The 115343-nt window shown below is 44.3% G+C and carries 112 protein-coding genes, 1 tRNA gene, 1 other RNA gene and 1 pseudogene (2 of these 115 only partly in view); 97 read left to right on the top strand and 18 right to left on the bottom strand.

Annotation, left to right across the window (positions count from 1 at the left end; translation table 11 throughout):
* The 7 genes from K2225_RS07680 to K2225_RS07650 all read left to right on the top strand — a co-directional run.
* Positions 1 to 594, top strand: the 3' portion of a protein-coding gene (locus K2225_RS07680) for a sugar ABC transporter permease (RefSeq protein WP_220584209.1). Its footprint begins 246 nt before the window's first position; only the last 594 of its 840 coding nucleotides appear in the window; its start codon lies off the left edge, out of view; its stop codon occupies positions 592 to 594.
* 124 nt (positions 595 to 718) lie between these two features.
* On the top strand, positions 719 to 1756 hold the full coding sequence (locus tag K2225_RS07675) for a LacI family DNA-binding transcriptional regulator (RefSeq protein WP_220584208.1): 1038 nt from the start codon (positions 719 to 721) through the stop codon (positions 1754 to 1756).
* Between the two features lie 276 nt (positions 1757 to 2032).
* Entirely contained in the window at positions 2033 to 2731 is a 699-nt protein-coding gene (locus K2225_RS07670; RefSeq protein ID WP_220584207.1) for an ABC transporter ATP-binding protein, read from the top strand.
* Complete coding sequence (locus K2225_RS07665; RefSeq protein WP_220584206.1) at positions 2728 to 4098, top strand: ABC transporter permease; 1371 nt, start codon at positions 2728 to 2730, stop codon at positions 4096 to 4098. The genes K2225_RS07670 and K2225_RS07665 overlap by 4 nt, the downstream gene beginning before the upstream one ends.
* A 165-nt stretch (positions 4099 to 4263) precedes the next feature.
* Positions 4264 to 5286, top strand: coding sequence for an SEC-C metal-binding domain-containing protein (locus K2225_RS07660; RefSeq protein ID WP_220584205.1), 1023 nt, complete (start codon positions 4264 to 4266; stop codon positions 5284 to 5286).
* Positions 5287 to 5576: 290 nt separating this feature from the next.
* Entirely contained in the window at positions 5577 to 5717 is a 141-nt protein-coding gene (locus tag K2225_RS07655) for a hypothetical protein (protein ID WP_220584204.1), read from the top strand.
* Between the two features lie 83 nt (positions 5718 to 5800).
* Complete coding sequence (locus tag K2225_RS07650; RefSeq protein WP_255574320.1) at positions 5801 to 6262, top strand: hypothetical protein; 462 nt, start codon at positions 5801 to 5803, stop codon at positions 6260 to 6262.
* Between the two features lie 36 nt (positions 6263 to 6298).
* Here the strand turns inward: K2225_RS07650 and K2225_RS07645 are convergent, their stop codons facing one another.
* Positions 6299 to 9058 carry a glycoside hydrolase family 13 protein gene (locus K2225_RS07645; protein WP_255574319.1) on the bottom strand — a complete coding sequence of 920 codons (2760 nt, stop codon included), beginning with the start codon at positions 9056 to 9058 and terminating at the stop codon, positions 6299 to 6301.
* Positions 9059 to 9172: 114 nt separating this feature from the next.
* A complete protein-coding gene (locus K2225_RS07640) occupies positions 9173 to 9763 on the bottom strand; it encodes a YdcF family protein (protein ID WP_220584203.1) in 591 nt (196 codons plus the stop codon).
* A 195-nt stretch (positions 9764 to 9958) separates the two neighbouring features.
* Here K2225_RS07640 and K2225_RS07635 point away from each other — a divergent pair, with 195 nt between their 5' ends.
* Positions 9959 to 10168, top strand: a complete 210-nt coding sequence (locus tag K2225_RS07635) for a YkvS family protein (RefSeq protein ID WP_220584202.1) — start codon at positions 9959 to 9961, stop codon at positions 10166 to 10168.
* A gap of 486 nt (positions 10169 to 10654) precedes the next feature.
* Here the strand turns inward: K2225_RS07635 and K2225_RS07630 are convergent, their stop codons facing one another.
* Entirely contained in the window at positions 10655 to 11683 is a 1029-nt protein-coding gene (locus tag K2225_RS07630; protein ID WP_220584201.1) for an LCP family protein, read from the bottom strand.
* Positions 11684 to 11820: 137 nt separating this feature from the next.
* Positions 11821 to 13281, bottom strand: a complete 1461-nt coding sequence (locus K2225_RS07625) for an APC family permease (RefSeq protein WP_220584200.1) — start codon at positions 13279 to 13281, stop codon at positions 11821 to 11823.
* Between the two features lie 224 nt (positions 13282 to 13505).
* Here K2225_RS07625 and K2225_RS07620 point away from each other — a divergent pair, with 224 nt between their 5' ends.
* Positions 13506 to 14552 (top strand): glycosyltransferase family 4 protein, encoded by a 1047-nt coding sequence (locus K2225_RS07620; RefSeq protein ID WP_220584199.1) that lies wholly within the window; start codon positions 13506 to 13508, stop codon positions 14550 to 14552.
* A 31-nt stretch (positions 14553 to 14583) separates the two neighbouring features.
* On the opposite strand, the gene K2225_RS07615 is transcribed toward K2225_RS07620, so the two are convergent.
* Together K2225_RS07615 and K2225_RS07610 are read right to left on the bottom strand one after the other, a co-directional pair.
* Positions 14584 to 15570, bottom strand: coding sequence for an LCP family glycopolymer transferase (locus K2225_RS07615; protein ID WP_220584198.1), 987 nt, complete (start codon positions 15568 to 15570; stop codon positions 14584 to 14586).
* Positions 15571 to 15584: 14 nt separating this feature from the next.
* On the bottom strand, positions 15585 to 16226 hold the full coding sequence (locus K2225_RS07610; protein WP_220584197.1) for a YigZ family protein: 642 nt from the start codon (positions 16224 to 16226) through the stop codon (positions 15585 to 15587).
* A 163-nt stretch (positions 16227 to 16389) separates the two neighbouring features.
* Here K2225_RS07610 and K2225_RS07605 point away from each other — a divergent pair, with 163 nt between their 5' ends.
* From K2225_RS07605 to K2225_RS07440, 34 genes and pseudogenes are all read left to right on the top strand, one after another.
* Positions 16390 to 17529: a sensor histidine kinase gene (locus tag K2225_RS07605; protein WP_220584196.1), complete on the top strand. Its 1140-nt coding sequence runs from the start codon at positions 16390 to 16392 to the stop codon at positions 17527 to 17529.
* A gap of 168 nt (positions 17530 to 17697) precedes the next feature.
* A complete protein-coding gene (locus tag K2225_RS07600) occupies positions 17698 to 18375 on the top strand; it encodes a response regulator (protein ID WP_146817010.1) in 678 nt (225 codons plus the stop codon).
* A 280-nt stretch (positions 18376 to 18655) separates the two neighbouring features.
* Positions 18656 to 19501 carry a DegV family protein gene (locus K2225_RS07595; protein WP_220584195.1) on the top strand — a complete coding sequence of 282 codons (846 nt, stop codon included), beginning with the start codon at positions 18656 to 18658 and terminating at the stop codon, positions 19499 to 19501.
* Between the two features lie 62 nt (positions 19502 to 19563).
* Positions 19564 to 20979 carry an ATP-dependent helicase ComFA gene (locus K2225_RS07590; protein WP_220584194.1) on the top strand — a complete coding sequence of 472 codons (1416 nt, stop codon included), beginning with the start codon at positions 19564 to 19566 and terminating at the stop codon, positions 20977 to 20979.
* Positions 20976 to 21641, top strand: a complete 666-nt coding sequence (locus K2225_RS07585; RefSeq protein ID WP_220584193.1) for a ComFC family protein — start codon at positions 20976 to 20978, stop codon at positions 21639 to 21641. Before K2225_RS07590 ends, K2225_RS07585 begins: the two co-directional genes overlap by 4 nt.
* Positions 21642 to 21717: 76 nt before the next feature.
* Positions 21718 to 22131, top strand: a complete 414-nt coding sequence (locus K2225_RS07580; RefSeq protein ID WP_220584192.1) for a TIGR03826 family flagellar region protein — start codon at positions 21718 to 21720, stop codon at positions 22129 to 22131.
* Between the two features lie 86 nt (positions 22132 to 22217).
* Positions 22218 to 22478 (top strand): flagellar biosynthesis anti-sigma factor FlgM, encoded by a 261-nt coding sequence (gene flgM, locus K2225_RS07575; RefSeq protein ID WP_220584191.1) that lies wholly within the window; start codon positions 22218 to 22220, stop codon positions 22476 to 22478.
* Positions 22479 to 22496: 18 nt separating this feature from the next.
* A complete protein-coding gene (locus K2225_RS07570; protein WP_220584190.1) occupies positions 22497 to 22985 on the top strand; it encodes a flagellar protein FlgN in 489 nt (162 codons plus the stop codon).
* Positions 22986 to 23001: 16 nt separating this feature from the next.
* On the top strand, positions 23002 to 24558 hold the full coding sequence (gene flgK / locus K2225_RS07565; RefSeq protein ID WP_220584189.1) for a flagellar hook-associated protein FlgK: 1557 nt from the start codon (positions 23002 to 23004) through the stop codon (positions 24556 to 24558).
* Positions 24559 to 24569: 11 nt separating this feature from the next.
* Positions 24570 to 25463, top strand: a complete 894-nt coding sequence (flgL, locus tag K2225_RS07560; RefSeq protein WP_220584188.1) for a flagellar hook-associated protein FlgL — start codon at positions 24570 to 24572, stop codon at positions 25461 to 25463.
* Between the two features lie 67 nt (positions 25464 to 25530).
* Positions 25531 to 26082: a DUF6470 family protein gene (locus K2225_RS07555; RefSeq protein ID WP_220584187.1), complete on the top strand. Its 552-nt coding sequence runs from the start codon at positions 25531 to 25533 to the stop codon at positions 26080 to 26082.
* Between the two features lie 2 nt (positions 26083 to 26084).
* Positions 26085 to 26531, top strand: coding sequence for a flagellar assembly protein FliW (fliW, locus tag K2225_RS07550; RefSeq protein WP_220584186.1), 447 nt, complete (start codon positions 26085 to 26087; stop codon positions 26529 to 26531).
* Positions 26518 to 26745: a carbon storage regulator CsrA gene (gene csrA, locus K2225_RS07545; protein ID WP_220584185.1), complete on the top strand. Its 228-nt coding sequence runs from the start codon at positions 26518 to 26520 to the stop codon at positions 26743 to 26745. The genes fliW and csrA overlap by 14 nt, the downstream gene beginning before the upstream one ends.
* A 122-nt stretch (positions 26746 to 26867) precedes the next feature.
* Positions 26868 to 28133 carry a flagellin N-terminal helical domain-containing protein gene (locus tag K2225_RS20130; protein ID WP_220584184.1) on the top strand — a complete coding sequence of 422 codons (1266 nt, stop codon included), beginning with the start codon at positions 26868 to 26870 and terminating at the stop codon, positions 28131 to 28133.
* Positions 28134 to 28457: 324 nt separating this feature from the next.
* Positions 28458 to 28574 (top strand): annotated as a pseudogene (locus K2225_RS07535) (flagellin); the annotation flags it as partial.
* 171 nt (positions 28575 to 28745) lie between these two features.
* Positions 28746 to 29102: a flagellar protein FlaG gene (locus K2225_RS07530; RefSeq protein ID WP_370632726.1), complete on the top strand. Its 357-nt coding sequence runs from the start codon at positions 28746 to 28748 to the stop codon at positions 29100 to 29102.
* 12 nt (positions 29103 to 29114) lie between these two features.
* A complete protein-coding gene (locus tag K2225_RS07525) occupies positions 29115 to 30656 on the top strand; it encodes a flagellar hook-associated protein 2 (protein ID WP_220584182.1) in 1542 nt (513 codons plus the stop codon).
* 22 nt (positions 30657 to 30678) lie between these two features.
* Positions 30679 to 31068, top strand: coding sequence for a flagellar export chaperone FliS (fliS, locus tag K2225_RS07520; protein ID WP_220584181.1), 390 nt, complete (start codon positions 30679 to 30681; stop codon positions 31066 to 31068).
* A complete protein-coding gene (gene fliT / locus K2225_RS07515) occupies positions 31068 to 31418 on the top strand; it encodes a flagellar protein FliT (protein WP_220584180.1) in 351 nt (116 codons plus the stop codon). Before fliS ends, fliT begins: the two co-directional genes overlap by 1 nt.
* Before the next feature lie 13 nt (positions 31419 to 31431).
* The gene (locus K2225_RS07510; RefSeq protein ID WP_220584179.1) at positions 31432 to 31815 is read left to right on the top strand and encodes a DUF8042 domain-containing protein; all 384 of its coding nucleotides are present in this window, start codon (positions 31432 to 31434) and stop codon (positions 31813 to 31815) included.
* Positions 31816 to 31954: 139 nt separating this feature from the next.
* Positions 31955 to 33364: a cell wall-binding repeat-containing protein gene (locus K2225_RS07505; protein WP_220584178.1), complete on the top strand. Its 1410-nt coding sequence runs from the start codon at positions 31955 to 31957 to the stop codon at positions 33362 to 33364.
* Positions 33365 to 33573: 209 nt separating this feature from the next.
* Entirely contained in the window at positions 33574 to 34134 is a 561-nt protein-coding gene (gene hpf, locus K2225_RS07500) for a ribosome hibernation-promoting factor, HPF/YfiA family (protein ID WP_146816972.1), read from the top strand.
* Positions 34135 to 34327: 193 nt separating this feature from the next.
* Positions 34328 to 34510, top strand: a complete 183-nt coding sequence (locus tag K2225_RS07495) for a hypothetical protein (protein ID WP_146816970.1) — start codon at positions 34328 to 34330, stop codon at positions 34508 to 34510.
* 121 nt (positions 34511 to 34631) lie between these two features.
* Positions 34632 to 37145 (top strand): preprotein translocase subunit SecA, encoded by a 2514-nt coding sequence (secA, locus tag K2225_RS07490; protein ID WP_220584177.1) that lies wholly within the window; start codon positions 34632 to 34634, stop codon positions 37143 to 37145.
* A gap of 68 nt (positions 37146 to 37213) precedes the next feature.
* Positions 37214 to 38318, top strand: a protein-coding gene (gene prfB, locus K2225_RS07485) for a peptide chain release factor 2 (protein WP_146816965.1) whose coding sequence is annotated in 2 segments (ribosomal slippage) — positions 37214 to 37285 and positions 37287 to 38318 — 1104 coding nt in all. Because the reading frame shifts where the segments join, the coding sequence is not laid out codon by codon here.
* A gap of 100 nt (positions 38319 to 38418) precedes the next feature.
* On the top strand, positions 38419 to 39300 hold the full coding sequence (gene galU, locus K2225_RS07480) for a UTP--glucose-1-phosphate uridylyltransferase GalU (RefSeq protein WP_220584176.1): 882 nt from the start codon (positions 38419 to 38421) through the stop codon (positions 39298 to 39300).
* 227 nt (positions 39301 to 39527) lie between these two features.
* On the top strand, positions 39528 to 40367 hold the full coding sequence (locus K2225_RS07475; RefSeq protein WP_370632746.1) for a YitT family protein: 840 nt from the start codon (positions 39528 to 39530) through the stop codon (positions 40365 to 40367).
* Between the two features lie 51 nt (positions 40368 to 40418).
* Positions 40419 to 40829: a c-type cytochrome gene (locus K2225_RS07470; protein WP_220584175.1), complete on the top strand. Its 411-nt coding sequence runs from the start codon at positions 40419 to 40421 to the stop codon at positions 40827 to 40829.
* 220 nt (positions 40830 to 41049) lie between these two features.
* The gene (gene ftsE / locus K2225_RS07465; protein ID WP_220584174.1) at positions 41050 to 41736 is read left to right on the top strand and encodes a cell division ATP-binding protein FtsE; all 687 of its coding nucleotides are present in this window, start codon (positions 41050 to 41052) and stop codon (positions 41734 to 41736) included.
* A gap of 409 nt (positions 41737 to 42145) precedes the next feature.
* Entirely contained in the window at positions 42146 to 43645 is a 1500-nt protein-coding gene (locus tag K2225_RS07460) for a S41 family peptidase (RefSeq protein ID WP_255574317.1), read from the top strand.
* A 110-nt stretch (positions 43646 to 43755) separates the two neighbouring features.
* A complete protein-coding gene (locus K2225_RS07455; protein WP_220584173.1) occupies positions 43756 to 44943 on the top strand; it encodes a PDZ domain-containing protein in 1188 nt (395 codons plus the stop codon).
* A 79-nt stretch (positions 44944 to 45022) separates the two neighbouring features.
* On the top strand, positions 45023 to 45679 hold the full coding sequence (locus K2225_RS07450; protein ID WP_220584172.1) for an AraC family transcriptional regulator: 657 nt from the start codon (positions 45023 to 45025) through the stop codon (positions 45677 to 45679).
* A gap of 237 nt (positions 45680 to 45916) precedes the next feature.
* Positions 45917 to 46756 carry an ABC transporter ATP-binding protein gene (locus K2225_RS07445; protein WP_146816949.1) on the top strand — a complete coding sequence of 280 codons (840 nt, stop codon included), beginning with the start codon at positions 45917 to 45919 and terminating at the stop codon, positions 46754 to 46756.
* Positions 46757 to 46908: 152 nt separating this feature from the next.
* Positions 46909 to 48978 carry a sensor domain-containing diguanylate cyclase gene (locus K2225_RS07440; protein ID WP_220584171.1) on the top strand — a complete coding sequence of 690 codons (2070 nt, stop codon included), beginning with the start codon at positions 46909 to 46911 and terminating at the stop codon, positions 48976 to 48978.
* A gap of 36 nt (positions 48979 to 49014) precedes the next feature.
* Here K2225_RS07440 and K2225_RS07435 read toward each other — a convergent pair whose 3' ends face one another.
* Positions 49015 to 49665, bottom strand: a complete 651-nt coding sequence (locus K2225_RS07435; RefSeq protein ID WP_220584170.1) for a haloacid dehalogenase type II — start codon at positions 49663 to 49665, stop codon at positions 49015 to 49017.
* Between the two features lie 76 nt (positions 49666 to 49741).
* Between K2225_RS07435 and K2225_RS07430 the strand changes: the two genes are divergently transcribed.
* Positions 49742 to 50302: a metal-dependent hydrolase gene (locus K2225_RS07430; RefSeq protein WP_220584169.1), complete on the top strand. Its 561-nt coding sequence runs from the start codon at positions 49742 to 49744 to the stop codon at positions 50300 to 50302.
* A gap of 103 nt (positions 50303 to 50405) precedes the next feature.
* The gene (locus K2225_RS07425; protein WP_220584168.1) at positions 50406 to 51293 is read left to right on the top strand and encodes a COX15/CtaA family protein; all 888 of its coding nucleotides are present in this window, start codon (positions 50406 to 50408) and stop codon (positions 51291 to 51293) included.
* 148 nt (positions 51294 to 51441) lie between these two features.
* Here the strand turns inward: K2225_RS07425 and K2225_RS07420 are convergent, their stop codons facing one another.
* Positions 51442 to 54645: a DEAD/DEAH box helicase gene (locus K2225_RS07420; RefSeq protein ID WP_220584167.1), complete on the bottom strand. Its 3204-nt coding sequence runs from the start codon at positions 54643 to 54645 to the stop codon at positions 51442 to 51444.
* Between the two features lie 317 nt (positions 54646 to 54962).
* Here K2225_RS07420 and K2225_RS07415 point away from each other — a divergent pair, with 317 nt between their 5' ends.
* The 35 genes from K2225_RS07415 to K2225_RS07245 all read left to right on the top strand — a co-directional run bounded on the left by K2225_RS07415 (position 54963) and on the right by K2225_RS07245 (position 91294).
* Complete coding sequence (locus tag K2225_RS07415) at positions 54963 to 56552, top strand: peptide chain release factor 3 (RefSeq protein ID WP_220584166.1); 1590 nt, start codon at positions 54963 to 54965, stop codon at positions 56550 to 56552.
* Positions 56553 to 56765: 213 nt separating this feature from the next.
* Positions 56766 to 58745: an excinuclease ABC subunit UvrB gene (uvrB, locus tag K2225_RS07410; protein ID WP_220584165.1), complete on the top strand. Its 1980-nt coding sequence runs from the start codon at positions 56766 to 56768 to the stop codon at positions 58743 to 58745.
* 7 nt (positions 58746 to 58752) lie between these two features.
* Entirely contained in the window at positions 58753 to 61629 is a 2877-nt protein-coding gene (gene uvrA, locus K2225_RS07405; RefSeq protein WP_220584164.1) for an excinuclease ABC subunit UvrA, read from the top strand.
* Positions 61630 to 61695: 66 nt separating this feature from the next.
* A complete protein-coding gene (locus K2225_RS07400; RefSeq protein WP_220584163.1) occupies positions 61696 to 62067 on the top strand; it encodes a YojF family protein in 372 nt (123 codons plus the stop codon).
* Positions 62060 to 62716 (top strand): bacillithiol biosynthesis deacetylase BshB2, encoded by a 657-nt coding sequence (bshB2, locus tag K2225_RS07395; protein ID WP_220584162.1) that lies wholly within the window; start codon positions 62060 to 62062, stop codon positions 62714 to 62716. Before K2225_RS07400 ends, bshB2 begins: the two co-directional genes overlap by 8 nt.
* Positions 62717 to 62817: 101 nt before the next feature.
* Positions 62818 to 63849 carry a DUF4097 family beta strand repeat-containing protein gene (locus K2225_RS07390; RefSeq protein ID WP_220584161.1) on the top strand — a complete coding sequence of 344 codons (1032 nt, stop codon included), beginning with the start codon at positions 62818 to 62820 and terminating at the stop codon, positions 63847 to 63849.
* A 34-nt stretch (positions 63850 to 63883) separates the two neighbouring features.
* Positions 63884 to 64237, top strand: a complete 354-nt coding sequence (locus K2225_RS07385; protein WP_160911489.1) for a phage holin family protein — start codon at positions 63884 to 63886, stop codon at positions 64235 to 64237.
* 176 nt (positions 64238 to 64413) lie between these two features.
* Positions 64414 to 65346: an HPr(Ser) kinase/phosphatase gene (hprK, locus tag K2225_RS07380; RefSeq protein ID WP_220584886.1), complete on the top strand. Its 933-nt coding sequence runs from the start codon at positions 64414 to 64416 to the stop codon at positions 65344 to 65346.
* Positions 65347 to 65361: 15 nt separating this feature from the next.
* Positions 65362 to 66195: a prolipoprotein diacylglyceryl transferase gene (lgt, locus tag K2225_RS07375; protein ID WP_220584160.1), complete on the top strand. Its 834-nt coding sequence runs from the start codon at positions 65362 to 65364 to the stop codon at positions 66193 to 66195.
* A gap of 13 nt (positions 66196 to 66208) precedes the next feature.
* A complete protein-coding gene (locus K2225_RS07370; RefSeq protein ID WP_220584159.1) occupies positions 66209 to 67165 on the top strand; it encodes a nucleoside recognition domain-containing protein in 957 nt (318 codons plus the stop codon).
* Positions 67140 to 67778 carry a pyrophosphatase PpaX gene (gene ppaX, locus K2225_RS07365; protein WP_220584158.1) on the top strand — a complete coding sequence of 213 codons (639 nt, stop codon included), beginning with the start codon at positions 67140 to 67142 and terminating at the stop codon, positions 67776 to 67778. Before K2225_RS07370 ends, ppaX begins: the two co-directional genes overlap by 26 nt.
* 4 nt (positions 67779 to 67782) lie before the next feature.
* Positions 67783 to 68304: an acyltransferase gene (locus tag K2225_RS07360; protein WP_220584157.1), complete on the top strand. Its 522-nt coding sequence runs from the start codon at positions 67783 to 67785 to the stop codon at positions 68302 to 68304.
* Positions 68301 to 68861 (top strand): glycerol-3-phosphate responsive antiterminator, encoded by a 561-nt coding sequence (locus K2225_RS07355; RefSeq protein WP_220584156.1) that lies wholly within the window; start codon positions 68301 to 68303, stop codon positions 68859 to 68861. The genes K2225_RS07360 and K2225_RS07355 overlap by 4 nt, the downstream gene beginning before the upstream one ends.
* 106 nt (positions 68862 to 68967) lie before the next feature.
* On the top strand, positions 68968 to 69786 hold the full coding sequence (locus K2225_RS07350) for an MIP/aquaporin family protein (RefSeq protein WP_220584155.1): 819 nt from the start codon (positions 68968 to 68970) through the stop codon (positions 69784 to 69786).
* A complete protein-coding gene (gene glpK, locus K2225_RS07345) occupies positions 69783 to 71282 on the top strand; it encodes a glycerol kinase GlpK (RefSeq protein ID WP_220584154.1) in 1500 nt (499 codons plus the stop codon). The genes K2225_RS07350 and glpK overlap by 4 nt, the downstream gene beginning before the upstream one ends.
* A gap of 232 nt (positions 71283 to 71514) precedes the next feature.
* The gene (locus K2225_RS07340; protein WP_220584153.1) at positions 71515 to 73182 is read left to right on the top strand and encodes a glycerol-3-phosphate dehydrogenase/oxidase; all 1668 of its coding nucleotides are present in this window, start codon (positions 71515 to 71517) and stop codon (positions 73180 to 73182) included.
* Between the two features lie 111 nt (positions 73183 to 73293).
* Positions 73294 to 74112: a hypothetical protein gene (locus K2225_RS07335; protein WP_220584152.1), complete on the top strand. Its 819-nt coding sequence runs from the start codon at positions 73294 to 73296 to the stop codon at positions 74110 to 74112.
* Between the two features lie 692 nt (positions 74113 to 74804).
* Positions 74805 to 75197, top strand: coding sequence for a MerR family transcriptional regulator (locus K2225_RS07330; RefSeq protein WP_220584151.1), 393 nt, complete (start codon positions 74805 to 74807; stop codon positions 75195 to 75197).
* On the top strand, positions 75194 to 76711 hold the full coding sequence (locus K2225_RS07325; RefSeq protein WP_220584150.1) for a class I adenylate-forming enzyme family protein: 1518 nt from the start codon (positions 75194 to 75196) through the stop codon (positions 76709 to 76711). The genes K2225_RS07330 and K2225_RS07325 overlap by 4 nt, the downstream gene beginning before the upstream one ends.
* A 12-nt stretch (positions 76712 to 76723) precedes the next feature.
* Positions 76724 to 78385 carry an acyl-CoA dehydrogenase family protein gene (locus tag K2225_RS07320; RefSeq protein WP_220584149.1) on the top strand — a complete coding sequence of 554 codons (1662 nt, stop codon included), beginning with the start codon at positions 76724 to 76726 and terminating at the stop codon, positions 78383 to 78385.
* Positions 78386 to 78618: 233 nt separating this feature from the next.
* Positions 78619 to 79803, top strand: a complete 1185-nt coding sequence (locus K2225_RS07315) for an ATP phosphoribosyltransferase regulatory subunit (RefSeq protein WP_220584148.1) — start codon at positions 78619 to 78621, stop codon at positions 79801 to 79803.
* A complete protein-coding gene (gene hisG, locus K2225_RS07310; RefSeq protein ID WP_220584147.1) occupies positions 79796 to 80431 on the top strand; it encodes an ATP phosphoribosyltransferase in 636 nt (211 codons plus the stop codon). The genes K2225_RS07315 and hisG overlap by 8 nt, the downstream gene beginning before the upstream one ends.
* Positions 80431 to 81705: a histidinol dehydrogenase gene (gene hisD / locus K2225_RS07305; RefSeq protein WP_220584146.1), complete on the top strand. Its 1275-nt coding sequence runs from the start codon at positions 80431 to 80433 to the stop codon at positions 81703 to 81705. The genes hisG and hisD overlap by 1 nt, the downstream gene beginning before the upstream one ends.
* Positions 81702 to 82295 (top strand): imidazoleglycerol-phosphate dehydratase HisB, encoded by a 594-nt coding sequence (hisB, locus tag K2225_RS07300; protein ID WP_220584145.1) that lies wholly within the window; start codon positions 81702 to 81704, stop codon positions 82293 to 82295. Before hisD ends, hisB begins: the two co-directional genes overlap by 4 nt.
* A complete protein-coding gene (hisH, locus tag K2225_RS07295; RefSeq protein WP_220584144.1) occupies positions 82295 to 82924 on the top strand; it encodes an imidazole glycerol phosphate synthase subunit HisH in 630 nt (209 codons plus the stop codon). The genes hisB and hisH overlap by 1 nt, the downstream gene beginning before the upstream one ends.
* A 12-nt stretch (positions 82925 to 82936) precedes the next feature.
* A complete protein-coding gene (gene hisA / locus K2225_RS07290) occupies positions 82937 to 83668 on the top strand; it encodes a 1-(5-phosphoribosyl)-5-[(5-phosphoribosylamino)methylideneamino]imidazole-4-carboxamide isomerase (protein WP_220584143.1) in 732 nt (243 codons plus the stop codon).
* Entirely contained in the window at positions 83669 to 84427 is a 759-nt protein-coding gene (hisF, locus tag K2225_RS07285; RefSeq protein WP_220584142.1) for an imidazole glycerol phosphate synthase subunit HisF, read from the top strand. It abuts the gene before it with no gap.
* The gene (gene hisIE, locus K2225_RS07280; protein ID WP_220584141.1) at positions 84424 to 85047 is read left to right on the top strand and encodes a bifunctional phosphoribosyl-AMP cyclohydrolase/phosphoribosyl-ATP diphosphatase HisIE; all 624 of its coding nucleotides are present in this window, start codon (positions 84424 to 84426) and stop codon (positions 85045 to 85047) included. Before hisF ends, hisIE begins: the two co-directional genes overlap by 4 nt.
* Before the next feature lie 89 nt (positions 85048 to 85136).
* On the top strand, positions 85137 to 86153 hold the full coding sequence (locus K2225_RS07275; RefSeq protein ID WP_220584140.1) for a tetratricopeptide repeat protein: 1017 nt from the start codon (positions 85137 to 85139) through the stop codon (positions 86151 to 86153).
* A gap of 117 nt (positions 86154 to 86270) precedes the next feature.
* A complete protein-coding gene (gene trxB / locus K2225_RS07270; protein WP_220584139.1) occupies positions 86271 to 87221 on the top strand; it encodes a thioredoxin-disulfide reductase in 951 nt (316 codons plus the stop codon).
* Between the two features lie 372 nt (positions 87222 to 87593).
* Positions 87594 to 88061 carry an 8-oxo-dGTP diphosphatase gene (locus K2225_RS07265; protein ID WP_220584138.1) on the top strand — a complete coding sequence of 156 codons (468 nt, stop codon included), beginning with the start codon at positions 87594 to 87596 and terminating at the stop codon, positions 88059 to 88061.
* A 16-nt stretch (positions 88062 to 88077) separates the two neighbouring features.
* A complete protein-coding gene (gene rapZ, locus K2225_RS07260; RefSeq protein ID WP_220584137.1) occupies positions 88078 to 88962 on the top strand; it encodes an RNase adapter RapZ in 885 nt (294 codons plus the stop codon).
* A gap of 3 nt (positions 88963 to 88965) precedes the next feature.
* Positions 88966 to 89919, top strand: a complete 954-nt coding sequence (locus tag K2225_RS07255) for a gluconeogenesis factor YvcK family protein (RefSeq protein ID WP_220584136.1) — start codon at positions 88966 to 88968, stop codon at positions 89917 to 89919.
* 33 nt (positions 89920 to 89952) lie between these two features.
* Positions 89953 to 90909, top strand: a complete 957-nt coding sequence (gene whiA, locus K2225_RS07250) for a DNA-binding protein WhiA (RefSeq protein WP_220584135.1) — start codon at positions 89953 to 89955, stop codon at positions 90907 to 90909.
* 130 nt (positions 90910 to 91039) lie between these two features.
* Positions 91040 to 91294 (top strand): HPr family phosphocarrier protein, encoded by a 255-nt coding sequence (locus K2225_RS07245; protein ID WP_146816853.1) that lies wholly within the window; start codon positions 91040 to 91042, stop codon positions 91292 to 91294.
* A gap of 102 nt (positions 91295 to 91396) precedes the next feature.
* Here the strand turns inward: K2225_RS07245 and clpP are convergent, their stop codons facing one another.
* Positions 91397 to 91984 carry an ATP-dependent Clp endopeptidase proteolytic subunit ClpP gene (gene clpP, locus K2225_RS07240; protein WP_146816851.1) on the bottom strand — a complete coding sequence of 196 codons (588 nt, stop codon included), beginning with the start codon at positions 91982 to 91984 and terminating at the stop codon, positions 91397 to 91399.
* Positions 91985 to 92533: 549 nt separating this feature from the next.
* On the opposite strand from clpP, the gene K2225_RS07235 reads away from it, so the two are divergent.
* The 11 genes from K2225_RS07235 (at position 92534) to K2225_RS07185 (ending at position 101882) form a co-directional block, all read left to right on the top strand.
* Positions 92534 to 92609, top strand: a tRNA-Arg gene (locus K2225_RS07235).
* Positions 92610 to 92866: 257 nt separating this feature from the next.
* Positions 92867 to 93091: a hypothetical protein gene (locus K2225_RS07230; protein WP_146816849.1), complete on the top strand. Its 225-nt coding sequence runs from the start codon at positions 92867 to 92869 to the stop codon at positions 93089 to 93091.
* Between the two features lie 96 nt (positions 93092 to 93187).
* Positions 93188 to 93409 carry a glutaredoxin family protein gene (locus tag K2225_RS07225; protein WP_220584134.1) on the top strand — a complete coding sequence of 74 codons (222 nt, stop codon included), beginning with the start codon at positions 93188 to 93190 and terminating at the stop codon, positions 93407 to 93409.
* Between the two features lie 151 nt (positions 93410 to 93560).
* On the top strand, positions 93561 to 94589 hold the full coding sequence (locus tag K2225_RS07220) for a sugar-binding transcriptional regulator (RefSeq protein WP_220584133.1): 1029 nt from the start codon (positions 93561 to 93563) through the stop codon (positions 94587 to 94589).
* 38 nt (positions 94590 to 94627) lie between these two features.
* Positions 94628 to 95635 (top strand): type I glyceraldehyde-3-phosphate dehydrogenase, encoded by a 1008-nt coding sequence (gene gap / locus K2225_RS07215; protein ID WP_160913254.1) that lies wholly within the window; start codon positions 94628 to 94630, stop codon positions 95633 to 95635.
* Positions 95636 to 95814: 179 nt separating this feature from the next.
* Positions 95815 to 96996: a phosphoglycerate kinase gene (locus K2225_RS07210; RefSeq protein WP_220584132.1), complete on the top strand. Its 1182-nt coding sequence runs from the start codon at positions 95815 to 95817 to the stop codon at positions 96994 to 96996.
* A 19-nt stretch (positions 96997 to 97015) separates the two neighbouring features.
* Positions 97016 to 97777, top strand: a complete 762-nt coding sequence (gene tpiA / locus K2225_RS07205; protein ID WP_146816838.1) for a triose-phosphate isomerase — start codon at positions 97016 to 97018, stop codon at positions 97775 to 97777.
* Positions 97770 to 99308 carry a 2,3-bisphosphoglycerate-independent phosphoglycerate mutase gene (gene gpmI, locus K2225_RS07200; RefSeq protein ID WP_220584131.1) on the top strand — a complete coding sequence of 513 codons (1539 nt, stop codon included), beginning with the start codon at positions 97770 to 97772 and terminating at the stop codon, positions 99306 to 99308. Before tpiA ends, gpmI begins: the two co-directional genes overlap by 8 nt.
* Positions 99309 to 99321: 13 nt before the next feature.
* Positions 99322 to 100608: a phosphopyruvate hydratase gene (gene eno / locus K2225_RS07195; protein ID WP_146816834.1), complete on the top strand. Its 1287-nt coding sequence runs from the start codon at positions 99322 to 99324 to the stop codon at positions 100606 to 100608.
* A 90-nt stretch (positions 100609 to 100698) separates the two neighbouring features.
* A complete protein-coding gene (locus tag K2225_RS07190) occupies positions 100699 to 101313 on the top strand; it encodes a YdcF family protein (protein WP_220584130.1) in 615 nt (204 codons plus the stop codon).
* Positions 101292 to 101882, top strand: coding sequence for a nitroreductase family protein (locus K2225_RS07185; RefSeq protein ID WP_220584129.1), 591 nt, complete (start codon positions 101292 to 101294; stop codon positions 101880 to 101882). The genes K2225_RS07190 and K2225_RS07185 overlap by 22 nt, the downstream gene beginning before the upstream one ends.
* A gap of 2 nt (positions 101883 to 101884) precedes the next feature.
* Here K2225_RS07185 and ytzI read toward each other — a convergent pair whose 3' ends face one another.
* The 6 genes from ytzI to K2225_RS07155 form a co-directional block, all read right to left on the bottom strand.
* Complete coding sequence (ytzI, locus tag K2225_RS07180; RefSeq protein ID WP_220584128.1) at positions 101885 to 102052, bottom strand: YtzI protein; 168 nt, start codon at positions 102050 to 102052, stop codon at positions 101885 to 101887.
* 83 nt (positions 102053 to 102135) lie between these two features.
* Entirely contained in the window at positions 102136 to 103854 is a 1719-nt protein-coding gene (gene ptsP / locus K2225_RS07175) for a phosphoenolpyruvate--protein phosphotransferase (RefSeq protein ID WP_220584127.1), read from the bottom strand.
* Between the two features lie 4 nt (positions 103855 to 103858).
* Positions 103859 to 104125 (bottom strand): phosphocarrier protein HPr, encoded by a 267-nt coding sequence (locus K2225_RS07170; RefSeq protein ID WP_220584126.1) that lies wholly within the window; start codon positions 104123 to 104125, stop codon positions 103859 to 103861.
* Positions 104126 to 104181: 56 nt separating this feature from the next.
* Positions 104182 to 106056 carry a PTS fructose transporter subunit IIABC gene (locus K2225_RS07165; protein WP_220584125.1) on the bottom strand — a complete coding sequence of 625 codons (1875 nt, stop codon included), beginning with the start codon at positions 106054 to 106056 and terminating at the stop codon, positions 104182 to 104184.
* 15 nt (positions 106057 to 106071) lie between these two features.
* Positions 106072 to 106986 carry a 1-phosphofructokinase gene (gene pfkB / locus K2225_RS07160; protein WP_220584124.1) on the bottom strand — a complete coding sequence of 305 codons (915 nt, stop codon included), beginning with the start codon at positions 106984 to 106986 and terminating at the stop codon, positions 106072 to 106074.
* Positions 106983 to 107732: a DeoR/GlpR family DNA-binding transcription regulator gene (locus K2225_RS07155; RefSeq protein WP_220584123.1), complete on the bottom strand. Its 750-nt coding sequence runs from the start codon at positions 107730 to 107732 to the stop codon at positions 106983 to 106985. The genes pfkB and K2225_RS07155 overlap by 4 nt, the downstream gene beginning before the upstream one ends.
* A gap of 328 nt (positions 107733 to 108060) precedes the next feature.
* Between K2225_RS07155 and secG the strand changes: the two genes are divergently transcribed.
* From secG to rnr, 3 genes are all read left to right on the top strand, one after another.
* Positions 108061 to 108294, top strand: a complete 234-nt coding sequence (gene secG, locus K2225_RS07150) for a preprotein translocase subunit SecG (RefSeq protein ID WP_220584122.1) — start codon at positions 108061 to 108063, stop codon at positions 108292 to 108294.
* Between the two features lie 360 nt (positions 108295 to 108654).
* Entirely contained in the window at positions 108655 to 109398 is a 744-nt protein-coding gene (locus K2225_RS07145) for an alpha/beta hydrolase (protein WP_220584121.1), read from the top strand.
* 40 nt (positions 109399 to 109438) lie between these two features.
* Positions 109439 to 111727 carry a ribonuclease R gene (gene rnr / locus K2225_RS07140; RefSeq protein WP_220584120.1) on the top strand — a complete coding sequence of 763 codons (2289 nt, stop codon included), beginning with the start codon at positions 109439 to 109441 and terminating at the stop codon, positions 111725 to 111727.
* Positions 111728 to 111768: 41 nt separating this feature from the next.
* On the opposite strand, the gene K2225_RS07135 is transcribed toward rnr, so the two are convergent.
* Complete coding sequence (locus tag K2225_RS07135; protein ID WP_220584119.1) at positions 111769 to 112188, bottom strand: Thoeris anti-defense Tad2 family protein; 420 nt, start codon at positions 112186 to 112188, stop codon at positions 111769 to 111771.
* A 94-nt stretch (positions 112189 to 112282) separates the two neighbouring features.
* Positions 112283 to 113149 (bottom strand): GNAT family N-acetyltransferase, encoded by an 867-nt coding sequence (locus K2225_RS07130; RefSeq protein WP_220584118.1) that lies wholly within the window; start codon positions 113147 to 113149, stop codon positions 112283 to 112285.
* A gap of 157 nt (positions 113150 to 113306) precedes the next feature.
* Between K2225_RS07130 and smpB the strand changes: the two genes are divergently transcribed.
* The 3 genes from smpB to K2225_RS07115 all read left to right on the top strand — a co-directional run bounded on the left by smpB (position 113307) and on the right by K2225_RS07115 (position 114895).
* Positions 113307 to 113771 carry an SsrA-binding protein SmpB gene (smpB, locus tag K2225_RS07125; protein ID WP_089651385.1) on the top strand — a complete coding sequence of 155 codons (465 nt, stop codon included), beginning with the start codon at positions 113307 to 113309 and terminating at the stop codon, positions 113769 to 113771.
* Between the two features lie 98 nt (positions 113772 to 113869).
* Positions 113870 to 114232, top strand: a transfer-messenger RNA (tmRNA) gene (gene ssrA, locus K2225_RS07120).
* Positions 114233 to 114469: 237 nt separating this feature from the next.
* Positions 114470 to 114895 carry a universal stress protein gene (locus K2225_RS07115; RefSeq protein ID WP_220584117.1) on the top strand — a complete coding sequence of 142 codons (426 nt, stop codon included), beginning with the start codon at positions 114470 to 114472 and terminating at the stop codon, positions 114893 to 114895.
* A gap of 163 nt (positions 114896 to 115058) precedes the next feature.
* On the opposite strand, the gene K2225_RS07110 is transcribed toward K2225_RS07115, so the two are convergent.
* A protein-coding gene (locus tag K2225_RS07110; RefSeq protein ID WP_220584116.1) for an arginine deiminase family protein crosses the window boundary here: on the bottom strand, positions 115059 to 115343 show its 3' portion. 657 nt of this gene lie beyond the right edge of the window; only the last 285 of its 942 coding nucleotides appear in the window; its start codon lies beyond the right edge, outside the window; it ends in the stop codon at positions 115059 to 115061.

Here is a 115343-nt window from a genome sequence, read left to right as displayed (position 1 = left end):
ATGCTGTTCTCTGTAGCCCTCGTGTGTATGACGGCTTATTCATTCTCAAGGTTCCGTTTCGTTGGTCGTAAAAATGGTTTGATGACCTTTTTGATTCTGCAAATGATCCCGAACTTCGCTGCCTTGATTGCTATTTATGCTTTAGCGAACTTGACAGGCTTGCTTGATACCCACCTTGCGTTGATTCTCGTATACACAGGTGGCGCGATTCCGATGAATACGTACTTGATGAAAGGATATCTGGATACCATTCCGAAAGAGCTGGACGAATCGGCTCGTATGGACGGCGCAGGGAACTTCCGTATTTTCTGGCAGATCGTCATGCCACTTGCGAAGCCGATGATTGCGGTCATCTGTCTGTTCACTTTTATTACACCGTTCACAGACTTTATCCTGGCACGTATCCTACTACGTTCGGAAGATAAATTCACACTAGCGGTAGGACTTTATGAAATGATTGCCGATCAGTTCGGGAATGAATTTACATTGTTCGCTGCCGGTTCTGTATTGATTGCCGTACCGATTTCACTGCTCTTCTTATCCTTGCAGAAATATTTTGTTACTGGATTGACAGCAGGGGGTACGAAGGGATAACCTTGAAGACATATGTATGGAAGGAGAAGCGGAGCAGCCCTCCGGTTCTCCTTTTTTAATAAAAGAGAGATGAAAGCGTCCTCATGATACAATGAACATAGTATGCAAATAGAAGGTGAAAGTTATGGCGGTAACCATTAAAGAAGTGGCCAAAGCGGCAGGGGTAGCTCCTTCAACCGTATCCCGTGTCATTGCAGACCATCCTAGAATCAGCCCAGCCACGAAGAAACGAGTAAAAAAAGCCATGAAAGAGATGGGATATCATCCGAATGCCAATGCAAGGAACCTGGCGAACCGTTCTACACAGTCGCTTGGGGTCGTCATGCCTTCGAGTGCGGATAAAGCGCTCCAAAACCCGTTCTTTCCAGAGGTTCTGCGTGGAATCAGTGCGGTCGCTCATGAGCTTGATTACTCCATGCTCTTATGTACAGGAGAAACAGATGAAGAAATGCTTGAGGCCGTCAAGCGTATGGTGTTCAGTAATCGCACCGATGGCATCATCCTTCTTTACTCACAAGTGGATGATCCGATCATGGAATTTTTGCTGGAACAGAATTTTCCTTTTGTCATCGTCGGAAAACCGGCGGCACGTGTGGATGAAATCACGCACGTGGATAACGATAATATCCGGGCCGGCAAAGAAATTACCAATCACCTGATTGATATTGGACACGAATGTATTGCATTTATCGGTGGTTCCGAGGACCGTATTGTAACCATTGATCGTATGCGTGGGTATGAACTGGCTCTTGAAGAGGCAGGCTTGCCGTACTTGGATGAGTACCGGATCCATACCGAATTCCTGAAATCAGGTGGACGTCAGGCGGTGCATGAATTGTTCGCCCTCCCTAAACCACCGACAGGCATTGTGATTGCCGATGATCTCATGAGTATCGGTGTGGTGAACATGCTGGAGGAATTCGGGAAGCGCGTACCTGACGATATATCAATTGTGAGTTTTAACAATGTGTATTTATCAGAAATTACCCGTCCTCCATTGACGACTGTTGATATTCACATTCATGGCCTAGGCAGCCAGGCGGCCAAATGTCTAATCGAAAAAGTGAAAAACAAAGAGGAACCAGCGAAACGGATTATTGTGCCATTCGATATTAAATATCGCTCCTCCACTAAAGAAATCAAACCACAGCTTGAGGGTTAACCTTCGAACTGTGGTTTTTTGTTGGAAAGAGAAGAGTTTTACGGCGTTGTGATGATGCTGAAAAATGTTAAAAAATGTAAGACCTGGTCACCCATATAATGGGTGACCAGGTCTTACATTTTTTAACATGTGACTGAGAGTCACATCCCGATCAAGGATCGGCCTAAAATGGGAGACTGACTCTTTAATTTTTTATTTACTATAAAAAAGATGAAATGATTAGGGCATTTCTTTCGTCTTGTATGTAGAGGGTTAACAAGAAGGGAGAAATGACCATTGATTAAAGTGGAGAATTTGTCACATTCGTTTTTTGTAGGAAAAAAGAATAATAGACAGGAAGTTTCTGTTTTAAAAGATATTAATCTTGAGGTGGGAGAAGGTGAAATTGTAACCATCGTAGGACGGAGTGGTTCCGGTAAATCAACATTATTGAACTTGATGAGCGGTTATATTAAGCCGACGGAGGGAGATATTTTTATAGCTGATAAGAGAGTAACAGACTATAAGGAATCTGCCTGGGCTGAGTTTCGAGCGGATCGTTTGGGGTTCATTTTCCAAAGCTTTCAGCTGATTCCCAGTATGACCGCCTATCAGAATATTGAACTTCCAATGGTAATGAAGGGGGTTTCTGTAAAGGAACGGAAGCAAAGGGTCGTTGAAATGCTTGATAAAGTCGGATTGAACGATTACCAGAATCACTATCCATCGGAACTATCCGGCGGACAGCAGCAGCGAGTGTCCGTTGCGCGGGCTCTTATCGTTCAGCCACCGATTATTCTAGCGGATGAACCTACAGGGAGCTTGGACCAGGAAACGGAGAAGGAGTTGCTGGATTTCATTCAAAAGTTGAATAGGGAAGAGAACATAACTTTCGTCATCATTACTCACGATGAGGAAGTGGCACGTGTCGCTGACCGGACCATTCGTCTTGAAGATGGGCGTTTAGCCGCTGATCGAGAGGTGGCTGTACGATGAAATGGAAAGACCGATTCCAATTTATCAGACAGAACATGCAGAAAAATAAATCCCGTGTGTTTATGACGATTCTGGCTACATCCATCGGGTGTGCCTTTCTTATTGTCCTTGCATCCGTTGGGTTCGGTGCTCAAAGGTTTATCGTTAACGACATTATGCAGGACCGGGCGGTCACGGAAATAACGGTTTATGGAAAACAGACGCAGGAAGAAGGGGAAAGCCCTGAAATCACCAAGGACGACATTGAAAGCTTCAAATCACTGGAAACCGTCAAGGCTGTCTCTCATAAAATCCAGCTGCGAACGGAAACGGAAATCCTTTATGATGCCTATTCCGGAGGTTCAACAGTTAGTGTTGTAGATTTTCAGTCAGAAAAAGAAACGGGCATGAAATTATCATCTGGACGCATGCCTCAAAGTGAAAATGAAGTTCTTATCGGGTACCACCTGGATCAACTTTTATATAAAAAGAGTGATGAACAAACCGGAGATCAGATTTTTAATCAAAATGGTCTTGTAAAAGAAGAGTACCGGATGGATGAAGGATTATTAAATAAAACGGTCGAGATTGAAGTTGAACAGTACAAGGGGGATGAATGGATAACGGAAACTTTCCCGGTTGAAGTGGTTGGGATTATGGAAGAACCCGCAAGAGATTGGCAGGTAAGTAGTGATATTTACATCTCCGAAGCTGTATTAACCGATATTGAAGCTTTTACAGAAACGGCTTATGGGGCTACCATCCACCCAGATATGAAAACAGACGAAGTTGAAACATTACAGGCCGAGGGGAAAGACAGAGTGTATAACGATGTCCAGGTCATAGCAGGTAACATGGAGCAGGTGGAGAATCTATCCCAGAACCTGAAAGATGAAGGGTACCATATCTATTCGGTGACGGAAGAACTCGATCAGATCAATATTGTATTTGCTGTAGTTAAAGTAGGATTGATTATAGTAGGTACAATTGCTTTATTGATTGCTTCAATTGGCATTTACAATACCATGTCCATGGCTGTTACAGAACGGACCCAGGATATTGGCATCATGAAAGCCATCGGTGGTCACCCTAAGATGATCCGCAGCATCTTCTTGATGGAAAGTGGCTATATTGGGTTGATGGGGGCGTTTGTCGGTGTCGCGCTTGCTTATCTTGTGAGCGTAGGAATTAACATGTTGCTTCCACTTGTCATTCAACAAGTTTTTGATCAGACATTAGAAGAAGCGATTCAATTGTCTTATATCCCTCCTTACTTGGCTCTGGTTTGTGTAGCACTCAGTATCGGTGTGGCGATGCTATCCGGTCTCAAGCCAGCCAGGAAAGCCACACGCATTGATGTACTAAGCGCACTAAGAAGAGATGTTTAAATGCGGATTTTATATCCAAATACTGTAAGACCAGGTCATCCAAATATTGGATGACCTGGTCTGTATATAATTTCCTCCTCCTTTTTTCCTTGTTTTTTTGCATGTTGGCTCAATCTTCGGTACTCTAGTAGAGTTGAACGTTTATGAGTTAAGAGAGGGATATTAATGAGTAAGGTAAAAAGAAATGACCCATGTCCATGCGGAAGTGGGAAGAAATATAAGAAATGCTGCATGAATAAGACTAACGAAGGTGTGGGATCTACAAGCCTTCATGAAGAGTTGAAAGGCCACTACAGCCACTTTATGGCCTATGTGAACCGCAATTATCCGAATGTCACGCCTAATGAAGAGCGTGAAACACAGGAGGAAGAAGTAGAAGCGGCTTTCCGTATGGTACAAGGGGTATTCATGGAAAAGCAAGAAGATGGAACAACGCTCTATGACGAATTTTTTGAAAAGAAGCAGGATAAGATTGTACGTCCAGCGACGCTAGCGTCTATGGAAGCGTGGAAATCACCGCTCGCTAGTGTTTTCCATATCCAGGAGATTCAGTCCGAGCAGACCATCATGGTTGAAGATGTTTGGAGCGGTCTAACGTATGAAGTGAAACGTGACGGCATTCCGTTGAAGGAAGAAAATTATCCGCATATGCCGTATGTGGTTGGAGTTATTCTGAAATGGGGACCGATCTTCAATTTCGTTCCGCTCGCCATTCCAAACTATGAGGAATCCTATCAAACTTTCAAGAAGACGGTAGAGGAGAAATCCCAGCAAGCTGGATATGAATCCATTCATGCCTACATGCAGGATACACTTATTGAACAGTTGAGAAACTGGATGTATATGAACGTTTCCGAAGAGTCCTCGGAAGAACAAGAGCTGCAAGAAAAAGAAACTCCAGCGATCGGGGAAGATGAAGTGCTCGACCTTGTCGACGATGAGCTGAAAACAGAACCAACTTTCGAGAGGTTGCGTGAAGCTTGGCTTTCTTATAAACAGGAAGAAGATCCGACGTTCCGTAAACCGGAAGTGGTTTCTGCTGCGCTTGAACACATCTATCGTACTTCTGAAGAGTTCCGCACAGAACCTGAGAAGGTCACGAAAAAAGCAGTTGCTACGAAATATGATGTTAGCCCCAGCAGTATGAGTAAGCGGATTACTCAGCTGAAGGGATATATCGAAGGTTGATCATTTAAAGCTTAGAACTTGGCGCTCTAAGCTTTTTTTGCGAGGATATTGATAAAAGTCTAAAAGCCACCGATAAAGTAGTGAAAGCAACGGATAAAACCCTGACACCCACTGATAAAAGTGCTGAAGTCACCGATAAAGCCTAAAAGTCGCTAATAAAACCCCCGAAGCAGCTAATAAAATCCTGAAACCTGCTCATAACATCTCAAGAAAATGATTTCTCTATTCTCCCAATGTGATGAGGATTATGGCAGGCGGGTAGCGGAAGGACTCGGCATGAATGGGGGGACATGAATGCAGAAATGGCGGATGAAATTGCACCGACCAAAGGAAAGATGCCGAAAAAAGGAGGCTCCCCAATAGGAAATACAGGCGCTGCCGATGTCGTAGATGAAGCCCAGGAAAAAGGACACGAGGCAGATCCTTATTGAGGTGTTAAGCCTGACTCCAATCAGAGTCAGGCTTTTCTTTTTTTCTCCCCCCTTGCATAAGGTAAATAGGGGAGGAGATCACATTGAAGCGGAGCCGTTCACCAATGATTATCATCTTTGTTTTAGGCTTGATTCTTATCCTTGCCATTGTCCTCACCATTTTCTTCATGACTCGACCTGGTCAGCGTGCAGAGAGTACCATCGAACAGTTTTATTTACATGAGCAACAAGGGAAGTTTTCTGATTCGTGGGAGCTTTTTCACTCGCAAATGAAGGAGAAATTTACAAAAGGACACTACATACAAGACCGTGCGCACGTGTTCATGAATCACTTCGGCGTAGAGAGCTTTGAATTTGTAATGGGGGATTTGAAGAAGCTTGATCAATGGACGATGGAAAAAGGATCGAAACCTCTATCGCCCGTTTACCAAGCGACTGTAATTCAAACATACAAAGGAAAGTACGGTCTTTTCCGCCTGCATCAAGATGTTTATGTGGCAGAAGAAAAAGGGGAGTGGAAGATCCTATGGGATTATCATAAATAACAAAAGCTTCCTACTGAAGAGTAGGAAGCTTATTTGTCAGGCGGCTTCATTCATGGCTTGCATCCGTTCCACCGTCACTTGGTATTCGTTTTGGGGGTCGAAAATGAAGATGTATTCCCCATCCGTTTCGGGTGTGAAGCGGAGGTTATCGCCTTCCAGCCATTCACCGTCACGGACAAATTTATATTCCACCGTTTCTCCTGCTGTCAGTTCAATCGGCTCACTTTTCCAGAGAGCCTCTTGTTTATCGAAGGTCAGCATGTTGTCATCACTGGACCAGTCGAACGGGGCAGATCCACGCAGGACGACCTTGTTGTATTTCTTTTCTTCTGATGGAGCTTCGTAGCGAAGTTTTCCTTTGACATCATAGATCGCTACGGAGCCAGCTTTGCTTGTCATTTCAAGCTTGCCTTTATGACTCTTCAGCTTCTCCTTCTCTAAAAGCGAAGTGAGCTGTACTTTGTTCGGGGTCTGCTGATTATAAAGGTCGATGAGATCCATCTTACGGTCTTCATCACCCAGGTTCATAACGACAAGCACTTTGTCCTGTGGCACGGAACGTTCAAACACGAGGATGTCATCATCAGAGTAGATGATATTGAAATCTCCATGTGTTAAGGCCGGCTGGTCATTTCTTGCATCAATCAACGTCTTGTAATGAGAGAGAATCTCTTCGTTCTGCTCTTCTTCCTCCCAAATCATCATCTCACGGTAATAGCGGTCTTTCCACTCTTCCACGTCATTATGGTCACCGCTTTGAGATAAGCCGACCTCATCGCCATAGTAGATGATTGGTGCGCCAGGTAACGTAAACTGAAGCGCAGCCGCGTTCTTCAATGTGTCCACATTCCCATCTGCTTCAAATAGGAAACGCGGCATGTCATGACTATCTAAAAAGGTTGCCGCAACAAATTCATCACCATAAGTTCCGAAGGTCTCCTCAAGAGATGACGCTAGTGCGTTTACAGAACCATCTTGAATGAATGCGTTCGTGATTGCGGAATGGGTCTCGAAATCGATCGCTCCATCCAATTTCCCTTTGTAAGAAGAAATGGTATCAAGACTATCCCACACTTCTCCAAAGATGAAGGCATCTTCATCCAGTGATTTTACTTTGTGACGGAAATCAACCCAGAAGCTTTGGCTTGGGCCTTTGGCATAATCCAGGCGGAACCCGTCCACACCGATATCATTCATCCAGAACGGAACGACTTCATCCAACATGTATTCGCGCGTTTTCGGGTTGTCATTGTTCAACTCTGGCAGTTCCTGAATGCCATAAAACGTATCATATTCATTTGGATAATTCGTAAAGGTGTACCAATCATAGTAAGGGCTGTCCGGGCCTTTTTCCAATGCATCCTGGAAAAAGTCGTGTTGATCGGATGTGTGGTTCGGAACAAGGTCATAAACGACTTTCATATCACGTTTGTGTGCTTCATCAACAAGTTCCTTCATGAGCTGGTTGCTGCCGAATCGGGGGTCGATGTTCATGAAATCTGTCGGATGATAGCCGTGAGAATAGGGTCCTTCATAAATGGGTGAAATCCAAAGGGTATTTACACCAAGATCCTCTATATAATCGATCTTTTCAAGGACACCTTGAAGATTTCCTCCCATCCAGCCTTTTAACTGCTCATCATAGGACTGTTCCGGATCAACAGAGGTATTGTTTTCCGTGCTTCCATCTCGGAAACGGTCGACGAATACTTGATAAATGACGGATTCTTTCGCCCATTTCGGAGATTCATAGGTGTCTACATAATAAGCGAATTCGGTGGCTTCTTCAGGACTCAACACATTGTTATCGGCAAATTGAGAGCCGTCACTGTTGGAGTTCCAAACATCGAGTTTATATTTTACACGTGTTTCTTTTTTCTGGGAGGGGATGATCCCTTCCATGATCGATGTTTTCAATCCACCGGCAATTTCAGATGTATCTGTCACTTTTAACGGAACGGTTTGTCCATGAACGGCTTCTCCACGTTTTCCATCTGGAGTGGTGCCGTCCGTAGTGTAATAGATGGCTCCATTGTCGATCGGTCCAAAGTGCTGCACTTCGACTTTAATCGTTACCTCATCACGATGATCCGGTACGTATGGGGTATGGTTGTAATCATGAGTGACCGATTGGGCGACAGGAACTTTTCTCCACTGGGTGACCGTATCCTCTTTTGTTTCATTTGCGGTGGATAAGGTTACCGTGCGGGCTTCAGAAAGTTCTTCTTTATAAGATTCCCCGGCAAGACTATAAAAATAGGAGACTTCTTCGCCTGCTTGTCCTACAAGTTTCGTTGTGTACGTATTTTCAGAGGTTTTCGTCATAGGAGCGGCTGTGTAATGGAAGTCATTTTTGCTTGAAGCGACTGTAGGCGTCACCCATTCCGGCGTTCCCTCTGGGACGGTGAGCTCAAGCTCCACACTTGCTTCATAAGTATCAGCAAGGCGGACGTCCACTGTACGTTCGCTTTCCGGGTGAAAAACGAAGATGTACTCCGCATCTTGAGGAGCTGTGTACGTCAAGTTTGATCCAGGCATCCAATTTCCATCATAAACAAACTTGAACTCTGTCACTTTTCCACCTTTCAATGGTATTGGGCCACTGAGCCATACGCCTTCTTCTGTATCGTAAGTCAAAGGGTTGTCATTTGAACTCCAATCTAAAGTTTCAGCGTTCCCCCGTAATACAACTGAATCGTACGTTTTGGCATCTGCATAGGTTGGTGCAATCGGTTGCGCAAATGACAAAAATAATAGCGCTATACCAATCAGCAAAATCCAACGTTTTTGAATCAAACGAATCCCATCCTTTCGAAATTATAAGTGAAATCGCTTTCATAATAAAGGAGCTGACATTGAATGTCCATAGGGCTATGTGATTAAATGTCAGAAAAGATAGAAAAATTCCGTTTACTCTAAAAGTAAACGGAACCAATAGACACCTATTTTCACATACTCCCCGAACGTGATCCTTTGCTCATTTTCTGTCATTCCATCAGAAGGATCAAAGGCAGAAGAAACGAAGGAGTAGTCCACTTCAATCTGGTTGTCGTAAATATCATTAAAGGTCATTTTGGTACGTCGTGAATGGTAATCACTTGTGACTACGAGGGCGGATTCAAAGCCTTCTTCCTCCATGATTTCTTTGGAGAGGGTCGCGTTTTCATATGTACTGGTGGCGGAAGGTTCTTCGAAAATAGCGCTTTGAGGCACACCTCGATTTATAGCTTCTTCAGGTCTAATGCTATTCTCCGTAGAATTCGTCAAAATCATGTGACTCGTCAATCCTTCGTGAAAGAGATCAGTCGCATGTTCGAGGCGCTCTTCACTTCCGCTCAAAACGATAATCGCATCGTATTCTTTAGAGGTTTTCAAGGAATCTTCAGCCATTAAAAACTCTGGTCCCAGGAGAAGGGGTGTCATCACTCCTGCCGACAGGAATAAAATGAAGAATAGGAAGGATAGAAGAATAATCTTTTTTGTTTTCTTAATATGAGCCACCATAAAAACCCCCAAAATTTGGATAACTTTACTATCTAGTATATATCTCCATGGAAAATTATGAAACCTACTATTGTTTTACTTGTATAATCTTGTCGAATTTAGTAACATATATTGTAAAAGTTTTGTTTGAATTGTTTGTTAATTTATTGTAAAGTTTATTCAAAATACGAGGAAGAGAAAGGGTAGAGAGATATGGTACAACCTGATGATCGCATTGCCACTCCAGGGCAAATCGTAACTTTTGAGAGAAATGACATCATTTTCAAAGGAAGAGTCATTCCTAGTCAATGTCAGCAATCTGTTATCGTAGATTTGACGATCATGGATAACTTAGATGAAATCGATTTCGAATACGACAGAACGGTTGTGGCTCATACCAATTATCGTATTATAGAAGACTGAATGTAAAGACCTTTTCTCGAGGAGAAAGGGTCTTTTTACTTTCTACCTAGTCCTATATGCTGTTTTCGCTGACTCCTTTTTCTTATAAAATGAAAGAAAAAGAAAAGGTGTACGGATCAGGGAGGGTATTTTAGAAAGGATGCATTTACGTGGGATTGACTAAACTTATATTAGATCATCTGGAGTTCTCCATTAAGGCACGTTACAGTGTTCGAATAGATCAAACCATTGTTGTAGAGCCATTGATTCGAATTACAGAAGATACATTTAATCGTTTCCTTCATGATAAGCCCGTTATTGATTGTATCTCCATACATAATCCAGAATTCCCATCCCTCTTAACTTATAAGGGGCCTTATAAGTTTGAAAGATTGAATGGCCTGTTAATTTTTAAGCTCTGCTAAAGCCGTTTTCGAATGGAATAAGGGCTCTTTATAACAAAACACCAGCTTCTGCTAAGCGGAAGCTGGTGTTTTGTTTATGGTTTCAGGAAGAGAAGGAATTGTCCTCCTGAGGTGTTTCGTTAATTTTTAAAGCCGTTTTAATTTTAGTGGACAGCTCACGAACACTTCCATCATAAGGGACGAAGTAGAAGAGTCCATCTTCCAGACGAGTGTTCTCTCCTTCAAGTGTAAAAGTTTCGGTTGAAGGGTTTTCCGATGAAAATGCTTTTTGCATCGCAAAAGCTTCTTTCACTGAAAGGTTTGTTTGAACGTTGCTGCTGACCACATCCGCCAATTCATCGGCTTTGAAAATATTACCTGGAGATAGAGCTTGATCAATACTTGCTTTTATAAATTGACGCTGTCTTTCATCTCTGGGGTATTCAATGGCAACGTCCCTCTTTCTCATTCTTACAAAGGCAAGAGCTTCTTCCCCATCCATTTTCGTTTCGCCTTCTACAAATTCAATTCTTTTATCGTGGCTTAAGTGGCTTCGTTCCCAGAACCCTTTTTTGACGTCTACGGTTACGCCGCCTAATACATCAACAATTTCAGCAAACCCTTCAAAGTTAACCGATGCATATTTGTCGATGGGTACGTCTAAATAATCTTCAACGGTTTCAATGGTCAATTTTTCAGCACCGTAACCACTGATCTCGCCGAGCGTGTACGCGGCGTTAATTTTATGGCTTCCTGCATATTTTTCTCCAACTTTACTCGCCGGGATGTCCACCTTCAAATCCCTCGGAATGCTGGTCATCGTCATATCCTGTGTTTTTGGATCGATGGTCAGCACAATTTGAGTGTCTGCTCTGCCGGCCTTACCGTCAGAGGAGTAATCCTCAACCCCGAGTAAAAGGATGGAGATCGGTTCATCTCCGATATCCACGGCTTCTTCACGTAGATCCGATTTATTTCCACGGTCAAGATCTTCATAGGAAGCTGTATATACTTGCGACACATAGTAGAAAATTCCACCTATGGTCATTGCGAACAAAAGAAAAAGCATCAGTGCAATGCGTCGTTTCTGCTTCTTTTTGCGTCTGCGAACGCGAATGATTCGTTTAGCCAATGTTTGTCACCTCTATTTTAACCTCTCAGCTTTTCATTCTACCACATTTGAAAACAATCGAAGGACCTCGTTCTTTTGTTGTGGAAAATGTAAAAGGATTGACATAAACGAATCATGATCTTTCGCTTGTTGAACGGTTATATTTCTTCTTTTTCAAGAATTAAATAGTTCATCTCCTTACGGTCAATGTGACGATAACGCTTATAGTTCAAGAGGTAGAAGATAACCCCGATGAAAATCCAGATGGCCAAAGCGATGTAGGATTCTCTTCCAAGGGAAGCAGGAGACCATGGGATTAAGAGAAGAGCTAAGAAACATAAAGAGCTCAACATCCCGATAAGTGACAAAAACTTCCTTAACGGGTCCACGGTTGCTTTCTGATTAGAAGTTGATGGATCTTCCTTCCAGTGAAAGAATTTATAGGCGGTTGCCGTGCAGAAGAAATAGGCAATGGCAACCCCGGTAGAAGACATGTCGACAACCCATAGCAAAGCTTCCCGGCCGAACCATGGAGCGATCAGACAGATGCCCATCGTAAACAAAATCCCTACATAAGGTGTCCTGTATTCAGGATGGAGTTTTCTGAATAGGCCAGGTAGAATGCGGGCCCTTCCCATGGCAAACGTCAGTCGGCTTGCGGAAATATAAAAACCGTTCAGTCCTGTGAAAATACCCATACAAACCGATAGAGCGATGAGCCAAACACCAATTCTCCCGAGGTAGCTCTGAATGGCATCCCCTGTCCCCCATACGGACTGCGTTCGTTCAATCTGTTGTAACAACTCCTGCCAGGGCATGGTACTTGCTGTAATCAGTATCATAGCGCTATAGGCCAACCCTGCCGCTAACAGTGACCAAATAATCAGGCGGAATGCTTTTTGTGGAGCAAAATCAAATTCTTCAGCGGCCTGGGGGATGTTGTCAAAACCCACATAAGCGAACGGTGCAATCGCTAATATGGTGACGATGGATGCAATCACCGATTTGTCAGGTGAGAAAGCAGGGGTGATATTGGTGATGCTCGGACCTTCCGTCCATAGTGCACCCAGGGCTAATAAGGCAATTCCCAAAATTAAAATGAGGCTGAATATAAACTGTGTTTGTCCTGAAAAACTGGCCCCTCTGATGTTCAATAAAGCAAAGACAATTAAGGCAGCGCTTGCGATGGCTACTTGAATAATGGAAACATCATACCCGGCGACGGTGTACATATTTCCTGTCTGGATGAAGGAAGGGAATAAAAACTTTGCAAGTAACGCCAGGGCAGAGGCGTTGAGAGCAACGATACAGATGTACCCTAACGTAAGGAACCATCCGGCAACAAACGCATACGTCCGTCCAAATCCAATATAAGCATAGGCGAACTCTCCGCCTGTAACGGGGAATTTTTCAATTAAGAAACCGTAACTGACTCCAATGATCATCATCAATACAGCACCAAGGGATAAGCCGATTACGACACCCACAGGGCCTGCTTGGGCAATCCAATCTGTCGGGAGAACGAAAGCTCCCCACCCGATAGCTGAACCGAAGGCGATCGCCCATACCCAGTGAGGCTTTAGTGACTTATCTAATTTTTTTCTTTCTCTGTCAGCCATATCCTTCTCCTCCCTCCACCTTTTTACATTCAAAGGTTTTACATGCTTCAAAAAAGGCTAATCAAAAAGTAATGAAATCGTTACATGAAATCGGCTGTTCTTGTGATATAATTTTTCTCGGTTAATATGGTGCTTTTCCATAAGAACTATGCATGGGAAAATGGTATTTAATATCAGCTTTTATTTCATTCGGAGAGGATATAATAAACCTGAGGAGGGTCTTTATGGAGTATAAGGCCTTGCTATTTTGCTTGATCGTTGCGGTCATCATCACGCCGTTAGTCAAGAAATTAGCAATTAAAATCGGTGCGACGGATCAGCCGAATCATCGTAAAGTACACAAAAATGTCATGCCACGCCTTGGTGGATTGGCGATCTATATAAGCTTTGCTCTCGGTATTTTATTTTTCTTTCCCGAAAGTAACTATACCTGGCCCGTTCTCATTGGAGCTACCGTCATCATCATAACCGGAGTGTTGGATGACCTTACGGAGCTATCCGCGAAACTTAAACTTTTCGGTCAACTTTTGGCTGCTGCCATCGTTGTCATGGGTGGCGTTCAGGTTGATTTCATCAACTTACCGTTCGGTGGTCAGCTTGATTTGGGTTATTTAAGTATACCGATTACGATTTTGTGGATTATTGCGATTACAAATGCAATCAACCTCATTGATGGACTAGATGGATTGGCCGCAGGCGTATCAGCGATTGCGCTGTTAACGATTTCCGGCATGGCAATTACGATGGGGAATGTCTTCGTTGTTTTCGCAGGACTCATGATGTTAGGAAGTACGCTTGGCTTCTTAGTGTATAACTTCTATCCTGCCAAGATATTCATGGGCGATACGGGGGCACTGTTTTTAGGATTTATGATCAGTGTGCTTGCACTACTTGGCTTTAAAAACGTCACGTTATTTTCTTTCGTCATTCCGATCATCATTCTTGGTGTTCCTATTTCGGACACGTTATTTGCGATTGTCCGCAGAGTGATTCAAAGAAAGCCTTTATCAGCCCCTGATAAGTCGCACCTGCATCATTGCTTAATTAATCTTGGCTACAGTCACCCTGAAGCCGTGCTGATGATTTATGCTGCCAGTGCCTTGTTTAGTTTAGCGGCCGTGATCTTCTCACAAGCCACCATCTACGGTGCCATATCCGTTATTGCTTTATTAGCGATCATGATTGAACTGATTGTTGAAATCACCGGACTGGTAGGGAAAGACTACAGACCTTTATTGAATATGATTAACGGCACAAAGTCGAAGCAATAAAAAAAGCTGCTCCAGATATTGGAGCAGCTTTTTACATGGAATTTTCTTCTTCATCTTCACTGGCCACAGAATCTTGCAGCTCGAGGTGGTCTTTCAATTCATCAGAGGTGGCCGCTAAAGGCTCCTGGGCAAGCTGGTAGTACCATCCATGACCAGTGAACCCCCCTTCCCCCTCGAGTTGCATTTTGTCGAAGGTGAAGTTCTCTTTCTGAAGGAAGTAATCTTTAAACTGAATCATTTCATTAAACGTCAAATTCGTCTTCATATTCGCACTTATGGATGCTAAGACCTCATCCATATTGCTTAGCCCTTTCGCTGAGACGGTTTCACGGAAGATCTGCTGGATAATCTCCATCTGCCTTTCGCCTCTGGCTAAGTCGCTGTCATATTTTCTCGTCCGGGCTAAAGCGAGGGCTTCTTCTCCATTAATCAGTTGTTTTCCTTCTGATAATTCAATGGCGCCCGCCTGATCTGCACTGTTTTGTTCTTTAATGTCAAACGGAACGTCATAAGTGATTCCGCCGATGGAATCAACAATTTCAACAAATGAGTTGAAATTTACTTGTACATAATAATCGACAGGAACATCCAACATTCGTTCCACTGTTTCTACCGTACCATCGATTCCGCCGAAGGCATGAGCGTGAGCGATTTTATCCTCGTACCCCACTTCAGGGATATACGTGAGAGAGTCCCTCGGTATGTTCAGCATCTTGATGGATTTGTCATCCTCATTGAAAGTGGCAAGGACCAATGCGTCAGATCTTGAGGCTGCATTGGATCTTTGGTCACTATCATCGATCCCTATGAATAAAACAGAGGTATGATCTTTGGCCGGGGTTACTTCTTTCGTACGTTTGTCTGATTTTTCACCACGTTCAAGTCCCTGGTGAGATTCTGAGGCCGTCTCCTTTACTTGGTCTGTTAAGTAAGCTGCATAGCCGGTTGCTGCCCCGACTACAACGAGAAGGACAAATAGGATGGACCAAAGGAAGACATATCTTTTACGGCGCATCATATCCGTAAACTCCTTTACTCAAGTGTGACGTCAATTTCTACATAGGAAGCGTCCCCTTGTTCAATGGATGCCTGACCACTCGTCAGGTTTGTCATCCAATCTTGAAATTCCTGCTCCAGTCCGCTTTCCACATATACTATTAATTCCACATTTTCTAGGTAATTAATCCCTTCCAATGTGTAATCTGAGTTTCTGACCTCATTTTCCACTTTACCAAGAAGGTGATAATCAATCGTTACTTTCATCTCTTTCATTAATTGACGCTTGACGACACCTGTTGTATTGATCGCTTCTGAAGCCGTTGATCCATAGGCACGAATAAGTCCACCAGCCCCAAGTTTAATTCCACCAAAATAACGAGTCACAACGACGGCTGTATCCTTCAGTCCTCTTTTTTTCAACACTTCAAGAATGGGGACACCTGCCGTTCCGCTTGGTTCCCCGTCATCGTTCGCTTTTTGTATAAGGTCCTGCTCGCCAATCATGTAGGCGGAGCAGTTATGGGTGGCATCATGGTGTTTCTTTTTTATCTGTGAAATGAAGTCCTGGGCTTCCTCTTCGGTTTCGCAGCGTTTGACATATCCGATGAAGCGGGACTTCTGGATCGTCACTTCTTCTGAACCCTCAGGTTTTACGGTATAATAACTTTCTAACATCGTCTCAAAAACCTCCTAAGGTTTAATTATATCGATGGGTGAAAAAAACGGCAATCCATGGGAGGGCTGCTGTTCATTATTTTACATTTTTACTCAAAAACACCCCCACAAATGGACATGGGTCTTACGAATGAGTATGTGAATATTGATGGAGGGACTTATGATGAGTTTTAAAAAAACTGGGGACATCGCCCTTGACCATATCATCAATGAGATGGTCGATACAGTCACTAATAGTAAAGATGAAATTTTTCAAATTGGTGAAGAGTCCCGAAGTGAATTTGAAAAACTGAACAAAGAACTGACAGAAACGAAGAAACAAGTGCTGTCTCTTATCGATGATGGAGACAAGCTTGAACAGAAAGTCCGTTTTTCACGGACACGCTTATCAGAAGTCAGCAAGCACTTCCAAAAGTATTCAGAGGAAGAAATACGAAAAGTATATGAGCAAACCCACGAACTTCAAATGGATTTATCCATGAAGCGGGAAAAAGAAAAACAGCTCCGTGAACGACGGGATGATTTAGAGATCCGTCTTCGCAATTTAGAAGAAACCATCGGCCGTGCAGAAGCGCTCAGTGGGAAAATTTCTGTTGTGCTGAATTATTTGACAGAAGATTTCAAGCATGTCAGTGACGCACTTGAAGATGCGAAGGAAAAACAGGAGTTCGGCTTGCAGATCATTGAAGCTCAGGAAGAAGAGCGGCGGCGGTTGTCCAGGGAAATCCATGATGGACCTGCGCAGATGCTTGCGAATGTCATGTTACGTTCGGACCTTGTCGGAAGGACTTATCGCGAACGTGGAATAGAGGAAGCCATGGAAGAGGTTAAAAGCGTACGTGCACTTGTACGATCAGCGCTCTATGAGGTCAGAAGAATCATCTATGACCTTCGACCGATGGCGTTGGACGATCTCGGGCTGATCCCAACACTGAAAAAGTATTTGGCTACCATTGAAGATTACAACAAAAATGTTCGTTTTTCCTTTACCTCCTTTGGAAAAGAAAAACGACTGGAGACCAAATATGAAGTGGCTCTCTTCCGTCTCGTTCAGGAAGCGGTGCAAAATGCACTGAAACATGCAGAACCATCTGAGATTAAAGTGAAAGTTGAAATGAAGTCAAATGCCGCTACGATCATCGTGAAGGATGATGGGAAAGGATTTGACACATCTAAGAAAAAAGAGAAATCCTTCGGCTTGGTCGGGATGAGAGAACGCGTCGACATGCTCGATGGAGAACTTAACATTGATTCAAGCATCGGTGAAGGGACGATTGTCACAATTCATTTACCAATAAATTGATATTTTATCGAAAAACTATGTAAATGGACGTGAATCGTTTATAATAGAGAATAGGATTAGGGTAGATTCAAACTTCTAAAAAATAGACAAAAACAAAGATAGAGAGAGAAAGAATAGGTTAGGGGAACCAAAAACCATTCTATGTGTGAGAAACAGGAGGAAATGACCATGACGACCAGAATAGTCCTAATTGATGATCATAAATTATTCCGTGAAGGCGTAAAAAGAATTTTAGACTTTGAATCAAGCTTTGAAGTTGTAGCTGAAGGTGATGACGGGGATACAGCGGTCCACCTTATTGAAGAGCACATGCCTGATGTTGTCCTGATGGATATCAACATGCCGAGCATGAACGGGGTCGAGGCGACAGCTGAGATTACAAAACGCTATCCAGAAATGAAGGTCATCATTCTATCGATTCACGATGATGAGAACTATGTGACACACGCACTGAAGACAGGGGCGCAAGGGTACCTTCTTAAAGAGATGGATTCAGATGCCCTGATTGATGCGATCAAAGTTGTGGGCGCTGGTGGTTCTTACCTGCATCCGAAAGTCACACACAACTTAGTGGCGGAATATCGTCGTCTTGCAGATAGCAAAGGCAGCAGTGCTTATCGCACGATCGAATATCGCAAGCCGTTGCACCTGCTTACACGCCGTGAATGTGAAGTGCTGCAACTGTTGGCGGACGGAAACAGCAACCGTGGCGTAGCAGAAGCTCTTTACATCAGTGAAAAGACCGTAAAGAACCACGTAAGTAATATCCTGCAGAAAATGAACGTCAACGACCGTACCCAGGCTGTTGTAACAGCTATCAAAAACGGCTGGGTCGAAGTCATCTAAATAAAAGTACAAACAAAGAGTTAGGGCTGTTTTTTCAGGTGCAGAAATGTATACCTGAAAAAACAGCCCTTTTTGGTGTGTGAATTTGGAATTATTTGGTGTACCAGGTCATCCAGATTCTGGATGACCTGGTACACCAAATATAGACATGCGGACAACTGTTTTCGTATTAGTAGGTGCATTGTGGGGAGGGTTCATGTAAAATAGGAAGAGAGAATATCGGAAATTATTTTACATATATTCATAGAAAAACGATAAAGAATACAAGGAGTTGGATCGGATGAAAACAGCGGTAATCACAGACAGCACAGCTTACCTTCCGAAAAATGTACGCAAAGCCAACAACATACATATGGTTCCGTTGAACGTTATTTTTGGTCATGAATCCTACCAGGAAGAAGTGGATATCAACGCAGACGACTTCTACGATATGGTGAAAGAAGGAGGAGAACTCCCGAAAACTTCCCAGCCGTCGATCGGCATTATGACACAGAAGCTGGAGGAGCTTTCTCAAAACTATGACGCGGTCATCTCTATTCACTTATCCAGCGGCATCAGTGGCACGTACCAGGCGATGGTAACGGCGGGTGAAATGGTCGAAGAGATTGATGTTCATGTATTTGATTCAGAGATCAGTTGTCACATGCAGGGTTTTTATGCCCTGGAAGCTGCTGAATTAGCGAATAACGGGGCAACGCCTGATCAAATCATCCGTCGACTCGATGAAATGAAAGAATCGATGAGTGCTTACTTCATGGTCGATGATCTCAGCCACCTTCAAAGAGGAGGCCGCTTAAATGGAGCTCAAGCTTTTGTCGGCAGTCTTCTGCAAGTAAAGCCTGTTCTTCATTTTGTGGATACGAAAATCGTTCCGTTTGAAAAGATCCGTACACGGAAAAAAGCGATTAAAAAGATTGTTTCCCTTTTTGAAGAGAAGATCGAAGAAGGCGGCACGTACAAAGCCTGCCTTATTCATGCCAACCGCCCTGCCGAAGCGGAAGAATTGAAAAATGAATTGGAAGAAAAACACGATAACGTCGAAGTAGTCCTCAGTTATTTCGGTCCCGTCATCGGTACACACCTAGGTGAAGGAGCCATCGGCCTCGGCTGGTATCGTCAGTCCTAAATAGAATAGAGCCTGTTTGTGAGACTCAAACAGGCTCTACTTTTCTATAGGATGGTGCTTGTATGTTCAAGACGGTTAAGAAATACCTTCAAAAAGACTTCTCCTGGATTCCTTCTGAAAACCCTACTCACAGCTACCCTTCTCTTACTGGAAAACTCCTTCTGCGTCACGAAATCCCTTTGGAAGATGAAATAGTAGATCACCTTATAGCGCAAACAATCCTTACCAAAGTAACCAGCATTGAATCTTATCCCTGGGCCTACCGCTGCAGGCGTTGTGGGAATACAAAATCCTATATGTTTGCGAAAATGCCCCACGCGACATGTGGCCAAACGTGTGTGTATTGCCGCTTCTGCATACAGATGGGCAGAGTTGTTGCATGTGAACCATTGTACTATGGAAGCTCGGGTTTTGAATGGCCACTCCATGAGCATCCCTGTCAGTGGAAAGGGGAGTTGACGGTCCATCAACAAAAAGCTGCAGATGAACTAGTGGCACTCGTTCGAACAGGAAAGGGTGAAAAACTCGTTTGGGCGGTATGTGGAGCCGGAAAGACAGAAATTCTTTTTCGGTCCATCACAGAAGCGCTGAAAAATGGGAAGCGCATTTGTCTGGCCACGCCTAGAACGGATGTAGTAAGAGAGTTGCTCCCCCGCTTACAAAAATCATTCCCTAAAGTGAACATTCAGGCTCTATACGGCGATAGTCCGGATAAAGCTGGCGATGCACCTTTTATTATAGCCACTACGCATCAGCTCCTGCGTTTTGCACATGCCTTTGATGTCATGGTCATTGATGAGGTCGATGCCTTCCCTTTTCATAATGATGCATCTCTTCATTATGCCAGTGAACGAGCAGCCAAACCACAAGCGTCTATGATTTATTTGACAGCCACACCTAGAAAGAAGCAAAAGCGAAGGATTCGTTCTAAAGACCTTCCCGTCGTTTTCATCCCTCAACGATTCCATGGCCACCCTCTTCCTGTTCCTCAACTCAAACTAACTCCAGCCCTTCATCGTTATTTACAAAAAGCAGAACTCCATCCTAAAATCCTTCAACAAATCGCCCATCAGCAACAGACCCCGAGACAGCTGCTTCTTTTTCTTCCTTCGGTAAAAATGGCCGAACAAATTGCTGAATACTTGAAAGAAAGGAATTACGAGGTCCGATCGGTTCATGCGGAAGACAGGGGGCGGGCAGGGAAGATTCAGGCGTTTAGAAAAAAAGAATACCGTGTACTCGTCACCACAACGATTCTAGAACGAGGAGTTACGTTTCCGTCTGTGGACGTCTATGTCATTGATGCGGGGCACGTTGTTTTCGATGAGGCCGCGCTCGTTCAGATCGCAGGGAGAGCCGGGAGAAGTCCAGACGATCCTAAAGGAGATGTGATTTTTTATCACGTGGGGAAAACGGATGAAATGCTGGATGCTGTGGATTCAATCCATTACATGAACCGTCTGGGGAGGAAGTTATGAGGTGTCTCAGCTGCCATACAGAAATCATCCCAGAAGTGACATGGAGTACATTTTGGAAACCGCCGACAAAAGACGTGGCTTGCCTGCTGTGTATGGAGAAATTAAATGAAATCAGTGAACCTTTTTGCCCTCAATGTCACCGCCCTGATCACAAAGGTGTCTGTAAGGACTGTCAATTATGGGAGAAGACCCACACGGACGTCCTGGAGCGGAACGTCTCTGTGTTCCCATATAATGAGTTCCATAAGGACATCGTCGCCCGTTGGAAATATAGAGGGGATTATGTCTTGGTCGATATTTACAAAGAAACTATCCAGAGGAAGTGGTCAGCTTCAGGGTTCAAAGGGATGCAAGTGATCCATGTGCCACTCAGTGAAGAGCGCATTCAAGAAAGAGGGTTCAACCAAGCAGAAGCAATCATCGGGTTGTTAGGGGAACGATCGATTTCTCCTTTTGAACGAACGCATAGTGAAAAGCAATCGAAAAGAGGAAAAAGAGACCGTATGTATTCAAAGAATCCATTCCAATTAATAGAGGCAACGTCGAAGCCGGTCGTGCTCGTGGATGATATTTATACAACGGGACGGACCATCCGGCATATGGCAGCTTTGTTGAAAGAAACAGGCTGCCCATCTGTCTCTTCTTTTACTATTTTTCGATGAATGTGTTCTGGGACTTTTGGATCTCCTCTTCTCTGCCGATATAATAGATAAATAGAGAACATGGAGGACGAAGAAGATGGGGGAATTAGCCAATTGCTCGCGTTGTAATGGATTATTCTTAAAAGGATCAAGCACCGTATGTCCTGAGTGCAGGAAGCAGGAGGAAAAGGAATTTCATATCGTTTATGCCTTTTTAAGAAAAAAGCAAAACCGGACAGCAACTGTGGAAGAAATTGAAGCAGAGACAGGGGTATCTGAACGGCAGATCCGACAGTTTGTTAAACAAAAACGGCTTCACCCTGTTCATTTTCCAAATTTGAGCTATGGTTGTGAAAAATGTGGAGCAGCGATTAATGAAGATCGTTTATGTGATTCATGTAAAGAATCCATACAAAAAGGTCTCCATGCCCGAGAGCGGAATGCTTCATTGGAAGCTAAAAAGGAACAGCAGGAGCGAGAGAAGGCAAACAGGACTTATTATTCATGGTGAAATGAATCATAAGCATGATTTATATCTTCATGAACCTTGTCGATATAATAAATAGTAGACAGTCGGAATGAAGTGAGGTGACAGGATTGAAAATCAATGGCCCGAACCAGACGAATTTGAATCCATATCAAAAACAGATGAACAAACAGGCAGAAACCGGCCAGAAAAAGCAAATGAAAGATAAAATTGAAATTTCTGAGACAGCCAAACAGATGCAGGAATCCGGGAAGAGCGATTCTGTTCGCAAAAAGCTGGTCGAACAAGTGAAATCCGAAGTTGAGCAAGGAAATTATCAGGTAGACACCAAAGCGACAGCTAAAAAGATGCTTGATTTTTGGTCGAAATAAACATAGAGGTGAATCATCATGACGGTTAAGCCGGTCATCAATTATATGAACCAGCTTCAGCAGCTGCATGAAAGTCTGTTGTCTTTATCGACAAGAAAAACAGAGGCTCTGAAAACGAACGATGTCGCGGGCATTCAGCAGCTGTTGCTTCAGGAGAAGAAGCATGTTCAGGCGATTGAAAAAGTTGAAAAACAAAGAGAGCGGTCTGTAGCTCAGTGGGCATCGGAAAAGGATCTGCACTCCCGAGAGTGGACCGTGTCTGATCTTATTGAAATGGTCGATGGAGAAGAAAAAGAGCTGCTTCAGGAGGCTCATGAAGGTCTGTTCCTGGTCTTAGCTGACTTAAAGCAGCAGGAAAAGTTGAACAAAGAACTGACTCAGCAATCCCTGCAGTTTATCAACATGTCTTTAGACCTTCTCCAGCCCTCCATTCAGTCGGTGAACTATGGTGGTCAAGAAGCCGGTAAGAGCACGGCTAAACGTTCCATTTTCGATTCAAAAGCATAAATAGAGGAGCAATCATATGGGATCTACGTTTCACGGATTGGAAGTAGCAAAGCGCGGGCTTTTCACACAACAATCCGCTTTATATACGACAGGGCATAATATTGCCAATGCAAATACAGATGGGTACACGAGACAGCGTGTCAACTTTGAGCAGACGGGCCCTTATCCACCAGCGTCAAGAAACCGTCCGGAGATTCCAGGGCAGGTCGGAAGTGGTGTACAGGCGGGTTCGATTGAGAGAGTCCGTGTCGGGTATCTTGATTTTCAGTACAGGGGCGAAAACAGCAAGGCCGGTTATTATGATACACGTTCCTCTGCCTTAGGACGCCTCGAAGCAGTCATGAATGAGCCTTCCGATGACGGTCTCGCACGAACGATGGACCGTTTTTGGGAATCGCTTCAGGACTTATCGGTGAACCCGGAAGATTCTGGTGCCCGTTCTGTTGTACGCCAACGGGGAGAAGCCGTTGCGGAAACATTCAATTATCTATCCAACACTCTACAGTCTCAACAAAAAGATATAAAACGGGAGACAGGCGTAACGGTTAAAGAGATCAATTCATTAGCCAATCAAGTGAACCGTGTCAATCAACAAATCGCAGAAGTAGAACCACATGGCATGGTGCCAAATGACTTGTATGATGAGAGGGATCGCCTGCTCGATCAGTTATCCCAACACGTCAACATCGATGTGAAATATGAAGATGCGCCATCTTCTGCTGATCCTTTAGCAATGGGGAAAGCCTCTGTCACGATTGTTAATAGTGATGGAAAGCCTCTACAACCGGAAGCGGTACTTATTGATGGAGCAGCGAATACAGTCAATGAAATTGACGTCCAGTATGAAAATGGAGGTCCACTTGCAAGCGGTATTCAAATCGGTGATGCAGATCCTTATTATGCGGAAGACTTTTCTTCCCAAGGCAAGTTAAAAGGTCTCATTGAATCTGGAGGTTACGTGCAAGATGGGGAACCTAAAGGTACGTACCAACAGATGCTCACGGATTTGGACCGGATGGCCACAGGCTTTGCGCTTTCATTTAATGAAGTCCATAAGCAAGGGGAGTCGCTGAATACCATCAGTGGGGACACCGCGGAAGTGCCGAACTTTTTTGATATCGGTGTAGCGAATCCTGCAGCAGGAGGAGTTGTCGAAGGTCTTGCAGGTACTTTGAAAATTTCTGATGAGATCAGAGCTGATGGAGATCACATTGCGGCAGCAGTTTTGAATCAATCAGGTAACGGTGAAAATGCCTTAGCCCTATCAGAAGTGCAAAACAATGCTAATGGCGATTACTTCGGTGAAGAAACTTCCATGAACAGTTACTACGAATCGGTGATTGGAACAATGGCGGTGGAAACGCAAGAAGCGGAGCGGATGTCAAGGAATGCAGGTACGTTAAAAGCTTCCGTGAATGAACAGCGACAATCCGTCAGCTCTGTTTCTCTTGATGAAGAGATGTCGAACATGATTAAGTTTCAGCATGCCTACAACGCAGCCGCACGTAATATAACAGTCGTCGATGAAATGCTGGATAAAATCATTAATCAAATGGGACGAGTAGGAAGGTAGGTGAATGACTGATGCGCGTGACGCAATCAATGCTATCCAATAATATGCTCCGCAATTTAAGTAACAGCTACGCGGATATGGGGAAATACCAGGATCAATTATCCACAGGTAAAAAGATTTCCCGCCCTTCTCAAGATCCGGTTGTGGCCATGAAGGGGATCAACTATCGTCAGCAAGTAACCGAAGTTGAGCAATTTCAACGTAATATCGCAGAAGTGCACAACTGGATGGACAATAGTGATTCTGCTTTAGATAAAGCTACCCAGGCGATGCAGCGTGTTCGTGAACTTACCGTACAGGCAAGCAACGATACGTATGAAGAAGGCCAACGGGAGAATATTGCCAAAGAAATCCGCCAGCTTAAAGAACACCTGGGCACAATTGCGAATACGAAAGTGAATGATAAGTACATATTCAATGGTAGCAATACTACAAAACCCCCGTTTGAAAATATGGAGGCTTTGGAAGATACCGTCATTCCTCCTGCTACGGGAGCAGATGAAGTGAGAATTGAAGTCTCTTCCGGAGTTAAACTACAGTCGAATGTTTTGCCTGGCCGTGTGTTTAATCAAGACCTATTCAAAGATCTGGAGGAATTTGCACAAGCATTAGAAGGAGATACCTCCAACGGGGAAGTAAGTGATTTTCTAGACAAGTTTGATGGTCACATCGGAAATGTCGTCAACGAACGGGCGGAACTGGGTGCCCGTATGAACCGTGTTGAATTGGTAGAAGATCGTTTGGAGACCCAAAAGGTCAGTGCAACAAAAATGATGTCGGACAATGAAGATGCTGACATTGAAAAAGTGATTACGGATTTAAAAACACAAGAAAGTGTCCACAGAGCGGCTATGGGTGTCGGAGCTAGGATCATCCAGCCGACACTGATGGATTTTCTAAGATAAAGGCTGTCTCCTCCAGGGGCAGTCTTGTTTTCTTTTTAGTAACCTCATAGGAAAGTGAGGAGTCATGATGAACATTCCCAAGCTGCACATTCAATCTAAACAGGGAAAGATTGGGCTGAAGATTCAAAAGCCGGAGCAGACGATTAGGCAATATAAGCCCGAACAGTCGATTCAGCAGCCGAAAGCGGATATGAATGTCAGACAAAGGCTAGGAAAGTTGACGATTGATCAGACTAATGCTTGGCACAATCTAGATTTGAAAAGTGTTTTTGTTCGCACAGAAGAGCTTTCGGGGATTGCAAGGAATCAATGGTTGGAAGGCATTGCTCGTGTTTCTAACGAAGGTGATGAGTTAATGCGCATTGAAAACGGAGGGAATCCTATTGCTGCCCAAGCTGAACGAAACGCTGGGTATGATTTTACTTTCGATCCTGGTGGAAAACCGGTTTACGACCTCGTGGATATTAATTATCAGCCCCAAGAAGCACAAATAGACATTCAACGTCGCGAACCTGTGATTAAAACGATAAAACGAGACCCTGAACATTACTACCGTCCAGGAAGTGTTCATATCACAATGAATCAAATGCCTGAATTACAGATTGATTGGAAGGTGTAAGAATGAAAATGAAAACAAAGTATTTTGGTGAGATTGAGGTAAGAGATAAGGAATGTATCGAGTTTTCGAATGGTCTTCCGGGTTTTGAAAATTATCACTCTTTTGTACTTCTTCCAGTAGATGAGTTGGGTGCATATTATGCTTTACAGTCGGTGAAAGAAGCCGGAGTATGCTTGATCGTAACAAACCCTTACCATTTTTATAAGGATTATGAATTTGATATCGATCCTGAGGAATTGGGGATTCAAAGCCAGGAAGATATCGCAATATATAATGTCGTTACTTTGAGAAATCCTTTTGAAAAATCAACGATTAATCTGCAAGCTCCTATTGTGATGAATACTAGGCAGCGTAAAGCAAAACAATTGATATTAAATCAAGTGGATTACCGAACAAAGCATCCTTTGACGCCTGCTGTGAAAGGCGGTGAGTCTCATGCTCGTCCTTAATCGCAAAGAGGGAGAATCAGTTCGAGTAGGAGATGACATTACGATTACCGTTGTGGGTGTAGAAGGTGGTCAGGTGAAGTTGGGCATTGAAGCGCCTAAAAGCGTCGGAATTCATCGTCAGGAAGTCTATTTAGCGATAAAAAAAGAGAATGCGGAAGCGGCTAATATTTCTAGTGATTTGCTGGATCTATTAAAAAATGTGAAAAAAGATTAAAAACTTTTTGAAGTCGGTCGATATAAGTAATGTGAAACATTACAATGTCGGCCGGCTTTGTTTTGTACTTAGAGGATCACACAAGGATGTGGGGTCACTTATTTCAAGGAGGAATTTTTAAGATGAGAATTAATCATAATATTGCGGCGTTGAATACTTATCGCCAGCTTGGACAGGCGAATAATGCACAATCTAATTCAATGGAGAAACTATCATCTGGACTTAGAATCAACAAGGCTGGCGATGATGCTGCAGGACTTGCGATTTCAGAGAAAATGCGTGGTCAGATACGTGGATTAGATCAAGCTCAACGTAATTCACAAGACGGAATTTCAATGATTCAAACGGCAGAGGGAGCACTTAATGAGACACACTCAATTCTTCAAAGAATGAGAGAGCTTTCTGTACAAGCATCCAATGACACTTTGAATGATACTGATAGAGGGGAAATCCAAAAAGAAGTGAATCAGTTGATTGATGAAGTGGATAGAATTGGAAACAATACAGAGTTTAATACTAAGACCCTATTAGATGGATCTCAAGGCCAAAGTGTAGCTCTGTCTAATGCAAACACCAATGTAGTAAAAGCAGAAGTTATGACTGATACTGAAGTAGGAACTTATGATTTAAACACAGCTTCAACTGACGTTGTGGCGGCCAATGTTTCTGGAAATGGTACTGGTTTAACTGCAGCTGGGATTACTGTTGACGGTACAAATTACGATGTGGATCAATCATTCCAAATTAAAGTAGAGAATGGTACTAATTCAGGCAAAAAGATTACTTTAATGCAGGAAGACGGAACAGTGTTGGAAACCGTGGATGATCAAGCTACATCTGGTTCTTCCTTCACAATAGGGACTGGAAATGACCAACTTACCATAGCAGATGGAGCTATTACAGGGAACGGTACAGCAGTATTTGATTCCGGTGTTAAATCAACTTATACTCTTACTAACAATGTTACGGGTGAAAGTACAGCGAAAACCGTTACTTCCACAGATGGTAAAGTAGACCTTGGAGCCTTCCAGCTTTCTGTTGATAATAACTTAACTGACGGCACAGATGGTGCTGCATTTACTGTTTCTGGTGAAGCTTTAAAAATGCAAATAGGTGCTAACGAAGATCAATCTATGACAATAGCTATGAGGGATATGAGAGCTCAGGCACTTGGAGTAGACTCATTAGACTTATCTGATCATAAAAAAGCAACAGCGGCTGTATCTACAATACAAGATGCAATTGAGTCCGTGTCAACAGAACGTTCTAAATTGGGTGCATATCAAAACCGTCTAGACCACACAATTAACAACCTTGGAACATCTTCCGAAAATCTAACAGCTGCGGAATCTCGTATCCGTGACGTAGATTATGCTTTAGCTTCATAAGCTAAGCACAGTCGTCCTAGCTGGTAACGGCTAGAGATCATAATCGGGTGAATTGCTGGAAACCCCTTAGAACTTTTCTTACCACAACGTAGTTGGAAACGACAAGCGTGATGGTGAAAAAAAGAAAAGATTGGGCAATCAGCAGCCAAGCTCCTGTCTTGAAAAAGTGGAGAAGGTTCAACGACTAGGATATACCACCGCTCAAGGTGATGAAATCCGTAGGTGAAACAATGGTCATCAGCATTGTGAATCCGAAGCGCCCGACCCCTTTTAGAAAAAAAGGGTGAAGATATAGTCTGGTCATTTATGAAAGTAAATGTTCGCACGATGGCGAAGGAAATGATGAACCAAACGAAGCAAAGTATTCTTTCTCAGGCTTCTCAAGCTATGCTTGCGAAAGCAAATCAACAACCACAAGGAGTTCTTCAACTTCTACGTTAATAAATTCTATAAAAAGGACCTCAGGTTTGAGGTTCTTTTTTGATGTATCTTTTTCTCTATTCTCTGTTTCTTTGTCTAAAAGAACCGCCCTTATCATTTATTAATCTACTCAACAATCTCTTCCTCCAACCGATATAAAAAGAAACTACATATGTCAGGGAGTTGTTGAAGGTGAATGTAAGAAGTATTCCAACCCACTCACAACTCCTGCAGAGAAATCAAGAACAACTCGGTGCCCGTTCATCAGTTCAGGAGAAGGTAATTAAAGAAGAAGTCTTACATAGTGAAGATCAAATTACAAATCAAAAAGAGAAGCTAACTAAAGCAACAGAAAGCATGAATGAAATATTAAGAAATTTGGAGACATCCCTTCGTTTTCAATTCCATGAAAAGCTTGAAGAATATTATGTGACTATCGTAGACAACCAGACAGATCAGGTTATTAAAGAAATCCCGCCGAGAAAGATGCTGGATTTGTATGCTTCAATCATAGAGTCCATTGGAATCATGGTGGATGATAAAATATAAGTAGGTGAAAAGATGAGTGATATGCGAATCGGGGGCTTAGCTTCCGGCATGGATATAGACAAGCTTGTCAATGATTTAATGCGCGCAGAACGACAGCCATTGAATAAGATGGAGCAGGACCGTGAATGGCTGACGTGGCAGAGAGATGCGTATCGTGATGTGAATAAGCAGTTGAGTGAACTGGATACACTCGCATTTGATATGAAGTTGGAGCGGACGTTCAATTCAAAAAGTGTGACTTCCTCCGATTCTGCTGTCTCAGCGACAGCTACGGCTGCCTCGGGAAATGGTGACTATACGTTAAGCGTGGAACAGGTAGCGACTTCGGCCTATAATTACAGCAGAAACCCGATTACAACAGATGGGAGAACGCTGGATCCTAATGCCAACCTAAGTACACAGACAGGGAACTTTAAACACGGACTAACGCTTGGAGAAACGTTCTCTATTACTACATACAACGAAGACGGTTCAAAGAATACCCAGTCTTTTAATGTCACAGGGGATAAATCGCTGAACGACATCCTTTCAGAGATAAGTGATTCTGATTTAGGTGTACGAGCTTTTTACGATAAAAGCGCGGATCAAGTGATGATTGAACGAACAGTGACGGGTAACTTTAACCAGGATGAAAATGAGTTTTTAGGAGCTGAAATCGGCTTTGATGGAAATGCGGAGTTTTTAGCGTCCACTTTAGATATTAAGAATGGCGATAACTCTTCCGGAACGTGGAAGTTGAATGAAAAAGGTGGAGAAGATGCCAAGTTCACGTATAACAATGGTTTGAAGATCACGTCGCATTCGAATCAATACGCGTTGAATGGGGTCAACTTCCAGTTCAACGATGTCACAGACGGAAATGTCAAAGTTAATGTCTCCAACAACGTCGATGATGCTGTCGATAAAATTGTTGAATTCGTTGATAAATACAACAAGGTCATCGAAGATCTTAATGAAAAGACAGACGAGAAGAGATACCGTGACTTTCCTCCTCTCACAGAAAAGCAGAAAGAGGACATGGAAGAGCGGGAGATTGAGCTTTGGGAAGAAAAAGCTAAAAGTGGAATGCTCAAAAACGATTCGGTTATCGAAGGCGGATTGAATCAAATGCGTACGAACTGGTACACGCCGATCCAAAATGATGGAGCATTCACTATGATGTCGGAGATTGGAATTACAACTTCCGCTAACTATCGAGATGGAGGCAAACTCTTCATTGATGAAGATGAATTGAGGACAGCTTTGAGTCAGGATCCGGAGTCTGTTCACAAATTATTTTCAGGAACGGATGCGAATCCTGGTGTAGCCCGTAGATTAGAGCAGACCATTGATAACACCGTCCAGTCGATTGAAAAGAAAGCTGGAAAATCTAGTACGGTGGATAACAGCTTTCTGCTTGGGCGTCGGATTGAGGATTTAAATAAAGAGATGGATGATTTTGAGGATCGTTTGGTTCAAATTGAAGACCGGTATTGGCGAGAGTTCGGTGCGATGGAAAAAGCGATTCAGAGAATGAACCAGCAATCTGCTTATATTATGCAGAACTTCGGTTAATGGAAAAGGGAGTGTTGGCTAGATGTCTATTCAAGCCTATCAAAACAATTCAGTAGAAACGGCTTCTCCTGGCGAATTGACGCTGATGCTTTATAATGGATGCATCAAGTTCATTAAAGTGGCAAGGAAGTCTATGGAAAATAAAGAAATTGAGAAAAAGAATACCAACATACAAAAGGCTCAGAAGATCATTCAGGAATTGATGGTGACCATGGATCAACAGTATGCCATCACGAAAGAAATCATGCCGCTGTACGATTACATGAACCGCCGGTTGATGGAAGCGAACACGGCAAATGATCTAGAGATCTTGGATGAGGTTCAGGGGCTTGTTGAGGAATTCAGGGATACGTGGAAGCAGGTTATTTTGGAATCGCGTAAGTCTCAGTATGGACAAGGTGGCAATGCTTGATGAGCGGTTGGGCTGATTTTTTATTAATTACAAAGGAATTGGATGAGCTCGTTCACCGTCCCGTTCACGAAAAAAATCGGGTCTCCATCGTGGAGCACGTAGAAGGGCTTCTGGATCGCAGAGATACCATGCTTAGGGACTTGACTCAACCTGTTGATGAGGAAAAAGTGATGGTTCAAGAAGTCCTCCAACGGGATTTGAGGATCAATCAGAAGCTAGAGTTTCTTTTTTCTGGATTGAAACGTGATATGAGGAACATGAAGAAGCAGAAATCCAGCAAACAACGCTACATCAACCCGTACCAGAGCGTCTCTGGTTACGATGGAACATATGTAGACCATAAAAAGTAGAATAGGTGATTTTTTGTCAGAACTTACAGCAGAACAACATGAAATGCTGGAGCGGTATGATGAGCTGTTAAGTACCATTAGTGAAGGGTTAAAATATTTAGAGGACCATATGAAAACAGAAGAGACACCAATGGCAAAGCAAGTGTTTCAGGACTTGCTCCTTAGCTTGGAACAAATCAGCCGCAGCCACGATCAGATGGAGATCCTTTTTAAAGCGAACGAAGAACTTCAGGCTTTAGTCCTTGATTTTCACGGAATAGTCAATCATCTGCAAGGGTGGTTCGAGCATGACACCGCATATGAAAAACATCATTTGCTAGTGGAGCATGTGGTCCCCGCATTTGAAAGTTGGCGGACTCGTATGGAAGCATTTGTGAAACCTTATATCGCTCATTAGAAGAAGCATCCGTGACGGATGTTTCTTTTTTTATGGTAGATTTTGAGAAGAATCTCCTATATAATCCCACAATGGATGGGTGAATGAATGATTGGTAGGTTTACCCTACATTTTTTACATAGGAAAGGGGAACGAATAGATGTGGAAAGTGACAGGAATGGCCGCAACTTTATTGTTATCGGCTGGTGTACTTATGAATCCTGCAGGAGGAGTGTCTGCAGAGGTGGGTGATGATTCGAAGCGTTCTACTATACATAAGGATCGTGTATCTTTAGAAGCGAGTACCGTAGAAGATTATGAGGAAGTAGAGCCAAATGACTCTATAGATGCAGCGAATTCATTGGCCCAGAACAGGTGGGCGCAAGGACATTTGACAGATAAAGATGAAGACTATTTCACATTTGAAATTGATGGGGATTATAGAGTTGAATTTCATTTATCATTATATTCTATGGTGAATGGCTCTTATAATAAAGAGATGGATTTAGACGCAAATTTGTATGACGCCGATGGGAAGAAAGTCAGCGGCTACTCAGAAAATAACAATGAATATGGATATTTTGGTTCATTTTTTCTGGATCCAGGAACTTATTATGTGAGAGTCGTTGACGAAGCCAATTTGAATAAAGGCATTCCATATACTTTATCTTCTGGAGTTGCTGAAAAGTACGCGAGAATCACCCGTTATTGGGGAGTAGACCGCTACTGGACGGCGGCAAACATTGCAAGACAGGACAGCAGTCGGATTCCTTCCAGGAATGTCGTTCTGGCAACAGGACAGGACTTTCCGGATGCATTAGCAGGTGCGCCGCTTGCAGAACATTTGGATGCTCCTATTCTGTTAACGCGAAAAGAAAGATTGCCGGCTATAACAGAACAGACTTTATCGACATTGGATGCTGAACATGTCACCATCCTTGGAGGCACAGGCGCGGTATCCGAAGACGTAGAAGATTATATCAAGGATGAACTGAACCTTGATGTTGAGAGGATCTCTGGAAAGAACCGTTACGAAACGTCGGTAGCCATTGCGGGACACCTACCTGCATCCGATGAGGCTGTGGTTGCTTATGGTGGCAATTTTCCAGATGCTCTCTCCATCGCTCCTGCAGCGGCCGGAAAAGCGATGCCGATTCTTTTAACGAAAAAAGAAAGCATACCAGCGGCCACAGAGAACGTTCTTAATAATTACGACCAGACTTATGTCGTTGGGGGGACAGGTGTCGTTAGTGATAAGGTGTACCGTCAGCTTCCAAATGCGGATCGTATATCAGGGAAAGATCGTTATGCGACTTCCTTAGCTGTTGCGAAGTACTTTGATATGGAGACGCAGTCCGTAGGTCTTGCCACAGGTTCAAACTTCGCAGATGCCTTAGCCGGGTCTGTACATGGAGTGAAAGAGCCATTGCTGTTAACACCGAAAAGTAAGCTTGATGAAGAAGTGAAGCAGTATTTTATTGATCATCAAACGACATACTTCCAAATCTTTGGTGGAGACGCAGCCGTTGATGAAGGCGTAGAGGAAGATATCAAGTCTATTTATGAATAAATATTTGAGGAGTCCATTCTACATGGGCTCCTTTTTTATCTAGTAAATTGACAAAATATCATGTAGAAAAGGCCAGCATTTCTATTGAAAGGTACATCTTCCAACAATTACCGACACAAATATGACAAAATATTTCGAAAGTTTATGCAGGAAAGGGCGTGGGTATGATAGAATATATATCACATAAGGATGAAAGGAGGACACTTCTAATGCTACAATACAACATTCGTGGTGAAAACTTGGAAGTGACGGATTCTATTAAAGAATATGTGGAGAAAAAGGTGAGCAAGCTTGAACGCTACTTTGATACTCCGCCGTCTTCCGAGGTACACGTTAATTTAAGTGTCTATAATGATGAGCAGACAATCGAGGTCACAATTCCGATGAAGAATCTACTTCTTCGTGCTGAGGAACACAACACAGATCTATACGCTGCCATCGACCTTGTGGTAGATAAATTGGAACGACAAATTCGCAAGCATAAAACGAAGGTGAATCGTAAGTTCCGACAAGAGGGTGCTCCGAAACACGTCTTTGCCGAGCTTGAACGCGAGGCGCAACAATACCAAACGCAAACAATTGATGATGAATTTGATGTTGAAATCGTGAAAACGAAGCGTTTTGATTTGAAACCGATGGATAGTGAAGAAGCGGCATTGCAGATGGATATGCTTGGTCACAACTTCTTTGTATTCACAAACGCAAATACAGATGAAACGAACATTGTTTATAAACGTCGTGACGGCCGTTATGGTTTGATCGAAACTTGATAGCTTCATAGTATAAGCGCCTCTGCTACGGCAGGGGCGTTTTTTTGTTTTTATTATGAATGGGCACGGAAAAAGCGAATTTCACTAGGTGGAAATTCGCTTTTTCATCATATTTAGGAACATAAAATGGAATTTCGAGCGTTCGCCCATTTTTTAAATTCGTAGTATAAAGGATTCAACAGGAGGTGATAGCATGAATAGCAAGGAATGTGAGTACATCTATAAGCGCTTGAATCAGCAGGAAGAAACGATCGCTCAGCTCGTGGAAATCATCGGAGCTACAAATCGTCGCATTACCGACTTAGACCGCAGACAGCTCGGTGTTGAGCACCAGATGATCCGTGAACGTCCCCTCTCTTTTACTCCCTCTACATAATTCCTGCGACGGTGTCCCTGGTCCTATGTCATAGATTGTCAGGCCGCTTCTCTTAGTGTTATGATAATAGAGGATTAAACTATTCAACCGAAGTTCGGAAATCAACAGAGGAGCGGTTGCAATGCTTGGTACTTTAAAGAAGATTTTTGGCGATGGAAATACACGTCAATTAAAGCGATTAGAGAAATTGGCAGATGACATCGAAGCGATGGAATCGCAAATCGAGAAATTGTCTGATGATGAGTTAAAAAATAAGACAGAAGAATTTAAAGAACGCTATCAAAATGGCGAGGATTTAGATGATATGTTGGTCGAAGCTTTCGCGGTTGTACGTGAAGCTTCTAAACGTGTGCTTGAAATGCGCCCGTTCCGTGTCCAACTGCTGGGTGCTATAGCCCTTCACGAAGGTAACATTGCAGAGATGAAAACCGGTGAAGGTAAAACATTGGCGTCTACGATGCCGGCATACTTGAACGCGATTACTGGAAAAGGCGTGCACATCATCACGGTCAACGATTATTTGGCGAGCCGTGATGCGACAGAGATGGGCGAACTTTTCCAATTCCTTGGACTGACCGTCGGGTTAAACTCAAACGGTATGTCGAAGGATGAAAAGCGTGAAGCGTACCTGGCGGATATTACGTATGGTACGAACAACGAGTTCGGTTTCGACTACTTGCGTGACAACATGGTGCTTTACAAGGAGCAGATGGTTCAACGTCCGCTCCACTTCGCGATCATTGACGAAGTCGACTCAATCCTGATCGACGAAGCGCGTACACCGTTGATTATCAGTGGTTCGGCATCAAAATCCGCTGATCTTTACCAGGGAGCGAACTCTTTCGTGCGTTTGCTCGCGAATGAAGAAGATTACACGTACGATGAAAAGACGAAAAACGTACAGCTGACAGAAGAAGGAATCAACAAAGCCGAGCGCTTTTTCAAAATCGAGAACTTGTTTGATCTTTCTAACGTATCCTTGATCCACCACATCAACCAGGCGCTTAAGGCGCATACGTCGATGCAGAAGGATACCGACTATGTCGTTGAGGACGGCGAAGTAGTTATCGTTGACCAGTTCACCGGTCGTTTGATGAAAGGCCGCCGTTATAGTGACGGGTTGCACCAGGCGATTGAAGCGAAAGAAGGACTCGAGATTCAGAATGAGAGCCAGACACTTGCTTCCATCACATTCCAGAACCTTTTCCGTATGTATGAAAAGCTTTCCGGTATGACCGGTACAGCGAAGACCGAGGAAGAGGAATTTCTGAACATTTATAACATGCGTGTCATCGTTATTCCGACGAACCGTGATATCATCCGTGATGACAAGGCGGACCTTGTTTACAAGACGATGGACGGGAAGTTCAAAGCGGTTGTTGAGGACATAAAGGAACGCCATGAAAATGGTCAGCCGGTGCTTGTCGGTACGGTAGCGGTCGAAACGTCTGAAATTATTTCCCGTTACTTGACGAAAGCGGGTGTGCCGCATAACGTCTTGAACGCGAAAAACCACTTCCGTGAAGCGGAAATCATCGAGAACGCCGGTCAGAAAGGTGCGGTTACGATCGCGACGAACATGGCCGGTCGTGGTACGGACATCAAACTCGGAGAAGGTGTCAGAGAAGCTGGAGGTCTGGCGGTCATTGGTACAGAGCGTCACGAATCCCGCCGAATTGATAACCAGCTGCGTGGTCGTGCCGGCCGTCAGGGAGACCCGGGAATGTCCCAGTTCTACTTGGCGACAGATGACGAATTGATGCGCCGTTTCGCATCCGACAACATTCGAAGCATGATGGACAGACTCGGAATGGACGATTCTCAGCCGATCGAAAGTAAAATGATTTCCCGTGCCGTTGAATCTGCACAAAAACGTGTGGAAGGAAACAACTTCGATGCGCGTAAGACGATTCTTTCTTACGATGATGTCCTGCGTCAGCAGCGTGAGGTCATTTACAAGCAGCGTTATGATGTGCTCACTTCCGAAAACTTGCGTGAAATCATTGAACAGATGATCGAGCGCACGGTTTCTAAAACGGTAGGAGCTCATACGAGTGATGAGGAAGAAGAAAACTGGGAGCTCGAAAGCCTCGTCGAATACCTGCGTGCGAACTTGCTGCATGAAGGCGATGTAACGGTGGATGACTTGAAAGGAAAAGACCCTCAGGAGATGGAGGAGCTAATCCTTGAAAAAGTGAAACAGCGTTATGACGAGAAAGAGGAAGAATTGACGCCTGAACAGATGCGTGAGTTTGAAAAAGTCATCCTGCTTCGTACGGTCGACCAGAAGTGGATGGATCACATTGATCAGATGGACCAGTTACGTCAGGGAATCCACCTCCGTGCCTACGGTCAAAACGATCCGCTTCGTGAATATAACTTCGAAGGTTTCCGTATGTTTGAACAGATGGTTGCCAATATTGATGAAGAGGTTTCCCGCTATGTCATGAAGGCACAAATCCGCAACAACCTGCAGCGTCAGGAAGTGGCTCAAGGTGCTCAGGCTGTTTCTGGCGGCAGCGAAAATAAAGAGAAGAAGAAAAGAACGCCGATCGTGAAAAAGGACGATGTGGGTCGTAACGATCCATGTCCTTGCGGAAGCGGGAAGAAGTATAAAAATTGTCACGGAAAATAAGAGGTTGAGGCACTCTCTTTCTAGAGGGTGTCTTCCCTTGTGTTAAGAATCATATAGGAGTGATGGATATGGATATGGCAGAAATCCGCCATGCATTGGATAATACAGCTAAGCGATTAGCGGACTTCAGGGGGTCTCTTTGACGTCGATCAAAGAAAAACCCGTATTGCAGAACTAGAAGAACAAATGACAGAGCCTGGCTTCTGGGATGACCAGAACACGGCCCAGAAAGTCATTGACGAAGTGAATGGACTGAAAGGGTTGGTCCACACGCTTGAAGACCATGAAGAAACGCATGAGAATCTGGAAGTTTCTTATGAGCTTGTCAAAGAAGAAGACGATGAAGAATTGCGTGAAGATCTCGAACAGGAAGTCCAACAGTTGAAGAAAGATCTTGACCAATTTGAGCTGAACATCCTGTTGAGTGAGCCTTACGATAAGAACAACGCGATTCTTGAGCTTCACCCGGGTGCAGGTGGTACCGAGTCTCAGGACTGGGCGAGCATGCTGCTTCGTATGTACACGCGCTGGGCAGAGAAGAAAGGTTTTTCTGTTTCCACGATGGACTATCTTCCTGGTGATGAAGCAGGTGTGAAGAGTGTCACCCTGCTTATTAAAGGGCACAACGCATACGGCTATTTGAAAGCAGAAAAAGGGGTGCACCGTCTTGTCCGGATTTCTCCTTTCGATTCCTCGGGCCGTCGTCATACGTCCTTCGTATCGTGTGAAGTGATGCCAGAGTTCAACGATGAGATCGAGATTGATGTTCGGACAGAAGACTTGAAGATCGATACGTATCGTTCCAGTGGTGCCGGTGGACAGCACGTCAACACGACAGACTCTGCCGTTCGTATCACGCACTTGCCGACAAATACCGTCGTGACGTGTCAATCGGAACGTTCTCAAATCAAAAACCGTGAACAAGCGATGAAGATGTTGAAGGCGAAGCTTTATCAGCTGGAGATCGAACGCCAACAGCAACAGCTTGACGATATCCGCGGCGAGCAAAAAGAAATTGGATGGGGAAGCCAAATCCGTTCTTACGTGTTCCACCCTTACTCCATGGTCAAAGACCATCGTACGAATGAAGAGGTTGGAAACACCCAAGGCGTGATGGATGGGGACCTTGATAAATTCATCAACTCCTACCTCCGCTCTAAAATGGATGGTTAATATGGAAGACTCTCACGATGGTGGGGGTCTTTTTTTCTGTTCAGTAATCACTATTTTTGCTACTATGAAGGTATCTTACATACAAAGGGGCGAATAAAGAATGAAGGTGAAAAAAGCGATCATTCCTGCAGCTGGACTCGGCACACGTTTTTTACCCGCAACGAAAGCGATGCCGAAAGAAATGCTTCCGGTTGTCGATAAGCCGACGATCCAATATATCGTAGAAGAAGCGATTCAATCCGGAATCGAGGATATTATCATCGTAACAGGAAAAGGGAAACGTGCGATCGAGGATCACTTTGATCATGCGTTTGAACTTGAGGATAATCTTTATAAAAAAGGAAAGCTTGATCTCCTTGAGGAAGTTCAGCAATCTGCTGAAGTTGACATTCATTATATTCGCCAAAAAGAACCGAAAGGACTTGGACACGCCGTCTGGTGTGCCCGCAAGTTTATCGGGGATGAGCCTTTTGCCGTGCTGCTTGGAGACGACATCGTTCGTTCCGATGAACCTTGCCTGAAGCAGTTGATCGACCAATATGAAGAAACACAATCGTCGGTCATCGGTGTCAAACAAGTCCCGGAAGATGAAACCGATCGCTACGGCATCATTGCCCCTGAAAAACAAGAAGGCAGACGCTACCAAGTGAAGCATTTTGTTGAGAAACCTGCCGTCGGAGAAGCACCGTCAAACTTGGCAATTATCGGACGCTATGTGTTCGCACCGGAAATCATGGATCTGCTTGCCACCCAGGAAGAAGGGAGAGGTGGAGAGATCCAGCTGACAGACGCGATTGAGCGTTTGAACCTTGAGCAGCCTGTGTACGGGTACGAGTTTGAAGGCGAGCGTTTTGATGTCGGTGACCAGCTCGGCTTTATAAAAACGACACTCGCCATCGCGATGGAACGGGAAAACATGCGGGACGATGTCCTTGCCTTATTAGCAGAGATTATGGAAAAACAAGAATCGATGAACTCATAAAAGCAAGCGGCGGGTCTCTGGACTCGCCGCTTTTTGTATAGAAGTACCAACGATACAAAAACTAACAGGAAAACGACATCTTGTTCCTTTACCGTGTTAACACGTTATTCTGCTCTCATTTACAGGAGAATTTGCTAGTGTTATACTCCTTACGGTTTATGGAGAACGATACATAGGGAGAGTCGAACAGCATGATGATGATGGCAAAAAAATATCGCCGGGAGCCGATGCCGCCGGCACTTAGACAAGCATTGGATTATGGATTGGTTATTCTTGGATCCTTTTTTGTGGCGTTAGCATTCAATTTATTTTTATTACCGAATAACATCGCATCCGGAGGGGTTGCGGGTGTCAGTACGATCACAAAAGGCGTGTTCGGCTGGGAACCGGGCGTTGTCCAGTGGGTGCTGAACATTCCCTTATTCATCATGGGGGTTGTCATATTAGGAAAGAACTTTGGTCTCAAGTCGTTCGTTGGGACCGTGACCCTGCCCCTGTTCGTTTTGTTAACGAGTGATATGGCGCCGGCAACACCGAATCCGCTGCTTGGCGCGATCTTTGGTGGGATGGGCGTCGGACTCGGTCTTGGCATCGTTTTTAGAGGACGGGCTTCGACAGGCGGGATCGACTTGGCCGCTCAAGTCCTGCACAAATTCACCCATCTACCTCTTGGCATCAGTGTCGCTTTATTGGACGGAATGATTGTGCTCACATCGGCGATTGTATTCTCACTTGAAGAAGGTCTTTATGCGCTGATAGGGTTGTTTGCGACCAGTCGGACGATCGACTTCGTCCAAGTGGGACTGAACACATCGAAGAACGTGATGATCATTACGGAAGATGTCGATGAAGTGCGTTCCGCCATTTTTGAACAAATTGATCGTGGTGTAACCGTATTGAGTGGAGCTGGGGGCTACACGGACCGGGAACGCCGGGTCGTCATGTGTGTCGTCCAGCAGAATGAATTCATCAAATTGACACAAACCGTAAAAACGGTTGACCCGGGTGCGTTCGTCGTTGCGATGAATGCCACGGAAGTGCTCGGTGAGGGTTTCAAAACTTCATGACTCGGTTATAATATCTCTATATCTCATGAAAATACGAGAGGGGATACCAGAATGAAAAAACTATTATCTGCTCTATTTTTAGGGCTGATCCTGGTCTTGAGTGCCTGTGGGGGCGGCGGAGACGAAGGAGCGACCGATGACAGTGCGAACGATGAAACGACAGAAGAACAAACGGCTGAAGATTCCGGCGAAGGTGCAGATGAAGGCACTTCAGACAGCGGTGACGGTGGGACCGTAGACACAGCTGCAGCAGAAGCAGTGTACAAGAACAACTGTGCTCAGTGCCACGGTGGTGAACTTGGCGGAGGAATGGGACCAGCACTGACAGAAATAGGGTCGAAATACTCAGCTGACGAAATCGTTGATATCATTAAAAATGGTAAAGGCGGCATGCCGGCTCAAAAGAACGTATCTGACGAAGATGCTCAACTTGTAGCCAGCTGGCTTGCGACAATGGAATAAGCTTTCAGGAAAAGTCTGGTGACGCCACCGGGCTTTTTTTATTAAAGGTTCATCTGTGACCTCACAGGTGAGCCCTCTGCCATTTTCCTTCCCCCCTATGAAAAACAATTGTAATAATTTCATGTCTAAATAGATCGAAAATTAATGTTATAATGAATGTGTTTGTAGACAAGAAAGAAGACAACTGACTTAACATTATGAGAGATACAGGTGATTTTACATGATTAAAATGCAAGGAGTATATAAGACATATCCGAATGGAGTCACAGCTTTAAACGGCTTGGACATCCAAATTGACCAAGGGGAATTTGTCTATGTCGTGGGACCGAGTGGCGCTGGTAAATCAACATTCACAAAGCTGATCTACAGAGAAGAGAAGCCGACCACTGGCACGGTCCTCGTGAATGACATAGATACATCTACAATGAAACAGCGCCGCATTCCGATGCTGCGCCGTCAAATTGGTGTCGTTTACCAGGATTTCCGCCTATTGCCTACACTGACCGTTTATGAAAACGTGGCCTTTGCCCTTGAAGTAATTGAAGAAAGTCCACAAAACATCCGCCGTCGTGTCATGGACGTCCTTGATCAAGTTCGTTTGAAAAACAAGGCACGTTTCCTTCCGGATGAGCTTTCTGGAGGAGAGCAGCAGCGTGTATCGATCGCCCGGGCGATTGTGAACCATCCGAAAGTATTGATCGCAGATGAGCCGACAGGTAACCTTGATCCAGAGACGTCCTGGGAGATCATGCATATTCTTGAAGAAATCAATACGGCAGGAACGACCGTACTCATGGCGACTCACAGCCAGGAAATCGTGAACACGATTCGTAAGCGAGTGATCGCAATTGAAGACGGTATGGTGGTCCGTGACCAAAGCAATGGAGAATATGGATACGAAATGTAGATGTATGAAGACTGTCTCATTTAGGAGACGGTCTTTTTTTTAATTAAGTGAAGTGTGGCACCTGCTTACTTCTTTTTGGTGCCAGGCACCATATAAATCCCGTTCCATACCTGGCACTGATTGAGGATTCAGCAGTACCAGGTACGCCAAATTTTATTTGTGTACCGTACTTGTGTACCAGGACCTACCCACCGGTTTGCAGGATCTGGAACTACACATGAACTTCTACGATTCTCACATCTGATCCAAATACAGGTAGATAGATAAGTGGCGATGTCCTATAATGAAATGGACATGCTATCGTCCGTTTTGGCATAGGTTAACTCAGGGAACAAACATGATTTACGTTGAAGGCGCTTTTTTGCTAGTATAGAGGCAACATGAAATCCAAAATAGAAGGGTGAATGCGATGAATATAAAACCGCGCTACGTTGCGCTGTTGATGGCGCTAGCGGTCCTATTTGGAGCGGCAGGCTCTTACATAGGAATAGAATACTTCGCTGACGGTACGAATGACCAGGCACAATCCGAACAGTATGCAGATAAAGATGCGGAGAACTTTGGGAGTCTGTCAGAAGAGGAACAGAAGGCATTCATACAAAGTATGTCAGGAAACACCGATTTGAAAAAGGTGGAACAGGCATTCAGTACAATCCAGGAAAATTATGTAGAAGAAGTAGATAAAAACACCCTTGTTGAAGGGGCGATCCAGGGGATGCTTGATACCCTTGAGGATCCATACAGTGTGTACATGGACCCTGAAACGATGGAGCAGTTCAATCAGACTATTGAATCCTCTTTCCAGGGGATTGGCGCGGAAGTGAGTATGGTCAACGACAAGGTGACGATTGTCGCTCCCATCAAAGGTTCACCTGCAGAAGAAGCTGGTTTGAAGCCGAATGATCAAATTCTGAAGGTGGATGGCGACAGTGTGGAAGGTCTTGACCTTTATGAAGCGGTTCTTAAGATCCGTGGAGAAAAAGGTACGGAAGTGACGCTGCAAATCGACCGCCCCGGGGTCAGTGAACCACTCAACATCGATATCACCCGTGATGATATTCCATTAGAAACGGTGTATAGCGATACAAAGGAAATCAATGGCAAAAAAGCCGGTATCATCGAAATTACTTCTTTTTCTGAGAAGACTTCCGATGAATTTCACGAAGCGCTAGAGAAGCTTGAAAAAGATGGGATGGACGGGCTTGTCATCGATGTTCGTGGAAATCCTGGAGGCTTATTTACAGACGTTCAGGAGATTCTGAAAGAGTTTATTCCGAAAGATAAGCCAATCGTCCAGGTGGAAGATCGTAAAGGGGAGAAAACCCGTTACTTCTCTGAAAACGAGGAGAAAAAGCCGTATCCAATCACCGTCTTGATGGACGAAGGTAGCGCATCCGCTTCTGAAATTCTAGCTGCAACGATGCAGGAAGCAGGCGGCTACGATCTCGTCGGTACGAAGAGTTTTGGTAAAGGAACCGTTCAACAGGCGTTGCCGATGGGCGATGGCAGTACAATCAAACTGACCTTGTTCAAGTGGTTGACTCCGGACGGCAACTGGATCCACGAAAAAGGGATTGAACCAACGGTGAAAGTGAAACAGCCGGAATACTTTTACACGAATCCGGTTGAAGTGGAAGAACCGCTTCAATACAACGACAATGACGAAAAAGTGAAAAACATCCAAATTATGCTGAAAGGTCTTGGACACGACCCTGGCCGTACAGACGGTTACTTCAACAAAGAAACAGAAGCTGCTGTCGAAGCATTTCAGCAAGACGCGGGTCTTGAAGCGACGGGGATCGTTGATGAAGAAACCGGCGGCAAGCTTGAAGAGGCCATCATTAAAGAAGTCAGAGATGAGAAAAACGACAAACAAATGCAAAAAGCGGTCGAGGTCTTGTTTCAATAAGCAGGAATTTGCCGTTGGATCACGAAATATATCCGTAGTCTGCGACTGCGGATTTTTTCGTTATTGGGTATAGACAACAGAGAGCGACACGACTTGAAAGGAGAATCATGTTGGACGTTTGGTTAATGGAATTTGCGAAAGGGATCGGGATGATGTTCACCCTCCCATTTTTATACATAGCTTTAGCGATGATCTTCTACGTTTCTGGTAAGAGAATCAAACAGGAAAGAGCGACGTTCGGCACAAGAATCTTCGACCGATTTTCCGAATGGAAAGGAACGTGGGGAACGGCGCTTCTAAGTGGCTTTATATTATCCGCGATGGCGGTAGGGGGCGGAATGGTAGTCAGTTATCCATTGCTGATCCTCCTATCCGGTGTTTTTCTGATTGTCAGTTTGACTGGGCGTTTGAGCTGGTACTCATCTGCCTATACGCTTGGTTTAAGCTATCTAGTCTTGCTCGTTATCCCTTATCTACCTCAATCTGTGCAAGGTTACCAATGGGTAGCAACCCTCCAGGAGACACCGCTCCACACACTTGCGGTTGTGATGGCCGTTCTTTTAATGACTGAATCGATCCTGATGCTTCGCACAACGGCCTCTCATACGTACCCTGAACGATTAAAAGGGACACGGGGGATGTGGATCGGTCAGCACAGGTCAAGAAGAATGACCTTCGTTCCGTTCCTGGCCCTGCTTCCAGGAGGGATGATTGAAGCGTTTGCCCCGTGGTGGCCGCTGATTTCGCTTGGGGGAGATACATATGGGCTCATTCTCATTCCTTTCGTCATAGGTTGGGAATGGAAAGCGCGCGGACAGTCCCCTGTCCGTGCAGCAAAGACGATGGGACGCCACGTATTTTTGCTGGCGATCCTCGTCCTAGGGCTAGCTGTCGCGAGCTTTTTCATAAGTGTGCTTTCACTCGCGGCTGTGATGGTCGGCCTCGTTGGCCGTGAGTTCATATTCGTGCTTCACCGGATGCGTGAAGAGAAAACGCCGTTCTTTTCTTCTGCACAAAAAGGCATTCGTATTCTGGGTGTCATCCCCGGGAGTCCGGCCGATCAAATGGAACTGATGCCTGGTGAAGTCATCGAACGGGTGAATGCGATCCCTGTACGAACAGAAAATCAGTTTTATGAAGCGCTGCAAAATTCAGGAGCGTTTACGAAAATGGAAGTGCGTGATGAAGCGGGAGAAAATCGCTACGTGCAGCGGGCGATGTATGAAGGTGAACACTACGAACTTGGACTTGTTTTCGTTGAACCTGCGACCCATGAAGCTTCGGTAGGCTTTTTCTAATGATTGGAAACGGAACGGTTATCTCCTCCTTTAAGGTGCTGGAAGATAACCGTTTTATTTTTTGAAGGAGGAAGAATCCATGCAGACTCTTCACATTTTAAATGGGGAAGAAATGGAAAGGTTTTTTCAACGCAAGGAACGTATGAAAGGGGAGCCGATGATTCCTTTTAATGAGGCGATGTGTGCTGGGGAGACCTGTGAAACGATCTTCTCAAATACATTTATTAAAAGAAGGGCTCTCACGCATGGGGTTTCGGAGGGAGAATATAGACAAAAGACCGTAGAAAAACTGGAGGCAGTCTTTAATGAAGGACGGGAACATCTCACGTTATGGTTTGATGAGGATATGTTCTGTCAAATCAATCTCCTCACCTTACTAGCATGGCTCGATCAAATCGGTTACGAATCGAAAGTTGAGCTTTGTCTAGTCACCCAGAAATTCGAGCCTCTTGCTTCACATACGCTTCATGTAGATGGATACCATTCGTTGTATAAACAGGTGCTGATCAACCGGACGATGCCACGAGAGGTATCTCTGCCTGCGTTACGAAAGGGAATGGAGTTGTATCTACACTACAAGGATGTGGATAATGAACTTGTGGGATTCATCCAGCATCACCCTGAATTACCGGAAGAGAAGCTCGTAGAATTGATGATTATAACTTTTCAAGAATATGGACTAGGAGATGTTCAATACTTCCAGTTGATCAGGAACGTAAGAGCGTCTCAGTTATGAAAAAGAACACTCTTTTTCTCTTTGTCTCGAAAGGTTTTCCTTTCCTACTAGGTGTTCTCATTTCTTCTCGTCATGCATACACTTTCCACAGTCCAGTGATGAAAATGATTCTCAAATTCATTGACAGAGTGGAACCAAGCCCATAAACTAGAAGATAGAGAAAATATAGAATTCGTGATTTTTCGTGTAGCTCCAACAGCGATAGATTTCGTAGAGACATAAAGGAGAGGTCAGATTATGGATACCCTGTTGGCGAATAATTTAACTCTAGGCTATGGAGATTCCATCATCATAGATTCATTGGATATTACGATCCCGAAAGGCAAAGTCACTGTACTCATCGGTGGAAACGGTTGCGGCAAATCCACGTTGCTTCGTTCGATGGCTCGTTTATTGCGTCCAAAATCAGGAGAAGTTGTGCTGGATAGTGCGGATATTTCCAAGATGCGTACAAAAGATGTGGCGAAGAAGATGGCGATTCTTCCTCAAAGCCCGACAACTCCTGAAGGTCTCAGCGTCTATCAGCTTGTAAAGCAAGGCCGTTATCCTTATCAAGGGTTCGCAAAACGCTGGTCGGATGAAGATGAAAAAGCTGTGACGCGTGCGCTTGAAGATACGAACTTGATGGAGTTGAAAGATAGAACGGTCGATTCTCTGTCTGGCGGGCAGCGTCAACGTGCATGGATTGCGATGACACTTGCTCAGGATACAGATATACTCCTATTGGATGAACCGACCACTTATTTAGATATGACGCACCAGATTGATATTCTTGATTTGCTCTTTGATTTGAATCAGGACAATGGACGTACGGTTGTTATGGTGCTTCATGATATTAACCTGGCCTGCCGATATGCGGATCATATTATCGCAGTCAAAGATAAAACGGTTTTCGCACAAGGGAAACCGGAGGATGTGGTGACTTGTGACATGATGCAGCACGTATTTGAAATGCTTTGCGATGTCAGAGAGGATCCTCTTTTCGGAACACCGATGTGCATCCCGCATGGAAAAGGGCGCTGTTTGATCAAACAGGCGCAGGCGGAAGCTCAGGCTCAACAAAAACAAACCGTATAACTCACAAAAGCAATGTGCCCTGCACATTGCTTTTTTATCTATCTGGAAAGGATTTCTGACTTTTTGGTAGAAAGATACATAGAGAAGCAGGAACCAAACATGGTAACATGGTATACATGTGTAAATACGATTAATGATTGAGGGGATAATCCATGGAACGAGTGAAAGAATGGATGGATCATGGAATCATAGCAGGGATTGCTGACCGCATTCCCCATGAACACTTGTTACATATGCTTATGGATGGAATATCCGACTATATCTTTTTTATGGAAGTCGTCGATAAGAGGCGATTTAAATATGTATATATGAATGAATCTGCCAAAAACCATTCTCCAATTAAAGGAGCAGGATGGGAAGGCAGATACATAGAGGATCTTTTAGGCGAGCAGCAAGCTGAAGATTTAATTGCAGCCTATCAAAGAGTCGTCAGAAAAAAAGAAGCACTTACATATGAAGATGAAATCATCGTCAATGGGAAACTTTTCAGAGGACATTCCGTGCTGACCCCGACCATGGACGAAGCAGGTGAAGTTACACACATTGTTGCGATCACAAGGAACATTACAGAAGTGATTGAAAAAGAACGTGATCTCAGCCGGATCAACGCCATGTATCGTTCGTTGATGAAGGATACGACGGATGCAATCTTGATTGTCGATACATCTGGGAACGTTCTGGAAGCGAATCGTGCATTAGAAGAACTGTACGGCTATACAAAAGAAGAAATGCAAGCCACTTCCTTCCCTTTTCTCCCTTCGAACAGAAGAGAAGAAGCGGAGGAGCTTGTTCGGAAAGGGAAGGAAAGAGCGATTGCCCGTTATGAAACGGTCCGAAAGAGAAAAGATGGAGTGCTTATCGATGTTTCCATCAGTATTTCTCCCATCCAAAGTGAAAACGGGGAAACGATCGGGATTAGTTCGATTGTTAGAGACATTTCAAAAGATAAGGCCGCTCATCGGAAGTTGGAAGCGAGCAGATCCCGTTACCGGTCGTTATTTAAAAATAATCCTCAGCCTATTTTAACGCTTACTTTCCAGGGGCTGATTAAGAAAGTGAATACAGCGACATTACGTCTCCTGAAAGTGGAGGAAGAGGTCCTGGTTCAAACCTCGATTATCGATTGGGTGCCTAAAGAGCAGAGAAGCTGGCTGAGGAAGCAGCTGTTAGAATCCTTTTTCCAAAAAGGTACCCGGTTTGAAACGAGCTTTTGGATGGAGGGAGAAGAGCGTATTCTCCGTGTTTCTCTCGTTCCGATTATTAACGAGGGCGAGAAAGAAGGAATTTATGCGATTCTTGAGGACAGGACGGATCAAGAGAGAGCCCATGAAGCGTTAAGGCAGAGTGAGGAAAAGTTCCGTCTGATTGCTGATCATTCCAATGATTTGATTTCTGTTTTCTCACCAATGGGAGAGCTGGTCTATGCGTCTCCTTCACAGACGAAATTTCTGGGGCGTGACCCGCAGGAGATGTCTTCAAGAGAAATGATGCAGCAGCTGGAACCAGACGATTTGAACAACCTCTCCAAAGCTTTCAAGTGGAGTGAAAAGAGTAAAGAAGCGTTCACGGTTTCCTTGACACTGAAAAGCCAGAATGGGGAACCTGTGTGGTTTGAATGCAGGGGAACACCGGTTGTCAGTGAACACAATCAGGTCAGTCATTTTGTGATTGTGGCCCGGGATATTTCCGAGCAGAAAAATTATGAAGAAAAGCTTGAGCGTTTTGCTTTCTACGACTATTTGACGGACTTGCCGAATCGCAGACTGTTTGAAGACCGCGTCGAGCAGGCGATCGCCAAGGCTGAACGGTCGGGTGAATCTTTTGCCCTTCTTTATTTAGATGGGGACGGGTTCAAATGCATCAATGATGAATATGGTCATGAAATCGGAGATGAATTTTTGTGCAGTGTCGGAAAGCGGATGAAAGAATGCATCCGGTCCGGAGATGCTGTCGGCCGGATCGGTGGGGATGAATTTGCGATTCTTTTAGAAAACATTTCGGATCGTGATCAAATCTATGACGTATCCATGCGCGCTCTTGAGAAGTTAAGAGAGCCTTATATCGTCAAAGGAGAGGAAATCCGTTCCTCCTTTTCTATCGGTGTCGCCTGTTATCCTGAAGATGGAAGGACATTGGATGACCTTTTCCGCTCAGCTGACAAGGCACTTTACAAAGGAAAGCGTGACGGGAAAAATCAGGTGCGCCTATACAAACACCATTGATAAAAGACGGAGCCCTTGAGGGGACTCCGTCTTTTTTTAGTCCGGGATTTCATTGAGCGTGTTGATTACGTGGGTCGGATTGACCCCAAGTTCCGGCCACTTTTGCTGCTTCCGATTCACCCAGGCCGTATGGAAGCCGTAAGAAGCGGCCCCTGTAATGTCCCAAGGATTACTCGAAAAGAACAGGATCTCTTCTTTTTCAAATCCTAACTGTTCATGGGCGTAGCTGTAGGCATCCGGGTGAGGCTTGTACACCTCAACGTCGTCGGCACTGAGTAGATCGAAGTCTTCTTTCAGTTGATTATTTTCTAAAAGAGGCTCAAGCATAGAACGTGTGCCGTTTGAAAAAATGGTGAACGTCTTGTCTTGATGGTTCTGTTTTAGTGAAGGGACTTCATCGTAAGGCAGGAGTTGTTCATATTCGTGCATGAGGTCTTCCACAACGTCCGGTTTGACATCCACATCACTGTAAGCGAGGGCATCGAGCAGTGCCCATCTGGTAATATCGGTGAATGGCTTGTATCCTTGGATCAACTGCCGTACGAGGAAATAGTGAACCTGACGGCTGCGCCATTCGTCACTTACCTTAGGACCTTGATCAGGGAAAAATTGATGAATTTTCTTCATGACGCTATGAACGTCAAACAACGTTCCATACGCATCGAAAACATAAGCTTTATAGGTCATCGGTTTATGCTCCTTTCCATTGGTTAGGTTCCCCTTGGGGATTAAGGGTAAACAAGAAGTTAGGGGAGGGAGAAAAATGAATACGCTGCACCATGGCTACTGGACATTTTTTGCAACAAGAAAACAAAGATTCACCGGCTGGTTTATTTTTGGCAGTCTTTCACCAGACCTTGTGTATTATGTCATGTTTATCTATTTAAGTGTAAGAAGACAGGCCTGGCAGGTCGTGGACGACGCTGAACCAATGCGCTCGTTATTTGGTTTAGTTCATGATCTGTTTGAGCATCCAGTCGTGTTTATCCTGCGTCATGCCGGTCATTCCTTATTTGTTTGGGGGATCTTTTTTGTCATTGTTTTGATCTGGAAGGGAAGAAAGCTCTCCGTGTGGACCGCATTTTCTTATGGGTGGCTCGGACATGTGATCCTTGATATTCTAACCCACGCTGATGATGCGGTTCCTATGTTTTACCCGATCAGCAGCTATACGTTTCACAGTCCAGTTTCCTACTGGGATGACGACCATTATGCAAACGTGTTTTCCTTGGTAAATACCTTCTTAATTGCGGTCTCTCTCCTTTATTTACTCATTAGTAAAATCAGGAAGAAGCGCCGTTCACAAAAAGTTCATGACTCATGACGACGCTTTCTTTTCTCTATCTCCCAAAATTCATGATATGATTTACTTAGGAAACAAACAATATTCATGACATCATGATCATAGATAGAGAAAGGGTAAGACGATGAAGAAATTTTCAATTCTAACAACGTTCGTTACGTTTCTCGCATTGATCCTTGGAAACCTGGTCGTTGCGACAAACTCAGGGGACGCGTGTGGGACGACATGGCCGGTATGTAACGGAAAGATTTTTCCTGATATTACGGACTATCATGTCATTATAGAGTATTCACACCGTTTGATGGTTCCATTGCTTATCATGCTTACGGCCATCAATGCTGTCGGTGCGATCTATAAATACCGCAAAAACAAATCTGTATTTATTTTAGCTATTTTAAGTTTGGCATTGCTTGTATTTCAATCCATGGTTGGAGGGTTGAATGTTCTTTTAGGAACTCCACCTGGGTTCACAACGTTCGACGTTACCTTCAGTCAGCTGCTGTTAATCGTTCTCGTGTTGTTGAGTTACAGTCTTCATGAGAAAAAAATTGAGCTGAACCGGACAAGTTGGGAATCAGTATCGATGAGTTACCGAGCTTTTCTGCTGGGTTATATCGCCTACATTGCACAGGTGATTCTCGGGGCATTCTTTAAACACAGCCGCGCGAGCAATGTCATGATGGACATTCCAGCGATGGAGTACTTGATTACAAGTGAGTCCGTTGCGAACGCGGTGTATTCTTTACACTGGGTCGCCACATTTGTTGTCATTGTAGCGGCTATCTGGTTTGTCATCTATGCATCAAGGTTCAAATACCATATCGCGTTGTCCTGGGCTTATCTAATCTCCCTTCTGCTGAATGCAGTGGTAGGATTTATTATCGTCGTTACAGGAAACGTCGTTCTCGCTTCATCGATGCACATGCTCATTTCCACGGTGACGATGGTCATCGGCGCCTGCATCCTTGGAGGATACTGGTTCAAACTGCAAAAGAAAACAATGAAAGCCTAAAAAGAAAGCTGCCGGGAAGGCAGCTTTCTTTTTAGGGTGATATGGTAAATTCTGTATGACCTGGTCTGGAACTTCATTCCAGACCAGGTCATACAGAATTTACCAACAAACGACAAGCAAAAGAAAAAGAGCCGTTTGGAACGGCTCTTTATTGGAAGAGTTGTTTGATTTCCTCTTCGCTCAGGGAAGTAAGCATGGATTCTCCTGGTTGGATGATTTGGTCGACGAGATCGCGTTTCTTTTGTTGAAGCTGATAGATACGCTCTTCGATTGTACCTTCGGATATCATCCGGATAACCTGTACGACTTTTTCTTGACCGATGCGGTGCGCACGGCCAGCCGCCTGCTCTTCGATGGCTGGATTCCACCAGAGATCGTAAAGGATAACAGTGTCCGCACCAGTGAGGTTTAGACCGGTGCCTCCTGCTTTCAGGGAGATGAAGAACGCATCTTTTTCTCCTTCGTTGAAAGCTTCCACCATTTCCATCCGTTTTTCTGATTTTGTGCTGCCATCTAAATAGAAAGCCTGTAATCCTTCTTTAGCGAGTTCGTCATGCATCTTGGTCAGCATGCTTGAAAACTGAGAAAAGATCAGCAGTCGGTGGCCACTTTCTTTCAGCTCACGGGTTAATTCTTTCAACTGCTCCAGCTTTCCGGATTGCCCTTCATAGTTTTCAAGGAACAATCCGGGGTGGCAGCATATTTGCCGTAGTCTTGTTAGTCCAGCAAGTATCTCGAGCTTGCCCCGCTGAATGCCTTTGGTGGCAATCGTTTCTTGAATATCGTTTTGAATTCGCTCCAAGTAGGCGAGGTAGACTTCTTTCTGCTCCCGCGTCAGCTCTGAATACTGGACGGTATCAATCTTATCCGGCAATTCATCAAGCACTTCTGTTTTCATCCGACGTAAAATGAACGGACGCGTCATAAGAGAGATTTTTTCCGGTTTCAATTGCAAAAACTTTTTCTTGCTGGTGAAAAATCCTGGCATGATGGTCCGAAACAGTGACCATAGTTCCTGCAGGGAATTTTCAATCGGTGTACCACTTAAGGCAAAACGATGTCTCGATTTTATTGATCGAACAGCCACCGCTGTTTTCGTCGTTTCATTTTTGATCGCTTGTGATTCATCGAGGACCATTGCGTGAAACTTTTGCTCTTCATAAGAAGTAATATCCTGCCTTAGCAATGGATACGATGTAATCCAAATATCTTTATTTGCTGCTTCGTTCAGCGCTTCCTGCCTTGCCATTGGGTCCCCCGTCAAAATCTGCACCGACAATTGAGGGGCGAATTTTTCAATTTCCTTTTTCCAATTGTAGACGAGGGATGCAGGAGCGATGATGATGGCTGGATCTGTCATGTTCCCTTTTAACTTTTCATCTAACAAGAAAGTGATGGTTTGAATGGTTTTCCCTAACCCCATATCATCAGCGAGCACACCGCCTAAACCGTAATGGCTGAGCATCTTCATCCACCGAAAGCCGGTCAATTGGTATGGCCGTAAGTCCGCCTGCAGACCATCTGGAGGGTCGATTTCAAAGGATTGAGGTGATTTCAGTCGATCTACAAGCTCTTGGAAAAGTTGATTTCTTTCTGACTCATTTGGATTCAAAGCATCTTCCACCTGCAAACTCCGTGCAGTAGAAACTTGGAAGTGGTTGTTCTCTAAATCTTTCGTACTCAAGTCCAGATCATCGACGAGCTTTTGGAACCGATCGAAGGATTCACTTGTTAACGCCATGAGTGCACCATCAGATAAACGGTAGTACTTTTTCCGTTCAATGACGGCTTTAAGAGCTTCAGTGACGTCATGATCACTAATGCCATCAATGGTGAAATTGATATCCAGCCAATTGCCGTCGCTCTCCAGCTCAACGGATGTCTCTAGTTCTAGGGGGCGATCTTCTACAAGGGAACGGACGGAAGAAGAAAGGTAGACATCGCTGTGCTCTTTCAACTTAGGCAGGTAATGATAAAGGAATTGATCCAGCTTATCCTCGTCTTCAATGTAGACCATCTCTCCATCAAACTTGAACTCGGCAAGCTCAATGATCTGCATGATTTCCTGTTCTGTCTGTCGGTCCCGTCTTACAATCGTTTGATTGCTCAATGGCTGCTCATTGAACGGATCGATCGACAAGTCCCCATATTGAAAGTTCACATCAATCGTGAGTGTCCACTGTTGAAAATCCAAGTAGGTCTTAGCGATGAGCGACTCCTGCACAATTTTTTCTTGAGCAGCACGATCAAGTTGAACATCTGCGATGGTCTCCAGTTCGGGAAGAACATACGACACAATCCCTTCCATATCTTGATGGCTTACTGTGTGATTGCCGTTAGAATTGTACGGTAGGATAGTGTAGAGCGTTTGAAGGACCTCTTCTTTCTGCTGATCGACAGGATAAAAACTGCCTTGTTTATAGAGAAGGTGGTAATCCGATAGATAATCGTACTCTTTCAAATGGTTCATATGCATATGAAAATGGCCCCGTTCTTCCGAAACGTAGAAAGAAAGGTTTGGGAACTCTTCCTCAAATCGGATAGGTCCTACGTTTTCTCCTCGCTCCCAAACCTCTGTCTGCTGCTCCTCTAAAAGCGGAAGCAGTTGAGTAGCAAGGGCTGGAGAAATTTTTAAAATTTTAGGTTCGGATGAATTCCATTGTTGTTCATAAAATTGCTCTTGTTCGTAAGCGAGCTGTAAAAGTCTTAGAATTTCTTTGTCTTCTGCAGAAAAGGAGTGTTCTGCCGGATCATACGTAAACTTTTTGGTAATGCGGTAGGCTTGATCTTTACGGATATGATCAAGCAGATCACGGATATTTTTGATCACATAGGGATAGTTTTCTCCGAGCTTCATTTCCAAACCGAGACTTTTTGAGCCTAGGATCGATTGAAGGTGAAGGTAATATTGGATTTGAAGCGGTTTCTTCAAGTCCTGGGCTCCGCGATTTTCCTGGCGCTGTCTAAAAGCCTCAAACAAGCTGACCGCAAACATCCGGTCCTGGTTCGTCAACCCGGACTGTGATTTCCGTCCTTTTTCCGCCAGTTTTGGCGCCAGGTCTTCTAACGTTTTTTCACGAATGGCGATCAGGACGGCCGCAATATGTTTACACGTGTAGTAGGTGGAATAAGCTGCACACTCACACGTCGCTTCAACATCATCGTCCTCAAAAAAGAATACGCGGACTTCATAGTCGTGTGTACCTGCAACGACTGCCCGCCATGAACGAATCGCACTATTATGAGAAAGGCCGTACACCTTCCCGCGTTCGAAATATTGCTTTCCGCGCGTGTAAAAAGTCTGACCAGTGATTTTCTTTATATCGTTCGGTTGTAATAAGTAACTCTGCATAACTGGCATCCTTACTATCGTTTTTATCCCATTATAACAGGTTTGAACACCTAAAGAGAATGAGAGGGATTTAGGATTAAATGTAGGACCAGGTCATCCAGAATCTGGATGACCTGGTACACCAATATCTGGAAGGTGTTCGTTTTTGTGATTGATTTTACATGTGGGTTATGCTAACTTTCAAAGTATAATCAAAAAATTCGACGAAGGCGCTTGAGTGTGTGAGCGCTTTTTTTATGGAGTGAATCTGCCAATGTAAAACGTATATCCTACCCAGCCTAATGTATTGAAATTCTTAATAAACGGAGGATATCACGATGAGTCAAATACAAAATGAAATGAAAAAACGCCGTACGTTTGCTATTATCTCCCACCCGGACGCCGGTAAAACAACGATGACGGAGAAAATGTTATTATTCGGAAATTTAATCCGATCCGCAGGTACGGTAAAAGGGAAAAAGTCTGGTAAGTTTGCGACATCGGACTGGATGGAAATTGAGAAGCAGCGTGGAATTTCTGTTACGTCCAGTGTGATGAATTTCCCTTACAAAGATTATCAAGTAAATATTTTAGATACACCCGGACACGAAGATTTCAGTGAAGACACGTACCGCACATTGACCGCTGTTGACAGTGTTGTCATGGTCATTGACGGAACAAAAGGAATTGAAGCGCAGACGCTCAAGCTGTTTAAGGTTTGTAAAATGCGAGGCATCCCAATCTTCACTTTTATTAACAAAATGGACCGTGAAGGCCGTGAGCCGTTGGAATTGATGGAAGAAATCGAAGAAACGTTGAATATCGAAACCTATCCAATGACCTGGCCGGCAGGTATGGGCAAGCGCTTCTTAGGCGTTTTCGACCGTGAAAATGAGCAGTTTGTTCAATATACAGGAAACGAGGAAGAAGAGTACATTCCATACAGCGAGCTGGATCAGCATCCTGAATTAACGGAAAATGCCACGTTCCAGGAATCGGAAGAAGAAATGGAAATGGTCGCTGAAGCTGGGGATACATTTGATATGGAAAAAGTGATGCGTGGCGATCAGACGCCTGTCTTCTTCGGAAGTGCTCTTGCTCCATTCGGTGTGGAAACTTTCTTCAATTCATTCATTGATATGGCTCCTGAACCGGCGCCGAGAAAATCTACGGAAGGTATTGTTTCTCCAGATCATGAAGAGTTCTCTGGTTTTATCTTTAAAATTCAGGCGAACATGAATCCGCAGCACCGCGACCGGATTGCTTTTGTCAGAATCTGTTCAGGTAAATTCGAGCGCGGGATGAACGTTACACTTTCCCGTACGGGTAAAACGTTCAAGCTGGCCCAATCCCAGCAATTTGTGGCTTCTTCCCGTGGAACCGTAGAGGAAGGGTATGCCGGGGATATTATCGGAATCTATGATCCGAACGTCTACCGAATTGGAGATACCATCGTAACCGGGAAATCCAATTTCGAGTACGATGAGCTTCCGCAATTCCCACCTGAACTATTTAAAAAAGTAACGGCGAAAAACGTCATGAAATCCAAGCAGTTCCGAAAAGGGTTGGAACAGCTTGTACAAGAGGGTGCCATCCAGTTGTTCAAGCGCTATCGATTTGAAGACTATATCATCGGAGCGGTTGGTGAGCTTCAATACGAAGTGTTTGAATACCGAATGAAGAACGAGTATAACGTAGACATTGAATTGACTCCTCTAGGCGAACGCATCCCGCGCTGGTTGAAAGAAGACCAAGTGGATGAGTCGTTGTTTGATGAGCGAAACATGCTTGCAGAAGATCGAGAAGGCAATCCACTTGTCCTCTTTAAAAACGATTTCTCTCTACGTTGGTTCAAAGATAAGAATCCAGACATCGAACTGACCGACCTGTTCGAAGTCAACGAATATAACCAAACACTGAATTTCTAATAAGCGAAGCACTTTGCAGCCTGCAAAGTGCTTTTTTTATTGCGGGAAATGGGATAAACTGGATGACCTGGTGTGGAATTTTATTCCACACCAGGTCATCCAATAATTTACAGGAAATATCCAAATGCGAATGTTTGTTCGTTCGATGTTAGAATGGTAAACTGTTGTGGTAAACTAAAGTACGAGTAAAGACAATGAACGGAGGTTTTCGTCGTGGAGGAGAAGTTTGAATTAGTTTCACAGTATTCACCTCAAGGGGATCAACCGCGGGCAATTGAGGAGCTTGTTCAAGGGATTGAACGAGGAGATAAGCATCAAACATTGCTTGGGGCCACAGGTACAGGTAAGACATTTACGATGTCCAATGTCATTGAGCGAGTGAATAAACCGACACTGATCATCGCCCATAACAAAACGCTTGCTGGACAGTTATATAGTGAGTTCAAAGAGTTTTTCCCGAACAATGCTGTCGAGTACTTTGTCAGTTACTATGACTATTATCAGCCAGAAGCTTATGTGCCTTCTTCAGATACGTTTATTGAAAAAGATGCGAGCATCAATGATGAGATTGATAAATTACGCCACTCAGCGACTTCTGCTCTCTTCGAGCGGAACGATGTCATCATCGTTGCTAGTGTTTCTTGTATCTATGGTCTCGGTTCTCCCGACGAATACCGTAGCCAGGTGCTGTCAATAAGAACGGGGATGGAAAAAGACCGTGATGAGTTATTGAGAAATCTTGTAGATATTCAGTATGCGAGAAATGATATCGACTTTCAGCGCGGTACATTCCGGGTCCGCGGGGATTCCGTTGAAATCATCCCCGCTTCTAGAGAGGAACACGCGATGCGGGTGGAGTTTTTCGGAGATGAAATCGACCGCATCCGTGAAGTCGATGTATTGACTGGTGAAGTAGTTGGAGATCGTGACCACGTAGCGATCTTCCCTGCTTCACACTTCGTCACCCGTGAAGAAAAATTGAAAAAAGCGATCAAAAATATAGAAAAAGAGTTGGAAGTCCGTCTAAAAGAATTGCGAGATCAGGATAAGTTACTGGAAGCCCAGCGTCTTGAACAACGGACAAATTATGATCTGGAAATGATGAACGAGATGGGCTTTTGTTCTGGAATCGAGAACTATTCGAGACACCTGACATTCAGAGAAGAAGGAGCAACACCTTACACCTTGCTTGATTATTTTCCAGATGATTTCCTTATGATGATCGATGAGTCTCACGTAACACTGCCTCAAGTCAGAGGAATGTACAACGGGGACCGAGCGCGAAAACAAGTACTGGTGGACCATGGGTTCCGACTGCCTTCAGCCATGGATAACCGGCCGCTCATGTTCCCTGAATTTGAAGAACATATCAATCAGATTGCCTATGTTTCTGCGACTCCGGGTCCTTATGAAATTGAACATACACCGAAAATGATTGAACAGATCATCCGACCAACTGGACTCCTTGATCCAGAAATTGACGTCCGCCCGATCCATGGTCAAATTGATGACCTTGTAGGGGAAATCAATAAACGGAAAGATAAAAATGAACGTGTCCTCGTAACGACATTAACGAAGAAGATGTCTGAGGATTTAACTGATTACCTTAAAGACTTAGGAATTAAGGTTGCTTATTTACACTCAGAAATTAAGACACTGGAACGTATTGAAATCATCCGTGATCTAAGGGTAGGGAAATACGATGTCATTGTTGGAATCAACTTGCTTCGTGAAGGGCTGGATATTCCGGAAGTGTCACTCGTCACCATTCTGGATGCGGACAAAGAAGGGTTCTTGCGTTCCGACCGCTCCCTCATCCAGACGATTGGCCGAGCCGCTCGAAATGAAAACGGTCGAGTGATTATGTATGCTGATAAGATGACGAAGTCCATGCAGTATGCGATTGATGAAACGTACAGACGTCGTGAAAAACAAATCGCTTATAACGAAGAGCATGGCATCACACCGCAAACGATTAGGAAAGAAGTCCGTGACGTCATTAAAGCGACAAACGTTGCCGAGGACGAAGCTGGGTATGATACAGGTAAGAAACCTTCAGAAATGACGAAGAAAGAACGTCTGGAAATGATCGACAATCTAGAAACCGAAATGAAACAAGCCGCACGCGATCTCGATTTCGAACGGGCAGCTGAACTGCGTGATGTGCTGTTGGAATTAAAAGCGGAGGGATGAAAAGAGTATGGCCAGTAAACATATCAGTATTAGAGGAGCACGTGCTCACAATTTAAAAAATATCGATATCGACATCCCGAAAAACAAACTGGTCGTGATGACTGGTTTGTCCGGTTCAGGGAAGTCTTCTTTGGCCTTCGATACGATTTATGCAGAAGGACAGAGACGCTACGTTGAATCACTGAGTGCTTATGCACGCCAGTTTTTAGGACAAATGGACAAACCCGATGTGGACTCCATTGAAGGACTGTCACCGGCAATCTCCATTGACCAGAAAACGACGAGCCGAAACCCTCGTTCAACCGTCGGTACCGTAACGGAAATCTATGACTACCTGCGGCTGTTGTTCGCCCGGATCGGTCGTCCGACTTGTCCGAAGCACGGCGTGGAAATAAGTTCACAAACGGTTCAACAGATGGTCGACCGCGTGATGGAATATCCGGAAAGAACGAAGCTCCAAATCCTTGCGCCCGTGGTGTCTGGTAGAAAAGGTGAACACGCTAAAGTTTTTGAGCAGCTCCAGAAGGAAGGCTATATCCGCCTTCGTGTCGATGGGGAAATGCGCGAAATTTCCGAGGAAATAAATCTCGAGAAAAATAAAAAGCACTCGATTGAGGTCGTCATCGATCGAATCGTTGTAAAAGAAGGTGTAGAAGGACGACTTTCTGACTCTATTGAGACAGCTCTTAAACTTGGCGGTGGTCATACGATCGTGGATGTAATCGGAGAAGAAGAGCTGATGTTCAGTGAACACCATGCCTGTCCAATCTGTGGTTTTTCCGTTAGTGAATTAGAGCCAAGAATGTTCTCATTCAACAGCCCTTATGGAGCTTGTAATCGTTGTGACGGGTTAGGGACACAACTAGAAGTCGACATCGACCTCGTCATCCCTGATTGGAGCCGCTCCCTGAATGAACATGCTATTGCTGCATGGGAGCCGCAAAGTTCTCAATACTATCCTCAGCTTCTGAAAAGTGTTGCCGATCATTATGGAATCGATATGGATAAACCATTCCGTGATCTTCCGGAAGAACATAAAGAAAAGGTGCTTTATGGAAGTGGGGAAGACAAAATCTACTTCCGTTATGAAAATGATTTTGGAAAAGTGCGGGAAAACGATATTTTCTTCGAAGGCGTTATTCCGAACATTGCTCGTCGTTACCGTGAAACGAGCTCTGATTACATCCGTGAACAGATGGAAAAGTACATGGCCCAAAAACCGTGTCCGAAATGTAAAGGAAATCGCTTAAATGAAGAAGCGCTGGCGGTACTAATCAACGGGAAGCATATCGGTATCGCAACCGACTATTCCGTGACAGAAGCAAAGGAGTTTTTCGAAGCCCTTGAGTTGACCGAAAAAGAAGAAACGATCGCCCGGATGATTCTTAAAGAAATCTGCGAACGTCTCAGCTTCTTAGCGAACGTAGGATTGGATTATTTAACCCTCTCCCGTTCGGCTGGAACACTGTCCGGTGGTGAGGCTCAGCGAATTCGACTGGCTACCCAAATTGGTTCGGCCCTTACTGGCGTTCTATATGTACTCGATGAACCGTCCATTGGTCTTCATCAGCGGGATAATGACCGATTGATCAATACCTTGAAGCGGATGCGCGATCTTGATAATACGCTGATTGTCGTTGAGCATGATGAAGATACAATGCTGGCCGCGGATTACCTGATCGACATTGGACCTGGAGCAGGTGCACACGGTGGTGATATTGTCACTCAAGGAACACCAAAACAGGTGATGAAGAGCCGTAAATCCTTGACGGGTCAATATCTTTCAGGTAAAAAGTTTATTCCTTTACCAGCAGAGCGTCGGAAGGCGGATGACCGCTTCCTGAAAATTAAAGGCGCAGAAGAAAACAACCTAAAAAAAGTGGATGCAGAAATTCCGCTCGGAGTGTTCACAGCTGTAACAGGCGTTTCCGGTTCTGGAAAGAGTACACTCATTAACGAGATCCTGTATAAGTCACTTTCAATGAAGCTGCACAATGGAAAACAAAAACCCGGGAAGCATCAAACGATTGAAGGTATGGAACATCTGGATAAAGTGATTGATATCGATCAATCCCCGATCGGACGGACTCCACGCTCCAATCCGGCTACCTATACGGGTGTATTTGATGATATCCGTGATGTTTTCGCTCAAACAAATGAAGCGAAAATCAGAGGATATAAAAAAGGCCGCTTCAGTTTCAATGTCAAGGGTGGCCGCTGTGAGGCCTGTCGTGGGGATGGAATCATTAAGATTGAAATGCACTTCCTTCCTGACGTTTATGTTCCTTGTGAAGTTTGCGACGGGAAAAGGTATAACCGTGAAACTTTGGAAGTGAAGTACAAAGGAAAGAGCATCGCTGATGTATTAGGAATGACCATTGAGGAAGCGCTCGACTTCTTTGCGAACATTCCTAAAATTAAGCGCAAACTACAAACGGTCGCCGATGTAGGACTTGAATATATTAAACTCGGTCAACCTGCCACTACTCTCTCCGGAGGAGAAGCGCAACGAGTGAAGCTTGCCAGTGAACTCCATCGCCGCTCGAATGGAAAGTCCTTTTATATTTTGGATGAGCCAACAACAGGTCTGCATGTGGATGACATTTCAAGGTTACTGAAAGTGTTGCAAAGACTTGTAGATAACGGGGATTCCGTATTAATCATTGAGCACAACCTTGATGTCATCAAAGAAGCCGATCACATCATTGATCTCGGACCAGAGGGTGGCGAAAACGGAGGTCGAATTATCGCAAGCGGCACTCCTGAACATGTATCGGAACAGGAGATTTCCTATACAGGCCGTTATTTAAAACCGGTACTGGAACGAGACCGGGCACGGATGGATAAGAAAATGAATGCCCGTGAAAAAGTAGGGAACAAGTAGATGTTTTGACGCTTGTCTCTAAATTGAGTATCGTTAAACAAGAATCGTTTGACGGGAGGAATACGAGTGGATGCCATTCAACAGAATGTTGTTCAAGAAAAAATTGATCAACTAGCAAATAAAGAAGTTTATGTACACTTAGAAACGACAAACGGGGCTTATGCCAGTCACTTCGATGAAAATGCGTACAACGTCGGTGCTTTCATCCGAAATGCGCAAGTCTCTTATCAACACGGAAAAATCGTCAGTACTGGAGGATCTTACCGCGTAGGTCTGAAACTGGACTTAGGCTGGGTTTATGCTGAGGGATTGACGGATTTCGAAATCGATGAAAAGAATCGCCTGCTTATGGCAGGTCATGATCGCGAAGGCCGTTTAATGGTTGCTCTCGAAATCAGTGAAACACCTTTTTCCCATGAGGCGGATCCAGATGAGTAAGGAAAGAGTGGTTGTCATTTTCCCTCATCCGGATGATGAATCGTTCGGAGCGTCTGGAACAATTTCTAAATTCCGTGATGAAGGCGTACCGGTCACCTATCTATGTGGTACCCTCGGGGAAATGGGCCGGAACATGGGCAATCCAGTATTCGCTAATCGCGAAACGCTTTCTTCTTTTCGGAAGAAGGAGCTGGCTGAAGCAGCCAAACAATTGGATATAGACGTTGAAATGCTTGGCTACAGGGATAAAACATTAGAGTTTGAACCCCGGCAGCAAGTGGCTGAGCACTTGAAAGAACGAATCGAGGCATTAGGAGCTACCATTATCATTACTCATTACCCTGGATATGCTGTTCATCCCGACCATGATGCGCTTGGTGCTGCAGTGATTGATGCTGTGGAGGACATGCCAGAGGAGAACCGTCCCCAAGTATGGATGCACGCCATTTCCAATCAATCCGAACAGGATTTAGGAAAGCCTGACATTGTTGCGGATGTACGACCTTACTGGGAAAGAAAATTAGCAGCCATCAAGGCGCATCTCTCCCAGGCTGACGGGATGATGAGTTTGATCGAGGATCATGACCAGGCATCTGAGCAATTAGAACGACTGAAAACAGAACGTTTTTACACGCACAAATTCCAATGAACCCTTACACCTGAGAAACCAACCAAGTTTTCTCAGGTGTTTTTTAGTTTTTGAACCCTTTCGATAGGGAAAAACGTAAGAGATGAAAAGGAGCTGATCTTATGAATGAAGAACGTATGAAAATTCTACAAATGATCGAAAAAGGCACCATCTCTGCCGAAGAAGGAGCGAAACTATTAGAAGCTGTAGAACAACCTTCTTCAAAAGAATCAGAGCAACGTGAGAAGTCTAAGTACGGACTGAGAAATTTTCTGGATGATGCCATGGAGAAAATTAAAAATGCTGATTTCGATTTTTCATTTGGAGAATATGTTGAATTCAGTGATGATTCGATTCTTCCTCGCGAAGAATTTCAAGATGCCGATCTTTCTATATCCAACGGTTCTTTAAACGTTCATACTTGGGATCAGGAGGATGTAAAAGCTTCCTATCAGGTTAAAGTCTATCAAGTGGAAACAGAAGAAGAGGCGCGAGCAAGGTTTCATGATGAGACACAAATGGATATAAAGAATGGTCTTCTGCGCATCGCCAGTCCATCAAAGAAGATAAAAATGAATGTCGATTTATACATTCCCAATAAAAAATACGAATTTATCAAATCCCAATTAACGAATGGAAATCTTGACCTTGAGAACATTAAGAGTGATCATTTCCAGATGAAAACATCAAACGGATCTGTGAAAGCGAAGCAGCTTTCTGGAGAGACATGTAAGATACAGACTGGCAATGGTGCGGTCCAATTGCTAGAAGGCATTTTTGAAGAGTGTGAAACAGACACGATTAATGGAGCTATATCACTTTCAGGAGATCTTGGAAAAGCGGATGCTTCTACGGTCAGTAGCTCAATAACTGTTGATTATAACGGGGCAAAAGCACACACAGGTTTTTATAAAACCACCACTGGAAAAATACAAGTGTCTCTTCCAACAGAAAAGAAAATCGATGGTGTTTTGAGGACGAAATTCGGTCAAATTCAATGTGAATTAGAAAATTACAAGATATTGAAAGATCGAAAAGATGTTGCTAACAAAATGTTGGAATTCGAAGCGTACGAACAATTCGAAAATGCATATCATATAGAAGCAGAGACGAAGACGGGTTCTGTCACCGTACAACCTCCTGTCCGTCTCTGAGAAGAAAACGATTCACGAAAGGCAGAGTGAAATTATGAAAAATTGGCTGATCCATATCGTCGTTAACGCCATTGCAATTATTGCGGTCGGAGCACTTTTCGATTCTGTAATCATTGACGGTGTTGGAGGCGCATTGCTAGCGGCATTCATTCTATCGATTCTTAATGCCATCGTAAGACCGGTCTTAGTTATTCTTACATTACCGATTACGATTCTATCTCTCGGTCTATTCCTGTTCATCATCAACGCCATTACCTTGTGGCTGACGGATGCTTTCCTAGGAAGTACTTTTGAGATTGATGGTTTTGGCATGACTATCATCGCCGCGATTATCATATCTCTGATCAACCTTGTGTTGAACAGCTTAATCAAGGACATGAAAAAATAACCCCCGTACCGTATGAGCCCGCTCATACGGTATTTTTATTGAATTCCTTTACTACCACTACCGTAGCGATGATCTCTCTAAGGGAAATGGTGGTAAAAAACCTCCCTATCCAAGATTTATTAAAAACATGCTACAATAGGGGACAGTGATTGATGAAAGAGGAGGTTGATGGACAAATGAGCAAGGTCCGTACACAAGATTTGTTAGAACAATTTGCGCTTGAACTCGTTGCCGGTGCTGACGGCGTCCACCGTGAAATACATATGAGTGATATTTCTCGTCCTGGAGTAGAAATGACAGGGTATTTCAAATTCTATCCGAAAGATCGTCTACAGCTGCTCGGCAAGACAGAACTCTCATACTTTAATGAACTGACGAAAGACCAGAGAAGAGAACGAGCAGAAAAACTTTGTACAGATGTGACACCTGGAATCGTTATTACCCGGGGAATGGATATTCCTGATGAACTTAGTGAAGCCGCAAATGAGGCTGGTGTTCCATTGATGTTATCGCCATATAAGACGACAAGAGTAATTAGTCGCCTGACGAATTATTTGGAAACCAAGTTTGCTCCGTTTACGGCCATCCATGGTGTACTAGTCGACATTTACGGTATTGGTGTCTTGATCACAGGTCAAAGTGGTGTGGGTAAAAGTGAGACTGCTTTGGAATTAGTCAAGCGCGGTCACCGTCTTGTGGCTGATGATAGTGTTGAAATTCGACAGGAGGATTATGATACGTTAATTGGAAACAGTCCTCCACTGATTGAGCACCTTTTGGAAATTCGTGGACTAGGCATTATCAATGTGATGACACTGTTCGGTGCTGGAGCTGTTCGAAGCTATAAACGGATCACGCTCGTCATCAACCTTGAATTGTGGGAGAAGAACAAACAATACGATCGTCTTGGTTTAGAAGAAGAAACGATGAAGATCATGGATGTTCAAGTTCCGAAAGCAACTATTCCTGTACGTCCTGGCCGTAACCTTGCTGTCATTATCGAAGTGGCTGCTATGAACTTCCGATTGAAGCGCATGGGTGTCAATGCTGCTGAAGAGTTTTCAGAGCGTTTGACGAAAGTCATCGACCAAGACCAATCACAGGAGTAAAGGAGGAAACCGTTAATGATGTGTACACCTGAACCGTTGAACCCGGTCTTCCTCCAATTAGGTCCGCTTTCGATATACTGGTATGGCTTAATTATTGCCACAGGCGCATTTCTCGGACTATGGATTGCAACGCGAGAGACCGAACGTCTCGGTTTGAAAAAAGATTACATGGTCGATATCGTCGTATTTGCGATTCCGGCAGCCATCGTGTGTGCCAGACTTTATTATGTCATTTTCGAATGGGATCGTTATGCTGGAGGCCCATGGTGGAAAGTTTTTGCCGTGTGGGAAGGCGGAATCGCCATTCACGGGGCACTGATTGGATCCGTGTTGACCGCCTATATTTATACGAAAATTAAGGGATTATCATTCTGGATGATGGCGGACATTGCTGCGCCCAGTATTATTCTAGGACAGGCAATTGGGCGCTGGGGTAATTTTATGAACCAGGAGGCCCACGGAGGTCCAGTATCCGAATCATTCTATAATAATTTTATGCAGTATTTGCCTGGGTTCATTAACCAGCAAATGTGTATTGATGGTACCATCTATCATCCGACCTTTTTATATGAATCCCTTTGGAATATCGTCGGATTTGTTTTGCTGTTAGTATTACGTCATAAATTTAACCCTCGCCGTGGAGAAGTGTTCTTAAGTTATGTGATCTGGTATTCTGTCGGCCGTTTCTTTGTCGAAGGCATGAGGACAGACAGCCTTTATCTATTCGGTGAGATACGTACGGCACAATTTATCTCTATTGTGCTAGTCCTTGGAGCGGTCATTGCGATCATTTACCGCAGAAAGAATGGCATGGCGAATAAATATTATAACGGAAAGAAAGTAAAATAAGGGAGCAGGTAGCATGAAGGGGATTCTAAAACGTGGAAGTAAAAAGGGACTGGAGTTGACGTGGACGCTTGGAAAAGTCATTTTTCCCGTAACGTTAATCGTTACAATCCTCCAGTACACGCCTGTCCTCCCATGGGTCATGAATAAATTAGAACCTTTGATGGGTTGGATCGGACTTTCCGGTGAAGCCGCTGTACCTCTTGTTATTGGAAATATGTTGAATCTTTATGCAGGTATTGCAGCCATCATCTCTTTCGATTTTACGGTAAAAGAAGTATTCATCCTTGCCGTGATGCTTTCCTTTTCCCATAACTTACTGATTGAATCAACTGTGGCTAAAAGGGTCGGCGTGAGCTGGTGGTTTGTGGCCGGCGTCCGGCTGGGGCTTGCATTGGTTTCAGCTGCCCTCATCAATATTTTCTGGAAAGGCGGAGGCGAAACAGCGAAATACGGTTTTGCGCCTGAAAAGACAGTTGATCCTAATGGATGGGCAGAAATCATTTTTCAGGGAGTGCAGACCGCCTTCATGGGCATCGTGCAGCTTGCTTTGATTGTCATCCCTTTGATGATTTTCATGCAGTATTTACGTGAAAAGGGATGGCTGGACCGTTTTTCTGGCTGGGTAGCCCCTGTAACAAGGTTCCTAGGGATGGAACGCAACACATCCATGACACTTGTTGCGGGGCTTACCATCGGGCTCGCTTACGGTGCAGGCTTGATGATTCAGGCAGTGGAAGAGGACGGGGTTTCCAGGAAAGATATGTATCTAGCCATTCTCTTCCTCGTCTCTTGTCACGCAGTCGTTGAGGATACTCTCATTTTCATTCCGCTCGGCATTCCCGTTTGGCCACTGCTTTTGATCCGTTTATTGACGGCAATAGTGTTAACGGCTGTTGTCGGCTTCGTTTGGAACAGACTACAACAGAAAAGAAAGGATCCTTCCAATGAGCATACGTACCATTCTCTTTGATTTAGATGGAACGTTGATCGATACCAACGAATTGATCATCGCTTCTTTCAGCCATACGATTGAACAATATTCTGATCGCACTTATGAGCGTGAGGAGATTCTCGACTTTATCGGCCCTCCTTTGAGGGAGAGTCTGCACAAAGTGAACCCTGATAAAGTAGAGGAAATGGTCGAGACGTATCGTAAACATAACATTGAAAACCATAACCGTTACGTTAAAGCCTATGATGGCGTAGTGGAAACGATTGAAACGCTGAAAGATCAAGGGTACAAATTAGGTATTGTTACCACGAAAATGAGGAATACCGTTCATATGGGGCTTGAACTGACAAATTTGGACGGTTTATTTGAAACGATTATTACATTGGATGATGTGACGAATGCGAAGCCACACCCGGAGCCGATTGTGAAGGCTTTAAACCTTCTGAATGCGCAGGCTTCTGAGGCGATGATGGTCGGAGATAATACACACGATATTGAAGCAGGGCAGAATGCGGGGACGAAAACGGCCGGAGTAGCCTGGACCGTGAAAGGGCGTAAAGTACTTGACGATCTGAACCCCGATTACATGCTCGATAATATGCGAGACTTATTAAAAATTACAGGAGGATGACTGTATGAGGAAAACGGAACGCTACCCGGTCAAAGGAGCCAATTCACTTTGGCACATTTATAAGACGGTCCCGTTTTTCAAAGTGGTCAAAAACTTCATCGTGATTCAAATGGCCCGGTACACCCCTTTTCTTTCCATGAAGAATTGGTTGTACCGGACTTTTCTGCATATGAAGGTTGGGGATCAAACGGCTTTTGCCTTGATGGTCATGGTGGATATTATGTTTCCTGAAAAAATCAAGGTAGGGCGAAATTCAGTCATTGGTTACAATACAACCATTCTCGCTCATGAATATTTGATTGAAGAGTACCGTCTCGGAAATGTTGTGATTGGAGATGAAGTGTTGATTGGAGCCAACACGACGATTCTCCCTGGTGTGACAATCGGTGACCGCGCTGTTGTTTCTGCCGGTACTTTGGTGCATAAAGATGTGCCTGCTGGTTCCTTTGTAGGAGGGAATCCGATGCAGCTCATCTATACGAAAGAACAGATGGAAGAACGAAGAAAGAACGGGGGAGAAGAATGACTTTGACTCAGTCGGTTCTGCCTGCAGTGAAGAAAATTAAAGAATTTGAAGCCTTGTTAGAAAGTGAAACGGATTATATCATCCTTTTAGAAAGCCGTCTGGGACTTTTGAGGAAACTGGTTAAAATTGGACAAAAGGCCGGTAAAAAAGTTTTTGTGCATGTAGACTTGATCCAAGGTTTGAAAGCGGACGATTATGGCATGGAATACATAGGGCAGGAAGTGAAACCTGATGGCGTCATTTCCACGAGAGCTCATGTCATTCAGCAAGCGAAAAAGTATCATCTTGTTTCAGTACAGCGGCTGTTTTTAATCGACAGTCAGGCGATTGAACATAATGTGAAGCTCATTCAAAAAACGGCTCCGGACTTTGTTGAAGTTTTACCAGGCGTTTTACCGGGAATGATAAAAGAGATCAAGGAGCATATCGGCATTCCTGTTATTGCTGGAGGCTTGATTCGTACTAAGGAAGAAGTGGATCAAGCGCTCGCTTCGGGTGCTTCTGCCGTCTCTACTTCACGTTCTGAATTATGGCGTTTTAACAGCGAGAATACATAATCACCTTTTCGTGAAGAGGCTGACGGATCCACACAATGATTAGATCAAACTAATGTTGTGTGGTTTTTTGTACGTCAAACGTGGTACACAGAAAGGAGATCACATCATGACAGAATTCATGGGTGAGCTGATTGGCACCATGATCCTCATTATTTTCGGGGGCGGCGTCATCGCCGGTGCAAATTTAAAAGCAACAAAAGCAGAAGGAAACTGGGTACTGATTACCATTGCCTGGGGACTTGCGGTAGCCATGGGTGTTTACGCTGTAGGGAGAGTGACAGGGGCGCACATCAACCCTGCCGTTACGCTTGGACTGGCAACGGTCGGAGATTTCCCTTGGAGTAAAGTTCCGATGTATATTACCGCTCAGATGGCCGGTGCATTCTTGGGAGCTGTCCTCGTCTTCTTTCATTATCTACCTCATTGGAAGGATACAGAAGACCAGTTGGCGATCAAATCGATCTTTTGTACAGACCCTGCCATCCGCAGTCCGATTTCAAACCTTGTCAGCGAGATCATTGGAACATTTGTATTAGTTATGGGAATCTTGTTTATCGGTGCGAACGAATTCACACAGGGATTGAACCCGCTTATTGTAGGTTTGCTGATCGTAGCCATCGGGATGTCCCTAGGTGCAACAACGGGGTATGCGATCAACCCAGCTCGTGATCTGGGACCTCGAATAGCTCATGCTCTATTACCGATTCCAGGAAAAGGGGACTCAGACTGGGGTTACTCTTGGATCCCTGTTCTAGGACCGATCATTGGTGGTATCTATGGTGGGTTATTTTATCAGGCCATTTTTGAAGCCAATGCAAATGGCTGGTTTTGGAGCGGCACGATCATCATTTTACTTATTTTACTGTCCTCCATGCGTGTGGAGCTGAAAAAAGTGCATCAATCTGAAAAAGGAGTGGAATCATGAAGCAGTACATTTTATCAATTGATCAGGGTACAACAAGTTCAAGAGCGATTTTGTTCAATTATGAAGGTCAGATCGTAGAAACGGCTCAAAAAGAATTTGAGCAGCATTTTCCAAAGCCGGGTTGGGTCGAACATGATGCAAACGAAATTTGGACATCTGTTCTTGCATGTATTGCGGATGTTTTAAGAAAATCAGATATTGAAGCGAGTCAGGTCGCAGGCATTGGTATTACTAACCAACGGGAAACGACGGTCGTTTGGGACAAAAACACCGGCAAACCGATTTATAAAGCGATTGTATGGCAGTCCCGCCAAACGCAAAGCATCTGTAATGAGCTGAAAGAGCAGGGGCTGGAACAAACATTTAGAGATAAAACCGGATTATTGCTCGACCCCTACTTTGCAGGAACTAAAGTGAAATGGATTCTGGACAATGTGGACGGAGCAAAAGAAAAAGCAGAAAACGGAGACCTCATGTTCGGAACGATTGACACATGGCTCGTCTACAAACTTTCCGGACAGAAAGCCCATGTGACAGACTATTCCAATGCCTCCCGGACGTTGATGTATAACATCCATGACTTGAAATGGGATGATGAACTGCTTGAGATCTTAGAGGTTCCGAAAAGCATGCTGCCGGAAGTGAAGCCTTCCTCTGAAGTTTATGCAGATACGGTAGATTATCACTTTTTCGGAAAAGAAGTCCCGATTGCTGGAATCGCTGGTGATCAGCAGGCAGCGCTTTTCGGACAAGCGTGTTTTGAAAAAGGAATGGGTAAAAACACATATGGAACCGGTGGTTTCATGTTATTGAACACAGGAGAAGAAGCAGTCAAATCCGAGCATGGTTTGTTAACGACGCTTGCCTGGGGTATTGATGGGAAAGTTGAATACGCCCTGGAAGGAAGCATTTTCGTATCAGGTTCTGCCATTCAATGGCTTCGTGACGGTTTGAAAATGGTGGAATCTTCTCCACAGAGTGAGGAAATTGCTGGGCAGGTGAAATCGACGGACGGCGTTTACGTTGTTCCTGCGTTTGTTGGACTCGGCACGCCTTATTGGGATAGCGAAGCTCGTGGAGCAGTCTTCGGTCTGACGCGTGGAACGACTAAAGCTCACTTCGTAAGAGCGACACTTGAATCTCTTGCGTACCAGACAAAAGACGTCGTTGATGCGATGGTCGAAGACTCTGGCATCGAAGTGAAAAAACTTCGTGTCGATGGAGGAGCCGTCAAAAACAATCTTTTGATGCAGTTCCAAAGTGATTTGCTTGATGTGACCGTGGAGCGTCCGGAAGTCAATGAAACGACGGCTCTTGGTGCGGCTTACCTTGCCGGGCTTGCTGTAGGTTTCTGGGAGGATCGAAAAGAGATCGCAAATCAGTGGAAAGTAGAAAGAGAATTTGAGCCTAGTATGAATGAGGAGAAAAGTAAGAAACTATACAAAGGCTGGCAAAAAGCTGTGGAAGCGACAAGGGTCTTCAAACAAGAAGAATAATTCCTTGAAAACATCTCCCTCTCTGATATAATAGAGCTACAAGTTAATGGAAACGGTCGGAGATACGGAGAGACCACGAAGCTTTATGCAATCCGCATAAGAGTTTTCGTGGTCTCTTTTTTTATGACCTGTGTGAGCACTCGATGAGCATTCCGACACATATTCTTTGCTGAAAAAGGGAATACCCGTATCAGACCATGAATTAGAAGACAACGTAAGAAGGAGAGATAGCATGCAATCATTTTCTAGTTACGAAAGAAAAGATCAGTTCAACCGTTTAACACAGGAAGAGTGGGATGTACTCGTTATAGGTGGGGGGATTACAGGTTCTGGAATCGCTCTCGATGCAGCAAGCCGAGGCATGAAGACGGCAGTGGTCGAAATGCAGGATTATGCAGCAGGAACATCTAGCCGTTCCACAAAACTGGTGCACGGTGGTTTGAGATATTTGAAACAGTTCGAAGTGAAAATGGTCGCGGAAGTAGGGAAAGAACGAGAGATCGTTTATGAAAATGGCCCCCACGTGACGACACCAGAGTGGATGATGCTGCCATTCCATGAAGGGGGTAATTTCGGGCCGTTCTCTACGAATGTGGGTCTCCGTGTGTATGATTACCTTGCGGGGGTGAAAAAATCCGAGCGCCGTACGATGATGAGTGCCGAGGAAGCCATTGAACGGGAACCTCTTGTGAAAAGAGATGGACTTAAAGGCGCAGGGTACTATGTTGAATATAAAACGGATGATGCCCGCCTGACGCTTGAAGTTATGAAGAAGGCTGTAGAGCATGGAGCATGTTCCACGAACTATGCGAAGGTTGTTGATTTCATTTATGATGACCATGGTTCTGTTGTGGGTGCGAAAGTGGAAGATACGGTTACAGGTGAACAATACCATGTGAAGGCTAAGAAAATCATTAATGCAGGTGGTCCTTGGGTTGATGAACTTCGTGAAATCGACGGTTCGAAAAAAGGAAAAACGCTGCAGTTGACGAAAGGGGTTCACCTTGTTTTTGATCAATCGGTCTTTCCTTTGAGACAAGCGATCTATTTCGACAGTCCGGACGGCCGTATGATTTTCGCTATCCCACGTGATGGCAAGACGTATGTGGGGACGACTGATACGACCTACGATCAGGAAATTGCTCACCCGACAATGACCGAAGATGACCGTGATTATATTTTGAACGCCATGAAGACGATGTTCCCAACCGTTGAAGTTACGGCGGATGATGTAGAATCTAGCTGGGCAGGACTGCGTCCACTCATTCATGAAGAAGGGAAAGACCCATCTGAAATTTCTCGTAAAGACGAAATCTTCGTTTCAGATTCCGGTCTCATCTCTATGGCTGGTGGTAAGCTTACCGGTTATCGTAAAATGGCACAAACCGCTGTCGACCTCGTTCGCGATCAGCTGATGGAAGAGCACGGCATCCGTTATTCTGACTCTGAAACGAAAAACATGCCGATCTCTGGTGGCGATGTTGGAGGATCCAAAGGCTTCAAAAAATATAAGGAAGAACGCCTTCAAATTGGTGAATCTTTAGGGTTGAGTCAAGAGGATGCCGATAAATTAGTCCAACTTTACGGGTCTAATGTCGATAAAGTCTTCAACAACTTCAAAGATCGAAAAGAAGAGGCAGCTCAAGAAGGAGTCGACCCAGTCGTCTTTGCCCAACTCGCATATGCTTTGGAAGAAGAAATGACGTACAAACCAGTCGACTTCTTTGTCCGACGAACGGCTGCTCTTTTCTTCAACATCCAGTGGGTACGTGATCACAAAACATCCGTGATTGATTATATGGCGAAAGCTCTGAATTACAGTGAGCAGCAAAAACAAGAATATACGGAACAGCTTGATCAACTTTTAGAAGAAGCTGTCACACCAATTGAATATGTTTAATTACAAAAGACTTCTCCTTTAGCGGAGGAGTCTTTTTCTTACATATTCTTGAAACTTTCATCGTTCTTTTTCGTACTTATGGTATAGCTTCTTTTCTGAGGAGGAACTAAGATGTCGCTTGTTCAAAACATGATTTATCAAGATGCAAGAAGGCAATTATGGACCGGAACCTTGCTCTCATTTATATCCATCGTTTTTATCATGGGAATGGTCACTTTAAATCCAAGCAGCTTTATTATTTCTGTCGTGTACGCAGCCATTTTTGCGATTACGGGGGTCGGGCTTCTAAAAGCAGGCTATACTGATCTACAAAAATCCAAAACCGTTTTAGATTTTGAACAGGACCTCACGAAAGACTCCATAGAGAGAGTGCCAGCCCGGATGTATATGGGACAAAAAGCACTCAAAACCTTCCAGGCAGGAATATTTGATATGGATGGGGAGAGTTACGGAGAAATTCAAGAAAATATCCAGTGGAAACATAAAGCCCTCGCGATGTTTACAGCCCTGTTTTCCTATGATCAATTCAGACCAGCGGTGTACACTTTTAAAAATCAGCGTGGGCAACCGCTCTACCAGATTGAAAAAAAGGGCGGCTTCCAGTGGAGAGGGTATATTCAGCACGAAGCAGGAGCGTATGTGGCTTATACGAAGCAAACGAAAAATAAAACCACAGGGCAGCGCATCACTCGGTATATAGAAGCGGAACAATGCCGTTGGAGTGCAGAAGGGGACGATTTCATCGGCCATTACAATATTAAGGATCATGAAGGGAAGGTATGGGCAGTCATAAAAAGAGGGGCCATCCCTCGTGAAGCGGCCGAGCGTTTCGAAAAAATGCCCGGCTACTTGGTGGAATGGAACATTCGCGACAACATCCCCGCCTCACTCCTAGCCTTCCTATTCCTCCTCCAATCCAAAGAAAGATAAGTTACTGTATTATTAAATAATCTGGCAGAATTGTTGAAGACTCAGTTTCTAGATGTTTCCAGGGTTCGTTGCCTTGTTGGGCGTTAGGGGTGGTTGGGAAGCTACTCGCTTTCCTGTGGGGGAGTGGCGAGCTTCCTCGGACTTCGTCCTGTGGGATCTCGCCTATCTCCTTTCTCCCACGGGAGTCTCCCAGCTTCCCAACCACCCCTTTCGATGTAAGGGAGAAACGAACCCTTGCACCAATTTGGATGGTCTTCCACTATCCAGCTGTTAGAGGTATAAAGCGTTCTGAATCAAGCTTTTAAGTATTATGGAGGTCTACTATGATCCACTTCCCATAATCATACGAGCCGACCTTTTAGTAGTGGTTTCGAGAATCTTCCATGGTAAAGAGGTGGAGGGGAATGGCGAGACTCCTGCGGGAAAAAAGTGCAGGGTGAGACCCCACAGGACGCAGTCCGAGGAGGCTCACCGCGCTCCCGCGGAAAGCGAGATCTTCCCCGTAGCCCTCATCCACTCAACATACTTCTCGAAACTGAGTCTTCAAGTAAAGGGAGCTATACTCTAGGAAGTACCTTTTAGTAAGGTGCTTTTTTTCATAGTTAATTTCCATATTTTTATAGTTGAACTTTACGTTAACGTTAATGGTATAGTTTAATTGTTAGAATTTTCATTCAATGAGAGGGGATCGAATGTCAGGACGTTTATCGATACAACAAGTGGCTGAAAAATTCGATGTGACTCAGCGGACCATTCGATACTATGAAGAACTTGGGCTGATCAGACCTTCCCGGAGCTCGGGCGGGCACCGCTCCTTTTCTCCGAAGGATCTGACACGCCTTGGGCTTGTTTTTCGTGGGAAAAAGTATGGCTTCCAGCTGGATGAAATCAAAGAAATGATCCATCTTTTCGACCAGGACCCCTCAGGTGTTCGTCAGCTTGAGCGTACGCTTGCCTATGGCAGAGGGAAAATGCAGGAGGTGGACGACCGGATTCGGGAGTTGGAACAGTTAAAAGCGGAAATGGGGCAGTGGCTCGACAAATTTGAAGAAGAATTAAAGGAACGGAGAGGAGATCCCGTATGAATCTTTCTGAATTATTAGCGTACCAGTCTCGCAAATACCCGGAAAAAGAAGGGATTGTTACACCTGAAGAACGTCTGACCTATCAAGAGTGGAACAGTCAGGTCAACCAGTTTGCCAGAGGTTTAATGAGATTAGGGATTCAGGCTGGCGATAAGGTGATCATCCATATGCCGAATACGAAAGAATTTGTCATCAGTTACTTTGCCATCCATCGGCTGGGGGCCATCGTCGTTCCGATTAATGCCCGGTTAGTTCGAAATGAAATTACTTATATTTACGATCACAGTGATGCTGTCGCATTGATTACGCATGATTTGCTGATTGACCAAGTGAGAGGGCTTGCTGATGAAAGAGAAGGAACATTTATAAAAACAGGGAGTGTGGACGGAACCTGGCACTCGTTCTCTGACATACTTGCAAAAGAAGAACCGCTGGAAATGGTGAATGAAGCTCATGAAGATGAAGAAGCATCGATTTTATATACCTCGGGTACGACAGGCCAGCCGAAAGGGGTTGTCTTTACCCATAAAAATATTTTGACAGTCTCTTCGATGATGGCCGTGGAATTGGAAATGAAACCATCCAGCCGCATGCTTCATATGATGCCATTTAGTCATTCCGCACCATTGCATCTCTTTTTAGCAGGGGGCACGTTCGTTGGCGCGACTCACATCATTGCCCCTACTTTCACTCCCGATTTATTATTAGAACTTGCTTCGACCGAACGGGCGTCACACTTCTTCGGGGCACCTGTCGCTTATTTAATGACAGCCAAGCATCCAAAAGTGAAAGAAACGGATTTGAGCTGGGTGAAATATTGGACCTATGGAGGGGCACCTTTGTCTAAAAAGGAAGTCCAGTTTGTGCGAGAGCAGTTTGAAACAGACAGCCTTTGCTGCTTGTATGGTCTGACGGAGGCAGGTCCAAGCGGGACGTTGCTGCTTCCACAGGAGCATGATGAAAAAGCCGGCAGTGTAGGAAAACGGGCGGCGCTTCATTGTGAGGTTCGTATTGTTGATGAAGATGGACAAGAAGTAGGAAGTGGTCAAGTGGGCGAAATCGCTCTTAAAGGCGAGGGAATCATGAAAGGCTACTATAAAGATGAAGAAAAAACGGCCGCAACCTTCCGGGATGGCTGGCTGCTTACTGGGGATATGGGTGAGAAGGATGAGGATGGCTATCTGTGGGTCATCGATCGGAAAAAAGATATGATCATCTCGGGTGGCGTCAACATATACCCACGTGAAGTAGAAGAGCTACTGTTGCAGCATCCACACATTGAAGATGTGGCTGTCGTAGGCGTTCCGCATCCAGATTGGGGCGAGACAGTCAAAGCACATATCGTTCAAACCGGCCAACTGACAGATGTGGAAAATGAATGCCGCCGCTTCTTGCAGGAGCACCTGGCGGACTATAAGGTTCCGAAACTTTATGAGGAGATGGAAGAGCTGCCGAGGAACGCGACAGGGAAATTGTTGAAGCACCGTTTGCGTGAACAGGCACGTCAAGCATAAGGGGGCGTCAAAGTGAACTTTTATGAGAGCGATGAAAATCTACAAGACCTTTTGAGGCAATCGTGGGAGGAGCCTTTTTTTCGATGGGCAGATGAACGTCTCCATTTTTTTGGTGGAAGATGCGCACAGGATATCGATGAACGAGCGGTTCATACGGATCGTGAGGGTCAACCAAAGTTAATTAAATACGACAAAATGGGCAACGACATATCAGAGGTATGGTTGAACGAAGGTTACAAAAAAACAATAGAAGAAACGTATGGCGAAGGAATCGTTGGTTACCTTCATAAGGAAATCCCGGAACTTGGACAAAAAGGTGACTACATGTATTCGTATGCGCAAGGCTATCTCCTTTCCCAGGCAGAGCCTGGTTTTTACTGCCCGGTGACGTTAACGATGGCCACGGCCTATTTGATTGATCATTACGCAGACGAACCATTGAAAGCAAAATATCTGCCGCACGTGATATCAACAGGGGATGTGGAGCTTTATGAAGGGGCGACTTTTCTGACGGAACGCCAGGGCGGTTCGGATGTGGGCGCCAATGAAGTGAAAGCCGTTAAAGAAGGAGACCATTACACGATCCATGGTGAAAAGTATTTTGCCAGCAATGCCGGTGCTTGTGGTGTAGCTATGGTTCTTGCCCGGACGGAAGGGGCACCATCTGGGACAAGAGGTCTAAGCTTGTTTCTCGTTCCCTGGCGGAATGAAGCTGGGGACTTAAATGGAGTTCAAATACGAAGGCTGAAGGATAAACTTGGCGTCCGTGCTGTTCCCTCGGCTGAGGTCGAATTTACCGGGGCGAAAGCGTTCATGGTTGGAGAAGCGGAGCGGGGTTTCTATTATATGATGGAAGCTTTGAATCTTTCCCGCGTCTGCAATGCAGTCGCTTCTATAGGGATTATGCGACGGTCTTTATCAGAAGCACGTGATTATGCCACTAAAAGAAATGCATTCGGACATTCATTGATCCAATATCCGATGGTGAAGGATACACTCGTTTCCATGACGGTGAAGCAGGAAGTGGAAACGAGAGCGGTTTTCGACATGATCCAAGCTTTTGAAAAAGTGGCCCGTCAGCCAGAAGAAACGAGAATAGAAGAACATATCCTCAACCGTGTACGGATTGCCATCATGAAAAAAGAAACAGCTGAACAGGCTGTTGAATTTACACACGAGGCCATCGAGATGCATGGAGGAAATGGATACATTGAAGATTTTGTTACACCAAGACTATTACGTGATGCTCAAGTTTTGACAGTATGGGAAGGTACGGCGAACATTCTCGGTCTTGAAGTCTTGAAACTGTTTAACAAATATCAAGGCCATGAGTTGTTTGTCCAACATATTCAAGAGCGTTTAGAGGTGGTCCAGAATAAAGGGGAAGAGCACAAACTTGTGAAAGACGCGGTGCTGAACTTCACTTCCTATGCAGATGAAGTATTAAAACAGGCGGATGAAGTCCAAACCTTTTACAGCAAAACCCTGGCTGAAAAAATGGCTCTGCTTTATGAAGCCGTTGTAGCTCTGGAGATGATGGAAAAGGGGGCCAGGTTTGAAAAGGTTGGGAAACTGTTCATCCACCAACAGATGCAGACAGAAACACCGACTGCAGAACCACTGGTTCTTCGTTACGCCGATGAGATCCTCCATTTGAATAAAGCTTTCACCTGACCCAACGGGCGCACACTTTTGTGCGTCTTTTTTGTCGTTGTTGTAATATTTAACGTCCTCTAACGTCGATTCATTGTCCTCTAACCGAAAAACCCCGATGGCCCCGTATTTATGAAACGGTTTCTGCTATGATAAGAAGGGGAACAAAGCTAAGGAGTTTCTTCATTGACGCTCTATCTTTATCGTGTTAGCATATTAGCAAGCTAAAGGATTTGAGGAAAGGATGAATTCCATTGGTTAAACGCCTGATGTTTGAAAAACCACTGGGAATGCGGGACACGCTTCCCTTTTTTTATAACCAAAAATCAAAAGCGCGCCAACAATTATCTAATGCAATTTTATCGTTTGGATATTCGTTCATGGATACGCCGATCATGGAATATCACGAAACGGTAGGAAAAGTGAGTGCGACGCTCGATCAGCAATTGTTCAAGCTTTTGGACCAGCAAGGCCACACACTCGTATTAAGACCGGACATGACCGCACCGATTGCCAGAGTGGCTGCTTCTCAGCTCAAAGACGCTGAATTTCCGCTTCGTCTCGCTTATGAAGGACCGGTATTCCGTGCCCAGCAGACGGAAGGAGGGAAGCCGGCTCAGTTCGAACAGGTCGGAACAGAATTGATTGGTGACCATTCTTCTTATGGGGACGCAGAAGTCATCGCCCTCCTCGTCGAATCTTTGAAACAGACCGGACTCGATGATTTTGTCATCACGGTCGGTCACATTGGTTACGTGAAAGCCTTTTTCACAGATTTACTCGGAGATGATGAGGATACGATTGAATATCTCTTGAATTACTTATATCGCAAAAATTACGTCGGTTACAGGGAAGCGGTGAAAGAACTTTCTGTTCCACAGGATAAAAAAGAGGCTCTCCTTCAGCTGCTCTCACTAAAAGGCGGCGAAGAGATTTTTGAAAGCAGCCGTTCACTTGCCCGTAATCAGGCTTGTATGCAGGCTGTGAATGAACTGAAGCAATTGTATCGTCTCCTCCAACAATATGAGGTCGAAAAGTATATTCACTTTGATTTGAATTTGATCAGCCACATGGACTATTACACCGGGATTTTGTTCGAAGGTTATGCGCCAAATCTTGGTGCGCTTCTTTGTAACGGAGGGCGCTATGATACGTTGCTGCCTTCGTTCCAGCTTAGTGCATCCGCTACGGGTTTTGCCGTCCATTTGGAACGTCTGGTGGAGGCATTGAACGAACAGGAATCGGATGATGGACGGATCGGAGTCATCGTGGACGATGATAGTTACGGAAAAGGACTCAAAGAAGCGAAACGCTATCGTGAGGATGGGCAGGCGGTTCTGTTACAACATGTGGACCAAATCCCGGACTTGCAGGCTTTCAAAGGGGAATTATCAGATACGATTGATTTGACAAAAGGCGGAGGTGGGCGTGATGAGTAAGCCGTTGACCATTGCCATGCCGAAGGGCCGTATTTACGAAGAAGCGGCGGAACTGATGAAAAGAGCGGGCTATGAGCTTGAAGCGGACATGGATGAGTCAAGAAAGTTAATCTTGGAGTTTCCTGAACAAAACATCCGTGTCATGATGGCCAAACCGATGGATGTTGTCACTTATGTAGAATATGGAGCAGCGGATATCGGAATTGCAGGTAAAGACGTCCTGCTTGAGCAGGACCGTGATGTTTATGAAGTGCTCGATTTAAAAATAAGTCCGTGTTATGTGGCTGTTGCGGGGCTGCCTGATCAGCCACTGAGCAGGATTGCACCGAAAATCGCTACGAAGTATCCGAAAGTCGCCTCTGACTATTTCCGTGAACAGGGGGAACAGATTGAAATCATTCCATTGAATGGATCCATTGAGCTTGCGCCTTTGATTGGATTGGCAGATCGGATTGTAGATATCGTATCGACAGGCCGCACGTTAAAAGAAAACGGACTGGTAGAGTACGAAAAAATCACAGAGATCACTTCCCGTTTGATTGTGAACCCGGTAAGTTACCGTGTGAAGAGCAACGAGATTGAGGAAATGGTGAATAAACTGAGTGAAGTGATGGAAGGGGAACGCTGATGAAGATCATTAATAAATCTGATTTGAAGTCATTGAAGCGCTCCGTCGATCAAGGAACGGAAGAGCAGCGAATGGCTGTACAGGAAATCATTGCTCAGGTGAAGAATCGCGGAGATGAAGCAGTCAGAGAATATACCGAGCGTTTTGACCGAGCGACCTTGGAATCCTTCAAAGTTTCAAAAGAAGAGTTTGAACTAGCGTATGCTTCCCTCGATGGAGAGTACGTCCAAATCTTACAGGAGGCAGCGGAGAACATCCGTACTTTTCACGAAAAACAAAAGACCACTTCCTGGTTTGACAGTTCAGAAGACGGGACGCTCTTAGGTCAAAAAATCACACCGATCGATGCAGCAGGGGTATACGTGCCTGGTGGAACGGCCGCTTATCCTTCTTCTGTCTTCATGAATGTGATTCCAGCACAAGTAGCGGGCGTGGAACGGGTCGTCATGGTGACCCCTCCCGGTCAGGATGGAAAAGTACCCGACGGTGTCCTTCTTGCTGCTCATATTCTAGGGGTGGAAGATGTGTTCAAAGTAGGCGGCGCACAGGCGATTGCCGCTCTCGCTTATGGAACAGAAACAATCCCTTCTGTTGATAAAATTACAGGGCCGGGAAATGTATTTGTCGCTCTTGCAAAGCGTGAAGTATTCGGGGATGTCGATATCGATATGATTGCTGGGCCAAGTGAGATTGCCGTTCTTGCTGATGAAACCGCGCGTGCCGAAGAAATCGCTGCCGATCTTCTTTCTCAAGCAGAACACGATGCCCGCTCATCAAGCGTACTGGTGACAACGAGTGAGACGCTTGCGAAGGCTGTGGAGAAAGAAGTGCAGGTACAGCTGGATTCTTTACCTCGTGCTGATATCGCAAGAAAGAGCGTGGAAGACTATGGAATGATTGTCCTTTGCAAAACATGGGCAGAAGCGGTCGACACCATCAATGAAATAGCACCCGAACATCTGGAAATTGTGACGGAAGATCCTTTTCAGGAGCTGGGAAAGATCAAGCACGCAGGAGCGATTTTCCTAGGACCGTACAGTAGTGAGCCTGTCGGGGACTATTTTGCCGGACCCAATCACGTTCTTCCAACGAATGGGACCGCGCGTTTCTCAAGTCCTCTCAACGTTGACGACTTTGTGAAAAAATCGAGCGTCATTTCTTATAGCAGAAACGCACTTGAGACGAATGTAGATAAGATTGCCCGATTTGCCCGGTTGGAGGGGTTGGAAGCCCATGCGCGCGCAGTAGAGACACGTAAGGAGCGGTGGAAATGACAGAAACGAGAACAGCAAGAATTGAACGTAAAACGAGAGAAACAGATATACAACTTGAACTTGGAATCGATGGTGGAGGAAAAGCGGACTTGGATGTCCAGGTTCCTTTTCTTTCACACATGCTGGAATTGTTCACAAAACACGGCCTCTTTGATTTAACGGTTGTCGGACGGGGCGATGTAGAAGTGGATGATCATCACTTAACGGAAGATATCGGGATTTGTCTTGGACAGGCGTTACGAGAAGCGGTTGGCGATAAATATGGCATGAAACGTTACGGCTCCATGACTCTGCCGATGGACGAGACGCTTGTCACGGTAGCCGTAGATTTGAGTGACCGTCCGCACCTGGAGTGGCGCGCTGAGCTTCCAAAAGATCGTGTCGGTACATTTGATACGGAAAATGTCCATGAATTTTTCTGGAAGCTTGCTGTAGAAGCTCGAATGAACCTACATATCGTCTTGCATCATGGGCATAACACCCATCACATCATTGAGGCGATGTTCAAAGCCTTTGCACGTGCTTTGGATGAAGCGACTCAAATCGATCCACGTGTCAAAGGAGTTCCGAGTACGAAAGGAAGTTTATAATGATAGGCATCATCGATTATGGAATGGGAAATTTATTCAGTGTTTCAAAAGCGCTTGAACGGCTTGGCGTGGACTATAAAATCGGGGATCGCCCACAGGTATTGGTAGGCTGTGATGGCTATATCCTTCCTGGGGTGGGCGCATTTCCTGATGCGATGAAAGCACTTCAAGAACATGGATTCATAGATTTTATAAAAGATAAAGTGGCTGAAGGTACACCGGTCTACGGTATATGTCTAGGGATGCAGCTGTTATTCGAGAGCAGTGAAGAAGGCGGACTTACAGAAGGGTTGGGGTTGTTCCCTGGCACCATTTCCCGCTTCCCGGGGATTGATGAAAATGGACGTTCGTACAAGGTCCCACACATGGGATGGAATCAGCTTGAGATCCATCAGCCGGATAAATCTCTGATGACAGACGTAAACGAAGACCACGTCTATTTCGTCCACTCTTTTGTTGTAAAGACGAACGATCCCTCTATCCTTTATGCGACTTCTGACTACCATATGGAAGTCCCTGCAATCATTGGAAAAGAAAATCTTGTAGCCAGCCAGTTCCACCCGGAAAAAAGCGGGACAGCCGGTATGCAGTTATTAGAGAATTTTTGTAAAGTAATGTGCAAACAGTGAGGAGTTTTAACGATGAGCTTTACGATCTATCCAGCGATTGATATGCGTGACGGAAAATGTGTGCGTCTTGAACAAGGTGATTTTGAAAAAGAAACCGTCTATGGAGAGAATCCCTTTGAAGTGGCAAAGGAATTTGCTGAAGCAGGGGCTTCATGGATCCATATGGTCGATCTTGACGGAGCAAAGGAAGGTTCGAAGCAAAATGCGGAGCATGTGTTGCGGGTGGCGAAGGAATTGGACTGCCGTGTACAGATCGGCGGAGGGATCCGCTCTGAAGAAGATGTCCGCTTTTACTTGGATGAGGGCGTCGATCGCGTCATCATCGGTTCCCTTGCTGAACGCGATGTAGATACAACCAAACAGCTTCTTTCGAAGTATGGAGAACGGATTGCGATTGGACTGGATGCCCGAGACGGTTTTGTTTCGACTGGCGGGTGGCTGGAACAATCGGAAGTGAAGGCTGTGGATTTAGGAAAGGACCTGGCATCGGCGGGAGCGAAAACGTTCATTTATACGGATATCGCGAAAGACGGTATGCTCTCAGGTCCGAATATGAAAGAAATCGTCCGCTTGGCTGAAGAAACAGGTGTGGACGTGATTGCATCTGGAGGCATTAAAGGCCTGGATGACCTTGACGAGTTGAAAGAATACAAGGATCGCCATGTCATTGGTTCGATTGTAGGAAAAGCCTTGTACACGAACCAATTTACCTTAAAAGAAGCACTTGCTGTGGAGGTGGACTGAATGCTCTCCAAACGAATCATTCCCTGCCTGGATGTGAAAGAAGGACGTGTCGTTAAAGGCATACAGTTCGTTGATATTCGGGATGCTGGCGATCCTGTTGAACTTGCGAAGGTGTACGACGAACAAGGAGCGGATGAGCTTGTGTTTCTCGATATCTCCGCCAGTCATGAGGGGAAGAAAACGATGATTGATGTCGTCCGGTCTGTTGCTTCAGAGCTTGCCATTCCTTTTACAGTCGGAGGCGGCATTAGGACGATTGAGGACATTAAAGAAACCCTCCGAAATGGAGCAGATAAAGTATCCCTAAACTCATCCGCTGTGAAAAGGCCTGCTTTGATCACTGAAGGTGCAGATTACTTCGGAAGTCAGTGCATCGTTGTGGCGATTGATGCGAAGTATGATGAAGAGGCAGCGAACTGGCGTGTTTATACGCATGGAGGCCGGACTCCGACCGATTGGCTCGTGACGGATTGGGCGAGGGAAGCGGTCAAACTTGGAGCAGGAGAAATTCTGCTCACGTCCATGAATAAAGACGGTGAAAAATCCGGTTTCGACCTGCCTTTATTAAAAGCCGTTCAGGAAGTTGTAAATGTTCCTGTCATTGCCTCCGGCGGTGCAGGGTCCAGTGAACATTTTTATGATGTATTTACTGAAGTTGAAGCAGATGCCGCGCTCGCAGCATCCATATTTCACTATAAAGAAACGTCTGTGCAAAACGTGAAAGCATATTTGAAGGAAAAAGGAGTGCCTGTCCGATGAATCTAGATGAAATCCAATACGATGCCCAAGGTCTCGTTCCAGCGATTGTGCAAGATGCCAAGTCGAAAGCTGTCCTGACTTTGGCTTACATGAACGAAGAATCTTTGAAAAAAACGTTAGAAATCGGTGAAACGGTATTTTACAGCCGCTCCCGTCAAGAGTTGTGGCACAAAGGGGAAACCTCTGGAAACACCCAGGAAGTAAGAAGCATCCAATACGATTGCGACCAGGATGCCTTACTAGTTCAAGTGGTACCCTCAGGTCCAGCTTGCCATAAAGGAGATTATAGCTGTTTTTCGGAAGAACTGACAGGTTCGGAAACGAAACCGAAAGAAAATCGCTATCGAATTCTGGATGAGCTTCAAACTGTACTGGCAGACCGAAAAGCAACCCTTCCTGAAGGATCTTACACATCCACCTTGTTCCAGGAAGGTGTGGACAGGATTGCGAAGAAAATTGGTGAGGAAGCTGGGGAAGTCATCATTGCTGCAAAGAATGATGATCCTGAAGAAATTGCTTTAGAATCTGCGGATCTTTTATTCCACCTCTTACTAATCCTTACTGATCGTCAGGTTCCACTGGACGATGTATTGGATGTCTTGGAAAAGCGTCATTCCTAAATGGATTACATTTTTCTCCTATTTCTCTGTGAGCATTTATGTTATACTGCATAATTAGTGAGATTTGAAACGGAAATAGGGGGACAGTCATGACGACTACACTTAAAGGAACTACAGCACAACAGGATACGAACATTATCCCATTTGTACCAACGGGCTCATTTTATTTTTCCCATGGGATACAAGCTTTTCAAAAGCGTCGTTTCAGTGCTGCTGTCAAGTGGCTGAAAAAGGCGATCGAAGCTTCTCCCGATGAACCATTATATCCATGCCAACTTTCTGTCGTTTATACGGAAGTTGGCTCTTATCATGCCGCAAATCAGGTACTGACCGAGGTATTGGCTGAACACGGGAAGGAATACGTCGATTGTTACTATCTGATGGCCAATAATTACGCTCATCTCGGTCTTCTTAATGATGCAAAAAAATATGTGGACACCTATTTAGAACAACCCGGTGACGGCGAATTTGAAGAAGCGGCAAAGCAACTGAGAGATATGCTGGATTCTTTAGAGGAAGAAGATGAAGACGATGACTGGGCATTTGAAGATGAAGATGAGTTGATCATCTATCAGGAAACAGCTTTTTATCATCTGGAGCATGAAGAGTGGGAAGAAGCTCTAAGTGTCCTTGATGAAATGATGGAGCTTTTCCCTGACTTCAAAATCGCTAAACATCGATACGCTTACGCTTTATTCATGAATGGGGAACGTGACGAAGCCATTCAGTTTGAAAAAGAAACCCTTGAGAAAGAGCCGGCGAACATCCATTGTGACGTGAATTTGGCTACTTTTTATTTGAAAAAAGGAATGACGCAGGAAGCGTCTTTTCACATTGAACGACTCCGCAATGTATTTCCTATGCATGAACAGCAAAAACTAGCTGTAGCTGAAACTCTGGCGAGAGCAGGGTATTACCAGGAAGCGGTCGAACGGTTCAGGTCGCTTCGTAATAAACAGGTCACCAGGCGCAGAGTTTACTACAAATGGTACAGTATCTCCCTTTACCATACAGGTCATCCTTCCAAAGCGTTGCAGCTATGGGAAAAAGGCTGCAAACAGTTCCCTAAGATGGGGAAAGAAGGCGGACCCTGGGAACAGGAATAGGTAAACATGCATTTCTCTCATACGTAAGCACATTAATGGACGGTTTTCGTATGATTTACTATGATATGTACAGGAATCGCAACTGAGATTACTCGGATTCATAAGGAGTGAAGATTGATGAGTGAAGATCGTATTTATGATGTTATTATCGCTGGGGCAGGTCCTGCTGGTATGACAGCCGCTGTTTATACCTCCCGTGCCAACCTGGATACGCTTATGATTGAGCGTGGAATTCCAGGAGGTCAAATGGCGAATACAGAAGACGTTGAGAACTATCCAGGCTTTGAAAGCATCCTTGGACCAGACTTATCCAACAAGATGTTCGATCACGCAAAAAAATTCGGTGCTGAATATGCGTATGGCGACATCAAAGAAGTTGTAGATGGCAAAGAGTACAAGACGGTCAAAGCTGGTAATAAAGAATACAAAGCACGTGCGGTAATTGTAACGACAGGTGCTCAATATAAAGAACTTGGCGTAAAAGGTGAAAAAGAACTCGGCGGCCGCGGTGTTTCTTACTGCGCGGTATGTGACGGTGCATTCTTCCGTGATAAAGAACTAGTCGTTGTAGGTGGAGGAGACTCTGCAGTTGAAGAAGGTGTCTACCTTACCCGCTTTGCAAGCAAAGTGACGATCGTTCACCGTCGCGATGAATTACGCGCACAAAAGATTCTACAGGATCGTGCGTTTGATAACGACAAGATCGATTTCATCTGGGATACCGTCGTCAAATCCATCAATGAAAAAGATGGAAAAGTGGGAAGCGTCACGCTTCACAATAAGAAAACAGGTGAAGAATACGACTTCGATACTAATGGCACGTTCATCTATATCGGAATGATTCCATTGTCCACACCATTCGAAAGCTTAGGCATCACAAATGAACAAGGATATATCGAAACAGACGAAAACATGGAAACGAAAGTACCAGGCGTTTTTGCAGCCGGGGATATCCGTGAAAAAGAATTGCGTCAAATTGTGACAGCAACTGGTGATGGAAGCATTGCCGCACAATCCGCCCAGCACTATATTGAAAATCTTTTAGAGGAATTGAAGGTCGTCAATTAAAAAGAAACACCATTTTAACTCGGGTGTAACACCGATGAAATATTTTCCTGTTATGATGGAAGTGATTAATTGACCCCCTTTTAATAGATTAATCTCTATGAGGCACAGGTGCTCGTCATCTGTGTCTTTTTTTTTGTTTAACCAATGCACTTTCTGGAATACCGATACTTTTAATTAGTAGATACACTTTTAACTTTTTAGCAAAGGGTTCGTTTCATTCATTGTAAATATAAGCAACGAAACCATTTTCCGAATCAGTTAAAGGAAATAGTTTTCAAACCAGGCTGTGGAACATAATATTGTAGCAACCTGTGTATTCATTGTATAATGGGTGGAGATGCCCTCTAGAAAGAAAATGAGGTGACCATAACGATGCAGCGTGTAGCGAATTGTATATTAAAAGTTAATGATTCCGTATTGATGTTAAAAAAACCACGCAGAGGCTGGTATGTAGCTCCTGGCGGAAAGATGGAAGCTGGAGAGAATATCAAAGATTCCGTCGTCCGTGAGTTTAAAGAAGAAACGGGACTTTCCATCGAAAACCCAGAGCTTCGTGGTTCCTTTACATTCGTCATGCGGGAAGAAGAGAAAACCGCTCAAGAATGGATGATGTTTACTTTTTACAGTACGAGCTATTCAGGGGCCTTGCTGGATGAAAGTGAAGAAGGTGAACTGGAATGGGTTCCGGTTGATGAAGTTCTTCAAAAGCCGATGGCAGAGGGAGATCGGAGAATTTTCAAGCACATCTTAAGTAGTGAAGAGCAAGTATATGGAACATTTGTATATACGACGGACTTCCGCTTGATCGATGAAGATTTGGATCCGTCACGACCTGACTAATGGGGAGCGATGAAAGATGCCAGTAAATGCAAACGATACTCAGTTAGTAATCATCACAGGAATGTCAGGGGCAGGAAAAACCGTAGCTGTTCAAAGCTTTGAAGATCTCGGTTTTTTTTGTGTCGATAATCTACCACCGGCCCTGCTTCCAAAATTCCTTGAACTGATGAAAGATTCCAGCAACAATATTCAAAACGTGGCTTTAGTGATGGATTTACGTGGACGAGAATTTTTCGATGCGCTGTTTGATTCTCTTGACCGTCTTGGAAAAGAGGAGTGGCTGCAAGAACATATTCTTTTCCTTGATGCAGAAGATCAGGCGCTTGTTTCCCGCTATAAAGAAACACGAAGATCTCATCCCCTTGCTAAAGAAGGACTGCCGCTTGAAGGTATTCGAAGAGAGAGAAAAATGCTGGATGAACTGAGAGGACGTTCGCAGACGATCATAGATACGACATCACTGAAGCCGAAAGAACTCCGGGAGCGGATTATTGAAAAGTACCGCCAGCAGGAACAGCAGGTGTTTTCTATACAGATGGTTTCCTTCGGATTCAAATACGGTGTTCCCATTGACGCAGACTTAATGTTTGATGTGCGTTTCCTGCCGAATCCACACTATGTGGAACATATGCGTCCATTAACAGGGTTGAACACAGAAGTATCTTCCTATGTTTTTAAATGGACAGATACACAAAAGTTCCTTGAAAAGCTGAAGGACCTGCTGCATTTCATGCTTCCACAATACAAACGTGAAGGAAAGAGCCAGCTTGTCGTTGCTGTCGGGTGTACAGGTGGCCAACATCGTTCCGTCGCACTTGCTGAGCATTTATCGGAATACTTCTCTACAGATTTCGTGACCCATGTCACGCACAGAGATATTGATAAAAGAAAGGGTTTGTAACGGATGGACCATAAAACCAAGCCGCGTGTCGTTGTTGTAGGTGGCGGGACCGGAATGCCTGTGCTGTTGCGCGGGTTAAAAAATTTACCAATCGACCTTTCTGCCATTGTCACGGTTGCTGATGATGGTGGAAGTTCCGGCCGCTTACGCAACGAGATGGCTATTCCTGCTCCAGGAGATATCAGGAATGTCGTGGCTGCCCTATCTGATGCAGAGCCAATGCTCCTTGAACTTTTTCAACACCGGTTCGCAGCGGGTAACGGTCTCTCCGGTCATTCTATGGGGAACCTTTTGCTGGCTGCGATGGCATCTATGACGGGGGACTTTTATAAAGGCATTAAAGAAATCTCCAGAGTCCTGAATGTGCGTGGTCATATTTATCCGATTGCAAACCATTCCATGAACCTCCATGCGGAGATGGAGGATGGAACGGTGGTTACCGGTGAATCGAGTATTCCGAAGCAGAATAAGAAAATAAAAAGGGTGTACGTCAGCCCTACTCCGGTTCAGCCTTTGCCGGAAGCCGTGGATGCCATTAAGTCTGCAGATTTGATTGTCATCTCTCCTGGAAGTCTTTACACGAGTATATTACCGAACATCATCATTCCGGAAATCGGTCAGGCCTTGAAAGAAACAAAAGCAATGGTCACTTATATATGCAACGTGATGACGCAGCAGGGGGAAACTTCCGGTTATACGGCTGCTGATCATATCCAGGCATTATTTGATCATATTGGTGAAGATGTGTTACAGTCAGTGATTGTGCATAACCAACCAATCGATCAAGGGGTACGGGCTGCTTATGCGGAAGAAAACGCTGAGCCCGTCGTGTACGATATAGATAGAATTAAATCCATGGGATTGAAAGTCATAGAAGAAGATATCATCGACCATAGCAAGCCTATGTTACGTCATGACACAGAAAAATTAGCAAAGTTATTGCACTCCATGCTTTAGGTGTTGCGTGGCAGGTAGAAGGGGGTGTACATCATGTCATTTGCATCAGAGATCAAAAAAGAATTAACGAACGTAGAAGCCGATCCTTGCTGTATGGAATCGGAATTAGCTGCCCTTGTCCGAATGAACGGCACCTTTTCCCTTTCCAATCGTGAATATATTCTCGATGTACAAACAGAGAATGCAGCGATTGCCAGAAGGATTTACACGTTAATCAAAAAGCTTTATCCCTACCCAGTTGAACTCCTTGTTCGGAAGAAAATGAGATTGAAGAAGAACAACGTATATATTGTGAGGATGACGGAAAAAGCAAATGTCGTACTCGAAGATCTTGAAATCCTGAAAGGTCCTCTGTCCATTAATCCAGACATCCCTCAAAAATATTTGAACGATACCTGTTGTAAGAGGGCTTATTTACGAGGAGCATTTCTTGCAGGCGGCTCGGTCAACAACCCGGAAACCTCTTCCTATCATCTTGAAATTTATTCATCTGATGAGGAACACAACGAGGCGTTGTGTAAGCTTATGAATGGTTTTGGGTTGCACGCGAGGACACTCAGTCGTAAAAAAGGATACATCACTTATTTGAAAGAAGCGGATAAAATCACGGAGCTCATCAGCAATATTGGAGCACACCAGGCTCTTTTTAAGTTTGAAGATGTAAGAATCGTCCGGGATATGAGAAATTCCGTCAACCGTCTCGTCAATTGTGAAACAGCGAATTTGAATAAGACCATCGGTGCAGCTTTCCGCCAAGTGGAGAACATAAAATTCATTAAACGGACCGTAGGCTTAGAAGCCCTCCCAGATAAACTGCAGGAGATTGCATCTTTAAGACTACAGCACCAGGAAGTTTCTTTGAAAGAGCTGGGGGAGTATGTTTCTGGAGGATCGATCAGTAAATCAGGCATCAATCACCGCCTGCGAAAAATCGACGAGTTCGCTGACAAAGTTAGAAAAGGTGAAGTCACAGAAAACACAAGAAATTAATGTTTCCTTAACAATTTCATGCTATAATGAAATACAATTATAAACGCTTTCTACAAGAGAGCGTTCTTTTTTCTAAGTATTGAATCCGCTTACAAAGAAGTTGGAATATAGAATGAGAGGAGAATGACAGGTGATTGAAAGGACGATAACGATTGAGCTTGAGACGGGTTTACAGGCAAGACCAGCCGCACAGTTTGTACAAGAAGCGAACAAGTTTACCGCAGATGTTTTCATTGAAAAAGGTGAGAAACGTGTAAATGCTAAGAGTATTATGGGGTTAATGAGTCTGGCTGTCGGTACAGACGAAGAAATTAAATTGATTGCAGACGGATCAGATGAAGAAGAAGCGGTTCAGGTACTTACCGATTTCGTGAAGAATGACTAATCTGTATTTATGTGAAAAAATGAACGTTCTCCAATGAGGGAACGTTTTCATACAGGATGCAAAAAATCCGCTGTGTCATCACAGCGGATTTTCTGTTCTTTCTTATTTGTCGTTTTTCTCCATAACTTTATCGATCAAGCCGTAGTCAACAGCTTCATAGGCAGACATGAAGTTATCACGATCCGTATCGCGTTCAATGACTTCCATTGGCTGACCAGTACGCTCAGCAAGAATCTTGTTCAGCTTCTCGCGCATCTTGATAATACGCTTGGCGTGAATTTCGATATCTGATGCTTGTCCTTGTGTGCCTCCAAGCGGTTGGTGAATCATAACTTCACTATTAGGAAGGGCATAACGTTTACCTGGTTCACCAGCGTTTAGTAGGAATGCACCCATAGATGCAGCCATACCTGTGCAGATTGTAGATACGTTCGGTTTGATGAACTGCATCGTATCATAAATCGCCATACCTGCTGTAATCGATCCACCAGGAGAGTTGATGTATAGAGAAATGTCTTTCTCTGGATCGTCAGCGGCTAGGAAAAGCAACTGCGCAACAACAGAGTTTGAAATGTTATCGTCAATCGGGCTTCCCAGCATGATGATGCGGTCTTTAAGTAAGCGGGAATAGATATCATAGGCACGTTCTCCGCGGTTTGTTTGTTCAATAACTGTAGGGACTAAATTCATTTGAAAATCCTCCTTAACATCAAATTAATAATGATGGAATACATTCATCATACCTATAAGGTCAGTAAAGGTCAAACAAAAACAATCGACCTTTTTCCCTTTATTTCAGCAAGTGGTGTACGCCTTTTAAGTATGAAAAACGGTTATTCTTATTCGTTCTATGTGATGTGTTCCAATTCCTTCTACCATCATACCCTAAATTTACCTATGTAAACGTCCAAGCCTATAATTAAGCGACGTTTCAGGTAACTAAAAAATTGTTTTCCAGATGATTGAGAGAATTTGGTATCGTGGGGGAAGGGCTAACATCCTGGGGAACTGGCACGCCTCCTCCGGCTACACCTTGCGAGTGCTTCCCTGATTCCTTTTCCCGTGGCCGTCTCCCCTTCCCTAACAACCCCTGCCAAGTGAGTGGCTCGAAAAGGATCTCCCTCTCTAATAGTGGACTGGGGGAAACAAAAAGATTTGTACAAAAGCTTTTGGAAGATCGAAAAAATGGGTTGCGTTTTTTAGGGATTCTCCTTATAATATTAAATGCATGTCGCTTTTGCGCCCGTAGCTCAGTTGGATAGAGCGGTAGATTCCGGTTCTACGTCAGTCGGGGGTTCGAATCCTCTCGGGCGCGCTAACCAGGAGGACCTTCCTTAGATGTAAGGAAGGTCCTTTTTTTACAGAAATATCATTATACTAATATATAAAACCCTTATATTTCTTGCGGTTACACTCATGTTATTTAAATAATGCTTAAACATAATTCTCACATAAATTATACGAACATTTATTTGGTTTTATTATCGCGATGTAGTTTATTTAGTACTCTTTCTATGTTACTATTGAATAAATAAAGTCAGATTTTTCGCTTTATTTAGAAGAGGGGTATTTATGACAAACCTAATCCGTTACAAAATGTTGTCGACTGAAGAAGTTTCTGAAGACAGGCGGATTCACTTGTTCGATATGCAAGAACAGCAAAAGTTATCCTTCAACTATCAATCATTGAAGCGAACACCTGAAAAGTATGTAGGTGAAGAGTTAGCTCATTTCCTGGATAAACGTAAGTTGAAAATCGATAATGGTTTTTATGATAAAAAAGGACATGCTTCCTGAAGCGTGTCTTTTTTTAGTTCGATTTTATGCTTTGTTGATGGATGAGTCAGGGTGCCGTTTGGTATGATGAAAATGGTCGATCAGGGAGGTTTGCGTATGTCTGAAGTCATATTATATGTAAAAGAAGACTGTGGGTTATGTGATGAAGTTAAGGATTTGTTGTCTTTGTTTGAGGTCCAAGTAGTATTGGTCGACATTGAAAGTGATCCTGCCTTGCTTGAAAAGTATATGCTGGAGATACCGGTATTGAAAATTGATGAAGAAGAGTTGGATTATCGTGAAATTGATTACTTCGAACTAATGAAGCGTTTACAATAAAAAACGTCTAGGTTTTCGCTTGCACGTGGACTACCCCACTGTTAATATAAAATTGAAATAAGATATTTTTTTGCTCCGAGCGGGACATAATATGACTAGCTGGGACGTAATACATCCCGGTTGGTACCATTTCATAGAAGGGGCTTTTTCCATGAGAGCGTTCATCGACTTACAAAAAAAATTATTCCCGGATGTCCTGGACGTTATACAGCGCCGTTATCAGTTGTTGTACTACATCCAGATCATGCAGCCTGTGGGCCGAAGAGCGTTAGCTGAAAGTGTTGAGCTGGCTGAACGTACGGTCCGAAGCGAAGTGGACTTTCTGAATAAACAAGGTGCTGTAGAAATTACTTCAAGAGGCATGCACTTGAGTTATGAAGGGCAGAACATTCTTGAGCAGTTAGCTGAGTTTATTAAAGAGGTCTCTGGGATTAAGGTTTTAGAACAACAATTAAAGGATAAATTAAATTTAGACTATGTCGTTGTTGTTCCTGGTGATAGTGATGAGCTTAATTGGGTAAAACAAGAGATGGGAAAAGCATGTGTCCAGTATTTGAAAGAACATATGTCGCCTGACCAGGTGATCGCTATTACAGGCGGAACAACCATGGCATCCGTCGCACAAGTAATGACGCCGCTATCTGGAGCTGATCAGTGCTTATACGTTCCTGCACGTGGAGGCTTAGGTGAAAGAGTTGAAAACCAGGCCAATACGATCTGTGCGGAAATGGCGAAAAAAGCAAGGGGTGACTATCGTCTTTTGTATGTACCCGATCCTCTCAGTGAGGAATCGTATCAGACGATAAAAGAAGAACCTTCGATCAAAGAAGTGTTAGACATCATCCGTCATGCTGAAATCGTCATCCACGGAGTCGGCGATGCGCTAACGATGGCAGAACGGAGAAAGACTTCCCCTGAACAGTTGGAATTAATCAGAAAGCATAACGCAGTAGGCGAAGCTTTTGGTTATTATTTTAATGTGGAGGGTGAGATCGTTCACAAAGTTCGTACGGTCGGTTTGCAATTAGAAGATCTGAAACGTGCCAAACACGTGATCGCTGTTGCTGGGGGCCGTTCGAAAGCACAAGCCATTTCATCTTATTTCCAACCGGGCCAGAGTAATGTCCTGATCACTGATGAGGGTGCAGCCCAAGAGTTAATAAGGGATTTATCCCTTTAAATAAATATGATTTCAATCATCCTAAGGAGGAATTTTGCATGACAGTAAGAATTGGTATTAACGGATTTGGACGTATTGGACGTAATGTTTTCCGTGCTGCTCTAAACAACAATGACGTAGAGGTAGTAGCGGTTAACGACTTGACAGATGCAAACATGCTTGCACACTTGCTTCAATACGATACGGTACACGGTAAGCTTGAGCAAGAAGTGACGACAAACGGTGACAACCTGATTGTCGGCGGAAAAGAAGTTAAAGTACTTTCTGAAAAAGATCCAGCTCAACTTGGTTGGGGAGATCTTGGTGTAGATATCGTCATCGAATCTACAGGTCGCTTCACTCAGCGTGACGATGCGAAGAAACACTTGGATGCAGGTGCTAAGAAAGTTGTTATCTCTGCTCCAGCGAAGCAAGAAGACCTTACAGTCGTTATGGGTGTAAACGAAGACCAGTACGACAAAGATTCTCACCACGTAATCTCAAACGCTTCTTGTACGACGAACTGCTTGGCACCATACGCTAAAGTTCTTGACGAGAAGTTCGGTCTTAAGCGCGGTATGATGACAACTGTTCACTCTTACACGAACGACCAGCAGATCCTTGATCTTCCACACAAAGATTACCGTCGTGCGCGTGCAGCTGCTGAGAACATCATCCCGACAACTACAGGTGCTGCACAAGCCGTTGCAAAAGTTCTTCCACACCTTGATGGCAAGCTTAGCGGTATGGCAATGCGTGTACCAACATCCAACGTATCCATCGTAGACTTAGTTGCTGAGCTTGATAAAGATGTAACTGCTGAAGAAGTGAACGAAGCTCTTCGTGCAGAAGCTGAAGGTAACCTTAAAGGAATCCTTGGCTACAGTGACGAGCCACTTGTTTCTACGGACTACAATGGCAACACTCACTCTTCCATCATTGATGGTCTTTCTACACTAATCCTTGAAAACAACATGGTTAAAATTGTTTCTTGGTATGACAACGAAACTGGTTACTCCAACCGTTGTGTAGACTTGGCTGTATACCTTAAGAACCAAGGCTTGTAATATCTGAGCCGATTTAGAAAATACTATGAAAAAGCTGGAAAGGAGGAGGTCTCAGGTCCTCCTCCTTTATCCATGTTTTTTCGCATCCTGCTTATCGGCGTTTCTGCACAATGAAAGTGTGGAAACGTACATAAGGGCAGGCGATGAACCTGACCACAAACCAAGGAGGTTGTCATTCTATGAATAAGAAAACAATCCGTGATGTTGAAGTGCAAGGGAAAACGGTCTTCTGCCGTGTTGACTTCAACGTACCGATGAGCGAGGGAGAAGTCACAGATGACACTCGAATCAAAGCTGCCCTCCCTACAATCAAGCACCTGACTGGAAACGGTGCAAAAGTTATTCTTGCCAGTCACCTTGGGCGTCCAAAAGGTGAAGTTGTCGAAGATCTTCGTCTTGATCCTGTAGCCAAACGTCTGAGTGATGTTCTTGGACAAACCGTTACAAAAACGGACGAAGTACACGGTGCTGAAGTAGACAAAGCCATTTCTGAAATGGAAAACGGCGATGTTCTTCTAATCGAAAACGTGCGCTTCCATCCTGGCGAAGAGAAGAATGATGCGGAATTAGCCAAGGCTTTTGCAGACATGGCTGACCTCTACGTAAACGATGCATTCGGTGCTGCACACCGTGCCCATGCTTCTACAGCAGGTGTTGCGGAGCATATCCCAGCTGTTGCTGGTTTCCTCATGGAAAAAGAAATCAACGTTCTAGGTAAGGCTTTGTCTAATCCGGAACGTCCATTCACTGCTATCATCGGTGGTGCGAAAGTGAAAGATAAGATCGGTGTTATTGATAACTTAATTGATAAAGTCGATAACTTGATTATCGGTGGAGGTCTTGCTTACACATTTGTGAAAGCACTAGGGCATGAAATCGGTAAGTCACTTCTTGAAGAAGACAAAATTGATCTAGCTAAAGAATATATGAAGAAAGCAGAAGAGAAAGGCGTAAACTTCCTTATGCCTGAAGATGTCGTCGTTGCTGATGATTTCTCTGATTCTGCGAACAAAGAAGAAGTCGGAATCGACAGCATCCCAGCCGACTGGGAAGCGCTGGATATCGGTCCGAAGACTAGAGAAAAATATGCAAAAGTCATTAAAGATTCTAAATTAGTCATTTGGAACGGACCAATGGGCGTTTTTGAAATCGAATCTTTTGCTAACGGTACAAAAGCTGTAGCGAATGCTCTCTCTGAAACAGATGGCTACACGGTCATCGGTGGAGGCGACTCTGCAGCAGCCGTTGAAAAATTCGGATACGCAGATGACATGGACCACGTCTCTACTGGCGGCGGTGCTTCCTTGGAATTCATGGAAGGTAAAGATCTTCCAGGTGTATCCTTGTTGAACGATAAATAAAAAGGAGAGGTGAAACCATATGCGTAAAAAAGTAATCGCAGGTAACTGGAAAATGAATAAGAACCACCGTGAAGCGGAAGATTTTATTCAAACGGCTAAAAACGAAGTTCCTTCCTCTGAGCAGGTAGAATCAGTTGTATGTGCTCCATTTCCTTTTCTACAAAAACTTGTAGAGGAAACAGAAGGCACAAGCCTTAAAATCGGTGCTCAAAACATGCACTTTGAAGAAAGCGGTGCGTTTACTGGTGAAGTAAGCCCGGTGATGCTGAAAGAACTTGGTGTTTCTTACGTCGTACTTGGTCACTCCGAGCGTCGTGAAATCTTCAAGGAAACGGATGAAGAGGTTAACAAAAAAGTTCATGCTGCATTCAATCACGGCTTAACGCCAATCATTTGTGTAGGGGAATCTCTAGAACAGCGTGAAGCAAATGAAACGATGGACGTTGTTGAGACACAAGTGAAAAAAGCATTGGACGGTCTGACAAATGATCAATGTGCAGAAACAATCATTGCTTATGAGCCAATCTGGGCGATTGGTACAGGTCGTACAGCGACATCTGAACAAGCGAATGAAGTTTGTACACACATTCGTAAAGTCGTCAGTGATTATGTAAGTGCAGACGCAGCAGAAGCTGTACGCATCCAATACGGCGGCAGCGTGAAGCCTGCAAACGTTGATGAACTACTATCCCAGTCCGACATTGATGGTGCTCTAGTAGGAGGAGCCAGCCTAGAAGCTGATTCTTTCCTAAAACTAGTGGAGGCAGGTAAGAATGAGTAACAAAAACCTTGCTGCCCTAATCATCCTTGATGGCTACGCTCTTCGTGATGAAGAGAAAGGGAATGCTGTCAAACAAGCGAACACACCAAACTTTGATCGTTACTGGAACCAATTTCCGCATTCTGAATTAACGGCATGTGGGGAAGCAGTCGGACTGCCAGAAGGTCAAATGGGTAACTCTGAAGTTGGACACTTGAACATCGGCGCAGGCCGCGTTGTCTATCAGAGTCTGACAAGAATCAACCTTTCCATTCGTGAAGGGGACTTCTTTGAAAATGAAGTGTTGCTGAACGCGGTTCGTGAAGCGAAGACAAAAAATAAAGCTCTTCATATTTTCGGTCTGTTATCTGATGGTGGGATCCATAGTCATATCGACCATATGATCGCTACATTGAAACTGGCGAAAGAAGAAGGGCTTGAGAAAGTTCTCATCCACGCTTTCCTTGATGGTCGAGATGTAGGTCAGCAATCGGCTAAGACTTATATCAAGCAGGCACAAGAAGCTATTGAAGAGGTAGGCGTTGGTCAAATCGCTACCCTTTCAGGGCGTTACTACGCGATGGACCGTGATAATCGCTGGGAGCGTGTCAAGAAAGCTTATGATGCCATTGCTTATAGTGAGGGTCCAACGTACAAGGATCCAATCAAAGCAATCGACGATTCTTATGAGCAGGAAGTGTACGATGAGTTTGTTGAACCTGTTGTTCTTACGGACGAGGACAACAATCCGATTGGAAAGGTGGAAGACGAAGACAGTATCATTTTCTTCAATTTCCGTCCGGACCGTGCCATTCAACTTTCCCGTACATTCGCAAACGACGATTTTGATGGTTATGATCGTGGTGAAAACGCTCCGAAAAACCTTCACTTTGTGGGTATGACGCAATACAGCGACCAGGTCAGAAGTAAGATTGCCTTCCCTCCGAATGACTTGAAAAATACAGTCGGGGAAGTCCTTGCTGACAATGACATGAAGCAACTGCGTATCGCGGAGACAGAAAAGTATCCACACGTGACGTTCTTCATGAGCGGCGGCCGTGAAAAAGAATTCGAAGGGGAAGAGCGTATCCTCATCGATTCTCCAAAAGTCGCAACATATGATCAGAAACCAGAAATGAGTGCTTATGAAGTCACAGATGCGCTTCTTGAAGCACTGGATGCTGAAAAGCACAATGCCATCATTCTGAATTTCGCCAATCCTGATATGGTGGGACACTCAGGCATGCTTGAGCCGACCATTAAAGCAATTGAAGCGGTAGACGAATGCTTAGGCAAGATCGTAGATAAGATCCACGAAAAAGGTGGCCATGCGATCATTACAGCTGACCATGGGAACTCTGACGAGGTGACGACCTTGGATGGAGACGCTATGACAGCTCATACAACAAACCCTGTGCCCGTCATTGTGACGAAGGATGGGGCGGAACTCCGTGATGGAGGAATTCTTGGTGATCTTTCACCAACATTGTTAGAACTCTTGAACGTTGAACAACCTGAAGAAATGACAGGAAAATCACTAATTAAAAAATAAGGGAGAGATATTCATGCCTTACATTACTGACGTATATGCACGCGAAGTCCTTGACTCTCGTGGTAATCCAACTGTTGAAGTAGAAGTTTACACAGAATCCGGTGCTTTCGGTACAGCACTTGTTCCAAGTGGTGCTTCTACTGGTGAATACGAAGCGGTAGAACTTCGTGATGGTGACAAAGAACGTTACCTTGGCAAAGGCGTACAAAACGCTGTAGATAACGTAAACGAAAAGATTGCTCCAAACCTTCTAGGTATGGACGTAACACAGCAAGTGATCATCGACCAAATGATGAGAGAACTTGATGGTACAGAAAACAAAGGTAACCTAGGTGCGAATGCTATTCTTGGCGTATCCATGGCTGTTGCACATGCGGCTGCAGACGTAGTAGGTCTTCCACTTTACAAGTATCTTGGTGGTTTCACAGCAGCTACGCTTCCAACACCGATGATGAACATTGTAAACGGTGGAGAGCACGCGGATAACAACGTAGATATCCAGGAATTCATGATCATGCCTGTTGGCGCGCCGACATTCAAAGAAGCGCTTCGCATGGGTGCTGAGATTTTCCACGCTCTTAAGAAAGTACTTGGCGGCAAAGGCTATAACACGGCTGTAGGTGACGAAGGCGGATTCGCTCCGGACCTAGGTTCAAACGAAGAAGCTCTATCTACAATCATCGAAGCGATCGAAGCGGCTGGTTACAAGCCAGGCGAAGAAGTACAGCTTGCGATGGACGTTGCCTCTTCTGAGATTTATGAAGATGGCAAGTATAACCTGAAAGGTGAAGGCGTTGTACGTACATCTGAAGAAATGGTTGATTGGTATGAAGAGCTTGTGAATAAGTATCCAATCGTTTCCATTGAAGATGGTCTTGATGAAAACGACTGGGAAGGTACGAAACTTCTTACAGACCGTATCGGAGACCGTGTACAACTTGTCGGTGACGACTTGTTCGTAACAAACACGGAGAAGCTAAGCCGTGCGATTGAAGAAGGCGTTGGCAACTCCATCCTAATCAAAGTGAACCAAATCGGTACACTTACTGAAACATTCGAAGCAATCGAAATGGCGAAGCGTGCTGGGTACACAGCTGTCATCTCTCACCGTTCTGGTGAAACAGAAGACGCGACAATTGCAGACATCGCTGTTGCGACAAATTCGGGTCAAATCAAAACAGGTGCTCCATCCCGTACCGACCGCGTAGCGAAGTACAACCAGCTTCTTCGTATTGAAGACCAGCTGCTTGGAACTGCAACATATGCAGGTAAGAAAGCATTCTACAACTTGAATAAATAAGTTTTAAAATGAGCCTCTCTGATGATTCAGAGAGGCTTTTTTCTATGATATGATGGAATATATATTCAGGGAGTAGGAGAACCAGAAGATATGAAAAGATTCATTCAGATCATTTTATTCTTGATGATAGGTTATGCATTATACACGGGGTATTCCGTGTGGACCTATGGCGATGAAAAAGTATCGGAAGCCGATGCAGCCATCGTCCTCGGGGCTGCACAGTGGAATGGAAAGCCAAGCCCTGTCTTTGAGGGTCGTCTTAAGCAGGGGATTGAATTATATAAAAAAGGACATGTCGAATATTTGATCCTCACGGGTGGTAAAAGTGAGAAGGCTGCTTCCTCTGAAGCAGAAGTAGGGAAAGACTATGCGATGGCGCATGGAGTGAAAGAAGAAGATATTCTGTTTGAGGATCGATCGCTAATCACAGAGGATAACTTGAGTAATGCAAAAGAAGTCAGTTATGAAAAAGGCATTCGTTCTTTTCTTCTTGTGAGCGATCAATTTCACTTGAAAAGAGCTGTGGCCATGGCCGAGCACCTGAATATGAAGGTCGAAGGTGTACCGACTCAGTATTCGGCATATAAAAGCATGGAAACCAAAGTGCCGTTTTTCCTGCGGGAATGGGGCTATTTGGATGGGGCAGCCTGTGACAAAGCTGATCATGTTGTGAGGTGTACGAGATGGAGCTGTTGGAAGCGATAAAAAGCCGTCGCTCGATTCATGAGTATAAAGAGGAAAAAGTGGATAAGGAAGTATTGGGACGCATTTTTGATCAATCTTCATGGGCGCCTAACCATAGGATGAAAGAACCTTGGCAGATCCGTCTATATCAGGATAAAGGAAAAGCGGCGTATGCGGAAGCAGTCATGGAAAGTTATCGAAGGCAAGGGTTCTTTGATGGGTATGACGTAAACAAAACCCTTCGACTCGAGCAAGGCATTCGTGATTTTTTGATGAATATTCCTCACCATGCTTTGATATATATGGAAAGAGACGAGGATATTCGTAAATTTGAAGAAGATTATGCCGCTGTTTGTGCCTATATACAAAATGTTCAGCTTCTAGCGTGGGAAGCAGGAGTTGGCGTTCTTTGGACAACGAGTCCTTATTTACATGATGAACAATTTTCTGAAGCTATAGGACTTGATAGCCGACGTTACAAGTTGGTTTCTGTGTTGCAGATGGGCTACCCAAAACGGATCCCGAAGCCAAAGGTACGTACACCTATCCAACAGAAACTTGACCTATGTGATGGAAATGAAAAAAGCTGACGCTATCTTTGAGCGTCAGCTTTTTTGTGTTCATCTTTATTACGTTTGTCGTCTGGTAATGGGTCAACAGTGTGTTTGTATTCGTAGCCTTTAGAGACAGCCATGCCGAACATGGCGGCAATCCCCAAAACAATCGCGATACATACGATCATGATCACAGTAAATGTCATGGAAACACATCTCTTTCTCGTTTAGAACTAGAGCCGAAAGTAGAACGGCACAAACCTATTGTCCCACACTCATCAAGCAAATACTACTTGGATTGTGTTTTATCTTTGACAAAAGCCACAACTTCTTCTGCTGTACCCATAGAAAGGATTTCTTCTTTATAAGAAGTCCATTCCTTTCTAGATAGATCCCTGATCTGCGTACGAGCAGGAAGGATGGATGTTGCACTCATGCTGAATTCATCCAACCCAAGTCCAAGTAGAAGAGGGATGGCGATTTCGTCTCCAGCCATTTCCCCACACATGCCGGCCCATTTGCCTTCTGCGTGTGCTGCTTCAATGACATTGTTGACGAGGTTAAGAATCGCCGGGTTGTACGGCTGATACAAGTAGGACACGCGCTCGTTCATACGGTCAGCGGCCATTGTATATTGAATCAGGTCATTGGTACCGATACTGAAGAAATCGACTTCTTTGGCGAACTGACGGGCAATTACTGCTGTGGCAGGAATTTCAACCATCATTCCGACTTCGATTTCATCTGAAACATCATGACCTTCTTCCTTAAGGTTCGCACGCTCTTCATCGAGAATCGCTTTTGCTTGACGGAATTCTTCAAGTGTAGCAATCATCGGGAACATGATTTTTAAGTTGCCGTGAACGCTGGCACGCAGCAATGCACGAAGCTGGACACGGAAAATATCATCGCGCTCCAGGCAAAGGCGGATCGCACGGTAGCCAAGGAATGGGTTCATTTCTTCAGGAAGATCCAAGTAGTCAAGCTCCTTGTCTCCTCCGATGTCCAGTGTACGTACTACGACAGGCTTGTCTCCCATTTGCTTCAATACAGAAGAGTATGCATCAAACTGCTCTTCCTCTGTAGGAAGCTGGCTTTTGCCCATATAGAGGAATTCTGTACGGTAAAGGCCTACGCCTTCGCCGCCGTTGTTCAGAACGCCTTCTACGTCATCGGGAGTTCCGATATTCGCTACAAGTTCTACGTGGTCGCCTTCAGAAGTGACAGTCGCTTCATCTTTAAGCTTCGCCCACTCTTGTTTTTGTTTCTCGAAGTCATCCTGCTTTTGTTTGTATTCAGCAATCTGATCTTCACTCGGATCAATGATGACATCACCATTGATTCCATCAACGATGATCATGGTATCCTTCCCAGCCTGGGAAGTGATATTTTTGGTTCCAACAACGGCAGGGATTTCAAGAGAACGAGCCATAATGGCGGAGTGAGACGTACGTCCCCCGATGTCAGTCGTGAAACCTTTTACGTATTGTTTGTTCAATTGAGCGGTATCCGAAGGTGTCAGATCGTCCGCAACGATGACAACTTCTTCATTGATCAATGCTGGATCCGGGAATGTTACACCAAGAAGGTGAGCCATTACGCGTTTCGTAACATCCTGGATGTCTGCTGCACGCTCACGCATATATTCATTATCCATGCCTTTGAACATGTCGATGAACATGTTTGCCGTTTCAGAAAGAGCTGCTTCTGCGTTCACGTTTTCGCTCTTGATCTTGTCTTCGATCGGTTGAATCAATTCTGGATCGCTCAAAACCAATAGGTGTGCAGAAAAGATTTCCGCGTGCTCATCACCTAAAGATTTTCTTGTATGTTCTTTAATTTTTTCAAGCTCTGATTTTGATGTTTCCAGAGCCTCATGTAGACGTTTGACTTCTTGTTCCGGCTGCTCAATATCTTTCTTATCGAAAGAAAGGTCCGGAGCTTCCAAACGGTAAACCTTTGCAATGGCAATACCGTTGGAAGCTGCAATACCTTGAAGCTGTGTCATGCTGTTATTCCCCCAAGCCTTCGTTCTTCATAGTTGTTTCCAAATGGTCGATCGCTTCTTGTTCGTCACTGCCTTCTGCTGAGATTTTAACTTCAGCATCTGCAGGGATTCCAAGACTCATGATTCCCATGATGGACTTAAGATTTACGGATTTCTCTTTGTAATGTAGGTTAATATCAGACTCGTACTTTCCTGCATTTTGTACAAGTACTGTTGCTGGGCGAGCGTGAACACCGTCGGACGATGTGATTTTAAAAGTTTTCTCTACCATTATAATTCCTCCTTAAAAACTTGCTATTGTTTATGAGTTACCCTAACTTTATTATTTTAAGCCTTTTGCAGGTCTTTTTTCAAGAATCCTACAACAATTGCTGAAAGAATTGCACCGGCAATGATTGCCACTAGATAAAGGACGATTTGCATGAATCCACCTTCAACGAGCGGTGCAACGATAATGCCGCCGTGCGGGGCGCGTAGACCGATTCCGAATAACATCGTCAGCATACCCGTCAAAGCACTACCTGCGACCATAGAAGGGATGACGCGGGCCGGGTCTGCTGCGGCGAATGGAATGGCTCCTTCTGTGATGAAGAAAGCTCCAAGTGGGTAAGCGGCCTTCCCTGTTTCGCGCTCTTGTTTCGTGAATTTATTTTTGAAAATAGTCGTAGCTAAGCCCATTGCAAGAGGGGGGACCATGCCGCCAGCCATTGCAGCTGCTATAAATGTATAGTTCCCTGCATCAAGAGCTGCAATTCCGAATGTGTAGGCAGCCTTGTTTACAGGACCACCCATATCGACAGCCATCATGCCACCGACAATCAATCCAAGCAAAGCTAAGTTAGATCCACTCATACTTTCTAAGAATCCGAATAGAGCCGTGTAAACACTAGTCAAAGCAGGGTTGATTAACAGCATGATCATTCCTGTTCCGAAAATCGCAAGAACCGGATAAAAAAGGACCGTTTTCATACCGTCAAGAATCGCTGGTAAACCTTCTAACCATTTTTTAATAAGTAGCGTTAAATAACCGGCTAAGAAACCGGCAATTAAACCGCCCAAGAAACCAGAACCATTACCCGCACCTTCAACTGTTTGAGTAATAGCAATAAACCCACCGATCATACCAGGCGCAAAACCAGGGCGATCAGCGATACTCATCGCAATAAAACCGGCCAATACAGGGACGAGTAAGAAAAAGGCAGCATCTCCGCCAATGGTACTTAACATTTGTGCAAACTGGTTATCTGACTCTATACCGAAGAAGAAAGAAATAGCAATTAAAATCCCTCCACCAACAACGAATGGAAGCATGTTAGAAACACCATTCATCAAGTGTTTGTAGACACCTTTACGCTGGCCTTTATCGTCAGAAGATTCTTTAGTGCTTCCACCACCTTGATAGACCGGAGCATCTTTGTTTACTGCTTTGTTGATCAATGCTTTTGGTTCGTGAATCGCTTTTGCAACCGGAACTTCAATAACAGGCTTGCCATGGAATGGTTCCATATCGACTTTCGTATCAGCTGCCACGATAATGGCATCCGCTTCTGAGATATCTTCATTGGTCAGTCTGTTTTTGATACCGCCAGATCCATTGGTTTGCACTTTGATGTTCACGCCCATTTCCTTTGCGGTAGCCTTCAATTTATCAGCGGCCATAAAGGTGTGAGCAATACCGGTTGGACATGCAGTAACAGCAAGAATCTTACCTGTGTTTTGATCTTCCGTTTCTTCTTCATCATCTTCTTCCGCTTCTTTAGCATTAATCGCTTCAATCACGTCAGCTTCTGTCTTCGCTTGTTCCAACTGCTGACGGAATTTGTTATCCATTAAGAAGGAAGAAAGGCGGGACAGTGTTTCTAAGTGAGTGTTGTTAGCGCCTTCAGAAGCTGCAATCATGAAGAATAGGTTTGTCGGCTGTCCATCCAGGGATTCATAATCTAATCCATCCTGCGATCTTCCGAAAGCGATGGCAGGATCCTTTACAGCAGAAGTTTTTGCGTGCGGGATGGCGATTCCTTCGCCAATCCCTGTGGTACTTTGTTGTTCACGTGCCTCAATGGCTTGTTTGAAATCATCGCGATCATTCAGCTTACCGGCACGATCCAATTGACCAACAAGCTCATCAATTGCCTCTGGCTTGGAAGAGGCAGACATATTCAATACGATCGTTTCTTTCGTCAGTAAATCTGTAATTTTCATGGTGATTCACTCCCCTTAGTTTATATTGGAAACTTGGATATCAGACAGTAATCGTTCTACATCCTCTTTTTGGCAGAGATCATCCTGAAAAGCAGTGGCACTTCCTGAAGCCACACCATAACGGAAAGCTTGTTGGATCGATTCCTCTCTTTCCAGCGCTGCAAGGAATCCGGATACGACAGAATCTCCTGCTCCTACAGAATTTCTCACATGACCTTTAGGTACATTGGCGAACATTTGATGGCTTCGGCCTACATAAACAGCACCTTCTCCGCCCATAGACACAATCACGTGCTCGACACCTTGTTCAACCAACTTTTTGCCGTACTGAGCTGCCTTTTCTTTTGAATCGATGTCAACGTTGAAAAGCTCCCCTAGTTCATAATGGTTCGGCTTCAGTAAGAAGAGTGGGTGACCAAGCATTTGTTCCAGTGCTTTCCCGGATGTATCAGCAACGACCTTCGCTCCACTTTCAGCGCAGATCGAAGCCATGGTTATATAGAAATCGGAAGGCAGAGAAGAGGGAAGACTACCAGCAAGAACAAGAGTGTCTTTATTGGAGAGATCCTTCACCTGGCTTAAGAGCTCTTCTTGTAGACCCTCTGTTATTTCAGCTCCGGGGCCGTTGATTTCTGTTTCCTTGTTACTTTTCAGCTTCACATTCACCCTTGTCGTTTGTGGTGTCTGAATAAAAGCGTGATCAATATCTTCTTGATCAAGAAACTGTTGAACAAAGGCGCCGGTAAAACCGCCGATATACCCGAGCGCTTTTGTTTTGACACCAAGGCGGTTCATAACGCGGGAGACGTTGATGCCTTTCCCACCAGGGTAATAAAAGGTTTCATTTGCCCGGTTCAATGTACCTGCTTCAAATGCTTCTACGTTCATGATGTAATCGATGGAAGGGTTTAATGTACACGTGTAAATCATGTTGTCACAACCTTTATATTGGTTTTCTTACGATATTCTTCTATGGAGGCATCATTATAATCCGTGATGATTTCTGCTTCTGACAGATCAGAGATCTTCATGAAAGCGACCTTCTCAAACTTGGAATGATCGGCAAGCACATACCGATTCTTTGATAAATTCAACGTCATCTGTTTAATCGCCGCTTCTTCGGGATCGGGAGTGGTGTACCCATCCTTCAGGGTGACTCCATTCGCTCCCATGAAGCATTGGTCGAAGCGGTATTGTTGCAGGTTTTGGATCGCACCGGCGCCGACGACGGCGCCGGTCTGGTGTTTGACAAGACCACCAAGGACGTAGGTTTTGATCTGATGGGTATTTAAAGCATCCAAGTGACTCAAACCATTCGTAACGACAATGATGTTCTTCTCTTTAAGGAAAGGAATCATCTCATAAGTGGTCGAACCAGCATCAATGAATATACAGTCCCCTTCTTGAACGAGGGAGGCTGCGAATTGAGCAATGGCCTGCTTCTCGCTATGGAATCTTGTAACTTTTTCCCCCATGGTCGGCTCTTCACTTGCGGAGCTTCTTAACGATGCCCCTCCATGAACGCGTCTTAGGAGTCCTTGTTCCTCCATTTGGTCTAGATCACGGCGGATGGTCGATTCTGATGCCCCCGTTACTTCAACTAGACGTTTGATTTTAGATGTATGATCGTTTTTGACTGTTTTTAATATAAGTTGTTGGCGTTCTGGTGTAAGCATATTCCTACACTCCTTGCTTGTTATCTATATTCATAATAAAAGAAAACCCTTACAAAAATCAACCATAAACTTTCAAAAGTAATCAAAAACAATCAAAAATGTTCATGGAAGCTTAAATGAATGGTGATCCCTCTCACTATTCAGTAAGAATCTTCACCATTCGACCATTAGGTATGGTCCGTATAACGACCGACATTTACTGTCATAATCTATTTCCAATCGTGAAGGTACAACCTTTGTCAGAATACAGAATAAGCTTGCTGATGAGAGGCTTTTATGCTACATTTAATCTAGTTATTTGTACGTTTTTAGGAGGTGTGGGCACATCATGGAAACACTTGCAATTACTTTATTAACCATTAACACGATTGCAATGATCGTCCTTGTACTATTGCAATCCGGAAAGAGTGCCGGTCTTTCAGGAGCGATTTCTGGCGGAGCGGAACAACTATTTGGGAAACAGAAAGCACGGGGAATTGACGCAGTGTTGCACAAAGCAACGGTAGTAACAGGCGTTCTTTTCTTTGTCTTAGCTTTCTTAACTGCATATGTTCTCGGTTAATCAAAAAACTGCGCTTCATAAAACGAAGCGCAGTTTTTTTATGTTCTCCTTTTCAAACTGGATCCTTCACCATAGCTCCCTATTCTTCAAGACTCAGTTTCGAGATGTTTCCGGGATTCGTTACCCAGGTTGAGCGTTAAAAGTGGCTGGAAAGCGAGCTATTTCCCGTAGCCCCAACCACTCAATAAAAGGCTCGAAACTGAGTCTTCCACAATTCTGCAAATTAGCATAATAATAGTGGGAAAAGCCGATTGAGGTTCAAAATGTGCCAGTGGAACTTAATTTTGGTAAAATAGAATACATTGCCCTTTAGAATGAAATCTTAAAAACAGGACATAGATGAAGTAAGGAGAGAATGACATGAAAATTAAACAACCTCAGCCATTTACGTTTGAGGAAGGAGAACGTGCGGTATTATTACTACATGGTTTTACTGGTCACTCTGCTGATGTGCGGATGCTTGGCCGGTTTTTACAGAAGCACGGCTATACAACACATGCACCTATTTATGAAGGGCATGGAAAAGAGCTTGAAGCTTTGATCGACGCTAGACCCGAGGACTGGTGGGCGGATGTTCAGGACGCCTTGAACCACTTGCGCGAACTCGGGTATGAGAAAATTGCTGTCGCAGGTTTGTCCCTTGGAGGCGTACTTGGCTTGAAGCTTGCTTATTCAGAGCCTATAAAAGGAATCATTACGATGTGTTCTCCGATGTTCTTCGACAACGAGAAACAATTGACTCAAGGGTTTGAATTCAAAGCGAGACAGTATAAACAATTGGAAGGGAAAGATAAAGAAACGATTGATCGCGAGGTGCGGGAACTTCTTAATGAATCAGAAGAGATGTTCAAGCAATTGGGCGGGTTTATTACGGAAGTTCATGATGAAGTCGATCAAATCTACACGCCTACCTTTGTTGTCCAAGCAGAAAAAGATGAAATGATTAACACAGAAAGTGCAAACTATATTTATGAGCAAGTAGAAGCTGATCAAAAAGATATTAAATGGTACAAAAACTCTGGTCATGTGATCACGATGGATAAGGAAAAGGAGCAGCTGCACGAAGACATCCTCGCTTTCCTTGAGTCTCTGGACTGGTCATAACGCCGGAGTCTTGTCCTTCATTTAAAAGGAGGTAAGACAATTGAGTATAGAGTTAAAACAGCAAATTTTAGACTTTTTCAAAGAAACAGCATCAAAACCACTATCTGTACAAGAGCTTGAAGAGACATTGGAACTTGGAAGTTCCGATGAATTCAAGGACCTCATGAAGGCACTGAATGAGCTTGAGGAAGAGGGAGAGCTTGTGCGGACCCGTAAAAACCGCTTTGGTCTTCCGGAGAAGATGAACTTGATTCGTGGCCGTATTCAAATGCATGCGAAAGGTTTCGCTTTCCTCATCCCTGATGAAGAGGACAAGGATGATGTGTACATTCATCATTCTGACCTTCATTCAGCTATGAACAATGATAAAGTCCTCGTCCGCATTGAGAAACGGAAAGAGGATGGGACACGGCCGGAAGGTACAGTCATTCGTATTTTGGAAAGAGCAACCACACGTGTCGTTGGGACATACGAATCCAGCCGCAATTTTGGTTTTGTTATTGCCGATGATAAGCGGATTCCAAATGATATCTTCATTCCGAAGAGTCAGAACAATGGTGCCATCGATGGACACAAAGTTATCGTGAATATTACGAAGTTTCCTGAAGACCGGATGAGTGCGGAAGGAGAAATCGTAGAAATCCTCGGGCATAAAAATGATCCGGGAATTGATATCATCTCTATCATTTACAAGCATGGCATCAAAGTAGACTTTCCTGAGGAAGTATTGCAGCAGGCGGCAGACACGCCGGATGAAATCCACCCGGACGAAATCAAGAACCGCCGCGACCTGCGTGATGAAATGATCGTGACGATCGATGGAGCGGATGCTAAAGACCTTGATGATGCCGTCATGGTCAAAAAGCTTGATAATGGGAATTATAAACTTGGTGTTTCCATTGCAGATGTCACTTATTATGTAAAAGAAGGCTCACCGATTGATCAGGAAGCGAGAGAACGTGCAACGAGTGTGTACTTAGTGGATCGTGTTATTCCAATGATTCCGCACCGTTTATCCAACGGGATCTGTTCCTTGAATCCGCAAGTCGATCGTCTGACTTTGACTTGTGAAATGGAAATCAACAGTAGTGGGGAAGTCGTGAACCATGAAATTTTCCAAAGTGTCATTAAGACCAATGAACGAATGACATATAAAGATGTGAACAGCATTTTACAGGACGAAGATCCTGAATTGATGAAAAAATATGAAGAGCTTGTGCCGATGTTCAAAGACATGGAGAAGCTTGCCAGTATTTTGAGAGGAAAAAGAATGGGCCGCGGCGCTATTGATTTTGATTTTAAAGAAGCCGGCGTTGTCGTTGATGAAGAAGGAAAAGCTGTCGACGTCCGTCTGCGGGAGCGTTCTGTTGCAGAGCGTCTAATTGAAGAATTCATGTTGGCTGCAAACGAAACCGTAGCAGAACATTTCCACTGGATGGATGTTCCATTCATTCACCGTATTCACCAGGATCCGGATGAAGATAAGCTGCAGAACTTCTTTGAGTTCGTCGCCAATATGGGGTATTCCGTTAAAGGGACGGCTGACAATGTTCATCCGCAGGCTTTGCAGAAGGTCTTAGAAGAAGTGAAAGGTACACAGGAAGATATGATTATCTCGAAGCTGATGCTGCGTTCCATGCAGCAGGCGAAATATGACCCACAAGGTCTCGGTCACTTCGGTTTGGCTACAGATTTCTATACCCACTTCACTTCTCCGATCCGACGATACCCGGACTTGATTGTCCACCGTCTAATTCGCACTTACTTGGTTGAAGAAAAGCTGGATTATAAGACACGGAAGCATTGGAAAGATCAAATGCCCGAAATCGCCCGCCATTCTTCCGAAATGGAACGTGCGGCAGTGGATGCGGAACGGGAAACGGATGATCTGAAAAAAGCAGAATTCATGCAGGATAAAATCGGAGAAGAATTTGAGGGTGTTATCAGTTCTGTGACCAGTTTCGGAATGTTCGTCGAACTTCCGAACACGGTAGAAGGTTTGGTTCACGTGAGTACATTGACCGACGATTATTATCATTACCATGAAAAACAGTATGCGATGATTGGAGAACGTACGGGGAATGTTTACCGAATCGGTGATGAAGTAACCATCAAAGTGACGAACGTCAATATTGAAGAGCGAGTTGTCGATTTCGAAATTGATGGCATGAAACCGAGAAAAGAACGGAAACGTCCAGAGCGCCCGAAACAGATTAAATCCAAAGGCCCAGACCGGAAAAAAGATAAAAAGAAAAACAAACAAAAAGGAAACAAACCGTTTTACAGAAACAAAGGTGTTCCTAAAAAAGGTAGCAAAAAGAAGAAATAAGAAAAACGCGCGAATGATTTCGCGCGTTTTTTAGTGATGTTTTAAGCACTAATTGTATTTTGAACAGTGGCTACATCCTGCTCATTCAAATAACGTGCGGAATTGGCAAGGTCCAGATTTACAAAACGGGACCACTGAGACAATTCATCTGCCTGCACGAGGTGGTTATTCATGATGTTGCCCTCATTTTCAGAGCAAATGTGATAAGAAACGAAAAGCTTCCCTTGCATCAATTCCCGGTCGTGGGAAACAGACACGATCGTCCATTGATCTTTAGTGGTCTGTTCCCAATCAGAAGCGAGAGCATCCTCTGTCGTTAAGGAATAAAAAGTAGGTTCATTATGATCAAAGAAAACAATTTTTCCTTTTTCATCTTTTACAATATATCCAGAATTCTTCCATGTATGACGTTCCAAAGCATGACCTTCATCTAACAGCTGTACGGCTTTCATAAAGTTCATAGTCTTTAATCCTTTCTTGCGTTAAAATTTTTCCTTTAGAGGATTCTAAATACTATGAAGGAGCTTGTCAATATATGCAGGAGATTTCTTATAATTATGCCTTTTTCCAAGTGCCGTAAAGGATCCATGGTTCCTGAACATCATAGGCGGTCAATTCAGGAATGTTCTTAAATCCCTGGTCAGAAAAATCAATCCAGCAACCGACATTATCCGGGTTTTTATTCCAATGATGGAGGATGGTTTCAAACAAACCGGGCTGATCATAATGATCATTCCAGAAGTATTTAACATGGGAATAATCATATTTTTTTGTATCATTTTTTATGATGACGAATCTTCTTTGATCGGGACTTTCAAAAAAGGAACACTCCTGTAGATAATCGTCCGTGAACAGAGCCTCATCAAAAGGGAAGGGATAGTAGCATTCATATGGAAATGTCCCCAAGGCGTTTTCATCCAAACCGGTCAGTAGATCGCGCTTCCTTTTTAAATCATGGACAGGCTGCCATACAGGACCTGGCGTGTGTCCTTTTAATAAATCAGGCCGTTTCAGAGTCAAGTAGTGGATGATGGGTCCTTGGTCGATCCCGAGCTTTTCAAGGACACGTCTTGCAGGTAAATTCCCAAGGTGTGTGTTCGCGCCGATCCAGCTAACTCTTGAATCTTTTTTCAATTGATCAACGACAGGCTTGAGCAATTCTGTGGCGTTTCCTTTCATATGAAAGCGTCGGTCACTTCGTAATCGGCCGAGCATAGCGAACTTGTTCTGTCCAAATAAGCTATACCCACCAACAGCCATCATCTGTCCATTTTGAAAAAGTCCGAAAAGCTTATGACTGTCAGAAGTGACGAGTCGATCAAAAATCCGAACCACATAGTCGTCTTCAATCCCTGTGTCCATTTCTTTGAGAGTCGGATAGTCTTCAATCGTTAAGGGTTTTACATTCATGACTTGTTCCATGTGTTGTATCTCCTTTATCAAGCATGTGCAACTTTATATTCTCACACGCTGACAGAAAAAGTCTATTCAGACAAATCAGTTTTCAACCATTTGATATCAATTGGAAATGGCTATGAGTTTTGGTACAATGAAGGGACGCAACAGAGGAGGAAAAGGTATGCCAAGAGGACATGGAAAAACACTAGCTCAAAATAAAAAAGCCCGCCACGATTTCGCCATCGAAGAAACATTCGAAGCAGGAATCGTCTTACAGGGGACAGAAATCAAATCGATCCGAAATGGACGATTGAACTTGAAAGACAGCTTTGCCCGTATCAATAAAGGGGAAGTGTATTTACACAACATGCACATTTCTCCATATGAGCAGGGGAATATTTACAACCATGAACCAACAAGGGCGCGTAAGCTGTTGCTGCACCGAAAAGAAATTAACCAGCTGATCGGTCAAACCCAGCAGAAAGGTTATTCTTTAGTACCATTGAAAGTGTATATCAAAAATGGTGTGGCTAAAGTGCTTGTTGGAGTTGGTCGAGGCAAGAAGAAATATGATAAGCGAGAAGATCTTAAGCGTAAACAGCAGAAGCGTGAGATCGACCGTGCGATCAAGGATAGCCTTCGCTAATGCTTACCCCCTTGAAAAATATTATATTTCTGCTATAATAATATTTGTCGTCAACGCGACATGGATGAACAGCTTGACTGTTATCCCTTAATCCTAACGGGGACGTTACGGATTCGACGGGGATAGGTCGAGCTCGGGTTGCGAGTCGAGCGACGCCTCGTAAAACCGTCATTTGCCTAAATATAACTGGCGAATCTAACGAAAACCTAGCTGTAGCTGCGTAAGTAGACTATAGCTGATCCTTCCTGGCATCGCCCATGTGCTAGATGAAGGGTCTCAAACTAAAGTGGGCTACGCGTTTTTCCACCGCCTGAGGAAAAACGAAGAGACCAATCAGGCTAGCTCCTCGGAAGCCTGTTGGTAGGCTGAAGAGGCAGTGAAATATAATATATCAACTACGCTCGTAGAAGCCCGAGTGCCGATATCTCCGGACGTGGGTTCGACTCCCACCGTCTCCACCAATACATACATTGGTGGTTTTTTTATGCTTTATTATAGGTGCTATTCATGATTTCCCTTTTCTTGATTACATAAGTAAAGATATAATTTTGTATATATAGCAGGATAAATTTGATAAAATACATATAAAGAAACCTCAGCACAAGGAATGAACATGGATGTGATCTTTTTTTATGTGAATAATTGAAAGCGTTTTCTTATTCTTGTAGTGAAAAATTCTCTGAAGGGGGCAAATGCTTATGTCACAAAAAATTTTGGTGCCGGTTGATGGTTCAGATTTTTCGATAAGAGCTTTGCGACATGCAATGGAAATAGCAAAAGCAATGGGGGCAGAAATTCTCCTCTTAAATGTACAATATAATTACAATACCCCTAATATTAACCGATTTGTAAGCCGGGAAGAAGTACGTAAATACCAGCAGGAAAACGCCAAAGAAGTGATTGATTACGCACTAAAAGTCGTTGGGAATTCAGAGATAACCGTCCACACAAAAGTCAGAATTGGTTCACCAGACTTTGAAATAGCTAAGGAAGCAAAAGAATCGAATGCTTATAGTATCGTAATGGGCTCGCGAGGCTTAGGTGCTATCAGGAGTAAGATTTTAGGGAGTGTCAGTTTCAACGTGCTACATGAAGCTTCCTGTCCGGTAACAATGGTAAAATAATTAAAAATTTCATGCTCAAATCAGCTTCTTTCATTTTTTGTTTCTTTTAGGCGCGCGAAATTAATTAATGAAAATAGACCTGTGTACCTGAATGTTAGGTGACCAGGTCTATTTTTTTTGCATTCGTAATACGTCATTGCTATTTCCATTGCTTCCGTACTGTCTAACCTCGTTCTATAGGTAAGGTCATACATCGGATTCCCCCGCCACCTGCCTCTAACTCGTCCACATCTACTTCGATCAGCCGTTTCTTTTTCAGGAACTCGTGATGGAAGATTTTTTTGTGGGCTTTTGAGCTGATCAACAACGTATCAGGGTCTAGGTTTAAAAAGTTGATATCCGCTACCGTATGCTTTACTTTATCTGTCCAAATGATTTCATAATCGTGTCGCTTAAGAAATTCATGCATCATAACATATGACGATCCTGTCCTGGTTAAGACTTCAAC

Source organism: Halobacillus sp. Nhm2S1 (assembly GCF_019599545.1).
Lineage (GTDB): Bacteria > Bacillota > Bacilli > Bacillales > Halobacillaceae > Halobacillus.
The sequence above is the reverse complement of the archived record's forward strand: the minus strand, read 5'-3'. Positions and strand labels throughout refer to the sequence as shown.

Coding starts and splice junctions, on each gene's coding strand:
- K2225_RS07675 (WP_220584208.1), top strand. CDS start 719: ATGGCGGTAACCATTAAAGAAGTGGCCAAAGCGGCAGGGGTAGCTCCT.
- K2225_RS07665 (WP_220584206.1), top strand. CDS start 2,728: ATGAAATGGAAAGACCGATTCCAATTTATCAGACAGAACATGCAGAAA.
- K2225_RS07660 (WP_220584205.1), top strand. CDS start 4,264: ATGAGTAAGGTAAAAAGAAATGACCCATGTCCATGCGGAAGTGGGAAG.
- K2225_RS07655 (WP_220584204.1), top strand. CDS start 5,577: ATGAATGCAGAAATGGCGGATGAAATTGCACCGACCAAAGGAAAGATG.
- K2225_RS07635 (WP_220584202.1), top strand. CDS start 9,959: ATGGTACAACCTGATGATCGCATTGCCACTCCAGGGCAAATCGTAACT.
- K2225_RS07625 (WP_220584200.1), bottom strand. CDS start 13,281: ATGGCTGACAGAGAAAGAAAAAAATTAGATAAGTCACTAAAGCCTCAC.
- K2225_RS07620 (WP_220584199.1), top strand. CDS start 13,506: ATGGAGTATAAGGCCTTGCTATTTTGCTTGATCGTTGCGGTCATCATC.
- K2225_RS07615 (WP_220584198.1), bottom strand. CDS start 15,570: ATGATGCGCCGTAAAAGATATGTCTTCCTTTGGTCCATCCTATTTGTC.
- K2225_RS07610 (WP_220584197.1), bottom strand. CDS start 16,226: ATGTTAGAAAGTTATTATACCGTAAAACCTGAGGGTTCAGAAGAAGTG.
- K2225_RS07605 (WP_220584196.1), top strand. CDS start 16,390: ATGAGTTTTAAAAAAACTGGGGACATCGCCCTTGACCATATCATCAAT.
- K2225_RS07600 (WP_146817010.1), top strand. CDS start 17,698: ATGACGACCAGAATAGTCCTAATTGATGATCATAAATTATTCCGTGAA.
- K2225_RS07595 (WP_220584195.1), top strand. CDS start 18,656: ATGAAAACAGCGGTAATCACAGACAGCACAGCTTACCTTCCGAAAAAT.
- K2225_RS07590 (WP_220584194.1), top strand. CDS start 19,564: ATGTTCAAGACGGTTAAGAAATACCTTCAAAAAGACTTCTCCTGGATT.
- K2225_RS07585 (WP_220584193.1), top strand. CDS start 20,976: ATGAGGTGTCTCAGCTGCCATACAGAAATCATCCCAGAAGTGACATGG.
- K2225_RS07580 (WP_220584192.1), top strand. CDS start 21,718: ATGGGGGAATTAGCCAATTGCTCGCGTTGTAATGGATTATTCTTAAAA.
- K2225_RS07570 (WP_220584190.1), top strand. CDS start 22,497: ATGACGGTTAAGCCGGTCATCAATTATATGAACCAGCTTCAGCAGCTG.
- flgK (WP_220584189.1), top strand. CDS start 23,002: ATGGGATCTACGTTTCACGGATTGGAAGTAGCAAAGCGCGGGCTTTTC.
- flgL (WP_220584188.1), top strand. CDS start 24,570: ATGCGCGTGACGCAATCAATGCTATCCAATAATATGCTCCGCAATTTA.
- K2225_RS07555 (WP_220584187.1), top strand. CDS start 25,531: ATGAACATTCCCAAGCTGCACATTCAATCTAAACAGGGAAAGATTGGG.
- fliW (WP_220584186.1), top strand. CDS start 26,085: ATGAAAATGAAAACAAAGTATTTTGGTGAGATTGAGGTAAGAGATAAG.
- csrA (WP_220584185.1), top strand. CDS start 26,518: ATGCTCGTCCTTAATCGCAAAGAGGGAGAATCAGTTCGAGTAGGAGAT.
- K2225_RS20130 (WP_220584184.1), top strand. CDS start 26,868: ATGAGAATTAATCATAATATTGCGGCGTTGAATACTTATCGCCAGCTT.
- K2225_RS07525 (WP_220584182.1), top strand. CDS start 29,115: ATGAGTGATATGCGAATCGGGGGCTTAGCTTCCGGCATGGATATAGAC.
- fliS (WP_220584181.1), top strand. CDS start 30,679: ATGTCTATTCAAGCCTATCAAAACAATTCAGTAGAAACGGCTTCTCCT.
- fliT (WP_220584180.1), top strand. CDS start 31,068: ATGAGCGGTTGGGCTGATTTTTTATTAATTACAAAGGAATTGGATGAG.
- K2225_RS07505 (WP_220584178.1), top strand. CDS start 31,955: ATGTGGAAAGTGACAGGAATGGCCGCAACTTTATTGTTATCGGCTGGT.
- hpf (WP_146816972.1), top strand. CDS start 33,574: ATGCTACAATACAACATTCGTGGTGAAAACTTGGAAGTGACGGATTCT.
- K2225_RS07495 (WP_146816970.1), top strand. CDS start 34,328: ATGAATAGCAAGGAATGTGAGTACATCTATAAGCGCTTGAATCAGCAG.
- secA (WP_220584177.1), top strand. CDS start 34,632: ATGCTTGGTACTTTAAAGAAGATTTTTGGCGATGGAAATACACGTCAA.
- galU (WP_220584176.1), top strand. CDS start 38,419: ATGAAGGTGAAAAAAGCGATCATTCCTGCAGCTGGACTCGGCACACGT.
- K2225_RS07475 (WP_370632746.1), top strand. CDS start 39,528: ATGCCGCCGGCACTTAGACAAGCATTGGATTATGGATTGGTTATTCTT.
- K2225_RS07470 (WP_220584175.1), top strand. CDS start 40,419: ATGAAAAAACTATTATCTGCTCTATTTTTAGGGCTGATCCTGGTCTTG.
- ftsE (WP_220584174.1), top strand. CDS start 41,050: ATGATTAAAATGCAAGGAGTATATAAGACATATCCGAATGGAGTCACA.
- K2225_RS07460 (WP_255574317.1), top strand. CDS start 42,146: ATGAATATAAAACCGCGCTACGTTGCGCTGTTGATGGCGCTAGCGGTC.
- K2225_RS07450 (WP_220584172.1), top strand. CDS start 45,023: ATGCAGACTCTTCACATTTTAAATGGGGAAGAAATGGAAAGGTTTTTT.
- K2225_RS07445 (WP_146816949.1), top strand. CDS start 45,917: ATGGATACCCTGTTGGCGAATAATTTAACTCTAGGCTATGGAGATTCC.
- K2225_RS07440 (WP_220584171.1), top strand. CDS start 46,909: ATGGAACGAGTGAAAGAATGGATGGATCATGGAATCATAGCAGGGATT.
- K2225_RS07435 (WP_220584170.1), bottom strand. CDS start 49,665: ATGACCTATAAAGCTTATGTTTTCGATGCGTATGGAACGTTGTTTGAC.
- K2225_RS07430 (WP_220584169.1), top strand. CDS start 49,742: ATGAATACGCTGCACCATGGCTACTGGACATTTTTTGCAACAAGAAAA.
- K2225_RS07425 (WP_220584168.1), top strand. CDS start 50,406: ATGAAGAAATTTTCAATTCTAACAACGTTCGTTACGTTTCTCGCATTG.
- K2225_RS07420 (WP_220584167.1), bottom strand. CDS start 54,645: ATGCAGAGTTACTTATTACAACCGAACGATATAAAGAAAATCACTGGT.
- K2225_RS07415 (WP_220584166.1), top strand. CDS start 54,963: ATGAGTCAAATACAAAATGAAATGAAAAAACGCCGTACGTTTGCTATT.
- uvrA (WP_220584164.1), top strand. CDS start 58,753: ATGGCCAGTAAACATATCAGTATTAGAGGAGCACGTGCTCACAATTTA.
- bshB2 (WP_220584162.1), top strand. CDS start 62,060: ATGAGTAAGGAAAGAGTGGTTGTCATTTTCCCTCATCCGGATGATGAA.
- K2225_RS07390 (WP_220584161.1), top strand. CDS start 62,818: ATGAATGAAGAACGTATGAAAATTCTACAAATGATCGAAAAAGGCACC.
- K2225_RS07385 (WP_160911489.1), top strand. CDS start 63,884: ATGAAAAATTGGCTGATCCATATCGTCGTTAACGCCATTGCAATTATT.
- hprK (WP_220584886.1), top strand. CDS start 64,414: ATGAGCAAGGTCCGTACACAAGATTTGTTAGAACAATTTGCGCTTGAA.
- lgt (WP_220584160.1), top strand. CDS start 65,362: ATGATGTGTACACCTGAACCGTTGAACCCGGTCTTCCTCCAATTAGGT.
- K2225_RS07370 (WP_220584159.1), top strand. CDS start 66,209: ATGAAGGGGATTCTAAAACGTGGAAGTAAAAAGGGACTGGAGTTGACG.
- ppaX (WP_220584158.1), top strand. CDS start 67,140: ATGAGCATACGTACCATTCTCTTTGATTTAGATGGAACGTTGATCGAT.
- K2225_RS07360 (WP_220584157.1), top strand. CDS start 67,783: ATGAGGAAAACGGAACGCTACCCGGTCAAAGGAGCCAATTCACTTTGG.
- K2225_RS07355 (WP_220584156.1), top strand. CDS start 68,301: ATGACTTTGACTCAGTCGGTTCTGCCTGCAGTGAAGAAAATTAAAGAA.
- K2225_RS07350 (WP_220584155.1), top strand. CDS start 68,968: ATGACAGAATTCATGGGTGAGCTGATTGGCACCATGATCCTCATTATT.
- glpK (WP_220584154.1), top strand. CDS start 69,783: ATGAAGCAGTACATTTTATCAATTGATCAGGGTACAACAAGTTCAAGA.
- K2225_RS07340 (WP_220584153.1), top strand. CDS start 71,515: ATGCAATCATTTTCTAGTTACGAAAGAAAAGATCAGTTCAACCGTTTA.
- K2225_RS07335 (WP_220584152.1), top strand. CDS start 73,294: ATGTCGCTTGTTCAAAACATGATTTATCAAGATGCAAGAAGGCAATTA.
- K2225_RS07330 (WP_220584151.1), top strand. CDS start 74,805: ATGTCAGGACGTTTATCGATACAACAAGTGGCTGAAAAATTCGATGTG.
- K2225_RS07325 (WP_220584150.1), top strand. CDS start 75,194: ATGAATCTTTCTGAATTATTAGCGTACCAGTCTCGCAAATACCCGGAA.
- hisG (WP_220584147.1), top strand. CDS start 79,796: ATGAGTAAGCCGTTGACCATTGCCATGCCGAAGGGCCGTATTTACGAA.
- hisD (WP_220584146.1), top strand. CDS start 80,431: ATGAAGATCATTAATAAATCTGATTTGAAGTCATTGAAGCGCTCCGTC.
- hisB (WP_220584145.1), top strand. CDS start 81,702: ATGACAGAAACGAGAACAGCAAGAATTGAACGTAAAACGAGAGAAACA.
- hisH (WP_220584144.1), top strand. CDS start 82,295: ATGATAGGCATCATCGATTATGGAATGGGAAATTTATTCAGTGTTTCA.
- hisA (WP_220584143.1), top strand. CDS start 82,937: ATGAGCTTTACGATCTATCCAGCGATTGATATGCGTGACGGAAAATGT.
- hisF (WP_220584142.1), top strand. CDS start 83,669: ATGCTCTCCAAACGAATCATTCCCTGCCTGGATGTGAAAGAAGGACGT.
- hisIE (WP_220584141.1), top strand. CDS start 84,424: ATGAATCTAGATGAAATCCAATACGATGCCCAAGGTCTCGTTCCAGCG.
- K2225_RS07275 (WP_220584140.1), top strand. CDS start 85,137: ATGACGACTACACTTAAAGGAACTACAGCACAACAGGATACGAACATT.
- trxB (WP_220584139.1), top strand. CDS start 86,271: ATGAGTGAAGATCGTATTTATGATGTTATTATCGCTGGGGCAGGTCCT.
- K2225_RS07265 (WP_220584138.1), top strand. CDS start 87,594: ATGCAGCGTGTAGCGAATTGTATATTAAAAGTTAATGATTCCGTATTG.
- rapZ (WP_220584137.1), top strand. CDS start 88,078: ATGCCAGTAAATGCAAACGATACTCAGTTAGTAATCATCACAGGAATG.
- K2225_RS07255 (WP_220584136.1), top strand. CDS start 88,966: ATGGACCATAAAACCAAGCCGCGTGTCGTTGTTGTAGGTGGCGGGACC.
- whiA (WP_220584135.1), top strand. CDS start 89,953: ATGTCATTTGCATCAGAGATCAAAAAAGAATTAACGAACGTAGAAGCC.
- clpP (WP_146816851.1), bottom strand. CDS start 91,984: ATGAATTTAGTCCCTACAGTTATTGAACAAACAAACCGCGGAGAACGT.
- K2225_RS07230 (WP_146816849.1), top strand. CDS start 92,867: ATGACAAACCTAATCCGTTACAAAATGTTGTCGACTGAAGAAGTTTCT.
- K2225_RS07225 (WP_220584134.1), top strand. CDS start 93,188: ATGTCTGAAGTCATATTATATGTAAAAGAAGACTGTGGGTTATGTGAT.
- K2225_RS07220 (WP_220584133.1), top strand. CDS start 93,561: ATGAGAGCGTTCATCGACTTACAAAAAAAATTATTCCCGGATGTCCTG.
- gap (WP_160913254.1), top strand. CDS start 94,628: ATGACAGTAAGAATTGGTATTAACGGATTTGGACGTATTGGACGTAAT.
- K2225_RS07210 (WP_220584132.1), top strand. CDS start 95,815: ATGAATAAGAAAACAATCCGTGATGTTGAAGTGCAAGGGAAAACGGTC.
- tpiA (WP_146816838.1), top strand. CDS start 97,016: ATGCGTAAAAAAGTAATCGCAGGTAACTGGAAAATGAATAAGAACCAC.
- gpmI (WP_220584131.1), top strand. CDS start 97,770: ATGAGTAACAAAAACCTTGCTGCCCTAATCATCCTTGATGGCTACGCT.
- eno (WP_146816834.1), top strand. CDS start 99,322: ATGCCTTACATTACTGACGTATATGCACGCGAAGTCCTTGACTCTCGT.
- K2225_RS07190 (WP_220584130.1), top strand. CDS start 100,699: ATGAAAAGATTCATTCAGATCATTTTATTCTTGATGATAGGTTATGCA.
- K2225_RS07185 (WP_220584129.1), top strand. CDS start 101,292: ATGGAGCTGTTGGAAGCGATAAAAAGCCGTCGCTCGATTCATGAGTAT.
- ytzI (WP_220584128.1), bottom strand. CDS start 102,052: ATGACATTTACTGTGATCATGATCGTATGTATCGCGATTGTTTTGGGG.
- ptsP (WP_220584127.1), bottom strand. CDS start 103,854: ATGACACAGCTTCAAGGTATTGCAGCTTCCAACGGTATTGCCATTGCA.
- K2225_RS07170 (WP_220584126.1), bottom strand. CDS start 104,125: ATGGTAGAGAAAACTTTTAAAATCACATCGTCCGACGGTGTTCACGCT.
- K2225_RS07165 (WP_220584125.1), bottom strand. CDS start 106,056: ATGAAAATTACAGATTTACTGACGAAAGAAACGATCGTATTGAATATG.
- pfkB (WP_220584124.1), bottom strand. CDS start 106,986: ATGATTTACACGTGTACATTAAACCCTTCCATCGATTACATCATGAAC.
- K2225_RS07155 (WP_220584123.1), bottom strand. CDS start 107,732: ATGCTTACACCAGAACGCCAACAACTTATATTAAAAACAGTCAAAAAC.
- secG (WP_220584122.1), top strand. CDS start 108,061: ATGGAAACACTTGCAATTACTTTATTAACCATTAACACGATTGCAATG.
- K2225_RS07145 (WP_220584121.1), top strand. CDS start 108,655: ATGAAAATTAAACAACCTCAGCCATTTACGTTTGAGGAAGGAGAACGT.
- K2225_RS07135 (WP_220584119.1), bottom strand. CDS start 112,188: ATGAACTTTATGAAAGCCGTACAGCTGTTAGATGAAGGTCATGCTTTG.
- K2225_RS07130 (WP_220584118.1), bottom strand. CDS start 113,149: ATGGAACAAGTCATGAATGTAAAACCCTTAACGATTGAAGACTATCCG.
- smpB (WP_089651385.1), top strand. CDS start 113,307: ATGCCAAGAGGACATGGAAAAACACTAGCTCAAAATAAAAAAGCCCGC.
- K2225_RS07115 (WP_220584117.1), top strand. CDS start 114,470: ATGTCACAAAAAATTTTGGTGCCGGTTGATGGTTCAGATTTTTCGATA.